The sequence below is a fragment of the Acidobacteriota bacterium genome, from assembly GCA_018001935.1.
Taxonomy (GTDB): Bacteria; Acidobacteriota; JAAYUB01; order JAAYUB01; family JAAYUB01; genus JAGNHB01.
On record JAGNHB010000018.1, the window covers coordinates 1 to 84,786 of the forward strand.

61 protein-coding genes are annotated in these 84,786 nt (G+C 67.4%); 22 read left to right on the forward strand and 39 right to left on the reverse strand.

Annotated features, from left to right (window positions below; all coding sequences use genetic code 11):
- Positions 1-502: 502 nt before the first annotated feature.
- On the forward strand, positions 503-1,153 hold the full coding sequence (locus tag KA419_09090) for a sigma-70 family RNA polymerase sigma factor (GenBank protein ID MBP7866090.1): 651 nt from the start codon (positions 503-505) through the stop codon (positions 1,151-1,153).
- Positions 1,150-1,860 (forward strand): zf-HC2 domain-containing protein, encoded by a 711-nt coding sequence (locus KA419_09095; GenBank protein ID MBP7866091.1) that lies wholly within the window; start codon positions 1,150-1,152, stop codon positions 1,858-1,860. The genes KA419_09090 and KA419_09095 overlap by 4 nt, the downstream gene beginning before the upstream one ends.
- Before the next feature lie 2 nt (positions 1,861-1,862).
- Here the strand turns inward: KA419_09095 and KA419_09100 are convergent, their stop codons facing one another.
- Positions 1,863-2,432 carry a flavodoxin family protein gene (locus KA419_09100; GenBank protein ID MBP7866092.1) on the reverse strand — a complete coding sequence of 190 codons (570 nt, stop codon included), beginning with the start codon at positions 2,430-2,432 and terminating at the stop codon, positions 1,863-1,865.
- Between the two features lie 81 nt (positions 2,433-2,513).
- Here KA419_09100 and KA419_09105 point away from each other — a divergent pair, with 81 nt between their 5' ends.
- From KA419_09105 to KA419_09120, 4 genes are all read left to right on the forward strand, one after another.
- Entirely contained in the window at positions 2,514-3,905 is a 1,392-nt protein-coding gene (locus KA419_09105) for a TonB family protein (GenBank protein MBP7866093.1), read from the forward strand.
- 19 nt (positions 3,906-3,924) lie between these two features.
- Complete coding sequence (locus tag KA419_09110; protein ID MBP7866094.1) at positions 3,925-4,965, forward strand: zinc ribbon domain-containing protein; 1,041 nt, start codon at positions 3,925-3,927, stop codon at positions 4,963-4,965.
- Positions 4,966-5,273: 308 nt separating this feature from the next.
- The gene (locus KA419_09115; protein ID MBP7866095.1) at positions 5,274-5,834 is read left to right on the forward strand and encodes a DUF1287 domain-containing protein; all 561 of its coding nucleotides are present in this window, start codon (positions 5,274-5,276) and stop codon (positions 5,832-5,834) included.
- A 1,161-nt stretch (positions 5,835-6,995) separates the two neighbouring features.
- The gene (locus KA419_09120) at positions 6,996-7,838 is read left to right on the forward strand and encodes a class I SAM-dependent methyltransferase (protein ID MBP7866096.1); all 843 of its coding nucleotides are present in this window, start codon (positions 6,996-6,998) and stop codon (positions 7,836-7,838) included.
- Between the two features lie 13 nt (positions 7,839-7,851).
- Here KA419_09120 and KA419_09125 read toward each other — a convergent pair whose 3' ends face one another.
- From KA419_09125 to KA419_09200, 16 genes are all read right to left on the reverse strand, one after another.
- On the reverse strand, positions 7,852-8,013 hold the full coding sequence (locus tag KA419_09125; GenBank protein ID MBP7866097.1) for a hypothetical protein: 162 nt from the start codon (positions 8,011-8,013) through the stop codon (positions 7,852-7,854).
- A 45-nt stretch (positions 8,014-8,058) separates the two neighbouring features.
- A complete protein-coding gene (locus KA419_09130) occupies positions 8,059-8,289 on the reverse strand; it encodes a prevent-host-death protein (GenBank protein MBP7866098.1) in 231 nt (76 codons plus the stop codon).
- A 67-nt stretch (positions 8,290-8,356) separates the two neighbouring features.
- Positions 8,357-8,794 carry a gamma-glutamylcyclotransferase gene (locus KA419_09135; GenBank protein MBP7866099.1) on the reverse strand — a complete coding sequence of 146 codons (438 nt, stop codon included), beginning with the start codon at positions 8,792-8,794 and terminating at the stop codon, positions 8,357-8,359.
- 11 nt (positions 8,795-8,805) lie between these two features.
- On the reverse strand, positions 8,806-10,065 hold the full coding sequence (locus KA419_09140) for a DUF4185 domain-containing protein (protein ID MBP7866100.1): 1,260 nt from the start codon (positions 10,063-10,065) through the stop codon (positions 8,806-8,808).
- A 210-nt stretch (positions 10,066-10,275) separates the two neighbouring features.
- Entirely contained in the window at positions 10,276-11,262 is a 987-nt protein-coding gene (locus tag KA419_09145; GenBank protein MBP7866101.1) for a glycosyltransferase, read from the reverse strand.
- Positions 11,255-11,836: a hypothetical protein gene (locus KA419_09150; GenBank protein ID MBP7866102.1), complete on the reverse strand. Its 582-nt coding sequence runs from the start codon at positions 11,834-11,836 to the stop codon at positions 11,255-11,257. The genes KA419_09145 and KA419_09150 overlap by 8 nt, the downstream gene beginning before the upstream one ends.
- 13 nt (positions 11,837-11,849) lie before the next feature.
- Positions 11,850-13,634 carry an adenylyl-sulfate kinase gene (locus KA419_09155; GenBank protein MBP7866103.1) on the reverse strand — a complete coding sequence of 595 codons (1,785 nt, stop codon included), beginning with the start codon at positions 13,632-13,634 and terminating at the stop codon, positions 11,850-11,852.
- A 1-nt stretch (position 13,635) separates the two neighbouring features.
- A complete protein-coding gene (locus tag KA419_09160; protein ID MBP7866104.1) occupies positions 13,636-14,433 on the reverse strand; it encodes a sulfate adenylyltransferase subunit 2 in 798 nt (265 codons plus the stop codon).
- The gene (gene cysC, locus KA419_09165; protein ID MBP7866105.1) at positions 14,430-15,083 is read right to left on the reverse strand and encodes an adenylyl-sulfate kinase; all 654 of its coding nucleotides are present in this window, start codon (positions 15,081-15,083) and stop codon (positions 14,430-14,432) included. Before cysC ends, KA419_09160 begins: the two co-directional genes overlap by 4 nt.
- Positions 15,084-15,367: 284 nt before the next feature.
- A complete protein-coding gene (locus KA419_09170; GenBank protein ID MBP7866106.1) occupies positions 15,368-16,180 on the reverse strand; it encodes an ABC transporter permease in 813 nt (270 codons plus the stop codon).
- Positions 16,177-16,893, reverse strand: a complete 717-nt coding sequence (locus KA419_09175) for an ABC transporter ATP-binding protein (protein MBP7866107.1) — start codon at positions 16,891-16,893, stop codon at positions 16,177-16,179. Before KA419_09175 ends, KA419_09170 begins: the two co-directional genes overlap by 4 nt.
- Before the next feature lie 116 nt (positions 16,894-17,009).
- Positions 17,010-18,092: an aliphatic sulfonate ABC transporter substrate-binding protein gene (locus KA419_09180; GenBank protein ID MBP7866108.1), complete on the reverse strand. Its 1,083-nt coding sequence runs from the start codon at positions 18,090-18,092 to the stop codon at positions 17,010-17,012.
- Between the two features lie 129 nt (positions 18,093-18,221).
- Entirely contained in the window at positions 18,222-20,777 is a 2,556-nt protein-coding gene (gene ligA / locus KA419_09185) for an NAD-dependent DNA ligase LigA (protein ID MBP7866109.1), read from the reverse strand.
- A 351-nt stretch (positions 20,778-21,128) separates the two neighbouring features.
- Positions 21,129-22,151, reverse strand: a complete 1,023-nt coding sequence (locus KA419_09190; protein ID MBP7866110.1) for a hypothetical protein — start codon at positions 22,149-22,151, stop codon at positions 21,129-21,131.
- 173 nt (positions 22,152-22,324) lie between these two features.
- The gene (locus tag KA419_09195; GenBank protein ID MBP7866111.1) at positions 22,325-25,564 is read right to left on the reverse strand and encodes a zinc dependent phospholipase C family protein; all 3,240 of its coding nucleotides are present in this window, start codon (positions 25,562-25,564) and stop codon (positions 22,325-22,327) included.
- 205 nt (positions 25,565-25,769) lie between these two features.
- Complete coding sequence (locus KA419_09200) at positions 25,770-28,634, reverse strand: hypothetical protein (protein MBP7866112.1); 2,865 nt, start codon at positions 28,632-28,634, stop codon at positions 25,770-25,772.
- A gap of 307 nt (positions 28,635-28,941) precedes the next feature.
- On the opposite strand from KA419_09200, the gene KA419_09205 reads away from it, so the two are divergent.
- The gene (locus tag KA419_09205; protein ID MBP7866113.1) at positions 28,942-29,691 is read left to right on the forward strand and encodes a hypothetical protein; all 750 of its coding nucleotides are present in this window, start codon (positions 28,942-28,944) and stop codon (positions 29,689-29,691) included.
- A 272-nt stretch (positions 29,692-29,963) separates the two neighbouring features.
- Here KA419_09205 and KA419_09210 read toward each other — a convergent pair whose 3' ends face one another.
- The 5 genes from KA419_09210 to KA419_09230 all read right to left on the reverse strand — a co-directional run bounded on the left by KA419_09210 (position 29,964) and on the right by KA419_09230 (position 37,688).
- Positions 29,964-31,361 carry a hypothetical protein gene (locus KA419_09210; protein ID MBP7866114.1) on the reverse strand — a complete coding sequence of 466 codons (1,398 nt, stop codon included), beginning with the start codon at positions 31,359-31,361 and terminating at the stop codon, positions 29,964-29,966.
- Positions 31,362-31,793: 432 nt separating this feature from the next.
- On the reverse strand, positions 31,794-33,395 hold the full coding sequence (locus tag KA419_09215; GenBank protein ID MBP7866115.1) for a hypothetical protein: 1,602 nt from the start codon (positions 33,393-33,395) through the stop codon (positions 31,794-31,796).
- Between the two features lie 14 nt (positions 33,396-33,409).
- A complete protein-coding gene (locus tag KA419_09220; GenBank protein ID MBP7866116.1) occupies positions 33,410-34,456 on the reverse strand; it encodes a hypothetical protein in 1,047 nt (348 codons plus the stop codon).
- A 494-nt stretch (positions 34,457-34,950) separates the two neighbouring features.
- On the reverse strand, positions 34,951-35,781 hold the full coding sequence (locus KA419_09225; protein MBP7866117.1) for a hypothetical protein: 831 nt from the start codon (positions 35,779-35,781) through the stop codon (positions 34,951-34,953).
- A 74-nt stretch (positions 35,782-35,855) separates the two neighbouring features.
- The gene (locus KA419_09230; protein ID MBP7866118.1) at positions 35,856-37,688 is read right to left on the reverse strand and encodes a CocE/NonD family hydrolase; all 1,833 of its coding nucleotides are present in this window, start codon (positions 37,686-37,688) and stop codon (positions 35,856-35,858) included.
- 511 nt (positions 37,689-38,199) lie between these two features.
- Here KA419_09230 and KA419_09235 point away from each other — a divergent pair.
- The 5 genes from KA419_09235 (at position 38,200) to KA419_09255 (ending at position 42,787) form a co-directional block, all read left to right on the forward strand.
- Positions 38,200-40,428: a xanthine dehydrogenase family protein gene (locus KA419_09235; protein ID MBP7866119.1), complete on the forward strand. Its 2,229-nt coding sequence runs from the start codon at positions 38,200-38,202 to the stop codon at positions 40,426-40,428.
- Positions 40,429-40,526: 98 nt separating this feature from the next.
- Positions 40,527-40,760: a hypothetical protein gene (locus KA419_09240; protein MBP7866120.1), complete on the forward strand. Its 234-nt coding sequence runs from the start codon at positions 40,527-40,529 to the stop codon at positions 40,758-40,760.
- Complete coding sequence (locus KA419_09245; GenBank protein ID MBP7866121.1) at positions 40,748-41,185, forward strand: PIN domain-containing protein; 438 nt, start codon at positions 40,748-40,750, stop codon at positions 41,183-41,185. The genes KA419_09240 and KA419_09245 overlap by 13 nt, the downstream gene beginning before the upstream one ends.
- Positions 41,186-41,209: 24 nt before the next feature.
- Complete coding sequence (gene lpxD, locus KA419_09250) at positions 41,210-42,283, forward strand: UDP-3-O-(3-hydroxymyristoyl)glucosamine N-acyltransferase (GenBank protein ID MBP7866122.1); 1,074 nt, start codon at positions 41,210-41,212, stop codon at positions 42,281-42,283.
- Positions 42,284-42,394: 111 nt separating this feature from the next.
- A complete protein-coding gene (locus KA419_09255; protein MBP7866123.1) occupies positions 42,395-42,787 on the forward strand; it encodes a hypothetical protein in 393 nt (130 codons plus the stop codon).
- A gap of 164 nt (positions 42,788-42,951) precedes the next feature.
- Here KA419_09255 and KA419_09260 read toward each other — a convergent pair whose 3' ends face one another.
- The 4 genes from KA419_09260 to KA419_09275 form a co-directional block, all read right to left on the reverse strand.
- Positions 42,952-43,203 (reverse strand): plasmid stabilization protein, encoded by a 252-nt coding sequence (locus tag KA419_09260; GenBank protein MBP7866124.1) that lies wholly within the window; start codon positions 43,201-43,203, stop codon positions 42,952-42,954.
- 188 nt (positions 43,204-43,391) lie between these two features.
- On the reverse strand, positions 43,392-45,857 hold the full coding sequence (locus KA419_09265; protein ID MBP7866125.1) for an ABC transporter permease: 2,466 nt from the start codon (positions 45,855-45,857) through the stop codon (positions 43,392-43,394).
- A 256-nt stretch (positions 45,858-46,113) separates the two neighbouring features.
- Positions 46,114-46,815 (reverse strand): ABC transporter ATP-binding protein, encoded by a 702-nt coding sequence (locus tag KA419_09270; protein MBP7866126.1) that lies wholly within the window; start codon positions 46,813-46,815, stop codon positions 46,114-46,116.
- Positions 46,816-47,207: 392 nt separating this feature from the next.
- Positions 47,208-48,461: an efflux RND transporter periplasmic adaptor subunit gene (locus tag KA419_09275; GenBank protein ID MBP7866127.1), complete on the reverse strand. Its 1,254-nt coding sequence runs from the start codon at positions 48,459-48,461 to the stop codon at positions 47,208-47,210.
- Positions 48,462-48,947: 486 nt separating this feature from the next.
- Here KA419_09275 and KA419_09280 point away from each other — a divergent pair, with 486 nt between their 5' ends.
- The 3 genes from KA419_09280 to KA419_09290 all read left to right on the forward strand — a co-directional run bounded on the left by KA419_09280 (position 48,948) and on the right by KA419_09290 (position 56,547).
- Positions 48,948-51,119, forward strand: a complete 2,172-nt coding sequence (locus KA419_09280) for an SUMF1/EgtB/PvdO family nonheme iron enzyme (protein MBP7866128.1) — start codon at positions 48,948-48,950, stop codon at positions 51,117-51,119.
- 425 nt (positions 51,120-51,544) lie between these two features.
- The gene (locus tag KA419_09285) at positions 51,545-55,798 is read left to right on the forward strand and encodes a PAS domain S-box protein (protein MBP7866129.1); all 4,254 of its coding nucleotides are present in this window, start codon (positions 51,545-51,547) and stop codon (positions 55,796-55,798) included.
- A gap of 296 nt (positions 55,799-56,094) precedes the next feature.
- The gene (locus tag KA419_09290; protein MBP7866130.1) at positions 56,095-56,547 is read left to right on the forward strand and encodes a GxxExxY protein; all 453 of its coding nucleotides are present in this window, start codon (positions 56,095-56,097) and stop codon (positions 56,545-56,547) included.
- A 90-nt stretch (positions 56,548-56,637) separates the two neighbouring features.
- Here KA419_09290 and KA419_09295 read toward each other — a convergent pair whose 3' ends face one another.
- The 6 genes from KA419_09295 to KA419_09320 form a co-directional block, all read right to left on the reverse strand.
- Entirely contained in the window at positions 56,638-58,104 is a 1,467-nt protein-coding gene (locus KA419_09295) for a HAMP domain-containing histidine kinase (GenBank protein ID MBP7866131.1), read from the reverse strand.
- Between the two features lie 492 nt (positions 58,105-58,596).
- Positions 58,597-60,000, reverse strand: coding sequence for an AMP-binding protein (locus KA419_09300; GenBank protein ID MBP7866132.1), 1,404 nt, complete (start codon positions 59,998-60,000; stop codon positions 58,597-58,599).
- Between the two features lie 239 nt (positions 60,001-60,239).
- Positions 60,240-60,824, reverse strand: coding sequence for a hypothetical protein (locus KA419_09305; GenBank protein ID MBP7866133.1), 585 nt, complete (start codon positions 60,822-60,824; stop codon positions 60,240-60,242).
- A 492-nt stretch (positions 60,825-61,316) separates the two neighbouring features.
- Positions 61,317-63,092, reverse strand: a complete 1,776-nt coding sequence (locus KA419_09310; GenBank protein MBP7866134.1) for a VWA domain-containing protein — start codon at positions 63,090-63,092, stop codon at positions 61,317-61,319.
- Positions 63,089-64,108, reverse strand: coding sequence for a hypothetical protein (locus KA419_09315; protein MBP7866135.1), 1,020 nt, complete (start codon positions 64,106-64,108; stop codon positions 63,089-63,091). The genes KA419_09310 and KA419_09315 overlap by 4 nt, the downstream gene beginning before the upstream one ends.
- Positions 64,105-65,694 carry an AAA family ATPase gene (locus tag KA419_09320; protein ID MBP7866136.1) on the reverse strand — a complete coding sequence of 530 codons (1,590 nt, stop codon included), beginning with the start codon at positions 65,692-65,694 and terminating at the stop codon, positions 64,105-64,107. Before KA419_09320 ends, KA419_09315 begins: the two co-directional genes overlap by 4 nt.
- Positions 65,695-66,400: 706 nt before the next feature.
- Between KA419_09320 and KA419_09325 the strand changes: the two genes are divergently transcribed.
- The 4 genes from KA419_09325 (at position 66,401) to KA419_09340 (ending at position 68,484) form a co-directional block, all read left to right on the forward strand.
- Positions 66,401-66,700 carry a nucleotidyltransferase domain-containing protein gene (locus KA419_09325; protein ID MBP7866137.1) on the forward strand — a complete coding sequence of 100 codons (300 nt, stop codon included), beginning with the start codon at positions 66,401-66,403 and terminating at the stop codon, positions 66,698-66,700.
- Entirely contained in the window at positions 66,690-66,902 is a 213-nt protein-coding gene (locus KA419_09330) for a DUF86 domain-containing protein (protein ID MBP7866138.1), read from the forward strand. Before KA419_09325 ends, KA419_09330 begins: the two co-directional genes overlap by 11 nt.
- Complete coding sequence (locus KA419_09335) at positions 66,899-67,150, forward strand: type II toxin-antitoxin system HicB family antitoxin (protein ID MBP7866139.1); 252 nt, start codon at positions 66,899-66,901, stop codon at positions 67,148-67,150. The genes KA419_09330 and KA419_09335 overlap by 4 nt, the downstream gene beginning before the upstream one ends.
- Positions 67,151-67,254: 104 nt before the next feature.
- Positions 67,255-68,484: a hypothetical protein gene (locus KA419_09340; GenBank protein ID MBP7866140.1), complete on the forward strand. Its 1,230-nt coding sequence runs from the start codon at positions 67,255-67,257 to the stop codon at positions 68,482-68,484.
- Positions 68,485-68,927: 443 nt separating this feature from the next.
- Here KA419_09340 and KA419_09345 read toward each other — a convergent pair whose 3' ends face one another.
- The 3 genes from KA419_09345 to KA419_09355 form a co-directional block, all read right to left on the reverse strand.
- Complete coding sequence (locus KA419_09345; protein ID MBP7866141.1) at positions 68,928-75,197, reverse strand: hypothetical protein; 6,270 nt, start codon at positions 75,195-75,197, stop codon at positions 68,928-68,930.
- A 214-nt stretch (positions 75,198-75,411) separates the two neighbouring features.
- Positions 75,412-75,969, reverse strand: a complete 558-nt coding sequence (locus tag KA419_09350; GenBank protein MBP7866142.1) for a DUF4143 domain-containing protein — start codon at positions 75,967-75,969, stop codon at positions 75,412-75,414.
- A 156-nt stretch (positions 75,970-76,125) separates the two neighbouring features.
- Positions 76,126-76,953 carry a DUF1566 domain-containing protein gene (locus tag KA419_09355; protein MBP7866143.1) on the reverse strand — a complete coding sequence of 276 codons (828 nt, stop codon included), beginning with the start codon at positions 76,951-76,953 and terminating at the stop codon, positions 76,126-76,128.
- 230 nt (positions 76,954-77,183) lie between these two features.
- Between KA419_09355 and KA419_09360 the strand changes: the two genes are divergently transcribed.
- Positions 77,184-77,345 carry a hypothetical protein gene (locus tag KA419_09360; GenBank protein MBP7866144.1) on the forward strand — a complete coding sequence of 54 codons (162 nt, stop codon included), beginning with the start codon at positions 77,184-77,186 and terminating at the stop codon, positions 77,343-77,345.
- A gap of 378 nt (positions 77,346-77,723) precedes the next feature.
- Here KA419_09360 and KA419_09365 read toward each other — a convergent pair whose 3' ends face one another.
- The gene (locus tag KA419_09365; protein MBP7866145.1) at positions 77,724-78,764 is read right to left on the reverse strand and encodes a Fic family protein; all 1,041 of its coding nucleotides are present in this window, start codon (positions 78,762-78,764) and stop codon (positions 77,724-77,726) included.
- Positions 78,765-79,355: 591 nt separating this feature from the next.
- Here KA419_09365 and KA419_09370 point away from each other — a divergent pair.
- Both KA419_09370 and KA419_09375 read left to right on the forward strand, forming a co-directional pair.
- Positions 79,356-80,789, forward strand: coding sequence for an ATP-binding protein (locus KA419_09370; GenBank protein ID MBP7866146.1), 1,434 nt, complete (start codon positions 79,356-79,358; stop codon positions 80,787-80,789).
- Positions 80,790-81,010: 221 nt separating this feature from the next.
- Positions 81,011-81,436: a tyrosine-type recombinase/integrase gene (locus tag KA419_09375; protein ID MBP7866147.1), complete on the forward strand. Its 426-nt coding sequence runs from the start codon at positions 81,011-81,013 to the stop codon at positions 81,434-81,436.
- A gap of 122 nt (positions 81,437-81,558) precedes the next feature.
- On the opposite strand, the gene KA419_09380 is transcribed toward KA419_09375, so the two are convergent.
- Genes KA419_09380 through KA419_09390 form a run of 3 tightly spaced genes read right to left on the reverse strand, consistent with a single transcriptional unit; the run spans position 81,559 to position 84,654 of the window.
- Positions 81,559-81,966, reverse strand: coding sequence for a hypothetical protein (locus KA419_09380; protein ID MBP7866148.1), 408 nt, complete (start codon positions 81,964-81,966; stop codon positions 81,559-81,561).
- Between the two features lie 3 nt (positions 81,967-81,969).
- Complete coding sequence (locus KA419_09385) at positions 81,970-82,218, reverse strand: hypothetical protein (protein MBP7866149.1); 249 nt, start codon at positions 82,216-82,218, stop codon at positions 81,970-81,972.
- Positions 82,219-82,278: 60 nt separating this feature from the next.
- The gene (locus KA419_09390; protein ID MBP7866150.1) at positions 82,279-84,654 is read right to left on the reverse strand and encodes an RHS repeat-associated core domain-containing protein; all 2,376 of its coding nucleotides are present in this window, start codon (positions 84,652-84,654) and stop codon (positions 82,279-82,281) included.
- Positions 84,655-84,786 lie beyond the last annotated feature (132 nt).

The window sequence follows — 84,786 nt, forward strand, 5'->3', positions numbered from 1 at the left end:
CCGGGAGAGAACCACGGATGAACACGGATAGACACGGATAATCCGCAAACGGGCTTTAACCGTGGAAAAATTGGAACCACAGAATACGCAGAACGTGAGAAACACGGATAGAATGATCGAGTGTGAAATGTTTGCCAGGATGGCAAAGCGATCTCTGTGAAAGGACTACGACCCTGTCCCCGGGGAGGCGCCGCGGACGCCCGTCACGCTTTCCGATACGGTTGGGTTTCTCTGGCGTCCGCGGCTTGCCCCGGGCTGTAACGTCTTTCCCCTTCGGGGAATCGGCGGGCCGGGTACGTTGACTTCCCGAGGCCGATTGCGATGGCGATGGCGAGGCCGATAGCGATGGCGATGCCGATACCGATAGCGATACCGATAGCGATACCGATAGCGATACCGATAGCGATACCGATAGCGATTTAAATGGGGATAGAGGGGGGGGGGAAAGAAAAGAGGGAACTTTTTCCGGCGACGCCTGTCATAATAGGCGTAGGAGGCGACCATGGAACCCGGAAGGCCCCTCGCTCGAAACGAACACCCGGACGGCCCCCCGAACCTCGCGGACGGGCGGCACGACGGCGCCTACCTCGAGGGCTTCGACCCGACCGACATCCGTTTCGACGATCTCTTCCGTTGCTACAAGCACATGGTCTTCCAGCTCGCCTACCGCCTCCTGGGCAACTACGACGACGCCCTCGAGCTGTCCCAGGACGTGTTCTGCAAGGTTTACAAGAACCTCGGGACGTTCCGGGGCGAATCGTCCCTGAGGACCTGGATCTACCGGATCACCGTCAACCTGTCCCACAACAAGATCCGTTGGCGCAAGGCGAAGCGGATCTTCGGGATGCGGGACATCCACACCCTGGAGCCCCGGTCGGTCCTGGGCCTCGAGCGCGACGGGGTCGAGCGGATGCAGAACCCCGAGCAGCGCCTGCTGGAGGACGAGGACGAGCAGCGGGTCCAGCGGTGCCTGCAGGGCCTCCCCATCAAACTCCGGACCGTCCTTGTCCTGCGGGATATCGACGGCATGTCCTACGAGGAGATCGCCCAGGGGGTGGGGATCTCGGTGGGGACCGTCAAGAGCCGCATCGCCCGGGGGCGGGAGCGCCTGCGTTTCCTCCTGGCGAAGTCGGTTTTCGGGAGGGTATCATGAAGTGCAGCAAGATCAAGACGATGATCCACGGGTATATCGACGACGCCCTGGGGCCCGACGGACGCTTCGCCGTGGAGTGGCACCTCGAGACGTGCCCCGCCTGCCGGAAGTACTTCCAGGACATGGCAGACGTCCGGGAGAACCTCCGGGGGCTCGGGACGGTGAAGGCCCCGGCGGTCCTTCACTTCATGCTGAAGTCGAGGGTCCGTTTTTCCACCCCCCGCCCTTCGCCGGCCTGGTTCCTGCCGGACCCTTTCCGGCTGCTGGGCGTGCGGGACGCTTTCCCCTGGAAAGCCGTGGCCGCCGTCATCCCGTTGACGGTGCTGCTGTTCGTCTTCAGCGCGTCCCTGCTCTACCACCCCGGGGACCTGAAGGAGATCATCGCCGCCTCCCCGGGCGGGTTTTATCACCAGGCCCATTCCGCCGGGGCACCGGCGCGGTTCGTCGCCCCGGAGTTCGACCACGACCGGATGAGTGAGTTGGCGGATGCCGGGGTCCTCAACCCGGAGACGGACCGCCTGGACCTGGCCGCCCTTGTCAACCCCGCGGGGAACGTCCAATTCACCTACATCTCCGGGGACCCCCGCAACGAGGAGAAGGTCCGCCGGATCCTCGACTCGGCCGTGGTCTCCCCGGCCGTCCTCAACGGGCGCAAGGTCGGAACCCTCTTCGTGCTCTCGGTGGAACGCGTGCGGGCGGAGAGCTGACCTCAGAGCCGGCTTCCCAAACGGCGGGCGCGGGCGAACACTTTTTCCGGGACCGGGCGGCCGCAGCGGGTCCCGGGGTGGGTGAGCGTCCCCACCAGCCGGTAACCCCCGTAGTGAAGCACCTCCCGGACGGCCCGGATCGCCCCCCGGCTCTCCGCCAGCACGACGTCGAGCGGCCACGGGGTGGAGCAGGCGGTCACGATGACGGCCCGTTTCCCCTTCTGCCGGGGGACGGGAAAACCCCGCGGGCCCTCTCCCAGGAAGACGGGGACATTGCGGTCGAACAGGAGCTTGAGCGGGGCGCAGACGTTTCCCCAGTGCGTGGGGGTGCCGACCACCAGGGCGTCCGCACCCCGGATCCTCTCGCCGACACGGTGCGCGTCGTCGGTGGGGAGCGAACACCCGCCGCCGGAGCGGCAGGACATGCAGGCCGTGCAGAAGGCCATGTTCAGGCGGCAGACGTCCACCCAGTCCACGTCCCGGCCCGGCGGGAGACCTTCCGTCACCGCCTTCAGAAGGGCGGCCACCGTGCCTGACCGACGGGGGCTCCCGTTGAGAACCATGATCCGCATGACATCCTCCCTGCACCAATTTGGATGAAGCAGTGGTATAGTAGATTCCGTGAACTCCGCACTCTTGCGTCGAGGTGAAACATGATCGAGTGCAACCGATGCCGGAAGGTTTACGACGAACGGAGCGGGGCCTGCCCTTTTTGCGGCGGGCCCGCGTACCCCGGCGACGGTCCCGCCGGCTCCCCCCCGGACGAGGCGCCCTCCCGGCCGGCCCGGACGCTCCTGTTCGAGGGGATGCCGGGTGCGTCGGGGGAGGATGACCCGTCCCAGGGGAGGACCGTGGTGTGCCCGGTGATTCCCCGCAGCGACCCCGGACCGGTCGACCCGTCGAAGGGGAAGACCCTGATGTACCCCACCATTCCCCCCGCCGTCCCCGCGAATGACGACCCGTCCCGGGGGAAGACCCTGGTCTACCCGACGATCCCGCCGGCGTCCGACCCGACCCCGTCGAAGACGCTCGTTTTCCCCACCATCCCCCGCAGTGCGCCCTCGCCTCCGCCGCACCCGGACTGGGACGGTGTCTCTCCCCCGCCGGCCCGGCCCGACTACCCGGAAGCGCCCCCTTCCGCCTACAGCACGTCGCCTTCGCCCGTGTACCCGGCGGTGCCCTCACCGGAAACGTACGGCGGTTACGAAGCGCCGCCGGTGTACGAGCCCCCGGGAGGGTACGAGGCGCCTGGCGGGTACGAGACCCGGGTGGCGGGAACGCCCTCACCCGCTCCGCCGTCGCGCCGGGGCGCCGGCCCGGCGCTGTGGGTGGGGCTGGGTGTCCTGGTCCTGGCGGGGGTTGGGGTGGCGGCCGTCTTTCTCCTCCGGGGCGGGGAATCCCAACCCCCGGTCCAGAACACGACGGCGGCCGCAACCGCCCCGGCCGTTTCCTCCGCCGGCGCGGCGGAAGACCCCCTGGCCGGCGTGCGGGCCGGGGCGCCCGAGCCGGCCACCTCCGCGGGGGCCGACAGCCCTTACCTCCCGGGGACGCCCCCCGAGCCCGGTACCGTGTCGGTCCAGCCGCCGGTCGCACGGACCTCCCCGCCGAAGAGGGCCGGGGTTTCCCCCCGCCCGTCCCCGGAGCCCTCCCCGGACAGCCGCCATGGTCAGCCGTCCGAACCCCCTCCGGGCGAGGGCCGCACCGGGAGGGACCGCCCCCCGGAAATCGGCGCCCCCCCCGACTACCGGCCGTCGGACGGCCCGATGCGGGTCGCGGCCAATGCCCTCAGCGCCCGCCTGGTCCACCGGGTCGACCCCTCCTATCCCGAGATCGCGCGCCGGAACCGGATCCAGGGGATCGTCATCCTGAAAGTCCTCGTGGACAAGAAGGGCGGGGTCAAGGACATCACGGTGCTCCGGGGCCACCCCCTGCTGGACGGCGCCGCGAAGGACGCCGTGAGGAAGTGGCGGTACGAGCCCTTCGAGGTGGGCGGCGAACGGGTCCCCGTCGAGGGGACGGTGATCGTCAACTTCCAGCTTCGGTGACGGCCGGGAGGAGGTGATCATGCAACCCTGCCCCGCCTGTGGGAAAGCGCTGGAGGACGGTACCCGGGAATGCCCCTTCTGCGGCGTCCTCACGGACCGATGGAAAGCCCGGGCCGGGGGAGGGCCCGGCAGTTCGACCCCGACGCCGGGTCACCCGGGGCCCATGCCGGCCCGGCGCAGCCCTCTGGCGACCTGGGCGGCACCCCTCGCCCTGCTGCTGGTGGTGGCCCTGGCGGTGCTGGTCTACGTCCTGAGCCGGAGGCCGCCGGAAGGGGCTTCGAAACCGCCCGCCTCCACCGCCGGCGCCCCCGCCGTCACCGGCCCACCCGTCTCGAAGGTCCGGGTGGAGAAGGTTTCCGGGGATTTCGACCGTGTCATCCGGCTTCCGGGGGACCCCCTGGGGCTGGCGGCCTCGCACGGGGACCTGGTGATGGGGAACCGCGCCGCCCCCGCGGGTTTCCTCCGGGTCCGGCCCGCCGGTGCCGACCGGGTGGTCGTGGAGAAGGTGCCGGTGACGGAGCCCGTCAACCGCCAGCAGATCGGCCTCCGGGCCGTCTCCGCCGGGGCGGCGGGTTGGATCGGGGTGGCGGACGCGGCCTGGTTCCAGGGTGAAGGTCTCGTGTTCACCCTCCACGACCCGGCGACGCTCCAGTTGAAGGACCACCGGGAAGCCCCCCCGCGCCTGGGCGCCCTGGTGCACGACGGGGAGGGTTTCTGGGCGGCGACCCGGCTCGACACGGAGAACGCTCCCGGCGAAGCCTGGCTCTACCGCCTGGACGGGGCGCTCCGGGTGCGGGACCGTTTCCCTTCGCCGGGCAAGGGTTGCCAAGGATTGGCCTGGGACGGTCGCCGGCTCTGGTTCGCCGACGTCTTCAGCGACACCCTCTTCCTTCTCGAGGTGAGCGGTGAGGCCCCCGGCGTGGTCGGCCGGTGGACGCTGCCCTTTGATTACGTCAGCGGCCTGGCCTGGGACGGGGCCTTCCTCTGGGTCTCCGAGTACGGGGACAAGACCCTCCGCCGGATGTCTCCCGCGCGCTACGCCGAGCTGTACGGGCCCTGAAGTTCCCACGCGCCGTCCCGGCGCGGGCGTGAGGGATTCGGGAATGGCATAGTACGCCGATGTCGTCTCGGGGCTTGGCCTTCGAATGGGGCCCACGGGGAGGCACCCCGTGGTTTGGATGGTTCCCGGCACCATTCGGTCCCGACCCCTTCCGCCACTCCCTGGCTGAAGGCCTCCACTGATTGAACTTTCCGCGAGCCGGGGCATCTTACCGGTAGCGTCGGTGATCCCGCCGCGAACCACTGTCTTCGGAGGGTTGCGTGGGCCTCGTCTCACGGTTGTCGTCCCCGGTCGTCGTTTGGCTCTTCCTGCCGGTCTTCCCCTTTGCGCTCGCCGGGAACAGGCCGCCGGCCATCGACCCGGGCCGCCTCGTGGCGGACGCCCGGGCCCAGGTGGGGGTGACCACGGGGTACGACCCCGCCTACCGCGTTCTGGCCTACCCCGGCGGCGACGTGCCACGGGAGACGGGGGTCTGCACCGACGTCCTGGTCCGGGCTTTCCGGGGGCAACGGCTGGACCTGCAGCAGGCGGTCCACGAGGACATGCGGGCCCACTTTCGCGAGTACCCGGACCGCTGGGGCCTCTCCGCGCCCGATCCGAACATCGACCACCGGCGGGTCCCCAACCTGCAGACCTGGTTCCGCCGGCAGGGCTGGGCGGTGGCCGTGACCCGCAACCCCGCGGACTACCGACCGGGGGACCTGGTGACCTGGGACCTGGGGCGGGGGGTCCCCCACATCGGCATCGTCTCCGACCGCCGGACGCCCGGCGGGGTCCCCCTGGTGCTCCACAACATCGGGGAGGGTGCGAAGGAGGAGGACATCCTGTTCGCCTACACGGTGACCGGTCACTTCCGTGTGAGGCGATGAGGGGGGGGCTGGAGTCAATGGTCCCCTTTCTGGTTTGGGGTGTAATAAGCTCTTTAAGCGCTTTAGCGGCCGCGTTACCAACATGTTGTCGTTTCCGGTTGCCTGCCGAGGCCACTTTTCCGGGCGAAGTCCCGGAGAAAGCCCAGGTCCTTTGGTTCCTTCACGCCCCTGTGTTTGCCGGAAGACGAGGGAGTTGCGCCAGGGCCGCGCCGCTCCGGCGGACTGCGCGGCGCGATCAAAGCGGCGCTCTGGCAACCTCCGCGCGCAGAAAAACCAGAGAAGGGAAAACAGGAACGCTGCGTGTGGAGTTGCACGGCGGCATCCCCGGGTGCGGCCTTCCGGTCCGGGGAGCAGCGGCCGGGAACAACCCGCCTTCCCCGCACCCTTTCAGGGTGCTTCTGCATCCCCCGCTGCCGCGTTCCGGGAGCGGCGACGCGGGCGCCCCGAACGAGCGGCCCGTTGCACGTTTGCGGCCGGCGCCCGCGTCTTGCCCCCGGCTGGGACGCCCCCTCCCCTTCGGGGAGGGCAGGTCCCTCGAAGCGCCAATTCCGGTTGGGTTCCGCGAACGTCCGACTCCGGTTGGACACCGCGAGCGTCCGACCCCGGTTGGATTCTGCGAACGTCCGACCCATCTGGGTTCTGCGAACGTCAGACCCCGGTTGGGCGCCGCGAACGTCCGATCTGGTTCGATTGATGATCCTCCTCCCCTTTTCCCCGAAGGGGAGAGGGGTTTCAGCCCGGGGCAAGCCGCGGACGCCGGGGAACCCAAGCCGGGGTGCGAGAAGGTGACGGGCGTCCGCGGCGCCGCCCCGGGGACAAGACGTGGCAGCGCAGGGGCAAACCCGCCCCGAAGGCGGCGGGAGGCATGCGTCGCTTCCGAACCTGCGCGTTTAAGCAAGGATCGTGCCTGCGCGGCATCTTCGGTCGCGACGGTGGCGGCGGCTCCGACGGCGACCGCGAGACCGATTGCGATTGCGATTGCGATACCGATTGCGATACCGATACCGATACCGACCCCGATGGGAACCCCTCCGGACCTACAGCCTACAGCCTACAGCCTACAGCCTACAGCCTACAGCCTACAGCCTTCTCCTTTCCCCTTAACATGTCACCCCTTCGGTGCTACCATGAAAGTGCAACCGCATGTCGGGGGAGGGGGGCATGAAGGACTACCTGAAAAGCGCCTGGGACGAGGAGAACCCCGAACATGTCTCGGTGGTGGACGAGCTGCCGCTGTGGTCGGCGCCGTTCGGCCTGCGGCTCCTGGATCGCGTCGCCTGGCGGAGGGGGATCCGGGCCCTGGACCTCGGCTGCGGGACGGGGTTCCCCCTGGTGGAACTGGCGGAGCGCCTGGGCCGCTCGAGCATGGTCTACGGCGTGGACCCCTGGGAACGGGCCCTCGAGCGTTGCGAGCAGAAGCTGGGCACGCACCGGATTCACAACGTAAGGGCGATGCCGGCCCGGGGTGAGGAACTGCCCTTCCCGGACGATTTTTTCGACCTGATCGTCTCCAACAACGGGATCAACAACGTGGCCGACCTGGACCGGACCATCCTGGAGTGCGGCCGTGTGGCCCGGCCGGGCGCCCAGGCCCTCTTCTCCATGAACACCGACGAGACCTTCCGGGAGTTCTACGCCCTCTTCCGGGAGGCGCTGGAGGAGGCGGGGCGCAAGGACGCCGTCCCCCGGGTGAAGGAGCACATCCGCCTCAAGCGGCCGCTGGTGGCGGAGGTCTGGCGGCGAATCGAGGGGGCGGGGTTTCTCGTCACGGAGATCGTCGAGGACGGGTTCAAGATCCGCTTCGCCGACGGCGGGACGATGCTACGGCACCACTTCATCCGGTACTGGTTTGTCCCGGCGTGGTCGGCCATCCCCGGTTCGCGGGACGCCGACCGGGTCTTCACCCTGGTGGAGGCGAAGCTGGACGCCGTGGCGGAGCGGGACGGCTGCGTGGAGCTGAGCGTCCCCTTCGTGGTCTTCGACTGCCGCTACGCCGGGCGCTGACGCTTCAGGCGCCTCACCAGACGATGTGGGGATAGAATGCGGCGATGACCTTGTCCGCGGTAACGATGGGGAGATCGTGAAGGAGGGCCGTGGCCACGATGGTCCGGTCGGCGGGATCGTCATGGTCCCAGGCCAGCTCGAGGTTCCGGACCCAAACGTCTTCATCGGCGGGAATGAAGCGGACGTTTCCACATCATCGCGCAGGTGTCCAGCAACATGTTCACGTCAGCTCCCACTCATCACGCGTCGGTGTCGTAAGGTCTTCCAGGAAAACGACCTTGCCCTGGGCATCCGCAAAGAGTTCACGAATGTCCTTTTTTTTCGGGATGGCGACGATTTTCAGAACGGGCTGGTTGTGGTCGGTGACGATCAGTTCCCCGCCTTCTTCCTCGATCTCCCTGAATACTTGCAGCATCCGGGCCTTCAGCCTGCTTTTCGAGATGGTCTTCATCGGCGTTTCTCCCAAAAATGACCGCGGTCATGACCAGGGTCATCATACCCCTGATGCCCAGGGATGGTCAAGGGTCCTTACCGTGTTTATTGGGGGTTTCGGTATTCCCCCGGGTGTGTTCGCGCCAGTCTCCGGAGAGGATGGCGGCGTCCTCCCGGAACCGGTGGTCGGGGCCGACGTAGACGTCCGCGTCGTGCGCCTCGCCGTCGTCGGTGACCACCCGGCACGGGCGGCGGAAGAAGAGATCGCCCTCCCCCTCGAAGCGGTCGAGCCGCCACAGGGTTTCCCGGTAGACTTCCGGGCGGAGGAGGACCAGTTCGCCCCGGACGCTCCAGTCGTCTCCGGCGGGGAAGATCATGGGGAAGGGGCCGAGGGAGGTCATGCGGAAACCGGAAGACCGGCCGGGGACGATCCGTTCCGCCTTCCCCTCCAGCAGGCGGTGGTTCGCCTCGCCGCGCATGAGCGTCCCGTACACGAAGAGGGGTCGGGGGACCGTCCCGGGCATGACCGGCTCCGTCAGGGGAAGATCAGGGCCAGGTCGGTCTCCATGAGGAAGACCGCGTAGGGGACCCAGAGGGAGAGGGTGAAGTAGACCACCTGCCCGCCGCCGCGGTCCAGCGCGGGGTCGGAGTAGCCGCCGTAGGGGCCGTACCACCCCGCTTCGTACCAGTCCCGCGTGCCGGGGGTGAAGACGGGTCGGCCCGGCGTCCAGGGGCCCCAAGGCGACGCGGCGCGCCAGAAGCCGAGGCTACCGGTGGTGTAGTCGAAAAGGGAGAGCAGCCAACCGCCGAGATAGGCATTGCGCCGCAGGCAGAGTTCTCCGGCCTTGACGCCGTCCAGCACGGGGACGGCGGCGGCGACGCCCTCGCCCCACTGGGGGACGCCGCCCGCAACCCCCCGGAACCAGGCGTAGCGGTCCGGCGACCCGAGGTCGGCCGGGTCGCACCAGGCCAGGTAGACCGGCGACCGGCGGTAGGCGCCGCTTGCGGCCAGGTAGACGACCTCTTGGCCGGGGTCGTCGGGGTGAGGCCCCCGAGCGGGGGAGACGTTGACCAGGCGGTTCGATTCGGGTCCGGTCCAGACCGTCTGAAACGAGGAGCCGACGTCGACGGAGCAGGCCAGGACCGCCCGGGCCCGCACCGGCTCGTCCCAGTCGAGGACGTCCATCAGGAAAACGTACAGGTTCCCGTCCACGGAGAGGGCCCCGGCGGGGACGGTGGAGTCGGGGTCGATGCGGGGGAAGAAGGGAAGGGGGTATCCGCCGGGGTCGGTGCGCCAGGAAAAGGGGAGGCCGTCGACCGCGAGGGTGTCCGGTGTCCGGGCGGCGGTGTTGGGCGCGAAGACGCCGTCGCCTATCACGTCGCCCACCAGCATCCACAGTTCCCCGCCGTGGGGGACCAGGACCCCCAGGTCACTGCCCCAGGGGACCCCGCCGACGGTCTCGGTGAGGCCCGGGCCCAGGAGGCGCTGCACCCGGCGGCAGGGGTCGTGGTCCGGGCGGAAAAGCCGGACGGCGTCGGCCGCCGTGACGCGCCCGTCGCCGTCCGTGTCGTGGTTCAGCAGCGGCGGCCGGTCGACGTTGGCGGCGAGGAACTGGCCGAGGTCGTAGAGGGTGGGGTTGGACGTGCCGGACTCTAGCCGCCTCGCCGGCCGAACACCTTTCGCTGCTCCCGGCTCGTCGGCCGCCGCGATCGGGTCGCCCGACCCGAAGGCCAGCAGAATCAGGGCGGCAAATGCCCGCACCCGACCGCTGGATTTCCTGCAGCCTGCACCCATTCTCTCTCTCCAACGGATGCCTTCCAACTGCCCACGCGTAACGCCCCGGCTTCTGCATCCAGAATTTACCACAAAGAACGCAAAGAACGCAAAGAACGCAAAGAGAGCTGGAGAGGCAAACGTTCCAACCTGGCCTGCCGGCTGTCAGGCGTTTTTATCCGGCCGAACGTACTTCCACCGTTTGAAGGGTGTTCGGGCCATGCCATGCCCTCATCCCGGCGGGGGGTAGCGCCGGCGGGTGAGGTGGCCGTGGACCTCCCCCCAGGAGAAGGCGACGAGGCCCGCCAGGAGGGGGAACGCGGTGGCGGCGCGCCGGGCGGGGCCTTTCACTTCCCGCAGGAGGGCGGGCAGGCAGCGGAAGAAGCGGTAGACGGGGAAGAGCGGGGTGAGGAGGAGGCTGTTGAGGGCCCGGGAGCCCGGGAGGTCGGCCTGGAAGCGGGCGATGCGGTAGAAGCGCCCCTGCTTGGCCTGGTGCCCGAGGTAGACTCCCCAGCGGTCCAGGTTGAAGTGGGCCACGCGGATCCCGGGGTCGAACCAGAGGGTGACGCCATCCTCCCGGAAGCGGTTGTGGAGCAGGGTTTCCTCGGAGGAACCCATGGACTCGGGGAACCCCCCGTACTGCAGGAACAGGTCCCGGCGGTAGGCGAGGTTGTTGGCGGGGAGGTTCCCGACGGCCTGGCGGCCCCCCGCGAGGAGGTAGGGGTGGAACTGGATCACGAACATGGCCCGGCTGACCGCGTTTTTCGGGTTGGCGTTGGTGAGCACCCCCCCCACGGCCTGCACGGCCGGGTCGGCGAAGGCCTCCCCGATCCGCCGGACCCAGTGCGGGTCGGCGACGCAGTCCGCGTCGATGAAGGCGAGGACCCCGCCCCTCGCCGCCCGGGCCGCGAGGTTCCGCGCCCGGCCCTGGAAGGTCCGCCCCGCCATCCGGTGCAGATCGACGTCCGGGAAATCCTTCTCCAGGAGGTCCCCGGTGCCGTCGTCGGAGGAGTCCACCACGCGGACCTCGAAGGGGGGGGCGCCCTCCTGCCGGCGCAGGCTCTCCAGCGTGTGCGGGATGGTCCAGCGGCTGTTGTAGGAGGGGACGATCACCGAGATGGCAGGCGTCCCCCCTCCCGAAAGCGGGTCCGGGACGGGGGTTGGTTCCGCTGGCCGGTCGGCGCCGGGGGGGAGGCCGGGGGAAGGTCCGTCACTCATCGGGCGTGTGGTCTTCCTTCCGGGCCTCCCTCAGTTTCTTCAGCTCGGGGTTCTGTTTGCAGAGGTAGTCGTCCAGGTCCGTCCGGGCCTTGAGAAAAGCCTTGCACGCCCGGTCGCCCGCGGCGGCCATCTCCTGGATGCGTTTCCAGGTCTGGCGGTGCTGCATGCCCGGGTCCGCCACCCTGCCCAGGTCGGGGTAACGGGTGTGGGCGGCCTGCCAGGCCTCCTGCTTGAGTTCCCGCACGGCGGACCGCAGTCGGGTGAACTCGGCGTCGCCCGCCTGTTTCAGCTTCGTCACCGTGGCTTTACGCTCCTCCGCGTAGTCTTTCCGCACCCCTTCCGGGGTTTTCCACGCCACCGACTCGGTGGGCGAGGGCGGGGGCGTGACGGCCGGGCCGCTCCCGTCGGGCGGCGTCACGGCGGGGCCGCCTGCGGGCGGGGCCGGCTCGGTGGGGGCGGTGGCGGCGGGGGAGGGTACGGGGGGCTCGGCCTTCCCGCAGGAGAGGAGGAATACCCCGGCCAGGGCCAGGGCGACGGACAGTCCCATGATTCTCCAGGATCGTCTGGTTTTCACGTCTCACCTCGTGTCAGAAAAGGATCCCCACGGCCTCCATCCGGTCCCGGATGGCCCGGGCGGCGGCACGGAAATCGGCGTCGCTCCGGAAGAAGAGGTCGGCGGCGGGTGGGGGGGGCGCCTCGACCTTGTCCATGTGAACGTTCACCACCGGGTGCGGGTGGACCAGGTCCCGGATGACGGGGTGGTCCTCCTGGGGGATGTCGTTGGTGACGCACACCACGATGAAGCCCGCGCGGAGCAGGATGACCGCCACCTCGCCGAAGCGGCGCGCGGCCTCGGTCCCGCTCCCGGGGGCGATGTCGGCGTCGAGCCCCGCCCGGAGGTTCTTGCCGTCCAGGAGGAAGACCTGACGGCCGTTGTTGAAGAGCTTCCGCTCCAGGATGCGCCCGAGCCTCGCCTTGCCGCTTCCCGAGGGCCCGGTGAAGAGGACCAGCCCGGACTGGTGCCCGTTGCGGGTCACGCGCTCCTCCTCGCGGATCTCCCCCTCCCGCCACTCGAGGTCGCGGCGGCGGGCCTCCCGGCGGAACCGGTCGCGCTCGCCCTCCAGGATGCCCGTGACGATCCCGCCCCCCCGGATGTCGAAACCATCGACCACCACGAAGCGGCCCGTGGCCTCCAGGTCCTCGAAGCGGTCCAGGGCGATGGGGCGGACGGTGCGGACGACCACCTCGGCGGCGTCGTGACGGCGGATCTCCGCGGGGTGCTCCCGGGGCTCCAGGGTGGAGGCGTCGAGGACTCGGGTGATCTCCTCCACCTGCATCTCCACGTCCCGGGTGGCCAGGCGGAGCACATAGCTGCGGCCGGGGGCCAGGGGCGCCGTCCCCAGCCAGAAAAGGTTGGCCCGGAAGCGGTCGGAGACCTCCGGGGGCCGCTCCTTGTGGGAGGCGATCTCGCCCCGCTCGAGGAAGAGCTGGTCCTCCAGGGTGATGCCGGTGCACTGTCCCGCCGCGGCGGACAGGGGCGGGTGGGGGACGTTGAAGGCCTCCACGCTGCGCACGGTCGTCGCCTTGTTGGAGGGGGAGAAGACCAGGCGGTCGCCGACCCGCAACGTGCCGGACTCGACCCGCCCCGCCAGGACCCGCCGGGTGTCGAACTTGTAGACGTCCTGGATGGGGAAGCGCAGGGGGGCGTCCCCGGGCGGGAGGGGCTTCGTGAACCCCTCGAGGCAGCCCAGCACCGTGGGGCCCGTGTACCAGGGCATCCGCTCGGAGGGGGTCGTCACGTTGTCTCCCTGCCGGGCGCTGACGGGGACCACCCACCGCGGCGTGATCCCCAGGCGCGCCAGGAAAGCGCGGATCTCCCCGCGGATAGCCTCGAAGGCCTCCTCCCCGAACCCGGCCAGGTCCATCTTGTTGACCGCCACGGCGATCTGGCGCACCCCGAGCAGGCCCAGGAGGTACCCGTGCCGTCGCGACTGCTCCCGGACGCCCTCGCCGGCGTCGATCACCAGGACGGCGGCCTCGGCGCGGGCGGCGCCCGTCACCATGTTCTTGATGAACTCGTGGTGCCCGGGGGCGTCGATGACGGTGTAGCGGCGCCCCTTCCAGTGAAAGAAGGTGCGGGCCGTGTCGATGGTGACCCCCTGCTCCTGCTCCTCCAGGAAGGCGTCGAAGAGGAAGGCGTGCTCGAAGGGTTTCCCCTGGCGCTCGCAGATGTCGCGCACCCTCTCCACCAGGGACTCCGGGATGGTGCCCGTGTCGGCGTAGAGCCGCCCCAGGAGCGTCGACTTGCCGTGGTCCACGTGGCCCGCCAGGACCACCTGCAGATTCTCGGGGGAAGGGCCGGCGTCTCTCATGTCACATGTACCCGTCCTTCCGGAGTTTTTCCATGCCGCGGTCGGCGTCCTGGGCCCGGCCCGCCCGCTCCGCCACCCGCGTGGCGCGCAGTTCGCGGATGATGTCGTCCACGGTGGAGGCGGTGGAGGAGACCGGGAAGGTGCAGGGCCAGCAACCCAGGCTGCGGTAGCGCTTCCCGTCGCCCCGGTCGAAGTAGAGGGGGATCACGGGGATCTGCTCCTCCCGGATGTACTCCCAGACGTTGATCTCGGTCCAGTCGAGGAGCGGGTGGATGCGGACGTGGGTGCCGGGGGCGAAGCGGGTCTTGAACTGGTCCCACAACTCGGGGGGCTGGTCGCGGAAGTCCCACTCGTTGCGCTCGTCCCGGGGGGAGAAGTAGCGCTCCTTGGCCCGGGTCCCCTCCTCGTCGGAGCGGACCCCCACGATCACGCCGTTGTAGCCCTTCTCTTCGAGGGCGATCCGGAGGGCGTCGGTCTTGAGGGCCGTGCAGCACGCGATGCGCCCCCGGTCGGGATGCATGCCGGCGTCCAGGGCTGCCCGGTTCTTCGCCACCACGAGGTTCAAGCCCCACTCCGCCGCCAGCCGGTCGCGGTAGGCGATCATCTCGGGGATCTTGTAGGCCGTGTCCAGGTGGACCAGCGGGATGGGGCAATGGCCGAAAAACGCTTTCCGGACCAGCCAGAGCAGCACGGTGGAGTCCTTCCCGATGGACCAGAGCATGCAGAGGCGGTCGAAGTGCTTGTAGGCTTCCCGCAGGATGTAGACGGAGCGGTTCTCCAGTTCCGTCAGGTGTTTCATGAAACCTCCTCCGCTCCCTGCCCGGGTGCACCCGCCCAGGACGGCCGCTGGCGGGCTTCCAGGCCGTCCGTCAGGGCGAGCAGCCGGTCGAGGGCCCCGGCGGGGGACAACGCCTCGGTGTCCAGGACCAGCTCGGGCTCGAGGGGCTCCTCGTAGGGGTCGTCGATGCCGGTGAAGCCGGGGAGCCCGCCGGCCCGGGCCTTCCGGTAGAGCCCGTTCACGTCCCGGCGCTCGCAGGTCTCGAGGCTGCAGCGCACGTGGACCTCGGCGAACTCGCCCGGGGCGAAGAGGGCCCGGACCCGGTCCCGGTCCGCCCGGTAGGGGGAGATGAAGGCGGCGACCACGCCCAGCCCGGCCTCCACCAGGAGCCTCGCGACCTCCCCGGCGCGGCGGATGTTCTCCCGCCGGTCCTCCGCCGAGAAGCCGAGCCCGGCGTTCAGGCCCGTGCGAAGATGGTCTCCGTCCAGGTGGAAGACCCGCCGCCCGCGGCGGTGAAGTTCGGCCTCCAGCATCCGCGCCAGGGTCGACTTGCCGGAGCCGGACAGCCCCGTGAGCCAGACCAGCCAGGAACCGTGCCCGTTCAGGCGCCGCCGGTCGTTCACGCCGAGGGCGCGGGGGCAGGGGTTGAGTTCTTGCCGGGTGTCACACATCTTCTATATCCTTCTCGCTCTCTCCCCTCGGTATCGGTATCGGTATCGGAATCGCCATCGGTATCGCTTTCGGTATCGCAATCGCCATCGATATCGGAATCGGTATCGGTGTCGCAATCGCAATCGGTGCCGCCTGTTCCCCGGTCTGGAAGCCTAGATAGCGACAGCGACTGCGATACCGATACCGAATTCCGACCCCGATAGCGATTCCGACCCCGATACCGGTGGGGTATCGGGGGAACCCCTCTCTGAAAAAACAGACTATAGCACGAGAAGGGGGGGCATCACAAACCCCATCCCGAGCCCTGGGGCTCGTGGCCCCACCGTTCCTGGATCTTCCGCTCCAGGTAGCCGAAGACCAGGCGGTCGGCCAGCAGGCCCAGGAGCATGATGACGCCCATGACGGCCACCACCTGGGGCATGTCGTGCAGTTCCCGCCCCGTGGTCAGCAGGGCGCCGAGGCCGGTGTCCACGTAGAGCAGCTCGGCGGCCATGAGGGAGCGCCACGCGAAGGACCACCCCATCTTGGCGCCGGTGACCACGGCGGGGAGGGACGCGGGGAGCACCACGTGGAGGTAGGCCTGCCGCGCGCCGGCGCCCAGCATGCGGGCCGCGCGAAGGTAGAGGGGCGGGATGGCCCGGACGCCGTCGCGCACTGACAGGGTGAGGGCCATCAGGGAGCCCATGACCACCACGAAGAGCATCCCCTCCTCGCCCAGGCCGAACCACAGGATGGCCAGGGGGAGCCAGCAGATGCTGGGGATGGCCTGGAGGCCCAGCGCCAGGGAGCCGATGGTGGCGTCGGCCCACCGGACGCGCCCCAGGAGGAGGCCCAGGGGAACGCCGCCCGTCACGGACAAGGCGTACCCCAGCAGGAGCCGCTGCAGGCTGGCTGCCGCGGCCGCCGGGTAGCTCCCGTTGGCGAACCCCGTCCAGAAGGACTGCGCCACCTGGAGCGGCGAGGGGAAAAGCACGGGGTCCCAGATCCGGGCGGCGTGGAGGCCGTGCCAGAGGAGGACCAGGCCCCCGAAGAAGCCGACCTGCAGCAGGGCCCGGCCGAGACGTCCGCGGCTTTCCCCGGCGCGCGCGGTGCTCATGACCCGCCTCCCGCCGCCGGTGCCGAGGCCTCCGGCGCAACGGCCCCCGGGCCGGCCTGGGAACGGAGGTCGTCCCGAATCACGGAGGCGATCCGCACCAGCTCCACGTCCTCGAGGTGGCGTCCGCGGGGGAGGTCGACCGGGTACTCCCGGTGGATCGACCCGCCCCGGACGGACATCAGGATCACCCGCTCACCGAGCCGGACGGCCTCGCGGACGTTGTGGGTCACGAAGATCACCGTCTTGCGGGTGGTCTGCCAGATCCGCTCCAGTTCCTCGTGGAGTTCGTCGCGGGTCTGGGCGTCCAGGGCGGCGAAGGGCTCGTCCATGAGCAGGATCTCGGGGTCCTTGGCCAGGGCGGCGGCCAGGGCGACCCGCTGGCGCATGCCGCCCGAAAGCTCGTGAGGCCAGGCCCGGGCGAAGTCGGTCAGCCCCACCGTGCGGAGGAGCGAGTGGGCCCGCTCGGTGCGCTCCCGGGGGGGAAGGCCCGCCATGCGCAGGGCGAAGGCCACGTTCTGCGACGCGTTGAGCCAGGGGAAGAGGGGCGGTTCCTGGAAGATCATCCCGCACTCGCGCGAGGGTCCCGTGACGGGGACGCCGCCGATGCGGACCTCGCCCCGGTCGGGCTTCTCCAGCCCGGCGACGAGATTGAGGAGGGTGGACTTGCCGCAGCCCGAGGACCCCACCACGCAGAGGAACTCCCCCGGGGCCATCGACAGGGTGACGTCCGTGGCGGCCGGCACGGGGCCGGAGCGCTGCTGGAAGCTCTTGGAGATGTGGTCGAGTTCGACGCGTTTCAAAGCTGCCGCCTGTGCACCGCGGTCCGCCGTCAGGGTTGGACCGGGGGAAGGTTCATCGCCTGCAGCACGGCACCGAGCGGGGCGAGCTCGAACAGTCCCCCGATGTCGTCGGGACCGTACCCCGGCGGCAGGTAACCCAGGTCCCGGGCCCGGGCCGCCGACTCCCTCATGGAGGCGACCCCCGGGTCCCAGGTCAGCTTCATGCGGGAAAACGCCTCCGACAGGATTTCCCGGGACAGGGGTTTCTGCATGACGGCCTCGAGGCCGGCCCGGATGACGTCCACCGCTTCCGCCGGGTGGTCCAGGGACCACCGGGTGGTCTCCACGTGGGCTTCGACGAACTTTCGGACCACGTCGGGGCGCTGCCGGACCCAGTCCTCCCGGACCACCAGGACCGCGGTGGTGAACCGGCCCCCGGGCCACAGGGAAGTCTCGTCGATCAGGATCTCCCCCCCCGCCTCCCGGCACAGGCGGGTGGCCCAGGGCTCGGGGACCCACGCGGCGTCCAGGCTCCCCTGGCGGAAGAGCATGAGGATCTCGGGGTTCTTCACCGGCTTGACCTTGACGTCCGTCCCCGGGGTGAACCCCTGCTGCTTCAGCCAGGCCCTCAGGGTGATGTCCTGGGTGTTGCCCAGTTCCGGCGAGGCCACGGTGCGCCCCTTCAGGTCGGCCGGGGCACGGAGGCCCAGTTCCCTGCGGACCACCAGCGAGGCCCCGCCCGAGGTGGCGCCGGCGACGATGCGCAGGGCGCCCTTGCCGGCGCGGAGGTAGGCGTTGATGGCGGGGTTGGGGCCGACGTAGGCGATGTCGATCTCGCCGGCCAGGAGCGCCTCCATCTCCGTCGGGCCGGCGTTGAAGACCTTGTAGGCCACCGGCAGGCCCGTCTTCGCCTCGAAGGTCCCCTTGGCGCGTCCGATGATGGCCTGGGCGTGGGTGATGTTGGCGAAGTAGCCGACACGGAGGGTCCCCGAGGCGACGCCGTCCTTTCGACCGCAGGCGGCGCCGGCGAGCAGGAGGGCGACCACGGCGGGGACCGCGGCGAGGGATCGAAGGCCGGCGGCGCGCCGACGCGGTGCCGGGAGAAGACACAACGGGCTGAAATTAAAGGTCATGCTTGTCCTCTTTGAATCCGGAGACCGATTGACCGATCACTCTAGCAGGAACCCCCGGCCGCCGTCAACCCTCAATCCGGGGACGTCAAGGTTGGGGAGGGAGGGCGGGAACCCCTCTGCCGAGGGGTTCTACTTCAGTTTTTCCAGGAACTCCGCCTCGGTGAGAACGGGGATGCCGAGGGAGCGGGCCTTGTTGAGCTTGGAGCCGGCGTCGGCGCCGCAGATCAAAAAGTCGGTCTTCCGGCTGACGGACGAGGCGGTGCGGCCGCCCAGGCGCTCGATCCGCTCGGAAGCCTCGTCCCGGGTCATGGCGGCGAGGGCCCCGGTCAGCACGAAGGTGCGGCCGGAGAAGAAATCGACGGCGGCGGGGGATTCGGGCGGCGGCGTGCCGGATGCCGGCGATCCCGTGCCGCCTGGGGCGGAAGGCCTTGGTGGCGGGCTGCCGGAAGGGGTTCGGTCACTCTCGGGGCCGGCCCCGGCGGCCCCCGCGGGCCCGACCGCGAGGACCCCGCCACTCCCGCCGGCGGGCGTCCCGCCCGGCCCCGTCCCGTCGGGGGACTCCCCGGCACAGGGCCCCTCTCCAGTTTCCGCCGACTCGCCCCCGGCGGCGAAGAGCACGCCCTGGACGGCGGCGTCCCCGGTCTCCTCGAAGCTGAGCCCCGAGGCCCGCAGGCGCTCCACCAGCGCGAGGTTCGACGGCTCGTCGAAGAAGGCCCGGACGCTCCCGGCGATGACGGGGCCCACCTCGGGCGTCTCGGCGAGTCCCTCGGCCGGGGCGGCGGCGAGGGCGTCCAGGGTCCGGTACCGCCGGGCCAGGACCTTGGCGGTGCGCTCGCCCACGAAGCGGATCCCGAGCCCGAAGAGGAGGCGGCGAAGCGGCAGTTTCCGGCTCTTGTCCAGCTCGTCGAGGAGGTTGCGGGCGGACTTCTTCCCCATCCGCTCCAGCCCCGCGAGTTCCGTCCCGTCCAGCGCGTAGAGGTCGGGGATTCCCTTCACGTGGCCCTTCTCCAGGAGTTGGTCCACCAGGGACTCGCCCAGGCCCTGGACGTCCATGGCCTTCCGGGAGGCGAAGTGGAGGAGCGAGGCCCGAAGCCGCGCCCGGCAGTCCGCGGAGACGCAGCGCAGCACCGCCTCCTCGGGCTCCCGGAAGACGCCGCCGCCGCAGACGGGGCAGTGGTCGGGCATTCGGAAGGGGGGCGGGTCGCCCTCGCGCTTCTCGGGGATCACGCTCACCACCTTGGGGATGATGTCGCCGCCCTTCTCGATGAAGACCCAGTCCCCGACCCGCACGTCCAGGCGCTCCACCTCGTCGGGGTTGTGGAGGGTGGCCCGCTGCACCAGCGAGCCGTCCAGGAAGACGGGGTCGAACTCGGCCACGGGGGTCAGCGCCCCCGTGCGCCCCACCTGCACCACGATGGCGTTGATGCGGGTGGCGGTCCGCCGGGCGGGGAACTTGTAGGCCACGGCCCAGCGGGGGCACTTGGAGGTGCTCCCGAGGCGTTCCTGGAGGGCGATCTCGTTGACCTTCACCACCACGCCGTCGATCTCCATGGGGAGGGCGTCCCGGAGGGGGTCCACCCGGCGGATGAAGGCCAGGACCTCCTCCAGGGAGTCGCAGACGGCGAAGGGCTCGCCCACCTTGAAGCCGAGCGCCCGGAGGTACGCCAGGGCGTCGGCGTGGCGGGCGAAGGCCAGCCCTTCCGCGATGACGCCCCAGGCGTAGAAGTCGAGCTTCCGCGAGGCGCTGACGCGGGGGTCGAGGTTGCGGATGCTCCCCGCCGCGGCGTTGCGCGGGTTGGCGAAGAGGGGTTCCCCGTCGCGCTTGCGCTGTTCGTTGAGCCGCTCGAAGCTCTTCACCGGCATCACCACCTCGCCCCGGACCTCCAGGCGCGCCCCGGTGGGTGTGGCGGGCGCGGGGGCGGGCGGTACGCCGGGGGCTTCGAGCAGCGGGGCCTCCCGGCGCGGCGGGACAGGTGGCGTGAGACGGAACTCGGGTTCCGGGGGGGGCGCCGCGGTCGGCGCCGGGGACTCTTCCGACAGGAACCCGGGCAGGATTGGCTGGCGGGGGCGCCCCGGGGACGTCGGCCCGGGCGCGGGAGCGGCCCCGGACCCCGTCACGGCGGCGGTGGACGGCACGGGGCCGCCCGGCGCCGAAGCGCTCAGCGCGAGCGGGACGGCCCGGATGGTCCGGATGCTCGGCGTCACCACCTCTCCCGTGGCCCCGTCGCCCCGGGTGACGGCGGCGGCGAGGCGGCCGTCCGCGTAGATCAGGGACATGCTGAGGCCGTCGTACTTGAGTTCGGCGGTGTAGGAGAAGGCCTCCCCCGGGAGGAGCTTGCGCACCCGGGCGTCGAACTCCCGGAGGTCCCCCTCGTCGTAGGTGTTGTCCAGGCTCAGCATGGGGACCTCGTGGGCCCGGGAGGGGAAGCTCTCGGAGGGTTTGCCGCCCACGCGCTGGGTGGGGGAGTCGGGGGTGACGAGGTCGGGGTGGAGCGCCTCCAGGTCCCGGAGGCGGCGCATCAGGGCGTCGAACGCGGCATCGTCGATCTCGGGCCGGTCGAGGACGTAGTAGAGGTGCTCGTGGCGCCGGATCTCCCGGCGGAGGTCCTCGATTTCCCGGCCGTCGGCGTCGATCTCCCCGCGGTCGGCATCGATCTCCCGGAGAATGGCATCGTTGGTTTCCATGGTGCGTCCCCCCGAAACGGTGGTGTGCGCCATTTTACCGCACCGGGGGAAATACGCGCCACGGGAAAAAGCGCGGGGCGAAGACGAGGGGGCGAAGGCGCAAGGGTGAAGGCTCAGGGGCGAAAGTGCTGGGGTGAAGGCGCGGGGGTGATCGGGCTTTCCGGAGCTTCGTCAGACTTGTCAGACCTGTCAGACCTGTCAGACCTGTCAGACCTGTCAGACCTGTCCGACTTGTCCGACTTGTCTGACTTGTCTGACTTGTCTGACCTAGCTTCACCCTCCACCCCAGACCCCGACCCCACACCTCAGATCTCAGCCCCCCAGCCCCCCCCTAAACCTAAAGCCTACAGCCTACAGCCTGAGTAACGGCAGCCGGAACGCGGGGAGGGCGGCGAGCATCCCCTCGTCCTCCAGGTCGAGGCCGCCCCGTTGCGCCACACGGACGACCCCCGGCATCTCGTGGAACGCGCCCGCGGGGTCGTGCAGCAGGATCTCCGGCCGCTCGTCGATTCCGGCCTCGGAGCGGATCTCGGCGAAAATACCCCCGTCCAGGCGGATCTCCTCGTCCAGCGGGGCGCCGGCCACCGTGCGGAGGATGTAGTCCTCCAGTTTCCGCGGGTTAAGCAGCGCCGTGCGGTGCGAGAATACCGCCGTCAACCGGAAACCCGTCAGGGCCGGGCGGGAAACCGGTCCCCCGGGGGAGGGCGCCGCGCCGCAGGCCACCGGCGGCACGCTCCCGGTATCGCGTCCGCGGGGCGGGGCGGGGGTGACGGCCCCGGGGCAAGGGCCCGGGGCGCCGGCGTCGCCGGGGGGGGGCGGGGCACTCCGGCCCCCGTCAGCCCGGGGCGGCCTTTCCCGAAGGCAGAAAACGGTGGTCCGGTGCGGCCCCACGTGCACCCACGCCAGCGGGACGCCGCCGGGCAGACCGGCTTCCCGCGCCCGCGTCAGCCCCGCCGCCAGGGTGAAGTGCGGGGCGGGGGCGACGAGGGCGCCGGGGAGCTGGCGGAGCGCCTCGAGCTGGAGACCGGGGAAGGGGCGGTTCCGGTCGTGGTGGTACAGGTCCGCGACGCGACCGCCCGAGTCCAGGACATGGGAGAGGACCTGGCGCTCCGCGGACGGGGCGGCGTCGTCGAACCCCGGGGGGAGGTCCGAGCAGAGGGCCACGAGGCAGGCCGCGGGGCGTTCCGCCGCCGGCAGGCCCCGAAGGAAGGCGCCGAGGGGGACGCGTTCCTGCCGGCGGCCCGTTGGCACGCCGGGAGGGTCGAAGGGCGGGGGGCCCGGGAAGGATCGCCGGAAGGCGAGGTCGTCCTCCCGGACCAGGGTGAAGAGGGTCTCTTCCTCGAACAACCGGATGAGCAGGACGGCACAATCCATGGATCAGGCAGGTCTCCCGTGCGATTTCGACCGGCGACGGGGAAACTGTAGCAGATTGGCGGGGGAAAGGGAAGGGGGCCCGACCGGTTCGGACCCCCTGAGGTTCCTCTGGTATGACGAAGCATCCGGGGTCGAGGGGTTGTCCTGCCTCCGACCTCGTCCGCTTCGCCCACTCACGGGGTGAACGAGACGGGCGGGAAAAAGTCGATCCAGATGGGGTTGGTCAGGGCCCGTTTCCGCGGGTTGATGACCGACCGGACCTCGGCCCGGTAGTACAGGCCCGGCTTCACGTCCACCTGCCAGATGTGGGCCCCAAGGTAGCAACTGTCGGGGACGACGGTTTCCGTTCCGCCGACGGTCCCCTTGTAGACCACGATGTCGAGGTTGGGGTTGTCCTGAAGGTTGGGGACCAGGACGTAGAGATCCCCCTTGTCGCGGAGGGGTTCGATGCTGGTGGCGGTGTACAGCGTCTGCCCCATGTGGAGGAAGCTCCCGTCGGTCCAGACGTTGTTCACCCGCTTGTACGGGAGCAGGTAGATGGCGATGTCGGGGCCGGTGGAGACGTAGCTGTAGCCGGACCTGACGGCGCTCAGGACGGAGGCGGTCGTGGGTTGGGGCGCGTAGGCCACCGTCCGGGTGGTGAAGAGGCTGTCGTGGCGTGCCGGGGCGGCGAGGTCACGGCACTCGGGGGGAAGCAGGCCGCTCCCGCCCACGATCCGGGTCTTGATGCCCTTCAGCAGCCGGTGTTTCACCCAGCTGTCGATGCTCTGCATGTCGTCCGTGTCGAAGCGGCCGTCGATGGCGACGAGGCCGTGCTCCCCGGAGAAAAAGGGCCAGGAGGTCGCCAGGACTTCGTCCGGGTCGTTCACCGCCCAGGCGCTCGTGGTCTCGCATCCCGGGTGGCTGATCAGGGAGAGCGCCCCCGGCTCCGTCTTCACCTGGTTGAGCACCCCCTGGGTGGATTGACCCGGCGCGATCTCGCCGGAGAAGTTGACCGCGTTCACGTGGATCTCGTCGGCGTTCACCGTGCGCTCCAGCAGGGTGGTCTTCACTTCCTGGCCGGGGATGAGCAGGCGGTCGTCGTTGGAGTAATAGCCGCAGTAGAGCCGGTGCCAGCCGAAGATGTCGCCGTACCCCGAGTAGCCGAAGTTTTCCAGCGTGAGGTTGGCCCAGTCCAGGTAACGGTTGGTCAGGATGTCCGGGATGAGCGGGAAGCTCCAGTGCGGCCCGTTGCAGTCCCCGAGGTTCATCTGGGCGTCTCCCTCCCGCCAGTTCGCGTGAACCACCGCCTGGTCGAGCTTCCGGAAGCAGAAGTGAGGGAGCAGACTGTAGTGGACGTAAGGGTGCATGGGGAAATTGACATTGTATTCCCCCTCCGGGTCCCAGTCGTAGGCGTAGTGGCAGGCGTAGTCAGGTTCCCAGTGACGCCAGTCGGGGAACTCGTACCGCACTTTCGCCGCCGGCTTCCCCTTGGGGAAGAGGTCCCCCTTGGCCCGGACGAAGGCCCGGATCTCCCCCGGTCCGGACAGGTCGGCCGTGAAGAAGGTGTTCCGTGACCCCGAGGGGATGTCCCCCCGGAAGAGGAGCCGGTGGTTGGCCCCCGTCACGAAGCCTTCCAGGGGGACCGTGGAGCTGGTGCTCAGGCAGACCTGGGTCGGAAACTTCCACATGTTGGAGACCACCCCGCTGGCGGCGCTGTACCAGGGCGACAACGGGAGGTTCTCCAGAGGCGCGTACTTCCGGAACGCCAGGGAGGCGCTGGTGATGGCCGGGTTCGCGATGGACACGTCCAGGAACCCGGCGAAGAGCAGGTGGAAGACCTGGCCCCGGTACTCGGTGTTCCCCCAGAGCGGGAACCCCGCGGTCTTGAACCAGTCGCTCTCGTCGAAGCTGCCGATGAACTCCACGAGCGGGTGTTTTCGCCCCTCGTTGGTGTTGAACTGGCTCACGGGGCGGTTCAGGGCGCGGGTGAGCAGTTCGTCGGCCCCGGCATGGCCGATGAGCACCAGCTTCGACATGGCGAGGCTGTTGTAGAACGGCTCGAAGTTGTGGAGCAGGTTCTCGTCCGCGTTGTCCCAGCAGTCCATCCCCGCGGAACCGAAGTTCCCCAGCTCCCCGTTGATCCGGGCCAGGGCGTTGGGCGGGAAGAGGGGTTCCTTGATATAGTTGGCGGGGTTCTTCATCCAGGCCGCCAGCGTGTCGGGATCCTGGCCGGTGATCTCCTCGCAGAGCCATTCCAGCACCCGGTCCTTGATCTCCTCCTTCAGGGCGGCGAGCGGGTCCAGGTACGCCAGGTAGTCCATGACGTCGCTGAACAACTCGTCCAGGGCCACCAGGATGTCCGGCTCCCCGCACATGCTGGACAGGTACTGGTCCGCCCAGGCCTGCAGGACGTCCACGGCGTCGTAGCCGTTCTCCCCCTTCTCGTCGTCGCTCAACACGAGCTTCCCCTGGGTGACGAGGCGGCCCACCTCCGCGTTGGCGTAAACCCAGGCGCTGAGCCCGGTGTCGATGTCGGCGACCCAGTTGATGCAGTACGTCCGGATCAGGTTCTGGAACCAGTCACCGGGGTTCAGCCGTCCGATGGCGTCCCCCAGCGATTGTCGCAGCCGTATGAACACGTCGAGGTGCTTGGGGAAACCGGTCTTCTGGAACAGCGGGTTGAACCCGGAGGCGACGGACCCGTTGAAGAGGATGGCCCGGAGGGAGAACATCCGGGGGGAGCAGCCCCCGTCGGCAGACCAGCCGATCTTCTGGTCCACGTAGGTTTCCACCAGCATGTGGCGGGCGATGTTCTGAGCCTCCGCGGACGTGATCCCGTCGGTGACCTTGGGAAAAGGGCCGCCGGCCCAGCTGTTCACCCAGGTGTGCCCGAAGAGGTCGCAGGCCCCGTGGACCATCATGCCCAGCACGAAAGCCTTGCAGGCTTTTTTGTACTGAGTGCGGGTCAGCCGCGACGCGGTGCGCTCGATGGCCACGTCCTCGAGCATCTGGGACCCCCGGCCCGTGTTGAGGGGGAGGTAGGCCCCCGCGGGCTCGTCGGTGGTCTCGCTGCCCTCCGGAAGGGCGCAGGCCTTGTCCCACAGGTACTTCACCCACTCGCCGGAGGTCGTCCCCTCCCGGGGGTGGATGAAGGCCTGGCCGATGTAGATGTCGGCGTAGGCGTCGGGCCCCACGGTGCCGCCCATGAAGTAGGCGTTGTAGGTGGTGATGAGTTCCAGATGCTCGGCCGGGACCTTGAAGTAGCCATAGGGCGGGACCTCCACCCAGCCGCCGTGGTCGTTGCACTCCTTCACCAGCCGGTATCCCAGGAAGGAGTGGGTCTTGGGCTTCCAGGCGAGGGCGTCCGCCTGAAAGCAGGCCGAGAGGGCGAAAACGGCCAGGGTCATCAGAAATACGGATCGTCGGTTCATGTCAACCTCCCGCTCGATGGTGGTTGCATTGTCGCCGGGAGCGGGGGGAAACGGAACCGGGGGATATCACCGATCGCGTGGGAGGATTTACCGGTGCGCCGCCTTCGTCGATGCGATGGGCGAACGGGCCCAAAGCACGATCCCGCCCCGAAGGAGGCGGGATCGGCGGCGTTCTCGAGGCCTGTGCGTCGGGGCGGCCCGCCGGCTACTCCAGCTCCAGGCCGGGGTAACAGCCCAGGGCGGAGCCGTCCAGCGGGAGGATCCGGAGGTCCCCCGCCAACGGCTGGGTGCTCTCCGCCCTGATCCAGGCCACCTCCGGCGCTTCCGCCCCGAAGAGGTCCTCCAGGGAGGCCGACAGGACGGCCCCCGCCGGGAGGGTCGCCGCGTGGGCAGCACGTTGCGTCCCGGCGGCGTTGAAGCCCCGCAGGGTGACCTCCGCGGTGGACGCCGACACGTTGGTGAGCCGGAGCCGGGACACGGAAACCCCGGGTGTGCCCGTGAGCGGGAAGCAGAACTTCTTCAGACCGCTTTCGAAGGCCTCGAGGCCGTCGAAGCGGAAGGGGGCCGTCCGGGAGACCATGAGTTCGAAGCCCATCATCCGACGGGCGCCGTCCAGCCGGAACCAGGCCGCCCCGGGGTAGTGGCCGCCCAGCACGGCCCAGACCTCGCGGGTGAGCTGCTGCCGGCCGTAGAGGCCCACGTAGGCGGTGGAGAGGGGGTTGCCGTCACGGTCGCGGATGTCCACGGTGCAGGTGTTGCCGGCGTTGTCCAGGTTGGTGAAGGTCACCCCGGTGAACCACTCGGCGTCGTCCGGGACCTCGTTGAAGACGAGGGTGAAGAGGGCGGAAGCGCCGGCGGTCTCCCCGTCCTTGGCCGACGCGTTGAGCGGGCGCGCCGGCAGCCCCGCGAGCCCCTGGTCGCCCAGTTTCCCGAAGAGTTCGAAGCCGAGGAGGGGCGTCTCGGCGTGGGCCCGGACGTACCGGATCCGGCCGGGGTCCTCGAGGTCGGCGAAGACCTGTTCCACCAGGCGGACCGCCTTGCCGTTCCCGGGAAGGAGGACCGACCGGGTGGCCAGTTTCTCGCCGGAGTCGGCGTAGGCGTCCAGGTCGGCCTGGACGGGCCCCGTGCCGGGGTTGACGAGGGTGATCCCCGTGTAGAAGGCCCCGGACTGTCCCGGGGAGACGAAGACGTAGGGGAAGACCAGGTCCGTGTCCCCGTCCGTCTCGTCGAGGGGAAGGGTCACCAGGGCCTGCCCGTCGGCGGTCCCGAAGGCCAGCACCCCCGCGAGGGCGGTGCGGGTGGAGATCGTCATCCAGGGGTCGCGGGCGAGGGTTTCCGGCGTGAAGTCGGCGGCGGCGTCCAGGGTGAACTGCTCGCCGGCCCCCAGACTGTCCAGGGTCCGGGTTTCGGCGGGCTGCCCGTCGGCCCCGTAGGCGTCGAAGCGGACCGGCCCCCCTACGGCGCCGGTGTTCACCAGGGTCAGCCGGGTCCACCAGCCGGGGGTCCCGGCGAGGTGGGCCACCCGGTAGACCCGGTTGACGGTGAGGGTGACGGCGGCGCTGTCGGCGTGCCCGTAGGCGTTGCCGACCCGCACCCAGTAGACGGCCGTCTGCCGGGGCTTGACCTTGAGGGTGGCGGACGTGGCGCCGGAAACGGGGGTGGAGACGTCGCCCGCGGGGCCCGTGTACCACTGGTAGGTCAGCGGGTTGGTCCCCGTGGCCGTCACGCTGAGGGTTACCGACTGCCCGAAGCTGACCTCCTGGGAGCCGCTCTGGCTGGTGATGGCGGGCGGGACCGGGGGGGCGCCGCCCTGCTGGACCGTGTGAATCAGGGTCTGGAGGCCGGCGTTGAGACGAACGGAGCCCGTCCGGGGAACCGGGTCGTTGTTGGGGTCCACGGCGAACTGGACGGTCCCGTTGCCCGAACCGCTGTTGCCGCTGGTGATGTGGACCCAGGGGCTGTTGGTCATGGCGGTCCAGGTGCACCCAACGCCCGCGCTCACCGTGAAGCTCCCCGTCCCCCCGGTCCACCCCGCCGCGGACTGGGCGGGGTTCATCTGGTAGGTGCAGTTGGGGTCCACGTCGTAGACCAGGTAGCACACCTCGCACGCCACGATGGCGGAGGTGTACTTGATCCGCATGTAGCCCCCCTCGCCCCAGCCGGCTCCCCAGCTGTTCCGGAGGTAGAAGACGCCCTCGGCGTCGTTCCAGCCCACGAGGGCGATGGCGTGGTTGGTGGGGGTGTCGTAGCACGGGTTGGAGGAGCAGGCGGTGTTGGTGTCCTCGTAGATGCCGCCGCTGTACGCCTGGAAGGCACTCCCGGCGTAGACGGCGGCGTCCACCACGCCGTAGGTCAGGATGGCGGTCTTGATGGCGTCCACGTCGCCGCAGGGGACACGGTACCAGCCGGAGAACCGCGTCACGGGGTCGCTCCAGTGCGTGCAGCTGCCGGGGTCGTTCTGCTGGTAGGGGAAGAGGGACTCGTCGCAGACGCCGTAGTCCACCAGGGCCTGAAGTTCACTGTAGGTGTAGTCCGCGCCGCTGCAGCCGTAGAAGTGGCTGCGGTACTCGGACAGGCGGCCCAGGCACCAGATGATGTAGGACTCGGAGAAGTCGGCGCAGTTGGCGTCGAAGCGCCCCGTGGCGAAGTTGTAGACCCCTTCCGCGGCGGCGTTGGCGCCGAAGGCGTAGCAGGAGCCGCAGCCGCCCTGGTTGCGGACGGGGCCGATGTAGGCGTGGCCGTTGACGTTCCGCCAGTCGAACTGGGCGGGGAGGCTCAGCTTGCCCAGCACGCCCTGCAGCGGGCCGGCGTCGGATGGCGCGGCCGGGTCGGCGGGCGTCGCCGGGGGCCGGCGGCTGAGGAACGCCCGCTTCTGTTCCGCCGGCATGTCGTAGACCCAGTTCCGGTCCACGGTGAACCGGTAGCCGTTGGCCTCGATCTTGGACCGGAGGGCGTCGAGGCTGTCGTCGTCGGCGAAGGGGAGCTTCGGCGACCCCTGGGCGGCGAGCGGGGCGGCCAGGGACACGAGGAGGAGGAACCAAACGGCGGGGCGGGGGAAACTGGGCTTCACGGGATCACTCCGTCGGGGGATTTGGCGCCCGGGTGGGCAACCGTGCATTCTACAACACCGGGTTCCGGGGTGGTGAGGCAAAAGCGGGGTGAACCGAAAAAACGGGCGAACGCCTGTGCGAGCTTGGCGCCAAGACCAGGCGGACCCGGATCTGTCCCGCCAAGGAGCCAGGCTCGCAACGCAACGAAGGGAAGGGGGTTGCAAAAATGTCCATCGATCCGAAATTCGCCCTTGACCGGGGCGGGAAACGGGGGTATCTTCCTTTTGAAAAAAACACGCAGGTTTCATCCTGTGACAGGAGGTTGTGATGAGGAAGCTTGTATTGGCCCTGTTCGTCGCCCTTTGCCTGACGGCCTTCGTGGTGGGCATCACCCCCGAGGAGAAGCGCCAGTTCGACCTGGAGCACAGCGGTCACGGTTCCTCCCACCAGGTCGGGCCGGGGCTCCTGGGCGCCCACGCCCTGATCTTCTCCGAGGAATTCGAGGGCGCGGTCCCGCCGGCCGGCTGGACCATGGTCAACAACGCGGGGGGCGCGGTGGTCTGGAACACCAACACCTCCTTCAGCGATGGAAACTTTACCGGCGGGGCGGGCAATTGCGCCGAGGCCTGCAGCGACTGTGTCGGGACCGCCGAGTTCGACGTCGAACTCCGGACCCCCGTCATCAACTGCACGGGCGTCACCAACGCCACCCTGACCTTCAACGCCAACTACCAGAACTTTGCCAACTACGATTTCTTCGCGGTGGACGTGAGCAACGACGGCGGGACCACCTGGAACAACGTCCTCTCCTGGAACGAGGACCACGGCGGTTTCGGGGCCCTGCCCGGCGTCCCCGTCAACCTGAACATCTCGGCCTACGCCGACAACCAGCCCAACGTCATGATCCGCTTCCACTACTGGGACCCCAACACCGCGGACTGGGACTGGTACGTGCAGGTGGACAGCGTGGCCGTCAACGGCGACCAGGCCCCCATCCCCACGGTGTCGCCCGCGGGCCTTCTCGGCCTGGTGGCGGTGCTGGCGGGCGCGGGCTTCCTGGTCTGGCGCCGGCTGTAACGAACGCTATTTGCAATGCTGCCGACCGCTCCGTCCCCAGCCGGGGACGGAGCGATCTGTTTTTCCGGGGCAGTCAGAGCCGCGCGCGTAAGCAAGCGGCCATTTCTCCCTCAGAGCCGCGCGCGTAAGCAAGCGGCCATTTTCCCCTCAGAGCCGCGCGCGTGAGCAAGCGGCCATTTTACCTTCGTAAGCAAGCGTAAGAATTTCCATGATTTACCGCTCCCTAACGGTCGCGGCTCTGACTGTTTCCCGGAGAGTTGAAAGCCTCCCGATCAGGGGACCTCGCCCGAGGCGGCAGCGGGGTTTCCATTCCGGGGCGGGGCCGGCGCCCACGGGACCATGACGGAGACGGGGCCGTGGAAGGTGCGGGCCCCGGTGTCCTCGACGTCCTCGAGGCGGTACCAGTAACGGGTGCGGGGGAAAACGCCCGGGTCCGTGAAGGTGTACGCGGCCCCGCTGATCTCGGACTGTCCCCGGCCCGGGATGAGGGTCTCCGTGATCCGGGCGTAGGGCCCTTCTTCGGATTCCGCCCGCCAGAGGTGAAAGCCCGCGTTCCGGATCTCGGTTTCGGTGACCCAGTCCAGCCGGACCCCACCCTGGCACGGCAGCGCCTCGAAGGAAACCAGTTCGACCAACAGCGGGGTGAGGTCCCGGGCCAGGCAGATGCGAAGGTCACTGCCGGAACCCGTCGGCGACCCGCCGTAATACATCCGAAGGGACCCGTCTGGCGCGAGAATCACGTCCGGGGTGTAGGCCCTGCCCGCCCGGTAGGTCGGTGCACTGCCCCCCACGGCGAAGAGGGGGTTGTTGGCGTCCTTCGTCCAGGTGAGGCCGTCCGGGGACGAGGCGTAGCCGATCCCCTCGTGCGAGGCGGACTGGCCGCCGGAGTACCAGAGGTGGTAGCCGTTCTCGTCGCGGAAGACGGTGCCGAAGGTGGCGTAGGCGGCGTCCCACGACCCCGACCCGCCGTAGGGGAGAACCGCGCTCGTCGAGTAGGCGGTCCAGTCGATCCCGTCGCTGGAGTAGGCGAGGCCAAGGCTCTCCGTACCGCCGGAGGTCCCATCGTAGTACATCACGAAGCGGTAGTCCCAAGGGTCGGTTCCGCTGTTGGACGCGCCGGGTTGGTAGAGCACGCAGGCGGGACCGTAGCTGCCGCGGTTCCAGCCCGTCCCGGACATACCGGTGATGAGGGGGTTCGACGAACTCTGCGTGACGGCCTGGTCGTCGTCCCAGTCGATGCCGTCGCTCGATTGGGCGGTGTGGAGGTCGTCGAGGGTGTAGGTCATGTTGGACGTCCAGTACCAGACCCGATAGGGCGCTCCGCCGGTGATCCCGAACCCGTCGGCATCGTAGAGGACTTTGGCGTGCCCGGGGTTGGTCAGGCCCGTGGCGGAAACGGACGAACCCCAAGCCAGGCCGTCGGAGGACGTGACCATCCGGAGGGTGCCGCTCGCCCCGTACCACATCCGCCAGGTCGCCCCCCCCGACACGCCGAATGCCTCGTAATCGTAAAGAACGGAGGGGTAGTCCGCCCGCGAACCCGGGTCGACGAGCGGGTTGGCGGTGTAGTCCTCCCAGGCCGTGTAGTCGTGGTCCGCCCGGAGCGAGCCCACCAGGCAGAGGAAGGCGAGAACGAAGGCTGCCGACCGGATTTCACGCTGGGTTTTCACGGGTGAAACGACCTCCGAGATTCGTGATGATGAAGGTTGATGCCCTCGAAAAAAGTCCTTTTCTCTCACGGAGGCACGGAGAGATGCAAATCGTATTTGATAGAATCAGCAATCCTTATATTTCTTCTCCGTGCCTTCGTGAGATCGAAATCCGGACTTTTTCCGAGATCATCGCTCTGCGAAACCGCCGAAGTCACCCCCTTCAAAGCCCCGGCAGTGGACAAGCTGATCCCATTATAGGGGGGGGTGGATTGAAGTCAAGCCGAAATACGGTTAACTTATTGACGGATCTTGTGGATAATAGCGTTGGGCTTTCTTCGTCCATTTACTGTGAAGCCCGAAACTCCCGGAACGATGCGGCCTGTTCCACCCGCGGCGGAAAGGGTGACGGCAACCCCGGGACCGCTCCAGGGCGATCCCGGGGCGCCGCCTTCACGGCAGGCCGAGGTAACTGACCAGGCGCGACTGGTCGACCGCTTCGAGGAACACGTCCCCGAAGATGGGGTGGTCGCTGGTGACCATCATCCATACGGCGTCGTTCAGCATGCCCGGGAGGACCGTGACCATGTCTTCGGAACGGCTGCCGCCGGCGAGGAGGAACCCCGCCGGGGAGTCGTAGGTGCCGACAAGGCTCCCATCCGATGCGAAGGCCTTGACGGTATAAGTGGCGTCAAAGGCTGTCCGGTTGGTGAGGCGCAGCCAGGTCCGCCAGTTCGCAGTGCAGCGGACCACCGGGAAGAACAGAGCCTTCCGGGACTTGTCGGCTGCCGGCAGGCCGTCGAAGCGGAAGGTGGAGGCGGTTCCGCCGCGGGTCAGGTAGAGTTCGAAGCCGAGGGCCGGATCGGGCGATGAGACGGTCAGGTAATCGGCCTCGGGGTGGACCGTTCCGTCGAAGACGCTCCAGACTTCCCGGGTGTACTGCTCCATGGGGTGGATGAGGCGATCCGCCGAGGCCAGGAGGGCGCCGCCCGTGTCCCGCAATTCCGCGTGAAGCGTCTGGTCCGTGGTGGAGAGGTTGCAGAAGGTGACGCCGGTGTACCAGTTGGTGTTGTCCGGGATTTCGTTGAAGAGGAGTGCCGTGGTGACCCGGTCGGGAGCGCTCTCGAGGCTGCCCCCGCCGGGAACCCCTGCGGTCAGGACGCCGCCGGCCCGGTTGAAGGCCGGGAGGCCGGCCAGGCCCGGGCTGCCGAAGTTCCCGAAGAGTTCGAAACCGATGAGGTTCCGGTCGGAGGCGACGTCCACCAGACGGATGGTGGAGGGGTCCGCCACGCCCGGGAAGCACTCGTTGATGAGACGGACATACTTGCCCATGGCGGGGATGGGCACGCTCACGGTGCTCAGGAGGACGCCGGGCTCGCTGTAGGCCTTCAGCTCCACCGTCGCCGCCGCGGGCTTGGTGTTGATGAGGGTGAGCCCCGTGTACCACCCCAGGGCCAGCACCACGTAGGGGAAAGTCAGGGCACGGCTGGAGCCGGCCACCATCGGCATGACCACCTGGGAGAGCCCGTCCGTGGTCCCGAACTCCAGGGCGCCGCGGAGGGGGGCTTCCGAGGACACGGTGATCCAGAGGTCCTGCTGGTACACCGCGGGGTCGAAGAGGGTGTTCACGTCGCGCTGCAGGTGGGCCCCGGGGGCCAGGGCCGGGGACTTGTACGTCTGGAGCGGTGTGCCCGAGGGGTGGTAGGCGGTGAAGACCACGGGCTCGGCGCCGGCGCCGGTGTTGGTCACCTGGAGTACCGTCCACCAGGTGGCGGAGCTGGCCGAGTGGGAGGCGTAGAGGAGGGAAGGCGCCGGGGTCAGGAAGCCCCCGGTGAGCTTGAAGGCGCCGCCGGCGGAAGGGCCGGCGTCGGCCTGGCCGATGACGCCGTCGAGGCCGAAGGGGCGGGCCAGGTCGTACGCGAAGCCCCCCCCGCCGTCCACGGTGTTCCAGCTCAGGTCGTAGGGCCCGCCGGTCTGGGCCGCGGCGGGGAGCAGCGCGGCGAGGACGAGGGCCGACAGCAGGCCCGGCCGGATTCTGAACGGGTGTTTCCACATGGCGCACCCCCCGCTCACTTGAAGACTTCCTGCTTGATGACCAGGACGTTGAAGGTGATGCCGTCGTGCATGGACGCCAGGTCCTCGTTGAAGATCGTCCAGCGGTCCCGGAGGGGGTTGTACCAGACCCCGACCACGTGGTTGTGGTACGCGGCGCCCGTGATGAAGTTGCGGGTCACGAAGACCAGGGCGTACGGGTCGCCGTTGAGGAGCGGGTGATTGATTTCCGTGAAGTTGTCGTTGACATTGGATGTGGTGGTCAGGTGGGTGAACGCCATCCGGTGGTCCCCCGTGGTCCGGATGGCGCCGTTGCGAACCTCCAGGGCGGTCCCGCCGCCCTCCCCGCGGTAGACGGCGCGGACACCGGCCCCGTCGTACCCGTTCTGTACGGTTTCACCGTGGACCCCGACCCCGCCGCCGCCGGAGGCGTTGCTGGCGAAGCCGGCGGTCCCGACGGCGTGGGAGAGCGCGCCGCTGTTGCCGATGACGGCGTACCCCTCGTCGACGGCCGCGTTGTAAGCCTGTACGGTGGCACAGGCCTCCGGGCCGAAGGTCCCGCCGGAACCGGCGCCGCGCGCGGACACCGCCCGACCGCAGGTGGTGGCGTTGTTCTCGACGTAGAGAGCGGAGGCGGTCCGGATTCCCCGGATCTCGGCGCCGCAGCGCAGGCCGAGGGCGTAGGGGGCGGCGGTGAGTAGCTGGCGCGGGGTCAGGTCGGTGTAGGCCCCGGCGTCGGCCCCGGGCCGGACGGAGATTTGAAGGTAGAGAATCTGCCCGTTGAAGATGCCTTCCCCGAAGTCCAGGAGGGTGCTGAACAGGCCGTTGGCCACCACCAGGTCGTTGACGGTGACGGTGGAGCCCACCTGGGAGCTTGTCGAGAGGCCTTCGAAGAGCTTGAACTCGAAGTCGTAGGCCCCGTTGGCGGGGAGGCCGTCGTCCGCCAGGCGGCCCTGGTAGGTGATGCCGGTGCCCACGGGAGCGGGTGCGAGGCGGAGTTCCCCCGCGGCCAGGCACCCGAAGGCGGTGAAAAGGACCCACAGCAGGCAGAGTGCTCGATACATGGCAACCTCCTGGATCAGGTATTTTTCGGATCTGTGACCGGGGATGCCCCGGTTTTCGGCGTCGATTCACGAAGTTGACAACATTATACACAGGACACGGCGGGGGGCGCAACCGGAAAGGCACTCCAGGGAGGGTGCCCGACACGGAAATGGAACCACGAAATACACGGAAGACACGAAAGGGAAAAGAACCACGAACCACACCAACCACACGAACCGCCTCCGCGGTCCCGGAGGGACCGAGGACATCAGTCGGTGGGAACACCGCCTCCGGCGGAGCACCCACCGGCCAGGCTCCCCCATCCCTTCGGGATGCCGCCGACCGCTCCCGATTTCTTGCTCATCCTGCCCAAGATCTTGCTTTGAAGGTACTGCGCTTTCTTCCGGGACTTCGCCCGGAAAAGTGGCCTCGGCAGGCAACCGGAATCGACAACAGGTTGGCAAGAACGCAGCCGCTGAAGCGCCTACCAGCCTTCAGCCTAACAGCCTTCAGCCTATCTCGCCTCCCCCGCGAGGACCACGTCGGCGGGAAGGGCGCCGGAAGAAAGGGCCGTGGCCAGGACCCGGGCGTCCAGGAGGGACGGCAACCCGGAGATCATCCCCTGGTCGGTTATCCGGTCGCGGATGACGGGGACGGAGAGGGCCCGGCCGTCCAGGACGATGGCCAGCCCCCGGCCGAGGCTCTTCGAGGTGGCGTCCCCGAAGATTCTCGCACCGGCAGGGTCCAGCGTGAACAGGATGACCGGCCGGCCGTAGGCGTTCTCCGGGGTATCGACCCGGGCGTCCTTCAGGTGCTCCCCGACGAGGACCGGCAGGGATTCCACCAGGACGAACAGCCGCTCGGCCTCCCTCCCCTCGCCGACGAAGGGGACCGCCACGTAGCCGGCCGGGTGCTTTCCCTTGAACCGGGCCCGCAACTCGGCTTCCGGGAGCGGGCCCGGCGCCTCCGGGTGGGCGAGGTGAAACGACAGCAGGGCGCGGGTCGTCAGGAGACGTTGCACCGCCTCCCGGTCGACGGGGGCGTGGAGAAACACCCGCAGCCGATCCCGGCTTCCGGGTGCCCGGAAGACCTGGGCCTGCTGGCCGTATCGTTCCAGGCGGGACCTCAGGACGGCGCAGGTCCGGTCGAGGGTGCGGGTGACGGCTTCGGCGGAAAGGGCCGGGTCGAGCCTTACCTCCAGTTCGAGGCGGACCGACGCCTTTTTCCCGCCGGTCGTCGCCTGCGGCGTGCCGGGCGCTTCGCCGCCGTGCTCGGCTAGAGCCCCGGCCCACAGGGTCGCGCCGAAGAGGATCGCCGCCAATCCATGGAGCCCGTTTCTGTTCATCCCACGCCTCCCCACCCGTCGGCGGACCTTGCCTTGATGTCGTCTCTCATCATAGCACATCCGTATTCTGCGGTTCAGTGAAGGATGGCGGCCAGGTCGGCGGCGGTGACGCGGCCGTCGCCGTCGGCGTCGCCGCCGGAGCCGCCGGGGGGCAGGTCGGGGACGTTCCCGGCCAGGAAGGCGGACAGAAGGACGAGGTCGGCGGCCGTGCGCCGGCCGTCGCCGTCCACGTCCCCGGGGTGGGGTTGCGACACCCGCAGGCGGGACGGGCGGGCCGCGTCCTGGTAGACGGTGTTTACGGCCGGCCACGCGGGCCCCGCGACGTACAGGGGCCCGCCGTCGTTGCGGTTCAGATCGAAGTGCGGGTAGTCGGCGGAGCAGACCGCGATCCGCAGGCGGTGACCCGGCAGGACCGTCAGCGCCAGGTCCTGGAGCGTCACCTCCACCTCGTAAACCGCGCCCGGCGCCATCAGGTGCTCCGCCGTGAAGCCGTCCCGGAAGCGCAGGCGCCGGATCCCCTGGGCCAGGATGATCGACCGCCCGTCGGGGTGGACATCGGTGAGCCGGACGCAGAGGTCGGTGTCCGTCCGGTCGGAGGAGAAGAACAGGCCGGCTTTCACGCTGCCGTTGATCCGGAGGGGGACGGCCAGGGACGGCGTCGACCAGGTTCGCACGTCCGGCCGGCTCTCCACCGGTCCCAGGTCCTGGGGGCCCACCGGGAGGTCCGGGGCGAAGGGGTCGAATCGGGACCCGCCCAGGGCCGGGGTCGGGTCGGCGGGGTCGTAGGTGAAACGCTCCGGGGCGCCGTCCGACGGCGGGGGCGACCCGGTCAGCGTCCCGCCGGGTTGGAGGTAGAGGGCCGTCTCCACCCGCGCACGGTCGGACCAGCTCTCGCCGGCGACCCAGGCGTCGGCCCCCACCTGGTAGAAGGTGACGGGCGGCTCCGCGACCCACCCGTTGGCGACGTTCCGCAAATGGTAGTCCCAGAAGCGCACGGTTTTCGCCTCCGCCACGCCGGCGGCTGCGGGGAAGGTCAGAATTCCCTGCTCCGCCCGGTCCACCTCCCCGTGGAGCCAGGGGCCGAAGAGGAGGCGGTGCTGTTCCCGGGCCGGCGCCGCGCTGCCTTCCCGGAGGTCGCGGAAGCAGCGGAGGACGTCGTCGGGGAAGTGGTCGAACCAGCCGCCGATGACGTAGCAGGGGACGGCGATCTCCGCCGCCATGTCGGAATTGGCTTCCATGAGCGCCCAGAAGGCGTCCCGCATCGGGTGGGCGAGGATGAAGCCGGCGTCCGTCAGGCCGAGCTTTTCCAGGCTCTCCACGTGCTCTTTCCGGTAGTCGCCGCCGAAGTAGTAATCGGAGTACTTGAACAGGAAATCCTTGACCCGCGGGACGCAGCAGACCAGGTGGGGCGGGCGGTGCCGGGCGGTCTGGAACTGGATGTAGCCCAGGGCGGAGGAGCCCCAGGTCCCCACGCGGCCGTCGCACCAGGGTTGGGCGGCGACCCACTCCACGGCGTCGTAGCCGTCAAGCCCGCGGTCGTAGCCGGGGACGGCGGCGGCCGAGGACCCGTAGAAGCCCCGCCAGTCCAGCACCACGTAGTGGTAGTCCGCCGAGAGGGGGAACATCCCGCCGCTCTGGGGCGGAAAACCCGCCATGGCCCGGTAGAAGTTCTTGTTGTAGGGCGTTTGGATCAGGATCACCGGCCGGGGGACGGGGGTGGCCCCGTCGAAGGTGTGGACGTCCGCCGCCAGGGCCTTCCCGTCCCGGGTGGGAATGGACACGGCGGTCCAGGTGAGCCCGCGCGGGGAGGAGGGCCCCGCGCCGGCGCCCGTCCCGGCCGGCAGCGCCCCGCCGGCGACGCACAGGGAAAACAGCAGCACCCGGGTGAAGCGGTGTCGCGATAACAAGGCAGGCCTCCCGTCTCGAAAAAACCGGTGGGGATTGCACAGACGCACGTGCCCCCTCGCAGCGTTCAACCTTCGAGGCCCGGAAAGGTTCCAGATGTTTTTCGCCAACGCCAAATGCCGTTGCCGGCTGGTCGGAGGAAAAGGACAAAAGGACCAAAAGGACATAAAGGACGGCACGGAGGGCAAACGGGTTACCCTGCGGACGCCCCTGCCCCCACCTGCTGTTATGAAGTCCTTTAAGTCCTTTAAGTCCTTCAAGTCCTTCCCGGGCGAAACGGTCCCGTGGGGGGAAGGCGGGAAAGCCACCGGCCTGGCCGCGTCGCGGCTGCAGGAACAGAAGCCGCCCCCCTCCCTCGGCCGCCGCCCCGATCGCCGCCGCCCATCGTCGCCCCCCGATCGCCGCCGCCCATCGTCGCCCCCCCCGATCGCCGCCGCCCGCTGAAAATGTTTGGCCGGTCCGGCGTTTTGTACTATCATGACTTGGAAAATTCGACGGTTGCGGGGAACGGCCATGAGCAAATCGTACAGGCATGTCGGGCAGTCGGTGAGGCGGGGTGACGTGGAGGCCAAGATCCGGGGGACGGCCGGCTTCGGCGTGGACATCACCCCGCCGGGCTGCCTGTGGGGACGGGTCGTCCGGGCGAATGCGCCGCACGGGCGGATGAAGAAAATCGCCTTCGACCCCGCCTTCGACTGGGCCGGGTTCACCCGGCTGACGGCGGACGACGTCCCGGGGAAGAAAATCCTCCCTTACTTCCTCCAGGACCAGCCCTTCCTGGCGTTCGACACGGTGAAGTTCCCGGGCGACCCCGTGGCGCTGCTGGCCCACGAGGACCCGGACGCCCTGGAGAGGGCCCTGTCCCATGTCCACGTCGAGGTGGAGCCGCTCCCCGCCGCCTTCACCATCGAGGACTCCCTGGCGCTCGAGGCCGCCCTCTGGGAGGGGGACAACGTCTTCTGGGAGGTCCTCATCTCCAAGGGCGACCCGGGGCCGGTCCTGACGGGGCCGGGCGTCACCGTCTTCGACGAGGTCTACGAGACCGGGTCCCAGGAGCAGCTCTACCTCGAACCCCAGAACGTCATCGCCTTCAACGAGGACGGGCGGATCCGCATCCTGGGGAGCATCCAGTGCCCCTACTACGTGAAACCCGGCGTGGAGGCCGCGCTGGGCGAACCCGTGGACGTGGAGCAGTCCACCACCGGCGGCGCCTTCGGCGGCAAGGAGGACTACCCCACGCTCCTGGCGGCGTGGGCGGCCATGCTGGCGAAGAAGTCGGGGCGGACCGTGAAGATGGTTTTCGACCGGGACGAGGACTTCGCCTACACCACCAAGCGGCACCCCTCCCGGACCCGCGTCCGCTCCGCCGTGGGGCCGGACGGGAAGCTCCTGGCCATGGACATCGACTTTGCCCTGGACGCCGGCGCCTACTGCACCCTCTCGCCGGTGGTCCTCTCGCGCGGCGCCCTCCACGCGGGGAGCGCCTACCTCTGCCCGAACCTGCGCATCCTGGGGCGGGCGGTGGCCACCAACACCCCGCCCACGGGCGCGTTCCGCGGGTTCGGCGCCCCCCAGGGCCTCTTCGCCGTGGAGCGCCACATGGACGTCATGGCCCACCGCCTGGGCCGCGACCCCTTGGAATTCCGGCGCCTGAACCTGTTGCGCAACGGCGACACCAACGCCACCGGGCAGCTCTTCCGGTGGGAGAAGAACCTCCACGGCGTCCTGGACCGCGCCCTCGAGCTTTCCCGCTTCGAGGAGACCCGAAAGGCCGCGGAGGAGAACAACCGCTCCGACGCGTGGCGCAAGCGAGGTGTGGGCCTTTCCCTGTTCTTCCACGGGAGCGGGTTCACCGGCAGCGGCGAGACCAAGATGCGGAGCGTTGCCCGGCTGGAGGCGGACCCGGAAGGGTTCGTCGTCATCCGCGTGTCCAGCGTGGAGATGGGGCAGGGGGCCCGGACGGTCCTGGCCCAGATGGTGGCCGAGACCATGGGGATCGGCCTCGACCAGGTCCGCTACCCCAACCCCGACACGGCCCGGGTCCCCAACACGGGCCCCACGGTGGCGTCGCGCACCACGGCCGTGGTGGGCGGCATCCTGGTGAAGGCCGCGGAGGCCCTCCGCCGGCGCATCGAGGACGTCACGGGGCGTGTCTGGGAGGACGGCGAGGGCTTTGCCCGGACCCTTCGGGCGGTCCCGTACGGCATCGTGCCCCTGGCGGAGGACGCGGTCTACGAGCCGCCGCCGGGGCTGGTCTGGGACGAGGAGACCTTCCGCGGCGAGGCCTACGCCGACTACGCCTGGGCCTGCTACGTGGCCGAGGTGGAGGCGGACCTGCGGGACTACACCGTGACGGTGAAAACCTTCACCGCCGTCCAGGACGTGGGCACCGTCATCCACCCCGAGCTGGCCCGCGGGCAGGTGGAAGGGGGCGTGGTGCAGGGGATCGGCTGGACGCTCACCGAGAAGGTCCACTTCAAGGACGGCCGGGTCCTCAACCCCGGGTTCTCCGACTACATCATCCTGACCCCCGCGGACCTTCCCGAACTCCGGGTGGACTTCGTCCAGAACCCGTCCCCTCACGGGGGGTATGGGGCCAAAGGGCTCGGCGAACTCCCCATGGACGGCCCGGCGCCGGCCATCCTGGCCGCCCTGCACCAGGCCCTGGGCCGGGAGTTCAACCGCATCCCCCTGACCCCGTCCGACCTGTTCCGGGAGCTGGAGACGGACGGAAAATCGTGACCGGAATGAAGGGCATTCGATGATATACTGCAAGGGGATGATGAAAACCGCTTTTGAACGAGCCATTGACTCATCCACGCGGGCGTCGGGGGAAACCCATGGTTCAAGCACTGAAGGAAAAAACGACGGTTCAGGCCGGAGGAACCATTCATCTTGAAATCCCGGGGCTTACTCCGGGAACACCCGTTGAAGTCGTCGTTTATATCGAAAGCAATTCAACCCCGAAGAAAAACTCTCTTGCAAACAGGGTCGGATCCGCCAAGGGAGGGTTTTATTCACCCGAAGCGGTTGACGGGTTTCTGTCACAGGAGCGCGGTGCGTGGGAAGATTGAGCGAGTTCTTCGGGAAAAAGATCTATCTCGATACAAACGTATTGATCTATGCACTCGAAGGGTTCCCGGATTATTCCGGAGTTCTGACGGCTCTGTTCCAGGCGGTCGATCAGGAGCTTTTGAGGGCTTTCACCAGCGAGTTGACCATTGCGGAAGTGTTGGTGAAGCCATTCATTGATCGAAACCGGGAGAGGGAACATGCCTATCTGGAACTCTTTGACGGTTCCGGGCCCCTTCACGTCGAACCGGTTACCCGCAGCATCCTGATCGAGGCCGCCCGATTGCGGGCTTTGCACCCCCTTCGCCTTCCGGATGAAATTCACCTGGCAACCGCTTTTTTTTCAGAGTGTTCTTTCTTTATCACCAATGATTTCCGCATCAACCCCGTCTCCGGTCTGGATGTCATCCGTTTAAGCGAACTGTAACCTTCATTTTTCAGAGGTGAGTTGATGAGATTATCCGAGATCGCCCGTCTGACGGGTTGCGAACACGTGGGGGAGGACTGCGGGATTGTCGGCGTTTCGGACCTGAAGCAGCCGGAACCGGGCACCATCGCCTACGCCGACAGCACCGTCAACGTCCGCCGGCTCCTGGCGAGCCCCGTGGCGGCGCTCCTGGTGGGGCCCGGCAGCGCCTGCGAGGGGAAACCCCACCTGCGGGCGGCCAACCCCCGGCTGGCCCTGGCGCGCTTGCTGGGGTGCTTCCAGCGACCGTCGAGCCTGCGGAAGGAGGTCTACCCCGGCGCCTACGTCGAGGAGGGCGCGAAAATCGGGCGGGACGTCGCCATCCTCCCCTTCGCCTGCGTGATGGCGGGCGCCGAGATCGGCGACGGGAGCGAGCTTCACGCCGGCGTGTACGTCGGCCCAAACGCCCGGGTGGGGAAGGGGTGCGTCCTCAAGGCGGGGGTGGTCGTCGGCGACGGCGTGGTCCTGGGGGACCGGGTGATCGCCCACCCCAACGCCGTCATCGGCGGCGACGGCTTCGGCTACGCCCCGGACGGCGCGACCCTCGTCAAGATCCCCCAGATCGGCACCATCGAGGTGGGGGACGACGCGGAGATCGGCGCCTGCACCACCATCGACCGGGCCACCCTGGGCCGGACCGTGATCGGGAAGGGGACCAAGATCGACAACCTGGTGCAGATCGGCCACAACGTCACCGTGGGGGAGAACACCGTCATCATCTCCCAGGTGGGGATCGCGGGGAGCACCCGCATCGGGAACTCCTGCATCCTGGCGGGGCAGGCGGGGATCACCGACCACGCCGTCATCGAGGACCGGGTCGTCATCGGCGCCATGGCGGGGATCGAGTCGAAGCACGTCAAGGCCGGGAGCGTCCTCCTGGGGGCCCCCGCCCGGGACCACATGGAGACGAAGCGCATCTTCGCCTGCTTCCCGCGCCTGCCGGACCTGCTGAAACGGGTGGCGGCCCTGGAGCAGAAATTGCGGGAATTGGAGGGGGAGAGTTCCGGGCGAACCGACCTGGAATCCCCGGCGGCGGATCGGGAACATCGAGTTTTATGAAAAAGTGCCATCGCCTCCCGGGCGACGGCTTGAAAAAGAGGTTACGACACTGTTTCGGTTCGTTTCCCGACTTTTTGCGAACCCATCAAACTTCATCCGGGGAGGCGCAAGATGAGACTGGGTACCAGGCGGCGCGGGTGGGTGAGGGAGTGTTCCCCGGTCATTTGGGCAACGATTCTCGTGATGTTTCTGGGCGCCTGTGCCGGTCCGGCGGGCAGTTACGATGCGGACAGCATCATTTTCGTGACCGCGGGCGGCAAGATGGACTCCATGGGGAAGACCTCCGCCGACATGGAGGAAAAGGCCCAACCCGGATTCGGAGATGCCCTGAAGGGCACGATCGTGGTGTTTCGCAGCGATGAGACCTTCGGGGATACGGGCGAGAAAGGGAAGAAGGGCTGCGCCTACCGCATTACCCCCGAACAGCGTCTGGAATTCCTCGAGGAAGTGGACCTGAACCTGTCCAACCGCCAGCTGGCCGACCACTTCGGCATCCCGAAGTAAGCGTCCCGGCGGACAGGCCTCCCGCAAAGCCGGCAAGGCGCAGAACCTCGCGAAGAAATCATCGAATCAGGATCACGGACAACAGTCTCCCAGGACCGCCTCCAGGCGGTCACCGCCTTTCTCGCCAAACAGGCAGGCCAGCAGGGCCGATGCATCAAGGGCGATCATTCGTCCCCCGTCTCTTCCCGCCGTTCCGCGAGGAAAGCGTCCACGACGCCCGAGGGCTTTTGCCCGCCGTAGAGGCGATTAACCCACTCCGCAAGCGATTCACGAGGCCGGGCATCCTCTTCCGGACGGCAGGACTCGGTCAGGATCGCCCGGGCCTCCGCCTCCATGCTCCGATTGGCCCGGGCCGCCCGGAGCCTCGGCCGCGCATGGACCTCCGTTGGGAGATTCTGGATATTCAGGGTCGCCATGGGGTCACCTCCTCCTTGCCATGCTTTCATTGTGGGCAATGACTACGATGATATCAAGTCAGTTCCAGGCTTTCACGTCCTCAGGGATCGCCAAGCGGAAAAACAGGTCCCCGCCGTGGACGGGTGTCGCCAGCGGGGACCTGTTGTGGACAGGTGTCGCGGAAATTCCGTCCGTGGGCGGTGAGCCCTCACTCGTACCGCAGGGCGGCCAGGGGGTCGATGCGGGTGGCGCGGAAGGCGGGGATGTAGCCCGCCAGGAGCCCCACCAGGGCCAGGATGACCGGGACCGCGACGAACGTGGCGGGGTCGGTGGCGGGGATCCCGAAGAGCATGCTCTCCAGGACGCGGGTCAGGGCGAGCGCACCCGCCAGTCCGAGAACGAGCCCCAGGGCGATGAGCAGGCCGGCCTGCCCGAGGATGAGCCGGAGGATATCGGCCCCCCGGGCGCCCAGGGCGATGCGGACGCCCATCTCGTGGGTCCGCTGGGCCACCGAGTACGACATCACGCCGTAGATCCCCACCGCGGAGAGCAGCAGGGCGAGCCCCGCGAAGACCGAGAGGAGCATCATGGAGAAGCGCTGGGACGCCACCACCTCCGACAGCCGGTCTTCCATCAGGCGGACGTCGGACAGGGCGAGTTCGGGGTCGAGCCGTTTCACTACGGCACGGATCTCGGGGAGGAACGTCAGCGGGTCGACGTCGGAGGCCACCACGATCCGCTGGGAGCGGAGGAAGTCGCCGACGGGGAACTCCAGCCAGTCGTCCTGTTCCTGGGCGTAGGGAGAGTAGGAGCGGGGCTTCGGCTGCAGGTGAAGGGGGCCGTCCTTGACGTCCGCCACCGTCCCTACCACCGTGAGCCACTCCTTTCCCCAGCGAATCCGCTTCCCGAGCGGGTCCTGCGACGGCCAGTACGCCCGGGCCATGGACTCGCTCACCACGGCCACCGGAACTTGCCCCGCCCGGTCGGCCTCCGTGAAGACACGGCCGCGGCGGAGCGGGATCTGCATGGCCTCGAAGTAATCCCCCTGGACCCAGGTCTGGGTGGCGGAGAGGGGGCCCTCCCCCTGGGTCGAATGACCTTCGACCTCTATGGCGTGCACTTCGCCGATTTCCAGGGGGACGGAGGAAGCGGCGGCCGCCTTGCGGACGCCCGGCAGTTCAGCGGTCCTGGCCAGGACCTGGTCGTAGAGGTTTCGGATCCTGGGGGCCTTGTCATAGGCATTGTGGGGGAGGGTGAGGGTGAAGGTGAGCACCCGGCGGGCCTTGAAGCCGGGGTCGGTGTCCAGCAGCCGGAGGAAGCTCCGGACGAGCAGCCCCGCCCCGGTGAGCAGGACCAGCGCCAGGGCCACCTGGACCACCACGAATGCCGATTGGAGCCGGCGCCGGCCGCGGGAGGCCCCGCCGCTCCGCCCGCCCTCGGCCAGGGCCTCCTGGAAGCTGGTCCGGGAGGCCATGAGGCCCGGGGCCAGGCCGAAAACCAGGGTGGTCAGGAGGGAGATCCCCAGGGTGTAGAGGAGGACGGTCCCGTCGATGCCGATCTCCTGGGCGCGGGGGAGCCCCTCGGGGACGAGGGAGAGGAACGCGTCCTTCCCAACGGCGGCCAGGAGGACCCCCAGGGCGCCGCCCAGGACGGAGAGGACCAGCCCTTCCGTCAGCATCTGGCGGACCAGCCTCGCGGGGCTCGCGCCGAGGGCCCCCCGGATGGCGATTTCCTTGCGGCGGGCCGCGGCGCGGGCCAGGAGCAGGTTCGCCACGTTGGCGCACCCGATCAGCAGGACCAGGGCCACGGCGGCGAGGAGGATGAACAGGGGGGTCCGGACGTCGCCCACCACCACGGCCTGGAGGGGTTCCACGGACAGGGCGACCCCCGGGAAGACTTCCCGCAATTTGGCCGGGTAGCTCTCGTCGATCCGCTTCGCCAGGGCGGCGGTTTCCTCCCGGGCGCGTTCCAGCGAGACGCCGGGCTTCAGGCGCCCCACGACGCTGTTGTTGAACATGGATCCCTGGGATTCGAATTCCAGGGACGTGAAGGCGATGGGGAAGAACAGTTCCGCGGGCTCGCCGTTGTAAGGGAGACCCTTCAGGGGAAACTGGACTCCCTCGGGGAGCACTCCCACCACCACGGCGGTGTGCCGGTTCAGGCGGATGGTTTTCCCGACGAGGGCCGGATCGGCGCCGAACCGCCGCTTCCACAAGCCGTACGACAAGATCACCGCCCCTTCGCCCGGCCGGTCCTCCTCGGCTTGGAACGAACGTCCCCGGACCGGGTTGATCCCCAGCATCGGGAAGAGGTTCACCGAGACGCGCGCCCCTTTCACCCGTTCCGGGACCCCGCCCCCGTCGAGATCCACGGTGACGCACTGGAACGCGGCCGTTTCCTCGAAGCAGGTCTGTTGTTCCTGGAACAGCCGGTAATCGGGCGCGGAGAAGGGGAGTACCGGGAGGTCGGCCTTGGGGATCCCCTCGTTGACGAGGACCAGTCGCTCGGCGCCGCGAAAAGGGAGCGGCCGGAGCAGGACCGCGTGGACGATGCTGAAGATCACCGTGTTGGCGGCGATCCCCAGCGCGAGGGTGAGGAGGGCCGCGCCGGCGAAGACGCGGTCCTTCATCAGCATCCGGAAGCCGTATCGAAGGTCTTTGAGCAGCGTGTTCATGGGATTCCCCTTGATTTCAGTGTTCGGCGATTCGGTGGCGCGAGAACGAAGTCAGGAGTCAGGAGGAAGAGGAGGGATGGGAATAGTGGGAGTTATGGGAATTCTGGGAGTTGTCAAGATGTGGGAGGAAAGGGGAGAGAAAGGGGCAAGAAGAGGCAAGAACCCCCCAGGCTCCCGCAATTGCCACGAATCCCATAATTCCCATAACTCCCATCATTCCCATCATTCCCATTCTCCCCTCACCCTGCGCCAACCCTCAGTGCCCCCCTCGTGTCTCCTCCACGATCCGGCCGTCGAACAGGTGGATGACCCGGCCAGAGGCGGCGGTATAACGGGGGTCGTGGGTCACCATGCAGATGGTGGTCCCTTCCGCGTTGAGCTGGTGCAGCAGGTTCATCACCACCTCGCCGTTCTTGGAGTCCAGGTTCCCGGTGGGCTCGTCCGCCAGCAGGATCTGGGGCTTGCCCGCCAGCGCCCTCGCCACGGCGGCGCGCTGCTGCTGCCCGCCCGAGAGCTGGGAGGGGTAGTGCTTCACCCGGTGGGCCAGTTCGACCCGTTCCAGGGCCTCCAGGGCGCGTTTCCGGCGCTCCGCCGCCGGCATCCCCCGGTAGGTGAGGGGAAGCTCCACATTCTCGAGGATGGTGAGGTCGCCGATGAGGTTGAAAGCCTGGAAGATGAAGCCGATCTCCCGGTTTCGGATACGGGCCCGCTCCCGGGCGCCCAGGTCGGACACCGCGTGGCCGTCGAGGAGGTAGGTCCCCTCCGTGGGGGAATCGAGGAGTCCCAGGAGGGACAGCAGGGTGGACTTCCCGCAGCCGGAGGGGCCCGCGATGGAGAGGTAGTCCCCCGGGCGGATTTCCAGGTGGATCCCCGCCAGGGCGTGGGTCTCCACCTCGTCGGTGTAGAAGACCTTGCGGATGTTCTCGAGCTTGATCAGGGATCTGCCGTTGTCGTTCATGATATGTTCCTCCACTCGGAGCTGTTTTTCGATGGGCATGGGATGTTTATCGGAGTCGGAAAAGGACGAAAGGACCAAAAGGACCAAAAGGACCAAAGGGACGGCAAGAACCGAAAAACATGAAAGATATGAAAGACATGAAAGACATGATCCCCAACCTCCAGCCCTGGCCTTCCGCCTTGTGTCTGCAACATCTTTCCGCCTCGTGTCTCCGACAAGCCTTCCGCCTCGTGTCTCCCGCAAACCTTCCGCCTGTTTCCCTTGCGATGCCGATTGCGATGCCGATTGCGACTGCGATTGCGACTGCGATTGCGATACCGATACCGATACCGATTCCGACCCCGATGGGAAGATCCCCGGACCTTCAGCCTAACAGCCTTCAGCCTAACAGCCTACTTCAGCTGTATCCGGTCCGCGTCGCCCAGGCGGGCCGTGTCGGAGAGGATCACCCGGTCGCCGGGGTTGAGGCCGCGAACCACCTCGATGGTGTTGACGGAGGTGCGGCCGAAGGTGACGGGAACCCGGACGGCAACCGTGCCGTCCCCCTCGAGGCGGAAGACGCTCGCCGTGCCGTTCTCCTGGGCGTAGGCGGGTCGGCCGACGTACACCACGTCGTCGAGGCGGACGATCTCCACGGTCCCGTCCACGCTGAGGTCGGGGCGCGCACCCTTGGGCAGTTCACCCTCGAGGGCGATGTCGAGGGTCACCGTGCCGTTGCGGACGGCGGGGTCGATCCGGGCCACGCGCCCGGGGATGACGCCGTTGCGGGTGTCCACCGTGGCGGGCTGGCCCACGGCCACGTCGCGGGCCTCGGTTTCCCGGACCTTGATCTCGGCCTTGAGCCGGCCGGGGTTGGCCACCCGGGCCAAATTGGCGCCGGCGACTACCTGCTGGCCGACTTCCACGGGGACCTCCTGGATCACGCCGTCGATGCCGGCCCGCACCCGCAACGCGGCCAGTTGCTCCTCCCGGATCCGGCACTGGGCGCGGACCTGTTCAACCCGGGCGCGCTGGACCTCCAGCTGGGCCTTCATGGCGTCGGCGCCGATGGCCAGCCGCTTGACCTCGATGGCGTGGCGGGTGTTGAGTTCCTCGGCCCGGAGGCGGGAGCGCTTGAGCTCGACGTCGGAGATGAGACCGTCCCGGGAAAGCTCGGAATTCACGTCGGCCTGCAGCTTGGCCTGGCTGAAGTCGGACAGGGCGCTGGCCTCCACCGCCTGCTGGGTCAACCGCTGGCTCTCCAGCTGGACCTGCAGGTTGTTGAGTTCCGCCAGGGAGGCTTTGAGCTGCATCCGGGCGTCCACGACGGTCTCCTCGAGTTCGGGGTTGCTCAGGACCAGGATCTCGGTGTCGGCGCTCACCCGCGCCCCCGGTTTCACCAGGATCCGCACCACCCGCCCGGACGTCAGGGCCGGGACCAGGGCGACTTCCTCGGTGACCAGGGTGCCCACGCCGCGGACCTGCCGCAGCATCCGCCCGCGCTGGACGGTGTCGATCCAGACGGACGCCCTTTCCACCGAGGGAACCGCGGGTTTCATCCGCAGCACGAACCACGCCCCCGCGGCCACGGCGCCTCCCACCAGGAGGAAAACGGCGATCTGCCGAATCCGCTTCTTCGCCTTTGCCGGTCGATGTTGAATGTCCATGTCTCACCCCCGCACGTCTCAATACGCAGATCCCGTGCCAAAAACCGGGCATCGACCCCCTCTCTCGGCCGCCGTCAAATTCCGGGTTCAGACCGCCTCCGCCACCCGAAGTTCTCTAAATGTGAAAAACGTGAAGTTTAGACAATCGATCCCGCCTTCTGCGCCTTCTGTGTATTCTGCGGTCCCAGGCCGCGGAATACGCAGAACATACGGAAAGCGATTCGCCTGCGAACGGGGACTCCGCCGGAAGGGGTGTCCGGTTCCGGGACGGGCTGTCCCGAAAGCGGACACTTTCTGGGGGCCCTCCCGCAAACTCTTCGATTTTCGGGGCCGTCTCCGGGTATAATAGGCCCGTAGGATCGATCGAAAAGGGGGGGAATGCCCGGGGGCCGGGCCGTTCAAGGTTTGGAACCGCCCCGGGTCGTGGGGCGGGCGGTCCTGGATCGCCCGGTTGCCCGTGTCCACCCCCTCGGGTCAGGATGGTTTATGCCCCAGGTCGGCGACATGATCCGGGAGTACCAGCTGGAGGCCTTCGTCGGAAAGGGCGGGATGGCCACGGTCTGGAAGGCCCGCCAGACGCTGCTGGACCAGGTCCGGGCCATGAAGGTCATGTCCGAGGTCCTGGCGGCGGACGAGGGCTTCGGGCAGCGGTTCCGGGCCGAAGCCCAGAACATGGCCCGGCTCGATCACCCCAACGTCCTGTCCATCCACGAGTTTTTCGTCGAGCGGGGGCTGCACTGCATCGTCATGCCGTTCATCGACGGGGAGTCCCTGGAGGCGCACCTCCGCCGGGGCGGCCCCATGGCGGCGCCGGACGTGGCGCGGTACGCCCTGCCCGTCCTCAACGCCCTGGATTTCGCCCACGAGCGGGGGCTCGTCCACCGGGACGTCAAGCCGTCCAACATCCTGCTGGACCGGGCGGGGAAACCCCTGCTCGCCGACTTCGGGATCGCCCTCATGCTGGGCGAGGAGCGCCGGACCCGGACGGGGGCGTCCATCGGGACGCCCCACTACATGAGCCCCGAGCAGATCTTCCGCCCTCGTCTCGTGGACCGGCGCTCGGACGTCTACGCTTTCGGGTGCGTGATCTACGAGATGCTGGCGGGGCGTCCGCCCTTCATCCAGGAGGAGGGGGAGTCCACCGAAACGGTGATGCTCAAGCACGAGACCCGGCCGGTGGAACCGCCCGGGCGGTGGAACCCCGGCATCCTGCCGGGCGTCGAGGCCGTGGTGCTCCGGGCCCTCGCCAAGAAACCCGACGAGCGCTTCCCCACCTGCGCGGAGTTCGCCCGGGCCCTGGCCCGCGAGGCCCGGCCCGCTTCACGTCACAACGGGGCCACCATCGTGAAGCCCTCCTCCGCCTTGGCGGCCACCGTCGTCACGCCGCCCCGTCTGCCGACCCCGCCGCCGGTCGCACCGGCCGGCCCGCCGCCTTGGCCGTCGCCGTCAATGACACCCCCGCCGCCGACCGTCCCGCCGCCGCCGATGACCCCCCCGCCGCTGCAGGGAACGGCGATGGGGGCCCAGGTCCCGAGCCCGCCGGAGGTGAGCCCCACGATCCGCGACCCTCGTGCCGCCCCCGCCCTTCACCCCGGCGTGCCGGCGGCGATGAAGCGGGCCTCCCCGGTCCCCCTGGTCGGCGCAGGTCCCCCGGAGACCACCCTTTCGACCCGGGCCGCGCCCCCCGTCCGCCGCGGCCGGGTCAAAGCCCTGGCCTGGTCGGCGGCGGCTCTGGCGATTGTCCTGGGCATAGTCTTCTTCTTCGTGTTCAGGCCCGGCGGACAGGCCGGCGCCCCCGCTGCGCCCGAGGCTTCGCCCGCCACGGGGACCGCCGTTCCCGCCGCCGGCCCGTCCGTCGCCGACGCGACCCTCTTCCCGGAAGCGGGCAGGCCGTTCCGCAACTCCCTGGGGATGGTCTTCGTCTGGGTCGGGCCCGGCGCCTTCAAGATGGGGTCGGAGGAGGACCCCAACGAGGGCCCCCCCCACGCGGTCCGCCTCACGAAACCCTACTTCCTCCAGACCACGGAGGTCACCGTGGACCAGTTCCGCCAGTTCGCCCTGGCGGCCGGGTACCGCTCCGAGGCGGAAGTGAGCGGGACGGGTTTCGCCAGCAACGGCAAGGACTGGGTCCCCACCGCCGGGGTGTCCTGGCAGAGCCCCGGCTTTCCCCAGAGCGGACAGGACCCGGTGGTCTGCATCACCTGGAACGACGCGCGGGCCTTCTGCGAGTGGCTGTCGCGGAAAGAGGGCCGGGTCTACCGGCTCCCCACGGAGGCGGAGTGGGAATACGCCTGCCGGACGGGCGCCCCGACCCGCTGGCCCTTCGCGGGGGACGAGTCCCAGCTCCCGTCCCACGCCTGGTACACCGCCAACGCCCAGGGCCGGACCCACCCCGTGGGGTCCCTCAAGCCCAATGCCTGGGGTCTTCACGACATGCTGGGGAACGTCTGGGAGTGGTGCGGGGACTTCTACACCGACGTCTACCCGTCCGACCAGGCGGCGACGGACCCCGCGGGCCCCGCGACCGGCGACCGGCGGGCGATCCGGGGCGGCGGCTGGGCCGACGGCCCTTCGGACCTCCGGCCCGCCACCCGGTGGGGGTTGCCCCCCACCGACCCCGACAACGACACGGGCTTCCGCGTGGTGCTCGTGCCGTGACGGCCCGGGCGGCGAGGGGTGCGGGCCCGGCCGGCTGGCCCCGGCGACGTAAACCGGGACGGGGGCCGGGAGGGGTCCGGGCGATTTTTCGGGAATCGGGGCAGGGCGTGAATCCCTGACCGGTCACCGGCCGTATCTGTAAAACGGGGTGGCGGTTGGGCCGACGGGAAACCCGTCAGCGCCGCGCGCGTAGGCAAGCGGTTGAAGATTTTGCAGTTGCCACCATTTCTCGGTCGCGGCTCCGTTTTGCCGCGGTAACTTTCGGGCCTGCAATAGCCCGGATTCTGATCTCACTGAGGCAGGGAGACACGGGGAAGAACCCTTACGATTGTTGAGCCCGTCAGATCCGATTCGCATTTCTCCGTGCCTCCGTGAGAGATGAATACGCTTTACCGGGCCGTCAGACTGACTCGACAGGGGCGCCGATGTCTCAACCGAACGAGAACGGGTATCCCACGGTTCCGGGGCGCCGCCCGGGAAGCCGGCGCGGGCGAATCCCCGGCTGCCCGGAGCCGTCCGGGCCCGCCCGCTTCGCCCTTCCCGCTCTTTTCACCCTGGTGGGGGCCCTCCTGTGGGCGCCCTTGATCCACGCCCGCGGCAAGGACCTGCTGTTTAACCACCTCTCCCTGGAGGAGGGGCTCTCCCAGGTCTCGGTCACCTGCATCATCCAGGACCGGAAGGGGTTCATGTGGTTCGCCACCGAGGGCGGCCTGAACCGCTACGACGGCTACCGTTTCGTCAACTACCGGCACCGGCCCGCCGACCCGGGCTCGCTGGCCGACAACGCCGTCCACGCCCTGCTGGAGGATCGCCGGGGGAACCTCTGGGCCGCCGCGGGGACCCGGGGCCTGGATCGGCTCGACCCGGAGTCGGGGGCCTTCGACCATTTCCTGCCCGACCCCCCCAACCCCAACAGCCTGAGCGACGGGCAGGTCACCGCGCTCCTCGAGGGGGGCGCCGCCTCCTCCCCCTTCCTCTGGATCGGGACCCTCAAGGGGGGGATGCAGCGGCTGGAGGTCAACCGGCGTCGGTTCACCACCTACCGCCACCTCCCGGACGACCCCGGGAGCCTCGGCCACGACACGGTCAACGGCATCCTCGAGCAGCCGGGGAGCGGCGGCAACGTCCTGTGGGTCGCCACCGCCGGCGGCCTGGACCGCTTCGACGTCCGGCTCAACCGCTTCACCCACTTCCGGGCCGGCCCGGGGGGGCTGAGCCACGATCACGTGAAGGCCATCGCGTTCACCGACCCTTTGACCCTCTGGGCGGGAACGCTCGGGGGCGGTCTCAACCGGCTCGACCTCCGGACCGGTGCGGTGACGGTGTTCCGGAAGGTGGAGCAGGACCCCGCGAGCCTCAGCGACGACTTCGTCAACGTCCTGCTCCGCGACTCCGCCGGCCGGCTCTGGGTCGGCACCGACAAGGGGCTCAACCTCCGGGTGGAGGACCCGCCGGGCTTCGTCCGCTTCCTCCACAACCCCTTCTTCTCCGCCGGGCTCAACGACAGCATGATCGTCTCCCTCTGCGAGGACCGTTCCCAGGTCCTCTGGGTGGGGACGTGGAGCGGCGGCATCAACAAGGCCGACAACAAGGCCCCGATGTTCACGGCCGTGCTCCAGCGGCCGGGTGAAGCGAATTCGCTGATCCACAACACCGTGAGGGACATCGTGCAGGACCGCCGGGGCGCCCTCTGGATCGGGACCACCGAGGGCCTGGACCGGTACGACCGGGCGACGGGCGTCTTCACCCACTTTCTCCGGGACCCTGCCCGTCCGGACAGCCTCAGTTTCAACTACGTCCTCGACCTCTACGAGGACGGCCAGGGGACGCTCTGGGTCGGGACCATGCGGGGCCTCAACCGCTACGACGACCGCACGGGGGTGTTCCGGCGCCATTTCCACGACCCCGCGAACCCCGCGAGTCTCAGCTCCGACGAGATCCAACGGGTGATCGACGACCCGGTCGAGCCCGACCGGTACCTCTGGGTCGGGACCCGGGACCGCGGGCTGAACCGCTTCGACAAGGCGACCGGGGCGTGCGTCCGCTACCTGCACGACCCGGGCAACCCCCTGAGCATGGGGAACGACAAGGTGTACGCTCTTCTTCCCGCGGGCGGCGGGAAGCTGTGGGTGGGGACCTGGGAGGGGCTCGACCGCTTCGATCCCGGCACGGGCGTCTTCGAGCACTTCCCCAGCGACCCGGGCAACCCCGCATCCCTGAGCAACGGGCGGGTGACCTGCATCGAGCGCGACCCCTCCGGGCACGCCGACGTCCTGTGGGTCGGGACCTGGGGCGGCGGCCTGAACCGGTTCGACGTGAAGGCCCGCACCTTCCGGAGCTACTCGGAGAACACGGGGTTCCCGTCCGACCTGGTGTCCGGCGTCCTGGCGGACGGCGACGGCAAGCTCTGGGTCAGTTCCCCCCGGGGCGTGGCCCGGTTCGACCCCGCCACCGGGGAGGCCCGGGCCTACACGGTCCCCGTGGGGGAGAAAAACAACGCCTACAACGGGGGGGCTTTCTTCCGGGGCGCGGACGGGGAGATGTTCTTCGGCGGGCTGTGGGGAATGACGAGTTTCTTCCCCCGGAACGTCCGGGACAACCCCCACGTGCCGCCGGTGGTCCTGACCTCGTTCCGGGTGTTCAACCGGGAAGCCGCGCTTCCCCGGCCGCTTTCGGAGACCCGGGAGATCGTCCTCTCCCACGCCGACAAGTACCTCGCCTTCGAATTCGCGGGCCTGGAGTACACCGCACCGGGCCGGAATCGGTACAAGTTCCGCCTGGAGGGGTTCGACGCCGACTGGGTCCAGACCGATGCCGGCCACCGGACGGCCACCTACACCAACCTGGACCCGGGCGAGTACACCTTCCGGGTCATCGCCTGCAACAACGACGGCGTCTGGAACCCGGAGGGCGTGTCCGTCCGGGTCGTCGTCGTGCCACCCTTCTGGCGGACCACCGGCTTCCGGGTCCTGACGGCGGCCGTGCTGGTGCTGGCCGTCTTCGGGCTCTACCGCCTGCGGGTCCGCCACATCCGCCGGCGGGCGCGCGAACTGGAGGAAACCAACCGGGTCCTGAACCGGGAGGTCCTCGAGCGGCAGCGGGCGGAGGCGCAGGTCCGCAAGAGCGAGCAGCGGCTCCTGACCTTCCTGGAGACCGCCCAGGAAGGCTTCATCGAGGTGGACGAGCAGGAGATCGTCCTGGACGTGAACCCGGAGCTGTGCCGGATCATGGGCCGCCCCCGGGAGGAACTCCTGGGCCGGAGCTTCTTCGACTTCATCCGCCAGGAGGACCTGGAGAGCTTCCAGGAGGAGGTGGGGAGGCGGGCGAAGGGGAAGACGGGCTCCTACGCCCTCACGCTCATCAAGCCCGACACCACCCCCGTCCACTGCCTGGTGAACGCCTCGCCCCTCTTCGACCCGGACGGCCGCCGGCGGGGCTCCTTCGCCCTGGTCACCAACATCACGGAGATGAAGCAGGCGGAGGCCCAGCTCCGGCAGGCCCAGAAGATGGAGACCATCGGCACCCTGGCCGGCGGGCTCGCCCACGACTTCAACAACGTCCTGGGCGGCATCTCGGGGACGCTGTCGGTCATCAAGTTCAAGTACCGCGGCAAATCGTCCATCGGCGTCCAGGAACTGGAGCCGCACCTCCGGGTCATGGAGGAGGCTTCCGCACGGGCGGCGGACATGGTGAAGCGGCTGCTGACCCTGTCCCGGCAGCAGGAACTGGCCTTCGAGAGCGTGGACCTCGGCGTGTCGGTGTCCAACGTGATTACCCTCTGCGAGAACACCTTCGACAAGTCCATCGGGATCCGGTGGTCCCCGCCCGCGGAAGCGGCCCGGGTCCGGGCGGACGCCACGCAGGTGGAGCAGGTCCTCCTCAACCTCTGCGTGAACGCCTCCCACGCCATGACCCTCATGCGCCCGGAGACGGATCCGCCGGGGGGGACCCTGACGGTGTCCCTGCGGAAAATCCTCTCCGACAAGATCTTCTGCTACACCCACCCCGAGGCCGGGGAGCTGAAGGCGTTCTGGGTGGTCAGCATCAGCGACACGGGCGTGGGGATGAGTTCGAAGATCATCGCCAAGATGTTCGACCCCTTCTTCACCACCAAGCAGAAAGGGGTCGGCACGGGGCTCGGCCTGTCCACGGTCTACAGCATCGTCCAGCAGCACGGCGGCTTCATCGACGTCTACTCCGAGCCCGGCATCGGCTCCACCTTCAACGTGTACTTCCCCGTCCCGGCGGGCGAGAAGGCGGGCGGGGCGGGGGCCGGGGAGGAGGAGCCCCTCCCGCGGGGCACCGGGACCATCCTGGTGGTGGATGACGAGAAGGCCATCCGCGACGCGGCGAAGGCCTTCCTGGAGTACTGCGGGTACACGGTCCTGCTGGCCGGGGACGGCCTGGAGGCGGTGGACGTCTTCCGCGCCCGGCACGCGGAGATCCGGGTGGTCCTGCTGGACGTGGTGATGCCGCGGATGTCCGGGCGGGAGGCTTTCCTCGAGCTGCGAAAGATCCGGCCGGACGTGCGGGTCATTGTTGCCTCCGGTTTCCAGATTGACGGCCGGGTCCGGTCGCTCCTGGACCTGGGCGCGCAGGACACCATCCACAAGCCGTTTGCATTAAACGAATTAGCCCACAAGATCGCCGCCCTCGCCCCCGACTTTACCGCCGAGTAAGAACAGCCGCACAAAACCCGAAAAAAAACTCGGAATTTCTTCCGCAGAAACGTTGATATAGGAGGGAGTGATTGCCCTGAGGTCATGATTCTTCCCGTCGGCGATGATCTGTTCTGAACCGCAGAATACGCAGAACACGCAGATGTAGAAGTGTAGCGATTATAGGGTTTGAGGATGGAAAGAGGTGATGCCAGAGATGAGAAGAGAATTCGTGAAGGGGGTGGAAGAGATTTGAAAGATGTGGGAAGTGGGCCGGAGGAGGGTGTGAAAAGAACTTGAGGAAGAGGAGGTGGATGATGGGGGTCAGGCAGAGTGCTTCCGATTCGGACGGTTTTCCTTTGAAAGACGAGGGATACGCAATCCTGGGTGCCGTGTTTGAAGTGTACAAGGTGATGGGGTGTGGTTTCCTTGAGGCTGTTTACCAGGAGTGCCTCGAGTACGAGTTCGAAGACCGGGGAATTCCCTTCGAGGCGAACCCGAACCTCACCATCGATTTCAAGAAGCGACGCTTGAAGAGGAAATATCAACCTGATTTTCTGTGTTTCAGCCAGATTGTGGTGGAACTCAAAGCGGTCTCGGCGCTGATTCCCGAGTATCGTGCCCAGCTTCACAATTACTTGAAAGTTTCCGGCATGACCGTCGGTTACCTTGTCAATTTCGGGCATTTCCCCCTTGTGGAATACGAACGCATCATCCGGACCGACCCGGAGAAGGGACGCCAAAACGGGAGCACGAACGGGGAACCGTGATGGCCTTCCGATGACACCATCTCCGTCTCTCAGATAGACCGAAAAAATAGATAATATAACTCTTTCTGCTTATTCTGCGTATTCTGTGGTTCACTCAGGATTGGGCGGGGGGGGAGGTGCTGGGGCGGGGAGGGCGGGGATGCGGACCCGGAACACCGCCCCCTGGCCCGGCTCGCTCTCCACTTCCACGCTCCCCCGGTGCAGCTCCACCAGGTCCTTGACGATGGAGAGCCCCAGGCCCGTGGAGTGCTCGCCGCCCGTCGGCCGGGCGCTGAGGCGCTGGAATCGCCCGAAGACCCGCTCCCGGTCGCCCTCCGACAGGCCGGGCCCCCGGTCGTGGACCTCGAAGCGGACTTCCCCGTTCTCCCGGCACAGCCGCAGGAAAATCACCCCCCCCGGCGGCGAGAACTTGACGGCGTTGCTCACCAGGTTGTCCATGACCTGCTGGAGGCGCAGCCGGTCCCCCCGCACGCGACACCCCTCCCCGGGCTCCAGCACGAGGGTCTGCCCCTTTCGCGCCGCCAGCGGCCGGTTGAGGCTGACCACCGACTCCGCCAGCGGCCCCAGGAGCAGTTCCTCCTCCACCAGCTGGAGGCGGCCGGTGTCGATGACCACGGTGTCCAGCAGCTCGTTGATGAGGGTCACCATCTTCTCGGAGGCGCTGATGATCATCTCCAGCTGTTCGATCCCCTTCCGGTCTTCCTTGATCCGCCGCCGGAGAAGTTTCGAGAACCCGGTCACGACCTGGAGCGGGTTCTTCAGGTCGTGGGCGGCGACGGCGAGGATGGAACTCTTGAGGTCGTTCACCTGCCGAAGTTCCTCGTTGGTCCGCCGCAGCTCGTCGGCCGTGGTCTCCAGGCTCCGGTTGGCCTCCATGAGCTTCAGCTGCACCCGTTGGAGCTGGATGTTGCTCAGGTGGATGGTCTGCTGGGCGACGAAGTTGTCGCGGCGGGCCCGTTCGAGGAGAACGGCCGCCACGACGGCGATGAGCGTCGCCTCGGCGAAGTTGAACAGCCCGTAGAGCCGCTGGGGGGTGTCGAAGCGCATCCCCCGGCACAGGCCAAGGGCGGCGAAGAGGGCGATGGAAAGGGCGATCAGCCACAGGGAATTCTTGCGGCCCAGGGGCGCCATGGGGAGGATCAGCAGGATGATGCTGAAGCCGCCGAGGTACACGGGGTCGCCGCCCACCAGCCCGAGGATGGCGCCGGCCGAGAGGTTCAGGTAGGCGAAGAGGGCCAGGAGGAGGACGTGGCTGTTCTCGCGGACCCGGGGGAGGGCCAGCAGGGCGAGGACGCCGGCCCCGACGACGGTGAGGCCGAGCCTCAGGGCGGTCACGAGGTCGTTGCCGGGGAAGAGATGGCGGTCCACCAGGAGGAAGGGGATCCAGGCCGCCAGGGAGGCCAGGGCGGCGGGCAGCACCAGGGGCCGGCTCAGGCGCTCCAGGTCCATCCCGAAGGCGTAGTCGCCGAACAGTTCCTCGTGCCCCGCGAGGTCGGGCGCGTCGTCGTGCATGACCGGGATTTCCTCCCCGTGGGCGGCCGCGATCCCGGATTTCACGCCGGGCGGCTCCCGGCGGCCGCGCCTGTCCGAATTGTACCCCAGAGTCGAGGGCTTGTTCAACCGGTCTGAAAAGCCCGCAACGTTGACCGTTCCTGCGCTCGTGCCGCCTCCCTGGCGATTCGTTTTCCTTCGCGATCTTGGCGCCTTGGCGAGAGCCGACCCGGATCTTGATCTCGTAAAGGCGCAAAGATCGCAAAGGAAGACTGCAAAAGGAAGGGAGAAGATCGAGGGTTGCGGGCTGTAGTCGACAAGGGGGCCGCCGATCCCGGTCGCGAGCGCGTCCCCGGTCGAGTGCGACAGCGCGTGCGAGTGCGGCTGCGACAGCGCATGCGATTGCGATTGCGATTGCGATTGCGACGGCGATTGCGACGGCGATTGCGATACCGATAGCGATTGCGATACCGACCCCGATACCGATACCGACCTCGATGGGAACCCCTCCGGACCTACAGCCTACAGCCTATAGCCTACAGCCTAACCCGGCGGCGGTCAGGCGGGGTCGAGTTCGGAGCAGAACGGGACCACCTTTCCGCCCGGTTGGTCGTCACCGAGGCGCTCGTCGATGCGGACGGTGATCCTGACCCCCTTCCCGAAAAGCGCCCGGAGCCGCTTCGCGATGGCGGCGGGGTCCAGGGGGCAGCCCGGGGCGGGGCGGAGGGCGAGGGTGCACGACCCGTCGCGGTGCTGCACGAACGCGTGCTGCAGGACGATCCACTCCCGGATGACCCGGCCGATGTCCACCGGCCCCACCCGGCTGCCGTCCGCCGCGCGGAACGTCACCGGGGCCCGGGCCTGGAGGTCCAGCAGGCGCGGGACGGGGTCGGCCCCCGGCGGGTCGCTCCAGGAGAGGCGGGCGACGTCGCCGGTCCGGTAACGGAGCAGTGGGAGGTAGGGGTTTCGCCCGCCGGTGACGCTGATCTCGCCCGGTTCACCCTCGGGGACGGGTCGGCCGTCCGCGTCCACGATCTCGACGTAGAGGTCGGCGGGCAGGAGGGTGAAACCGGGGGCGTCGGGGGCGGCGTAGCCGATGACGCCGGTCTCCGTAGTGGCGTAGGTGTCGATCACCGGACAGCCGTACGCGTCCTCCAGTCGCCGCTTCAGGCCGGAATCCAGGGCGACCGCCGAGCTGATCATGGCGGCGGGCTTCACCGGGATTTCCCAGGCCAGCAACCGGGCGTATCCCAACGGGTCGCCCGTCAGGAAGAGGGGCGCAAGGTCCGCGAGGAAACGGCGGGCCGCCGCGGGGGTCCAGGCATGCGGGTGCAGGTTGACCTTGGCGAAGGCGGCGTTGCCCCATACCGCGAAGACGGTGGCAAAGACGACCGTGGTTCGGTGGGCGCTGAGGTTGACGCAGGCCGTGACCGTCTCGTCGAAGGAAAGCCGGACGCCGTGGCGTTCCAGCACGAATTCCAGGAAGGCGTGGTTCGTCGCCATGGTGACGGGGTGGTGGGGGACGTAGAGGGCGTGGCCGGTCACCCCCGAGGTCTCGTAGGTGATGAGGCGGGAAAGGTCGGCGTCGCGGGGAACGATCCGCTCGAGGCGGGCGGCGAGGTCCGCACGGCGCATCGTGGGTACCCGGGCCCAGTCGCGGGCCAGATTCAGCCCTTTCGGCAGCGCGTCCGCGAACCAGGGCGAGCGGCGGCGCATCGCCCGCGCCCAGGCGCGGATCGCGGCCGGGGGGCGGCCGTCGCCGGGGCGGCGGCCTTCCCGGATCGACCGGCGCACGACGTCCACGGCGGGGAGGTCTCCCGGGAGCAGCCGGTCGCCGGTGGCGAAGTTCCACGCCGGGGCGTCGGGGTGCTGGAGAATCCCCCGGAGCCGCTCCCAGGCCCCGACCGTGATCAGGGGGTTTCGCTCTCTCTGCTCAGCGGGGATGAACTGTTCCGTCTCCATGCCTTGCCTCGCTATCCCAACCCGGATGAACCGGAAAAGCACCACGGATGAATACGGATCACGCGGACTCACCAGAAAAAAACAGGCGATCTCAACCTCTCGCGAAGGCGCAAAGCCGCCAAGCCTCGCAAAGTCGGAACCGGGAAAAGAGGGACCTTTGCGAAGCTTTGCGTCTTCGCGCCTTTGCGTGAAACCGAGGAAACGATCCTCGTCCAGGGTTGTTCAGAGACCAATCGCCTCTACCAGTCGCTCGCGGCCCGGGCGGCGGCTTCCCGGGCCTTCTCCGCCCGGAGGCGTTCCCGCAGTTCCCGCGCCCGCTCCTGCTGGGCCCGGGTGGCTTCGATGAGCTGCGCCCGGCGGACGCTGTCGAGGGTGGCGAGGCGGTCCGCCGCCTGCTCCATCGTCTCGCCCGGCGGTTCGATCCCCAGCGACCGCAGGCAGAGGCGAACCAGCTCCTCCCGACGGTCCGGGTCCCCGACGAAGGCGTCGGCGTTGACCACGGTCGCCAGTTCCCTCAGGCGATCGTCGAGGAAGGCCTGGACGCGGGCGGGCGGGGGCGGTGGCTGCCGGAGGCTCTCGTCCGCCAGGAGCCAGCAGCCGACCAGCACCAGCCGGAGCCAGTCGCGGTCGCCCTTGCCAGGCCCCGTGAAGGCGCGGAGTTCCAGTTCGGAGAGTGACACGCCCGCCAGGTCGAGGACCAGGTCGTGCACCACGGCGTCCACCCGGACGGCGCCCTTCCCCCGCAGGCAGGGCTCCGCCAGGAAGTCCGGGGGGCACTCGCTCAGTCGGTGCATCAGGCGGTCCAGGGACATCTCAGGAAGCATGCCAACCTCACTCGGAGTATAAACCAAGAACCACACGAAACAGCGACCACGAAACACTTGAAAACGGAACCGCAAACCGCACGAAAGAGAACCGCCCCTTGTTTGTCGGGAAGGCGGACCGAATTCCCGCGAAGAAACAGGACAGGCCGGAAATCAACCGCTCGAGGGCGTTCTGGTTTTCCGGGAAAGGACGAAAGGACTTAAAGGACCAAAACGACCCAAAGGACAGGGTGGGCGGCCACTTTTTCTCCGCGGTCCGGTTCGGGGATCCCGCACCGTGATCCGTTTCTTCTCATCGCTCCCCTTCATCCCCTTCATCCCCTTCATCCCATTCATCCCATTCATCCCATTTATCCCATTTATCCCATTCATCCCATCATTCCCATTCTCCCCACTCTCTGCTTTCTTCTCTCTTTTTCTTTGCTTTCTTTGCTCTCTTTGCTTTCTTTGCGGTTTCTGCTCTCTTTGTGGCTTCCCCCGGTTTCGCGCCCGTCACTTCCTGTAAAGTCGGCGGGCGAAGGCGCGGGCGAAGTCCACCATTTCCTCCTGGGTGTTGACGAAGTGGACGTTCCAGCCCTGCTCCCGGAGTCGTTGAACCTCGGGCGATGCGTAAGACTCCGGCATGTGCAGCACGAAGGTGCCGCCCCCCCTCGCCGCCGCCAGGGCCCGGGCGGCGACCCCCCAGCCGTCCGGTGCGTCCTCCAGCATGTGGAAGATGTCGTGGTCGGACACCACCATGACGTGGACGGGATTGCGGGGGGGCGGCCCTTTCAGGAACGCATCCTCCAGCCGGAGGACCCCGAAGGCGTAGCCGGTGCCGAGGTAGTTGACCAGGACCTCCAGGACTTCCGCCGGGTTGCGGATGAACCCGCGGGTCTGGTGGAATTTTCCCGGTTCGCCGGAGAGGCACGCCATCACCCGCGCCCCGGCCCGCAGCGCCGACAGGGCCACGATGGCGCCCGCCAGGACCGGGTGGGAGAGATGCGCCGCCGGGTTGAGCATGGAGCCCGAGCAGTCGATGCCGAGGTAGAGGTCGGTGGGGACCCGGGCGGGCTCGGGGCCCTCCACCGCCCCGTGGAGCCGCCGGACCGTGGTCACGCCGGGGATCACCACCGGACTGCGGACGGCCGTCTCCACCCAGTCGATCTCCTGGGGGCTTCGGCCCGTGTCCCACACGTCCACGCCCTCGGGTTGGGGTTCCATGGATTTCCCGAGGACCTTGACGGGAAAGCGGATCAGGTGGGGAATGGCCCGCTCCCGGTAGTAGCGGGCGACCAGGTCCTGCTCGGGAACGTCCACCCCGAGGCCCCGCATCAGCGCGGTGTACGCCTCGGGGTCGCGGTACGTCTTCACCCCGCCCACGGTCTCCTTCCCGTCACCCGCCACGGGCGCCTTCTCGGGGGCCGCCGCCTCCCCCGTCACCAGCGGGTCCTCGGCGGGGTGGACGGCGGCCTCCTCGTCCGCCTCGATCTCGGCCAGGCCGTCGGGGACCTCGATCCCGGCGCCCGCCTGCGCGGTGTCGAGCCAGATCATCCGCCCCCGGCCCAGGCCTTCCTGCTCCGGTATCTCCAGAAAGTAGGGGAGCAGCAGCGCGGCGAAGCGGCCAGCGCCCTTGAGCCAGTCCTTCGCGTAGACGCGGACGACCCGGGCCCCGAGGCCGGCGTCCACCTCCAGGGCGGGGTCGGGCGGCCCCGCCGCCGCCAGCGTCCCGCCCGGCAGGGCCCACAGGACCTCGTAGATCCGCATGTAGAGGCGCCACAGCCGGTCGTCTTCCCTCGTTTTGCCCCTGAGCGCCCGGTAGACGGCGGCCATGTCGAGGCCGGCGCCGCGCTGGAGACGGTCGTTGACCAGGAGGTCGGCGTAGAGGTTGGCCGCCAGTCCCGCGAAGGCCTCGCGGGTGGGGAGGCCCGCGCGCATGCGGGCCAGGAGGCGGCCGTTGTCGGCCAGGTCGGCGGGGCACAGGGCGTGGTGCCCCGCCTCGTGGGCCAGGATGGCGGTGGCCAGGGCGTGGTGACCGGCTTCGTGGGCCGGGATGGCGGGGTCGCGCTGGTCCAGTCCCAGTTCCTGGATTTTCCGGAGGTTGATCACCACGGTGTGGTCGAGGAGCCGGATCATGGCGATGGAATCGTAGATCCCCTCGTCCTCCTCCCTCAGGCGCCACGTGGGCGGCCTCAGGCGCAGGAAGGGGCTCCAGGCCGCCAGGGCCGCCGGCCAGCACGCCTCCCACCCGGCCTGCAGGGAAGCGAGCGCGGCGTCCTTCGCCCTCACGCCGGCACCGCCGCCAGGAGCCACACGACGTGGCTCCGTTCCAGGGCCACCGCCAGGGTCTCGCCGTCGGCGGCGGCGGTGCCGGCGCCGGACAGCTCGGGGACGCACGCTTCCAGGCCCCGGAAGCGCACCCGGCCCCCGGGCTGAAGGTGGGCCGCCACCGCCGTCCCGGACGGCCGGGGCGGGACCGGGTCGTCCGCCCGGGTGAGGGTGCAGCCGAAGTGGTCGGCGTGGATTTCCCGGACCGTTTCGCCGTCGGTGGCCAGGAGGCGGCGGCCGTCCGCGGCCACCCACGGCGGGCGGGCGAAGGGGCCGCCGAAGCCGCGAAAGGCGCCCGTTCGCGCCATGACCCGGAGGGCCAGGCTTTCGGCGGGCCCCGGTCGGCGAGGGTCGTACCACCGGCTGATGCACAGGCCCTCCAGCGCCCGGCGCACCCCGGCCTCGTCCACGCCGGGGGTCCCCAGGACCGCGGCCTGCAGCGGCGGGGGGAGCGTCCGGCACACCGCCAGGGCCGACGGGCGATAGTGGGCGAGACCGACGGTCCAGGCCAGGACCTGCCCCGCCGCCAGCAGTTCGCCGGGGTTGCGGGCCAGGGGGGAAACCCCGGCCAGGGCCGCCGTCCAGCGCTCCAACGCCGGTCGCCCGTGTTCAGCCACCGCCAGGGCGCCGTTGAAGACCGCCGCCAGGACCTGCCGCGGGGCCGCCGCCAGGTGGGGCAGGAGCCGGGGCAGGGCCGTCTCCCAGGCCCGGGCGGGGAGGGGCGAGACGGCCCGGGGACCGAGCAGCCGCAGGGCGAAGAGGTCGAGGGAGACGTCGCAGAGGGCGTGGACCAGCGCGTCCAGGTTGGGGAGACCCCCGCCGGCGGCCGCCGACACCAGGCGGTCCACCGGGCCGCGGAGGTGCTCCAGGTACTCCCCGGCGTCGAGTCCGGGCCAACGCTCCCGGGCCTCGGCGAAGCGTGCATTGAAGGCGTCGCGGTCCCGGGCGAGGACGTTTTGGAAGACGGGGTGGATCACGGCTTCCACTTCAGCCAGCGCAGGTAGTTGGTGTAGCGCTGGTGGAGGTACTTCAGCTTCAGGATCCGGTCGTACATGTGGCCGTAGAGCTTGCGGGAGGCGCTCCACTCCCGGAGCACCTTCTCCACCTTCGCCAGGCGCCTGCGCACGTCGCCCTCGGCGACCCCCACGAGGCCGCTGCCGAACTCCTCCTCCAGCGGGGTCAGCGGGTCCGCGCGGTCGAGGTCGAGGCGGTCGTACTCCTTGCACGCGGCGTCGAAAAGGCTGCGGATCCAGCTCACGCGGTCGGTCCGGAGGGCGGCGTTGCGGCCCTGCTCGAAGAAGGGGCTCTCGGGGTTGGGCACCAGTTTGTCCTGGAGGACGAAGGGGAGGACCTGCCGGACGTCCTCGAAGTCGACGCTGGGTCTCCCCCGGAACCAGGCCGCGGCCTTGACGTAGGCCAGGGCCGTCATGAGGGCGCGCACCGAGAGGCCGTTCAAGGTCTGGCCGCCCAGGTCCACGGCGCGGTCGCGGCCGGTCTCCCCGGCGGCGAGGGCGACGAGGTCGGCGCCGGCGAGCTTGACGGTGTCCTTGGTCATGTACTCCACCTGGTGGGCGGCGGGCTCGAAGAACTCGAAGTGCCCCGCGAAGAACTCCAGACGCTTCAGGAGCGGGGCGGGGAAGCCCACGGCGCGGACCTGGGCCTCCGCGGCGTCCAGCTCGGTCTCGGTGAAGACGAGGCGGGACGGGACCACCTCCTCGGGGCGGACGTTCTCCTCGAGGCGCGTCAGCAGCTCCCCGAGGAAACGGGTGTTGAAGTGGAGGGCCCGGACCACCACGTCGATACGGTCGCGCAGGGCCTCGATCACCTGGTAGGTCCCGCCGCCGGCGTCGTCGTTGGCCGTGAGGTACCAGGCCGCCTCGGGGCACTCGAAGACCTGGTCGTACATCTCGGCGTAGTTGTCCGCCATGACGGTGAGGAGGGCGGACTGGGTGCGGGTGGGGATGCGGTTGTACTCGTCGATGATCTTGATGCGCATCCCGAGCCACTTCCGCCAGGCGATGCGGATGTCCTCGTTGCTGGCGGCGCTCACCATGGAGCTGGGGAGGGGGTTGCCCAGGAGGTCCGCCACGGTCATCTGGGGCTGGCCGTGCTGGATGGCCCGCCGGATCTCCCGCAACGAGTAGCCCGACAGGACGCCCATGAGGATGGCGATGGCGGTTTTCCCCCGCCCGGGGCCGCCCACCAGCAGGCAGCGGCGCCGCACCGCCAGGGTGAGGAGGGGCAGCAGCACGAAACTGGAGTAGCTCTGGTCGCTCGGAAGCCGAACGGTGACCTTCGCGTCGCCGAACTCGTAGGAGAGGGGCGGCGTGTCGTTGTACTCGATATCGTAGTGGGGGCTGATGATGGCGTGGTTGGTGACCCAGAAGTACACCTGGCGGAACTTCTCGTCCAGCGGCACCGCGCCGGGCTCCGCGGCGCGGCCGTCGTCCACGGGGCCCTGGTAGAGGTCCGCCACGTCGAAGCGGGGCCGCCCCGCCGCCGGCGACGCCGGGTGCGTGGGCGCCTCGGAGACCTTCTCGTAGTCGCGCTTGAAAAACCCCATGGGGCCCTCCGTCTTTTTCGATGTTCCGCGGACACCATCGAACGACCGTCATTCGTCGCTCACCGGTGCTTCCTTCGGGGTTGGTTTCGCTGTCACCGGCGGTTTCGAGGCGAAAGGACGAAAGGACCAAAAGGACCCAAAGGACCAAAAGGACCGCGACAAGCCGGTGCCGGATGCAACGAGACCGTAACCGGCATTGCCATCGCTGTGGGTATCGCTGTCGCCGTCGTCGCTGTCGCCGTCGTCGCAGCCTCCGATCCCGTCTCCCTCATCGTCAGCCCCTGGCCGTCCTTTGCGTCCCTTTGGTCCCTTTGGTCCTTTCGTCCTTTGATTCCGACCTCGATCCCGATTGCGACAGCGACCCCGATCCCAACCCCGATGGAAAATCCGAAAAGAACCGGTGTACGTCCCGAAACATAGGGCGAATCCGCCGGGATGTCAACGCGAAAACGGGTCGTAACCCATTCCGGACAGGGGAGGTCGGAACCACGGACCACACGCAAGAGAAAGGTTGTTCTGCCTGTTCTCTGTCCGTGAAGTTTTGCCGAGGCACGAGTGAGGATTATCCTAATTTGTGGCTCGAAATACGGTGGGCATCGCGATACAATGAATCTTGAAGAAAAATGGGGAGGATGTTCGGGCTGCGAAACAAAGAGGGACCACTTTCTTTCGGTCGGAGAAGTTTGAACCGCACGAGGTGAAGTTCATGTTGGAGATTGACAAGATCAAACCAGAGATCGCCGCCCTCTGCAAGCGCTTGTATGTCAGGCGCCTGGAACTTTTCGGCTCGGCGGTTACGAAGGAGTTCGGTCCGGGGAGCGATGTGGACTTTCTTGTCGAATTCGACCGGGGAAAGGGGGATCTCTTCAACTGGTTTTTTGAGTTGAAAGAGGAGCTGGAGAGACTGGTATCAAGGCCGGTGGATGTCATCGTCACAGACGCGATCCGGGATTCTTTCTTCAGGAAAGTGATAGAGCAAACCCGGACGTTGCTGTATGCCGCTTGAGATCAAGAAAACTCTTTTTGACATCGTGGCTCCCTCTTTGTTTTCAAGGATTACAAACGCCCAGCGGATTGCAGGCTTCCGCAATATTATCGCCCACGGATACGATGCGGTCGATGAAGCCATTGTCTGGGAGGCGGCTACCGTCCACTTGCCAATTCTGAAGGCGGAAATCGAGCACTGGATGGAGGCTGACGAGAGGTGAACCTGATGCAGGAATTCGAGGTGGCGGTGGAGAAGGGGGAGGACGGCAGCTACCGCGCGTCCGTTCCCGGTCTGCCGGGCTGCGAAGCCCGGGCGAAGAACCTGGAGCAGTTGATGCCCCGGGTGCGCCAGGCTGTCCTGTCCCGGCTCGCGGAGGAAGGCGGCGGGCCCGGCGCCGGGGACGAGCTCGTGTTGCGGGTGTCCATCTCGCTGCCCGCGCCCTGGGCCCCCTTCCCGCGCGAGTGCTGAGACGTTCGCCGCGGGGGCGGCCATCCGGCAGGTCGGAAACCAGCCGAAGCCGCGCGCGTAAGCAAGCGGTTAAAGATCTGTTATTTACCACTTGGAGGTGCGTAATGGTGAGACGGAGCGTGTTCCGCGTTTCGGCGGTCGGCGTGTGCCTGCTGCTGGCCGTCCTGGCCGCGACCCCGTGCCCGGCCCAGAAAAAGGCCGCCACGGCCCCGCCAAAGCCGGCCCCCGCCGCGCAGAAAGCGACCCCGGCCGCGGCCCCGGAGAAGATCGTGCCGTGTCCGCCCGACTTTGTGCTGGAAAAAGAACTCCCCGGCGAGGACCCCTTCTGGGTCTACCGGCCCACCTTCTCGCCGGACGGCCTCACCGCCGCCGGTTTCCTCCACTCCAGCCACAAGATCCTGATCTGGGACCTCAAGACGGCGAAGGTGATCAAGGAGTACGACGAGTCGGTCCACGGCATGCCGGCCCTGGACGGGTTTGAGTACACCGCGGACGGCAAGATGCTGATCCTGATCTACCGGGACCTCCCGCTGAAGTTCCTGGACCTCGCCGCGGGGAAGGTGGTCCGCACCCTGCCCACCGCGGCGGACCCCAAGAAGGTCTACGACTACGCCTTCAGCCCGGACATGAAGCTCCTGGCCTTCGGGACCACCACCGGCATCAAGCTGTGGGACCTGGAGAAGGGCGCCCAGATCGCCACGTACCTCGACGGGAAGACCGTCAGCGGCCTGGACATCGTCTACTACAAGACGAAGGAGGGCAAGCTCGTCCGACTCATGGCCTACGGGCTGTTCCTGGGGAAAGGGGCCGAGTTCCGCGACGTGGCGGGGATCATCGATCTCGACACCGGGGCGGTGAAGCCGGTCCTCAACGACGTTCCGAAGGAGAAGGTGAAACTGGGCGACATGACCCTCTTCTGGGTCTCCTTCGAGCACGGCGGCGGCTACCTGATGGTGGGCTACTCGGTCTTCCCGCCCCAGGTGACCGCGGGCGTCTACCTGGTGGGGACGGCCACCGGCAAGTACCTGGCCGACCACGCCCTGGAGCAGTACATCCTGATGTACGACGCCTGCTACCTCTGGAAGCCCTTCTACGGCTATCTGGTCTGCACCAGGAACATGAAAGTGGACCCCTACAAGGTGAGCACGGAGTTCCTGGTGATCACGAAGACGGACGGGCTCACGGCCATCGACTGCACCCGCGAGGACAAGCTGGCGGTGCAGTCCGTCACCGTCGCCCGGGACCAGTCCCGGGCGCTGATCGCCACCAAGGCCTCCCAGGCGGCCCCCAGCAAGGTGTACCTGTACCGCCTGGTGCCCAAGACGCCGAAGTAGTGGCGCAAGCCAAAGTGGTGGCGCAAGCTTCAGCTTGCGCGGGAACTCAATCGGCGGCTCTCTGTCTCCGGAAGGCCTTTCCCGGCCGCTGCCGCCCAGATCGGACCGATCGGTCGGATCCGACGGATCGGTCCGATGCTGCCCCTCCCCGTCCTCGGCCGTTCAGGCTCCGGCGGCGTGCGGGTCCTTCGCAACCCGGGCCGTCTGGGGCCGACCGCGCCGCTCCGCGGACTGCGCGGCGCGGGGAAAGCGGCGCTCCGGCAACCTGCGCACCGCACTCCGCAGCGGAGACGGCGGCGGCGATCCCGATTGCGACAGCGATCCCGATTACGACAGCGAGAGCGATTGCGATACCGATACCGATACCGATGGGAACCCCTCCGGACCTACAGCCTACAGCCTTCAGCCTTCAGCCTTCAGCCTAAACCCCTTCAGCCTATCCCCTACCTTCCCGGCGGTGCGGCCTCCTTCACCACGGCGCCGTCGGTGTCGCTGAGGACGAGAATGGCGAAGCGGTCCGTGCGGTCCAGGTCGTCGGTGCTCAGCGAGGCGTAGTCGAAGCGCCCGCGCAGGTCGGTGTAGCCGTCCTTGTAGAAGTTGACGGAGCCGTCCTTCCACCGGGCGTACACCTTCACGTAGGCCTTGGACACGGGCCGGCCGCCGGCCTCGCGGGTCACCTTGACCTGCCCGAAGGCCTCCACCACCTGCACGGTGAGCGCGCCGCCGTGGCAGGGGGTGGTCCGGGTCACGCCGCCGCCCTCGGCCGAGACCACCACGTCGGCGTTCTGCAGGCCGGGCGGGAGGTCCACCACGGTCCGGGTCGCCCCCGGCGCCGGCTTGACCACACGTGTCTCCTTTGCCCTCACGACCGCGGCCTGCCCGGCGGTGGCCCCCCCGAACGGGTCGCGGGAGAAGAGCACCTCGGCGTCCGTGGGGTGGAAGCCCAGGCGGATCTCCGGCACGTTGCGGTGCTCCAGGACGATCTTCCGCCCCTCCACCTTCAATTCCAGCGAGGGTTCCGTGGACGCCAGCGCCTCCTGCCGGCGGTTGCGGTCGTTGCGGTCGGGGGCCGCCGCACCCGCGCGCCCCTCCATCTCGTCCAGCTGTGCCAGGACGTCGCCGAAGCGTTCGGCCCAGCGCTTGACGGGGTGGCTTTTGTAGCCCTGCGCCAGGGCCCGGGCCGTGGCGGGCGTGTCGGTGAAGAAGGCCAGCCAGGCGGCGCAGTAGTCGTACTGGAGCCGGGTGGCGAGCTTGCCCGCATCCACCTTGGCGAAGAGGTCCCGCCCCTCGGGGATGCGGTCCTGCAGGAGCAGGTAGTAAGCCGCCTCGAGCCGGTCGGCGTCGGTCAGTGTGGGCCTGAAGGCCAGCAGGTTCAGGAAGGCCTGGTACTGGGCCGACAGGCGGTCGTTGGGGATGGTCCGCTGCTTCCCGAAGGTGTGGGCGCGGGCGTTGACCAGGGGCTCGTACTCCAGGTGCCGGTAGGCGCCGATCGCGGCGGGGTCGAGATCCAGGAGCGGGCTCTGGAGGAAGGGCCCCAACCGGTCCCGGAAGTCGGGGCGGTGGAGGAGGAATTCCCGGATGGCGGGCACGTCCTTGTGGCGGACGCCGTAGGAAAAGAGGTCGGCGTCGTAGACGTGGCGCCGGGTCAGGACGTCTAGGGCGGCCCGGTAGAAGGCCGCGTCCTTCACCCGCCAGGCGATCCGGCCGAGGCGGACCCCGTTGAGGTTCTCTTCGCCCAGGTAGCGCAGGACATCCTCGGGCGGCGCGTCCTGGGAGATGTAGGACCAGGAGGTTTTATCGATGACGCTGGGCGTCTCCACCACATGCAGGGGCTTCGCCTCGCAGGCGGCCAGGGGGACGCCGCCCGCCGAGACCTGGGCCGGGTAGTGGGCGAACTCCCCGGGCTTCGGGAAGTAGAAGAAGTACATGAGCTGCCTCGTGGCGTAGGGGTCCAGCAGGACCGGGACGCTTCGGGTGACCCTGCCGGCGCTGACGGGGACCGCTCCCCGCGGCACCTGGAGCAGCACGTCCAGGCGCTTGCGCAGCCCGCCCGGGTTGGTCAGGACCACGCGGCAGCCGTAGACCACCCGCGGCAGGAACTCGCCCTCCACGTACTTCTCCTGGGGCTCGCCGTTGATCATGACGGTGTCCTCATCGGGGCGGAAGAAGCGCTGGGTGGCCAGGATGGAGGCCCCCGCGGGCTTGCTCTCCCCGGCTTCCCGGATTTCCCGCACCACGGCCAGGGCGGGACTCGCCGCCTTGAGGGTGAAGGCGGTCCCCTCCGCTTTCGTCTCGGGTTTTTCGGCCTTGAAGGGGACGTCCAGGACCGCCAGGGCGGCCAGGGTCTCGGTCAGGCTCCCCGGCGCCTCCAGGACGTGGGGCGAGCGGAAGCCGTCGCCGCCCTCGTGGAGGACGAAGTCGAGCCAGAAGCGGTTCGGGCGGACCCGCCCGGGGGACTCGGCCGCGGGGGCGAGCCGGTAGTAGTCGCTCTCGGCCAGTTCCCTGGTCCGCTCCACCTGGCGGAAGGCGGCCGGGGCGTCCATGCGCCGGGCCTTCATGGCGGCGGGCGCCGGGCGGGGCGCGGACGGCTGCATGGCGGCCTTCTCCTTCTTGGCGAAATAGCCGTCTCTAGAGCTTTCATCCGCCTCTTCACTCGCCAAGGGCGCGGACGACGCGACCGTGATCTGGTCCGCGGAGATGCCGGCCTCCGGCATGCCAGAAATCTGGTCCTCCGCGGCTTCACGTGCCTCCTCGAGCCCCAGCCGGTCGCCGGCGTCGAGGCCCTCGATGCCCAGGGCCGTGTCGAAGCGGAGGACCAGTTCGTCCACGGAGGGAGGGTTCGACTCGAGGTGTTTTCGAATCCAGTCCGCCACCGCCTTGCGCTCCTCGGGGACGCGCACCGCCAGGAACGCCTTCTCCAGGGTGTTGAGCCGTTCGAAGGCGAAGGGTCGCCGGTACGCGGCCAGGTCCTCCTCCAGCAGGAACTTGTCGATGAAGGTCTTGGTGAGCTTGTTCTTCAGGTAGGGGCGCACCACCCGGTCGAACCAGGGGCGGTCCTTGAAGTAGAGGAAGAGGTGCAGCTCGTGGGAGGCGCAACGGCCGTAGGCCTCCGCCCGCTCGGCTTCGCTCATCTTGTCCCAGCGCGGGAGGAAGGCGAACTCGCCGAGGGCGCCGTCGGGGCTGACGGCGGAGAAAAGCCGGTAGGCCCGGTCGAGGTCGTCCACCAGGACCAGTTTGGCGCTGGTGAGGTCGGCGATGGCGACGGACTCGCCCGCGGCGAGGGGCCGGACCGCCTTCTGCTCCGTGAAGCGCTTCGCGGGGTCGAGCCCCTCGGCGAGGCACAGGTCGCGGAAGGCGGCGGGCGTCTCGGGAAAGGGGAAGACCCGGCAGGCGGACCGTCGCTCGTCGACGGCCAGGACCCGCACCAGTTGGGCGTCTCCCAGGTCCTTGCGGGGGACGGTCACCACACCGTTGGCGTCGGGCCGGAGGTTCGCCAGGAAGACGCCGGGGTTGCGGAGGAACTCCAGGGATTCGTAGCCCCCCGGAAGGGCCACGGAGAGCTTGGTTCCCGCATCGCCCCGGGATGCGCCGGCCCATCCTCCCGCAGCGCCCGCGCCGTACCCTTCGCCGGCCATGCCCGCCTGGACGCCCGTCTCGGTCTTCTCCACCGCCCAGGGGTTGAGGAGGAGCCCCGGCCGGGGGAGCGTGTTCCCCGGCAGGCGAGGCGCGCGCTGCCGTTCCAGGATGTAGCGCATCTCGTCGTCCAGGGCGCGCCCGCCGGTGTAGTCCGAAAGGGGGACGCCCACCAGGGCCGACGCCGGGCCCGGGAAGGCGAAGGGCGTCAGGTCGGCGAACAGGTCGTGGTCGGGGAGGAATCGCGAGGCGGCGACGTGCACGCGCGTCCCGGCCGTCCAGTTCGCCAGCTGGATGCGGACGGCCTCGGCGCCCGCGTCCAGGCGGATCACCTGGAGCGGCTCGGGCGTGGCGGCGTCCCACCGCCGGTCGCCGTCGCGCAAGCGGCCTTCCGCGCCTTCGGGCGGGGCCAGCCGCACGCCGATCACCCGGCCATCGTCGGGAAGGTACAGTTCGTAGGCGCCCGCCGGGAGGTCCTTGAGGACGAGGAAGCCGTCCTCCCGGCCGAGGGCGGCGGAGCGGTCGTGCAGGGCCACCCCGCGGTCCCCTCGCTCCAGGAGGAAGGGCGGCGGGCCGTCCGCCGCCGCGCCGGGGATGCGCACGGGCGCCCCGGCGGGGCGGACGACGGGGGACTCCAGGAGGTAGCGGTCCGTGGGGAGCGTCCAGGAGCGCTGGACGGGTTCCGCCTGGGCCTGGACGGCCGTGACGCCCGGGAGCTTCCCGAGCCGGACGCGCCCGTTCGCGTCGGTCCGCAGCAGGAAGTCCAGCGTTTCCTTGAAGTCCCGGTGGGTCAGCTGCACCATCACGGCCCGGCCGACCCGCGCTTCGCCGGACTTCCCGAGAAGGTCAACGGCGTAACCGCCCTCGGCGAGGGAGAGGAAGAGCGCCTCGGTGGCGTCGGTGGCGTCGATGCCGTTGAGGGGGAAGCTCGCCGTGCTGGAAAGGTCCCGGGGCTCCCCGCCCTGGGCGGGCCTCACCTTCGCCTTCAGCGTGAAGGTGATGGACGTCAGCCGCTCGGGGACCTGGAAGGCGTAGACCGGCTCGAGTTCCCCCTTGAGCGCAAAGTTGGGGACCTCCCGGACCGATTGGGCGCGGTCCAGGTCCCCGGTGGCGACGACCAGGACCGGGGACTCCAGACAGTCGAGCCCGATCGGTTTGCCGTTGATCGTGAGGACCGGCCGGACGGCCACGGTGGCCGTCTTCCCGGCCAGGAGCGCCTCCCGCTCCACGTGGAAGCCGGCGTCCAAGCGGTAGTTCTCGGCGAGGTGGTCCAGGGTGCCCAGGGAGACGGACTCCCCGGCCAGGAAGGCGACGTTTTTCGTCCCGGGCCGCTCGGAGTAGGGGAGGACGATCGTCCCGTCCGCCGCGGAACGGTAGAGGCGGTTTTCCATCCACAGGCCGGCGTCCTTCACGATACGGCCCGACTCGTCCAGGACCGTGACGTGCTGGCCGTCAGCGGCAGGTTCCGTCAGGGCGGTCAGGCGCCCCTTCTGGACCAGGGCGCGCACGCTGCGGCCGTTCCCGATGAAGTCCACCACGTACAGGCCCCGCCCGGACAGCTCGGGGAAGTCGTAGGACCGGACCACCCGCCGCACCGGCGGTTCCTCGTAGGTGAAGGAGCGCTCGGCGGTGGGGAGGATCCCCTCCAGGTCGGCGTTCCGCTCGAAGGCGGCCGCGGTGCCCGCCCGGCGGAAGGCCAGCAGGTCGACGGCGTAGACCTTGACCAGGAGGGTCTTGATGTTCTTGACGGCGAGGGAGAGCTTCACCGGGTCGGCGGCGCCGAAGGTCCGCGGGTTGACGGGGAGGAACTCCAGGTCCACCCGTTCCTTCAGGGCGTCGGCCACCACGGGGGTCAGAACGGCGGTCAGGCGCTGGGGGTCCCCCTTGCCGGCCAGGAGCCGGGTCTCGGCCCAGAGTTTCTGAAGGTACCCGCTCTCGATGAACTCCGCGAACTCGGCGGGCGTGTCGGCGTCCTCGAGAAACCGGGCCAGGTAGTCGCGGACCAGGGGCTCGTCGTCGCCCGCGCCCAGCAGGGCGAGCTGGCTCCCCCACGAGGAGTTCATGTCGCCCAGCGACTGGCGTCCGCCGGACTTGGCCCGGAAGTCGGGGTTGACGTAGCCGGCGGCCTTCGGCAGGCGCAGGTAGGCCAGGAAACGGGCCCGGTCGTAGGTGCCCCGGGTCCGGTCCTCGAGGAGGCGGTGGTAGAGGACGAGGGCTTTCAACCCGTCGAAGGCGGGGGCCAGGCGTTCAGCGAAAGCTTGAAGACGCTCGAGATACGCCATGCGCTCCGCGGGGGAGGCCTCCAGCTGGGCGGCGCCGTCCCGCGGGCGCAGGCGGACGAGGCAGGCGCCCACGTAGTTGGTGTTCCGGAGCAGGGCGGGCCGGAGTGCGGCCAGTTCGTCCAGCTGCTCCTGTGTCAGTTGACGGTGGACCATGTAGTCGCCGAAGCCGCGCTCGGGGTGGGCGTCCAGGTCCTCGGCGACCCAGCGGGCCAGGTCGGGGAGGATGGGGAGTTGAAGCCGCTTGAGGATCTCGTGCTTGAGGCGGGCGTCCGGGTTCAGGGCCGCCAGGCGGGGCAGGGCCGAGTCGTTGAAGCGGGAGAGCCCGGGGTCCTGCGCGAGGTACTTCGCCGCCAGTTTCCCGAAGTCCAGGGCGTCCGGGGCGAGGGTGGACGGCGTGGTGTCGGCCCCGGCCGCGTTCTCGCGCTCGTGGTCGAAGCGCAGGCCCAGCTCGTCCTTCAACCGGGTCAGGGATTTCTCCGGGTCGGCGCTGTAGAGCAGGAGGATCTGCCGGCACAGGAGCTGCCGGCGCCGGTCGGAGTCGCCGAGCGCTTCGCGCCACTGCTGGAGGAGGGTGTCCGCCTCGGCGAGCTTGCCCTGGTGCTGGTACAGGAGGCATCGGTAGTAGAAGTGCTCCTCGGAGCCCGGCACCAGCTGGGCCAGCGCGGCCTCGCGGTCGGGGGCCAGGGCGAAGGTCTCCTCGAAGCCCACGGGGCTCTGGGCGCAGAGGGCCCCCGTGAAGACCGGAAGTCCCAGGAGCCAGAACAGGGCGGTGAAGGCAAGGCGGGAAGCGTGGCGCATGACATCCTCCGTTTGGGCGACAGTCGTGGCGGGGGCGCAAGCCTCGACCTCGCGCAGCGCCGCGAAGTCGCAACACCTCGCAAGGAAGCCATGAGGTTTGGGCCGGATCCAGGGCCTCGGAGGGGATCGTCGCTGCGAAACCTCGGAGCCATCCTGTTTTTCCCTGCGGGCTGTCTTGCGCGTCCACGTGTATTGGACACCCATCCGGACGTTTTCACCAGATATTTTTTGCAGGGTTTTTCACCTCCGGTCCTGACCTGGCCGGAAAACGCCTCGATCCCCGCCGGGGGATCAATTTGAATGGACCGATGGGGAGTGCGGCGCGGAGGCTTGCCGGAGCGCCGCTTTGCGACAAGCCCCAGGCGCAAGGCGCGCAGGCCGCCGGAGCGCCGAATTCCCGTCGCCGCCGACCCGTCGTTTCGGCCTCGGGTCCGACCCAATGCCGCCACCCCGCAGGATACGGGTGCCAGGTGTTGGTTAACTTCGCTTCCACCAGTTCGTCGACCGCCCCGTCGCGAACCACGACGAAATCGACCTCGCGGCCGTCCCGGTCGCGCAGGAACGCGAGCTCCCACTCCTCGCCGGTGTAGTCCTCCAGGAAGTCGATCTTCTTCCGCAGGTGCGTGGCGACCAGGTTCTCGAACCGTGCGCCCGGTTGCCGGTCCTCGGGGCAATCAACGTCCAGGTTGTCGTAGAAGTACGCCTTGAAAGGTCCCTGCACGGCCCGGGCCACGTTGACCGAGTAGGGCCGCACCACGAAGACCAGGTACATCCGGCTGAGGATCTCCACCCAGTGGGGAAGATGGGCGACCTGTTACGGCAATCTCCCAATGAAATCCAACCGTCCTTTGCGCACATAGGCCATTCCCGTTTCCACGAATGATCGAAAAAAGCCCGCACAGATCAGACGGTCGAGATCGCCGTACCGTCACAGCCCGCCACGCACCGGCCACACGGAGGAGGAGACCGTTTTTAAGCCCGCCACAGGGGTCAAGACGCCGTCCGACAGCCTCACGTACCAGGCGTACGTTGGCACGTCGGTGTAGGTGGTACTCGTCCACGCGAAGGCCGGGACGCCGGTGAAGGGTGGGCCAGGAGGCCACCCCGGGCCCAAGCTGTGCAACTCGTTTGCGTTGGGCAGCCGCCAGTCTCCCTCGGCCGACCCATCACTCAAGTTGCACTCGCCGCTGTGCAGCGTCTTGGCGGAACTCAAGGCCGCAGTCCATGTCTGCGTACCAAGGCAAGAAGCGTCCTTCAGCCAGATCAGCGCCGTCAGGTTATCGGTGACCGTGCCGTCGCCGTTGTCTGTGAAGCGCACCCCCGTCCACGCCGGCGTGTTGTACCCACCACCGCTCATAGTGGGCACCACGGCTGGATCGATGCCCGCCCGGTACTCACCGTCCTGGCCTGTTCCCGAGCAGGCGATCACGTTGCCCGCCTCATCGTAGCACGTTGTCTGGCCGGTCTTGGCCACGCGCTTCGCCAGCGCGCGCGGCTGCGCTTTGGCCATGATCTCGTCCAGCGTATGCATCGTGCTCCCCGGCCCGCTCGTCGGCTCCGTGAACCCGCTCAGCTTCACGAAGTAGTAGCCCGTCGTCAGCCGCTGGTAGATCTGCTCCAGCGTGTACATCCGCGAGCCGGGATCGGCCGGCCCGGCAACCGGCTCCAGCTCCCCAGCCCGTACGACGCCGGCTGCCGCGAGCAGCAGGCCGATGATCAAACCGATCACGACAACAAACAGGGTTTTGCTGCGCATTGTGAACCTCCCCGGTGCTGTTCCCGGATGCTTGGGTGAATCATCCTGATCCACGTTACCTGTCTCCTGCCACGCAACTCTACCCGAATTTCCCGGCGTTGGTGCGTGGATCCACATTGAGCGGCGAGGTGGGGGTCGTACACCGCGGCTCGCCGGGGATCGTCCCGCACGTTACGGACAGGAAGTCGGTTTTTCGATGATCCGTGGGCATGGGTGGAAAATATTCGGAAATGGGGAAGCAGTCAAGAGAATTCCGAGCTGACAATAGCTTCATCATCGGCCGCCACCTGGGCGTCCCGGAAGCGGAGGTGGACAAGCTCATCCGGCAGTACATCGAATCGACCCGGGTGGACTTCCCGGACCGCCCGGACGTTTTTCCTCCGGGGTTGTAGCGACCGTAGGCCAGGTGCCCTTTGCCACTCGAAGTGTCGTGAGTCCGTTGATCCATTTTCGGCGAATTTGAAGTCTGAGTCAAATCTGCCGCGGCAATTTGCAACTCCAGTCAAGTGATGCCGTCAACGGTGCCCCATTCACTCTTGGACCCATCTTCGACAGTTGGAGACCAACCTAACCCGGATAAACCGGAATGGAACCACGAACCACACGAACCACACGAAAAAGATCGGACAGGAAATCTTTGCCAATATGACAAAAAGTGCACTTTGAAGGTACTACCGCTCAACCTCCAAACCAACGTGTCGAAGATGGGGTCGATATGTTGGAAACGGAACCGGGTTACCCACATTATTACCCAGATAATTGGATCTTACCTACATTCTCCGCCAACGGGCGTTACGTCCCATGCCGAGGCATTCCAGTTGGCCGGCCGCTTTGCGGGCTTTGATCGTCCTCCGGATCAAATCGATACTCACTTCCGGGCAGGCGCGCCGAACGTCCCCCACGCTGAACTCACCCATGACTTGCTGGAGAAAACGATCAACCCTCTCGGTCTTCTCCCCCCGCAGCGAATCGAATGATCCGACTCTTTCGATGAACTCGTCGTAGGCCTTTTTCAAGATGAACAACAGGTAGCCGATGTAGGGCCAGGGATCGTGATTTCCCTCATGCCACCCTTGGGAGCTCTCTTTCAAGGTCTCGTAATACCTCTCCTTGTTTTCTTCGATCAAGCGTTCGAGGCTGATGTAGCGGCCTACTTCGATCCCCAGATGGTAACAGGTCAAAAGTAACAGCAGGCGGGAGACCCGGCCATTTCCGTCCCGAAAGGGGTGAATGCAGAGGAAGTCCAGGTTGAGCGCGGCGATGAGAACAACGGGGGCAATGGCGTGTTCCTTGATTTCTTCCTCCCACAGCGCGAACGCGGACTGCAGGTAACCTGGGGTCTCAACGGGCGAAACACTGCGAAACCGGACCGATTCCCGGCCGTCCGGGTGTTTCTCGATGATGTCCACTGGTTTGTCTTTGTATTGGCCGGCATCCCAGATATCGCCCCGGCAGAGTCGATGAAGTTGTAGCACCGTCTCATTGGAAACCGACAATTTCGCCCCTTGCGTATGGATCAGCTTGAGGGCATCGCGGTACCCGCTCACTTCCTCTTCGCCCCGGTCTTTAAAGGCCGGATGGCCGAAGACCACGGTGCCGACACGGGCCTGGTCGATTTCCACGCCCTCTATCCGGTTCGATGAAACGGTGCTTTGCACCATGGCATGATCTCGTAACAGTTGCAGCCGCTGCGGCGATTGGCGAGTGAACAGTTCCTGCCTGCCCAGGGCCCGGCCGATGTCCGCCACCTGCCAGGAAACGGCCATCGGCACCCGCAATCGGCCATCCCGGATCATTTCCAGCGTTTTCATGTCTCTTCCTTCTTTATCGGATTGGGAGATCTTTCATCGAGATGTACCGAGCCGACTCGCCGCCGGAGCAGGGAGGGAACAGAACATCGCGGTCCTTGGCGCCTTTTCCCCGGGCGATGCGGCTCTCCAGATTGACGTCTACGGATGGCCAGCCGGTTGGTCTGCTCATGGGAAACCTCGGCCAGGATTATAGCAGAAACCGCATGATTCTCGGGAACACATCAGGCCGGAATCAGATTCCGATTGCGACGGCGATACCGATAGTGATTCCGATCGTGGCGGGGGAAACCAAAGGGGGGAGAAGAAAAATCCCGGCGCAAGCCGGGATTTTTATCTGGTGGAGCTAAGGGCCACCGAGAGAATATCGTAAAGCACAAAATAACAGAAAAATACGAGGATTCAAAGAACTGTCATACCCCCAAGCGTACCCCCAAAAACGAGTGCCGCGAAAATCTCGCTGTCTCCTCCGAAGCGTCACGGTCCCGGTGAAGACGTTGGCCAATCCGAAAAATTCAGGAAAAGGACTCCGCAGCATTGACAATGGTTACTCGAGAGTATATTACTTATGAGTATCTCTCTTGGGGGTGACGCATGGAATTTGTCAACCGGGAATACGAACTCGAGTTTCTGCGCCGGATCTACCGCGAGGAGCAATCCCATTTCGTCGTCCTCTACGGCAAACGACGCGTCGGCAAGACCGCACTGATCAAGGAATTCACAAAGGACCTCCCTCACGTCTATTTCCTGGCGGACAAGACGACGGAGAAAATACAACTGCAGACGCTTTCGGAGAAAGTCGGTCTCCTCTTTCGGGACGACTTCCTGTTGTCTCGCGGGTTTGGTTCGTGGCCGGAGTTCTTCCGGTACCTCAAGGGCAAGGGGAAGGTCGTCGTTGTCCTGGACGAGTTCCCCTTCCTGATCGAGTCGAACCGGGCCATCCCCTCCATTTTCCAGAAGGGGTGGGACGAGGAACTCAAGGACTCGGGGGTCTATCTCGTTCTCCAGGGCTCCAGCATCGGCCTGATGGAGACGGAGGTCCTGGGTTACCGGTCCCCCCTCTTCGGCCGTCGGACCGCGCAGCTGCTCGTCACCCCGCTCGACTTCTGGCACGCGAAGAAGTTCTTTCCCCGCAAGGATGCCGACGAGTTCATGACCCTGTTCGCCCTGCTCGGTGGGACGCCGGCCTATCTCCTTCAGTTCGACCCGGCCGCCGACTTGTGGTCGAACATCCGGAATCGGATGCTGACCCCCGAGGCCTATCTCTTCAGCGAACCGGAATTTATCCTTCGGGAAGAGCTTCGTGAACCCCGGAACTACTTCGCCATTCTGCGGGCCATCTCCATGGGGAAAACCCGCCCCGGGGAGATCATCAACGAAACCGGTTTCGAGAAGGGGCTGGTCGGGAAGTACCTCTCGGTCCTGGTGGACCTGGGGATCGTCCGGCGGGAAGTTCCGGTCACGGAAACGGCCTTTGAAAAGAGTAAAAAAGGAATCTACACCCTCGATGACGATTTCTTCCGCTTCTGGTTCAGTTTCGTGTTCCCCAACAAGAGCTTTATCGAGGAACGGGAACTCGATTACCTAATCGATACCAAGATCAAGCCACGGCTGGAGATCTTCGTTTCACGGACCTTCGAGGATGTCTGCCGGTCCTACGTGAAGAAGGGATTTCTGGGGGGCCTGAAGTTCAATCGCGTCGGGCGGTGGTGGACGAAGGACGCCGAGGTCGACGTGGTCGGGCTGAACGACGACGACGACACACTGCTCCTCGGCGAAGTGAAATGGAGCGTCAACGCGGTCGGGATGGATGTCCTGGCGGGGTTGAAGCGGAAAGCGTCCCTCGTCGAGTGGGGGTCGGAAGGCCGGAAGGTGCGGTACGCCCTTTTCAGCCGGAGCGGGTTCACCCCGGAAGTGGTCGGGCTTGCCGCTCGGGAGGGGGTGTTCTTGAGCACGCTGGAGGATATCGCCCGGATGCAGCCGATTCAGGGCCCCGCAGAAGGGGGCGGTGGTTGGACCCAATGTTGACGACCCCGTAAATAGTGGCGCGGGCTTCAGCCTGCGCGGGAAATCAAAGGGCTTACGTGGATAAAATAATCTATTCGTGACTATTTGATGCGAGCCCATCAATATCGATTTTTCATTCCCCGGCGCCCCGAATGGAATCCGGGGGATATGCGAAAATACCCGACACTTCCGACATATCCTTATAATCCACAGAAAATGAATGAGTAATCGCATGAAGTGTGATGTCGGGTGTCGGGAAAGGGTCAGAAAAATGCCGACAGGGCAAGGGCGACAAGGACCGGCTCTGCTACCTCACCAACGGCTCCGCCGACGCCGTGGCCGCCTGGGTCGCCGCCCGGGGTTCTTTGCCCGGCCCCCTCTTAGTGCGCATCGGCAAGGGCTCCCGGATGACCGATTCCCGCCTCAGCGACCAGGCTGTGCGCTGCATCCTGGAAACCCGGGCCGACCAGGCCGGAATCCCCGTCCCCCGCCCCCACGACGCCCGCCGGACCTTCGTCACCACCCTCCTGGACCGGGGCAACGACGCCCTCATCGTCGCCAGGCTCGCCGGGCACGCCGACGTTCGCACCACCATGCGCTACGACCGCCGCGACGAACACGCCAAGCGTAGGGCCGCCGAAAGCCTGGACGTGCCGTTCAGGGGGTGAGGTGATAAAGACCTGATATTCGAATCTTAACTTCCTATAATATCTAAGTATTACAGAAATATGGCTGAGTTTTGCACGAATCGTTTCCGTCACCCATCAACGCACTTTTTCGGTAGAGGTTTTCATGTTACAGTGGCCCACCATATTTCTTGAATGGAACAGTTCTCCCAATCAATGCTTTTTAAGACGTTCCTTCCTGCGAGTTCTTCAAGGACTGAAAGATCGATGCGATATTGTGAAATGTCCATTGATGAAACATATAAACATTCAACATCAATCGATCTTACAATGTCCGCAGGAAGGATATTTTCCTTCAGAATGACAAGTGGATATAGCAAACAAACCAACACATATGATTCTTTCAATATTATGCTTCCCCAGTTTTCTGGAACTCCAGAGTCCCAGTCGACTTTGGAGTCTGGTATCGAAGAAGCTAAATAATTCAACAAATCAAGAAACAGCTCAGTGTTCCAAAGCGATTTTTTCCCCAACGCTCGTCTAAAAATCTCAGTGATGTCAATTGTTTCCATTGTTCAATTTCCTGGTGAACCATGCACCATCCCGGTTTCTGTGCGGTACAAATTCAATGTATAAGTTAATTCTCCAGATTCACCCAATACTCCGATAGGTTGATCATACGTTATTTTAGCTTTACCTCTTTCATCCCAAAGATTATCCCTGTCTGCATAGGCAGCTGCGTTTAAAACAAGCTCCTTTTCGTTAATCACACTTAAGAATTGGCTCTTGCCTTGTACCAGCGAGCCTCGAGTATGAGGAGCCATTGCTGGTTCATCAAGCCGATAACTACCGTTAGTTAAAAAACCATGACTGTCTTTATAAATTTAGGGGGGTAGCCATTGCATAGCTCCAACAGCATTGGAAATTCCTCTCAGAAATACTTTTGCAAAAACTTTTTCCCCTGATCTTATTACGGCTTTCTCGGTTGTTTTAACTATTGCCTTCTCCCCGTATATTGCAATCTTTCCGCCCTTTCCGATAGCATCTCCCCCAACAGGAATCATTGAAACCAAAGAACAAGCTGCGCCTACGTAATCGCCTCTGCATAGAGAAATAGCAGCATTCAATCCATCTGCAGCTTCTCCTATTATTGGCACACAACCGGCTGCATCTAGTGCTGTTTGAAGCCAGTCTAAGCCATTATTGCCATTAGGATCAATAAAGCGAAGTGGGTTACTCTTACAATAAACATAGAGGTTCCAGTTTTGAGGATTTCCTAGATTTTCTCTCATCATGATGTTCGGATCCGGACTCGGCCATCTTCCCAAATTATTGCTGTAGTATCTGGCTTTCGAGTAATCCAATCCTGACTCCACATCCCGCGGCTTTCCCGTGAAGGTGATTGGGTCGAAGGCGAGGAAATCGAGGGGGGAGGGGGGCGGATTGGGCGTCAGGAAGCCGCCGTAGGGGGTGAGGTTTTCCGCGGCTTCGAAAAGTTCCTCCTGGTAACAATATAGGAATATGTTACCCGGGTCGTCCGGGTGGTAGAACTTCCACCGCGCCCCGGCGGAATAGCGCGTACTTCCCAGGTGGTCGGTGAACTGATAGAAGATTTTCTCCCCGGACGGCACTGGATTGCAACTGTCCAAGGTGGAAGCGTCATCACCTTCTATTGCGGATGCCCCCGTGGATTGCAGATCCGCCGAGCGATATTCTCCGGTGTAACGTTCGCAGGTGATCTCCGACAGGGTCTCTCCCGCCGGGTCCGTGACATAGACGGTTTCCTTCGTGTCGTAGCGAGGGTATCCCAGTTCATCCTCCCCACGGAGAACGGATTCGGCATACAGTCGACCTTTGCCGTCGTCGTACACATAGTTCCCCTCGGAGACGGTCGTAAAATTTACCTGTCCTTCCGGGAGTTCCCAACGGACACAGGACGTCAGGCGATTCGCCGCGTCGTAGGTCAGCTCGTCGGCTATCGTGGTCGTTCCTTCCTTCCAGGTGACCAGGGTCTGGTTGCCCGCGACATCGTATTCCGCCGGAATGTCTCCGCCGCCCGGCAAGCGGTTCCGGGGCGCCAGCGCCGAGGCGTCGAACTCGAAGGAGGCGTCCGTGGTGTGAGCGGCATTCATGAAGACGGAACGGGACAACAGGTTCCCGTAACGGTCATAAGAGTATTCGATATTTCCCAAACCGCCGTAGGAGACGCTCCCAAGCCGGTCCAGGGCGTCGTACACGAAGGCTTCGACGTTGACGCCGCCGAAGCCGCCATGGTAGATCTGCTGCACGTTCCCGTCCGGATCGTATTGATAGGTGAAATCCATCAATGGACTGCCGGGGGGCGGGGTGGACAGCCGATCCAGCCTGATGGAGGAAAGCCGAAGGGTAGCGGGGTGGTATGCCCGCGAGTACTGGAGCGGATCGCTTGGGTTACTTTGGACTTGCGGGGTTGTGAGGCACTGGAGCGGGCCGTGTACGGCGTAGGTAATGGAACCCGCCAGTAGTGAATTCGATTCGGTCTCGGCGCCGGTCGGTCGGTTTTCCGTATCCAATGCTAGGCGGACGGCCTTCGCCGAATGGCCGGAAAGTTCTGGGGGATAGGTGATGTCCGTCAAGCCGCCGGAGAGATTGTAGGCGTAATGCGTCACCGTGTCATAGGGGGCAAACAACAGGGAGGACGAGGCGTTCAGGTGAAGATACTTGTCGAGGACCCGCCCGGTCGGGGCGTCGTACGCGTAACACTCCTGCCACGTGGTTCCATTGCTGGAACCCCGCTTGGCCGTCAGGCGTCCCTGGTGCCCGGTAAAAGTGCTGATCGGAAGATCCCAGCCTGTTTGAACGTTCCCGTCGTAGAGGTATTGATACCAGTCCGTCTGTTGGGAGTTTTTGAAAACGGACTTCGTCAGGGGCCGCCCGATGCCGTCGTAGGAGAAAGCCACCCATGCGGTAACACCCCGGGTGAATTCCTGGGTCACCAACCCGTCTGCGTCGTATTCCCACTCCTTGGTGAATTCCAGCTCGGGCAGAATGGCCGATGTCAGGTTCCCCACCCCGTCGTACGTGAAATTCCGGTGCTGGACCCCCTGGTGCACGTCCGTCAACTCTCCGGAAGGGAGATATTCATATGTGGTGTCCAGGTTGGTTTTCCCCGTGCCGTCCGGTTCCGTCACCTTCACCACCCGCCCCAGGGCGTCGCGCTCCAGCGTTTTCCAGTGCCCTGCCTCGTCGGTGGCGGTCTCCGCGTTCAGGGCGTATTCCATCGTCCGGGTCTCCGCACCGGTGAGGAAGAAGGCCAAGAGCAACGGTCAGGGATTGGGCCAGCCCCATCCGCGGAGAGGCGGTAATAAACTCTATAGCCCGGCCTCTAAAGAAGGCCTTATTCTATAGAAAGG

Excerpts from the sequence above, each read along its gene's own strand:
- KA419_09340 (MBP7866140.1), top strand. The coding sequence starts at position 67,255 with ATGGTGAGACGGAGCGTGTTCCGCGTTTCGGCGGTCGGCGTGTGCCTG.
- KA419_09365 (MBP7866145.1), bottom strand. The coding sequence starts at position 78,764 with ATGAAAACGCTGGAAATGATCCGGGATGGCCGATTGCGGGTGCCGATG.
- KA419_09205 (MBP7866113.1), top strand. The coding sequence starts at position 28,942 with ATGAGGAAGCTTGTATTGGCCCTGTTCGTCGCCCTTTGCCTGACGGCC.
- KA419_09105 (MBP7866093.1), top strand. The coding sequence starts at position 2,514 with ATGATCGAGTGCAACCGATGCCGGAAGGTTTACGACGAACGGAGCGGG.
- KA419_09110 (MBP7866094.1), top strand. The coding sequence starts at position 3,925 with ATGCAACCCTGCCCCGCCTGTGGGAAAGCGCTGGAGGACGGTACCCGG.
- KA419_09220 (MBP7866116.1), bottom strand. The coding sequence starts at position 34,456 with ATGTATCGAGCACTCTGCCTGCTGTGGGTCCTTTTCACCGCCTTCGGG.
- KA419_09180 (MBP7866108.1), bottom strand. The coding sequence starts at position 18,092 with ATGACCTTTAATTTCAGCCCGTTGTGTCTTCTCCCGGCACCGCGTCGG.
- KA419_09360 (MBP7866144.1), top strand. The coding sequence starts at position 77,184 with ATGGGGAAGCAGTCAAGAGAATTCCGAGCTGACAATAGCTTCATCATC.
- KA419_09120 (MBP7866096.1), top strand. The coding sequence starts at position 6,996 with ATGAAGGACTACCTGAAAAGCGCCTGGGACGAGGAGAACCCCGAACAT.
- KA419_09275 (MBP7866127.1), bottom strand. The coding sequence starts at position 48,461 with ATGGACATTCAACATCGACCGGCAAAGGCGAAGAAGCGGATTCGGCAG.
- KA419_09160 (MBP7866104.1), bottom strand. The coding sequence starts at position 14,433 with ATGAAACACCTGACGGAACTGGAGAACCGCTCCGTCTACATCCTGCGG.
- KA419_09170 (MBP7866106.1), bottom strand. The coding sequence starts at position 16,180 with ATGAGCACCGCGCGCGCCGGGGAAAGCCGCGGACGTCTCGGCCGGGCC.
- KA419_09255 (MBP7866123.1), top strand. The coding sequence starts at position 42,395 with ATGAGACTGGGTACCAGGCGGCGCGGGTGGGTGAGGGAGTGTTCCCCG.
- KA419_09140 (MBP7866100.1), bottom strand. The coding sequence starts at position 10,065 with ATGGGTGCAGGCTGCAGGAAATCCAGCGGTCGGGTGCGGGCATTTGCC.
- KA419_09130 (MBP7866098.1), bottom strand. The coding sequence starts at position 8,289 with ATGAAGACCATCTCGAAAAGCAGGCTGAAGGCCCGGATGCTGCAAGTA.
- KA419_09095 (MBP7866091.1), top strand. The coding sequence starts at position 1,150 with ATGAAGTGCAGCAAGATCAAGACGATGATCCACGGGTATATCGACGAC.
- KA419_09145 (MBP7866101.1), bottom strand. The coding sequence starts at position 11,262 with ATGAGTGACGGACCTTCCCCCGGCCTCCCCCCCGGCGCCGACCGGCCA.
- lpxD (MBP7866122.1), top strand. The coding sequence starts at position 41,210 with ATGAGATTATCCGAGATCGCCCGTCTGACGGGTTGCGAACACGTGGGG.
- KA419_09305 (MBP7866133.1), bottom strand. The coding sequence starts at position 60,824 with ATGCTTCCTGAGATGTCCCTGGACCGCCTGATGCACCGACTGAGCGAG.
- cysC (MBP7866105.1), bottom strand. The coding sequence starts at position 15,083 with ATGTGTGACACCCGGCAAGAACTCAACCCCTGCCCCCGCGCCCTCGGC.
- KA419_09375 (MBP7866147.1), top strand. The coding sequence starts at position 81,011 with ATGTCGGGTGTCGGGAAAGGGTCAGAAAAATGCCGACAGGGCAAGGGC.
- KA419_09285 (MBP7866129.1), top strand. The coding sequence starts at position 51,545 with ATGTCTCAACCGAACGAGAACGGGTATCCCACGGTTCCGGGGCGCCGC.
- KA419_09300 (MBP7866132.1), bottom strand. The coding sequence starts at position 60,000 with ATGGAGACGGAACAGTTCATCCCCGCTGAGCAGAGAGAGCGAAACCCC.
- KA419_09385 (MBP7866149.1), bottom strand. The coding sequence starts at position 82,218 with ATGGCTCCTCATACTCGAGGCTCGCTGGTACAAGGCAAGAGCCAATTC.
- KA419_09225 (MBP7866117.1), bottom strand. The coding sequence starts at position 35,781 with ATGAACAGAAACGGGCTCCATGGATTGGCGGCGATCCTCTTCGGCGCG.
- KA419_09325 (MBP7866137.1), top strand. The coding sequence starts at position 66,401 with ATGTTGGAGATTGACAAGATCAAACCAGAGATCGCCGCCCTCTGCAAG.
- KA419_09090 (MBP7866090.1), top strand. The coding sequence starts at position 503 with ATGGAACCCGGAAGGCCCCTCGCTCGAAACGAACACCCGGACGGCCCC.
- KA419_09355 (MBP7866143.1), bottom strand. The coding sequence starts at position 76,953 with ATGCGCAGCAAAACCCTGTTTGTTGTCGTGATCGGTTTGATCATCGGC.
- KA419_09195 (MBP7866111.1), bottom strand. The coding sequence starts at position 25,564 with ATGAACCGACGATCCGTATTTCTGATGACCCTGGCCGTTTTCGCCCTC.
- KA419_09190 (MBP7866110.1), bottom strand. The coding sequence starts at position 22,151 with ATGGATTGTGCCGTCCTGCTCATCCGGTTGTTCGAGGAAGAGACCCTC.
- KA419_09265 (MBP7866125.1), bottom strand. The coding sequence starts at position 45,857 with ATGAACACGCTGCTCAAAGACCTTCGATACGGCTTCCGGATGCTGATG.
- KA419_09100 (MBP7866092.1), bottom strand. The coding sequence starts at position 2,432 with ATGCGGATCATGGTTCTCAACGGGAGCCCCCGTCGGTCAGGCACGGTG.
- KA419_09290 (MBP7866130.1), top strand. The coding sequence starts at position 56,095 with ATGGGGGTCAGGCAGAGTGCTTCCGATTCGGACGGTTTTCCTTTGAAA.
- KA419_09155 (MBP7866103.1), bottom strand. The coding sequence starts at position 13,634 with ATGAGAGACGCCGGCCCTTCCCCCGAGAATCTGCAGGTGGTCCTGGCG.
- KA419_09215 (MBP7866115.1), bottom strand. The coding sequence starts at position 33,395 with ATGTGGAAACACCCGTTCAGAATCCGGCCGGGCCTGCTGTCGGCCCTC.
- KA419_09280 (MBP7866128.1), top strand. The coding sequence starts at position 48,948 with ATGCCCCAGGTCGGCGACATGATCCGGGAGTACCAGCTGGAGGCCTTC.
- KA419_09330 (MBP7866138.1), top strand. The coding sequence starts at position 66,690 with ATGCCGCTTGAGATCAAGAAAACTCTTTTTGACATCGTGGCTCCCTCT.
- KA419_09260 (MBP7866124.1), bottom strand. The coding sequence starts at position 43,203 with ATGGCGACCCTGAATATCCAGAATCTCCCAACGGAGGTCCATGCGCGG.
- KA419_09345 (MBP7866141.1), bottom strand. The coding sequence starts at position 75,197 with ATGCGCCACGCTTCCCGCCTTGCCTTCACCGCCCTGTTCTGGCTCCTG.
- ligA (MBP7866109.1), bottom strand. The coding sequence starts at position 20,777 with ATGGAAACCAACGATGCCATTCTCCGGGAGATCGATGCCGACCGCGGG.
- KA419_09270 (MBP7866126.1), bottom strand. The coding sequence starts at position 46,815 with ATGAACGACAACGGCAGATCCCTGATCAAGCTCGAGAACATCCGCAAG.
- KA419_09380 (MBP7866148.1), bottom strand. The coding sequence starts at position 81,966 with ATGGAAACAATTGACATCACTGAGATTTTTAGACGAGCGTTGGGGAAA.
- KA419_09235 (MBP7866119.1), top strand. The coding sequence starts at position 38,200 with ATGAGCAAATCGTACAGGCATGTCGGGCAGTCGGTGAGGCGGGGTGAC.
- KA419_09240 (MBP7866120.1), top strand. The coding sequence starts at position 40,527 with ATGGTTCAAGCACTGAAGGAAAAAACGACGGTTCAGGCCGGAGGAACC.
- KA419_09350 (MBP7866142.1), bottom strand. The coding sequence starts at position 75,969 with ATGTACCTGGTCTTCGTGGTGCGGCCCTACTCGGTCAACGTGGCCCGG.
- KA419_09370 (MBP7866146.1), top strand. The coding sequence starts at position 79,356 with ATGGAATTTGTCAACCGGGAATACGAACTCGAGTTTCTGCGCCGGATC.
- KA419_09390 (MBP7866150.1), bottom strand. The coding sequence starts at position 84,654 with ATGGAATACGCCCTGAACGCGGAGACCGCCACCGACGAGGCAGGGCAC.
- KA419_09320 (MBP7866136.1), bottom strand. The coding sequence starts at position 65,694 with ATGGGGTTTTTCAAGCGCGACTACGAGAAGGTCTCCGAGGCGCCCACG.
- KA419_09175 (MBP7866107.1), bottom strand. The coding sequence starts at position 16,893 with ATGGCCCCGGGGGAGTTCCTCTGCGTGGTGGGGTCCTCGGGCTGCGGC.
- KA419_09135 (MBP7866099.1), bottom strand. The coding sequence starts at position 8,794 with ATGCCCGGGACGGTCCCCCGACCCCTCTTCGTGTACGGGACGCTCATG.